General features: G+C 58.2%; 101 protein-coding genes, 1 tRNA gene and 1 riboswitch (2 of these 103 cut by a window edge). Of the genes, 44 read left to right on the top strand and 58 right to left on the bottom strand.

All coding sequences use genetic code 11. The features are described 5' to 3' along the window. A protein-coding gene (locus tag B145_RS0118280; RefSeq protein WP_018609292.1) for a DegT/DnrJ/EryC1/StrS family aminotransferase crosses the window boundary here: on the top strand, positions 1–1,051 show its 3' portion. 161 nt of this gene lie to the left of the window's left edge; the window shows 1,051 of its 1,212 coding nt (coding positions 162–1,212); its start codon lies off the left edge, out of view; the stop codon is at positions 1,049–1,051. Between the two features lie 2 nt (positions 1,052–1,053). Here B145_RS0118280 and B145_RS0118275 read toward each other — a convergent pair whose 3' ends face one another. From B145_RS0118275 to B145_RS26230, 6 genes are all read right to left on the bottom strand, one after another. Beyond that, entirely contained in the window at positions 1,054–1,929 is an 876-nt protein-coding gene (locus B145_RS0118275; protein ID WP_018609291.1) for an arginase family protein, read from the bottom strand. Then, positions 1,907–2,995, bottom strand: coding sequence for a GNAT family N-acetyltransferase (locus tag B145_RS0118270; RefSeq protein WP_018609290.1), 1,089 nt, complete (start codon positions 2,993–2,995; stop codon positions 1,907–1,909). Before B145_RS0118270 ends, B145_RS0118275 begins: the two co-directional genes overlap by 23 nt. 160 nt (positions 2,996–3,155) lie before the next feature. After that, a complete protein-coding gene (locus tag B145_RS27715) occupies positions 3,156–3,779 on the bottom strand; it encodes a cytochrome b (protein ID WP_018609288.1) in 624 nt (207 codons plus the stop codon). Between the two features lie 53 nt (positions 3,780–3,832). After that, a complete protein-coding gene (locus B145_RS26235) occupies positions 3,833–5,257 on the bottom strand; it encodes a sensor histidine kinase (protein ID WP_018609286.1) in 1,425 nt (474 codons plus the stop codon). Further along, positions 5,254–5,919 carry a response regulator gene (locus B145_RS0118255; protein ID WP_018609284.1) on the bottom strand — a complete coding sequence of 222 codons (666 nt, stop codon included), beginning with the start codon at positions 5,917–5,919 and terminating at the stop codon, positions 5,254–5,256. The genes B145_RS26235 and B145_RS0118255 overlap by 4 nt, the downstream gene beginning before the upstream one ends. A gap of 175 nt (positions 5,920–6,094) precedes the next feature. Continuing rightward, complete coding sequence (locus B145_RS26230) at positions 6,095–6,733, bottom strand: acyl carrier protein phosphodiesterase (RefSeq protein ID WP_018609282.1); 639 nt, start codon at positions 6,731–6,733, stop codon at positions 6,095–6,097. 135 nt (positions 6,734–6,868) lie between these two features. Between B145_RS26230 and B145_RS0118245 the strand changes: the two genes are divergently transcribed. Then, on the top strand, positions 6,869–8,935 hold the full coding sequence (locus tag B145_RS0118245) for an alkaline phosphatase family protein (RefSeq protein ID WP_018609281.1): 2,067 nt from the start codon (positions 6,869–6,871) through the stop codon (positions 8,933–8,935). Positions 8,936–9,023: 88 nt separating this feature from the next. After that, positions 9,024–9,692, top strand: coding sequence for a hypothetical protein (locus tag B145_RS0118240; protein ID WP_018609279.1), 669 nt, complete (start codon positions 9,024–9,026; stop codon positions 9,690–9,692). 68 nt (positions 9,693–9,760) lie between these two features. On the opposite strand, the gene hycI is transcribed toward B145_RS0118240, so the two are convergent. Genes hycI through B145_RS29540 form a run of 12 tightly spaced genes read right to left on the bottom strand, consistent with a single transcriptional unit; the run spans position 9,761 to position 21,360 of the window. Beyond that, positions 9,761–10,243, bottom strand: a complete 483-nt coding sequence (gene hycI, locus B145_RS0118235; protein ID WP_018609278.1) for a hydrogenase maturation peptidase HycI — start codon at positions 10,241–10,243, stop codon at positions 9,761–9,763. Next, entirely contained in the window at positions 10,236–10,643 is a 408-nt protein-coding gene (locus B145_RS0118230; protein WP_018609277.1) for a formate hydrogenlyase maturation HycH family protein, read from the bottom strand. The genes hycI and B145_RS0118230 overlap by 8 nt, the downstream gene beginning before the upstream one ends. After that, positions 10,643–11,434 carry an NADH-quinone oxidoreductase subunit B family protein gene (locus tag B145_RS0118225; RefSeq protein WP_018609276.1) on the bottom strand — a complete coding sequence of 264 codons (792 nt, stop codon included), beginning with the start codon at positions 11,432–11,434 and terminating at the stop codon, positions 10,643–10,645. Before B145_RS0118225 ends, B145_RS0118230 begins: the two co-directional genes overlap by 1 nt. Next, on the bottom strand, positions 11,434–11,985 hold the full coding sequence (gene hyfH / locus B145_RS0118220; protein ID WP_018609275.1) for a hydrogenase 4 subunit H: 552 nt from the start codon (positions 11,983–11,985) through the stop codon (positions 11,434–11,436). The genes B145_RS0118225 and hyfH overlap by 1 nt, the downstream gene beginning before the upstream one ends. A 9-nt stretch (positions 11,986–11,994) precedes the next feature. Beyond that, positions 11,995–13,710, bottom strand: coding sequence for a hydrogenase large subunit (locus tag B145_RS0118215; protein WP_018609272.1), 1,716 nt, complete (start codon positions 13,708–13,710; stop codon positions 11,995–11,997). Positions 13,711–13,739: 29 nt separating this feature from the next. After that, positions 13,740–15,344, bottom strand: a complete 1,605-nt coding sequence (locus B145_RS0118210) for a hydrogenase 4 subunit F (protein ID WP_018609269.1) — start codon at positions 15,342–15,344, stop codon at positions 13,740–13,742. Between the two features lie 6 nt (positions 15,345–15,350). Then, the gene (hyfE, locus tag B145_RS0118205; RefSeq protein WP_026259272.1) at positions 15,351–16,001 is read right to left on the bottom strand and encodes a hydrogenase 4 membrane subunit; all 651 of its coding nucleotides are present in this window, start codon (positions 15,999–16,001) and stop codon (positions 15,351–15,353) included. A gap of 13 nt (positions 16,002–16,014) precedes the next feature. Continuing rightward, a complete protein-coding gene (locus B145_RS0118200) occupies positions 16,015–17,454 on the bottom strand; it encodes a hydrogenase 4 subunit D (RefSeq protein ID WP_018609266.1) in 1,440 nt (479 codons plus the stop codon). A 19-nt stretch (positions 17,455–17,473) separates the two neighbouring features. Beyond that, complete coding sequence (locus tag B145_RS0118195) at positions 17,474–18,412, bottom strand: respiratory chain complex I subunit 1 family protein (protein ID WP_018609264.1); 939 nt, start codon at positions 18,410–18,412, stop codon at positions 17,474–17,476. Between the two features lie 10 nt (positions 18,413–18,422). After that, positions 18,423–20,438, bottom strand: a complete 2,016-nt coding sequence (gene hyfB / locus B145_RS0118190) for a hydrogenase 4 subunit B (protein WP_018609263.1) — start codon at positions 20,436–20,438, stop codon at positions 18,423–18,425. A 1-nt stretch (position 20,439) separates the two neighbouring features. Beyond that, complete coding sequence (locus B145_RS29565) at positions 20,440–21,204, bottom strand: 4Fe-4S dicluster domain-containing protein (protein WP_018609260.1); 765 nt, start codon at positions 21,202–21,204, stop codon at positions 20,440–20,442. Between the two features lie 27 nt (positions 21,205–21,231). Beyond that, on the bottom strand, positions 21,232–21,360 hold the full coding sequence (locus B145_RS29540; RefSeq protein ID WP_281167675.1) for a hypothetical protein: 129 nt from the start codon (positions 21,358–21,360) through the stop codon (positions 21,232–21,234). A 68-nt stretch (positions 21,361–21,428) separates the two neighbouring features. On the opposite strand from B145_RS29540, the gene dnaE reads away from it, so the two are divergent. Continuing rightward, positions 21,429–24,953 carry a DNA polymerase III subunit alpha gene (gene dnaE / locus B145_RS0118175; protein ID WP_018609257.1) on the top strand — a complete coding sequence of 1,175 codons (3,525 nt, stop codon included), beginning with the start codon at positions 21,429–21,431 and terminating at the stop codon, positions 24,951–24,953. Positions 24,954–25,047: 94 nt separating this feature from the next. On the opposite strand, the gene B145_RS0118170 is transcribed toward dnaE, so the two are convergent. Then, positions 25,048–26,223, bottom strand: a complete 1,176-nt coding sequence (locus B145_RS0118170; RefSeq protein ID WP_018609256.1) for an acetyl-CoA C-acetyltransferase — start codon at positions 26,221–26,223, stop codon at positions 25,048–25,050. 263 nt (positions 26,224–26,486) lie between these two features. On the opposite strand from B145_RS0118170, the gene B145_RS0118165 reads away from it, so the two are divergent. The 4 genes from B145_RS0118165 to B145_RS0118150 are packed head-to-tail and all read left to right on the top strand — an operon-like array spanning position 26,487 to position 29,989. Further along, on the top strand, positions 26,487–27,269 hold the full coding sequence (locus tag B145_RS0118165; RefSeq protein WP_018609254.1) for a UDP-2,3-diacylglucosamine diphosphatase: 783 nt from the start codon (positions 26,487–26,489) through the stop codon (positions 27,267–27,269). Positions 27,270–27,273: 4 nt separating this feature from the next. Next, the gene (locus B145_RS0118160) at positions 27,274–28,476 is read left to right on the top strand and encodes a glycosyltransferase (protein WP_245541889.1); all 1,203 of its coding nucleotides are present in this window, start codon (positions 27,274–27,276) and stop codon (positions 28,474–28,476) included. Next, entirely contained in the window at positions 28,443–28,829 is a 387-nt protein-coding gene (locus B145_RS0118155) for a diacylglycerol kinase (protein ID WP_018609252.1), read from the top strand. The genes B145_RS0118160 and B145_RS0118155 overlap by 34 nt, the downstream gene beginning before the upstream one ends. Continuing rightward, a complete protein-coding gene (locus B145_RS0118150) occupies positions 28,829–29,989 on the top strand; it encodes a glycosyltransferase family 4 protein (RefSeq protein ID WP_018609250.1) in 1,161 nt (386 codons plus the stop codon). The genes B145_RS0118155 and B145_RS0118150 overlap by 1 nt, the downstream gene beginning before the upstream one ends. Here the strand turns inward: B145_RS0118150 and B145_RS0118145 are convergent. Both B145_RS0118145 and gcvA read right to left on the bottom strand, forming a co-directional pair. Further along, positions 29,986–30,831: a phosphotransferase family protein gene (locus B145_RS0118145; protein WP_018609249.1), complete on the bottom strand. Its 846-nt coding sequence runs from the start codon at positions 30,829–30,831 to the stop codon at positions 29,986–29,988. The genes B145_RS0118150 and B145_RS0118145 overlap by 4 nt on opposite strands. A gap of 2 nt (positions 30,832–30,833) precedes the next feature. Continuing rightward, entirely contained in the window at positions 30,834–31,799 is a 966-nt protein-coding gene (gcvA, locus tag B145_RS26220; protein WP_018609247.1) for a transcriptional regulator GcvA, read from the bottom strand. A 109-nt stretch (positions 31,800–31,908) separates the two neighbouring features. On the opposite strand from gcvA, the gene B145_RS0118135 reads away from it, so the two are divergent. Then, positions 31,909–32,247 (top strand): DUF2917 domain-containing protein, encoded by a 339-nt coding sequence (locus B145_RS0118135; protein ID WP_157288497.1) that lies wholly within the window; start codon positions 31,909–31,911, stop codon positions 32,245–32,247. Positions 32,248–32,447: 200 nt separating this feature from the next. After that, positions 32,448–32,921, top strand: coding sequence for a P-loop nucleotide/nucleoside kinase family protein (locus tag B145_RS27710; RefSeq protein ID WP_018609244.1), 474 nt, complete (start codon positions 32,448–32,450; stop codon positions 32,919–32,921). Positions 32,922–33,031: 110 nt separating this feature from the next. Here B145_RS27710 and B145_RS0118125 read toward each other — a convergent pair whose 3' ends face one another. Beyond that, positions 33,032–33,262: a hypothetical protein gene (locus B145_RS0118125; protein ID WP_018609243.1), complete on the bottom strand. Its 231-nt coding sequence runs from the start codon at positions 33,260–33,262 to the stop codon at positions 33,032–33,034. A 265-nt stretch (positions 33,263–33,527) separates the two neighbouring features. Here B145_RS0118125 and B145_RS29130 point away from each other — a divergent pair, with 265 nt between their 5' ends. Then, the gene (locus tag B145_RS29130; protein ID WP_018609241.1) at positions 33,528–33,764 is read left to right on the top strand and encodes a hypothetical protein; all 237 of its coding nucleotides are present in this window, start codon (positions 33,528–33,530) and stop codon (positions 33,762–33,764) included. A 135-nt stretch (positions 33,765–33,899) separates the two neighbouring features. Here B145_RS29130 and B145_RS0118115 read toward each other — a convergent pair whose 3' ends face one another. The 9 genes from B145_RS0118115 to B145_RS0118075 form a co-directional block, all read right to left on the bottom strand. Continuing rightward, positions 33,900–34,187 carry a muconolactone Delta-isomerase family protein gene (locus B145_RS0118115; RefSeq protein WP_026259271.1) on the bottom strand — a complete coding sequence of 96 codons (288 nt, stop codon included), beginning with the start codon at positions 34,185–34,187 and terminating at the stop codon, positions 33,900–33,902. 82 nt (positions 34,188–34,269) lie between these two features. Then, positions 34,270–35,691: a tetratricopeptide repeat protein gene (locus B145_RS0118110; RefSeq protein WP_018609237.1), complete on the bottom strand. Its 1,422-nt coding sequence runs from the start codon at positions 35,689–35,691 to the stop codon at positions 34,270–34,272. A gap of 71 nt (positions 35,692–35,762) precedes the next feature. Next, entirely contained in the window at positions 35,763–36,668 is a 906-nt protein-coding gene (locus B145_RS0118105) for a TraB/GumN family protein (protein WP_018609235.1), read from the bottom strand. A 57-nt stretch (positions 36,669–36,725) separates the two neighbouring features. Next, positions 36,726–37,658 (bottom strand): dihydroorotate oxidase, encoded by a 933-nt coding sequence (locus B145_RS0118100; RefSeq protein ID WP_018609233.1) that lies wholly within the window; start codon positions 37,656–37,658, stop codon positions 36,726–36,728. 57 nt (positions 37,659–37,715) lie between these two features. Then, positions 37,716–38,312, bottom strand: a complete 597-nt coding sequence (locus tag B145_RS0118095) for a response regulator (RefSeq protein WP_018609232.1) — start codon at positions 38,310–38,312, stop codon at positions 37,716–37,718. A gap of 187 nt (positions 38,313–38,499) precedes the next feature. Next, positions 38,500–39,984 (bottom strand): rhamnogalacturonan acetylesterase, encoded by a 1,485-nt coding sequence (locus tag B145_RS0118090; RefSeq protein WP_018609230.1) that lies wholly within the window; start codon positions 39,982–39,984, stop codon positions 38,500–38,502. A 112-nt stretch (positions 39,985–40,096) separates the two neighbouring features. After that, on the bottom strand, positions 40,097–40,918 hold the full coding sequence (locus B145_RS27705; protein ID WP_018609227.1) for a helix-turn-helix domain-containing protein: 822 nt from the start codon (positions 40,916–40,918) through the stop codon (positions 40,097–40,099). Between the two features lie 136 nt (positions 40,919–41,054). After that, entirely contained in the window at positions 41,055–41,759 is a 705-nt protein-coding gene (locus B145_RS0118080) for a hypothetical protein (protein ID WP_157288496.1), read from the bottom strand. A 53-nt stretch (positions 41,760–41,812) separates the two neighbouring features. Further along, positions 41,813–42,358, bottom strand: coding sequence for a DUF2062 domain-containing protein (locus tag B145_RS0118075; protein ID WP_018609224.1), 546 nt, complete (start codon positions 42,356–42,358; stop codon positions 41,813–41,815). Between the two features lie 92 nt (positions 42,359–42,450). Between B145_RS0118075 and B145_RS0118070 the strand changes: the two genes are divergently transcribed. The 3 genes from B145_RS0118070 to B145_RS0118060 all read left to right on the top strand — a co-directional run bounded on the left by B145_RS0118070 (position 42,451) and on the right by B145_RS0118060 (position 46,237). Then, a complete protein-coding gene (locus tag B145_RS0118070) occupies positions 42,451–44,772 on the top strand; it encodes a DNA internalization-related competence protein ComEC/Rec2 (protein ID WP_018609222.1) in 2,322 nt (773 codons plus the stop codon). Between the two features lie 77 nt (positions 44,773–44,849). Next, positions 44,850–45,590 carry a DUF599 domain-containing protein gene (locus tag B145_RS0118065; RefSeq protein ID WP_018609220.1) on the top strand — a complete coding sequence of 247 codons (741 nt, stop codon included), beginning with the start codon at positions 44,850–44,852 and terminating at the stop codon, positions 45,588–45,590. A gap of 35 nt (positions 45,591–45,625) precedes the next feature. Beyond that, entirely contained in the window at positions 45,626–46,237 is a 612-nt protein-coding gene (locus B145_RS0118060) for a LysE family translocator (protein WP_026259270.1), read from the top strand. A gap of 2 nt (positions 46,238–46,239) precedes the next feature. On the opposite strand, the gene guaD is transcribed toward B145_RS0118060, so the two are convergent. Continuing rightward, the gene (guaD, locus tag B145_RS0118055; RefSeq protein WP_018609217.1) at positions 46,240–47,565 is read right to left on the bottom strand and encodes a guanine deaminase; all 1,326 of its coding nucleotides are present in this window, start codon (positions 47,563–47,565) and stop codon (positions 46,240–46,242) included. Between the two features lie 24 nt (positions 47,566–47,589). After that, entirely contained in the window at positions 47,590–49,479 is a 1,890-nt protein-coding gene (locus tag B145_RS0118050) for an ATP-binding cassette domain-containing protein (protein ID WP_018609215.1), read from the bottom strand. Between the two features lie 133 nt (positions 49,480–49,612). Here B145_RS0118050 and B145_RS0118045 point away from each other — a divergent pair, with 133 nt between their 5' ends. From B145_RS0118045 to B145_RS0118030, 3 genes are all read left to right on the top strand, one after another. Beyond that, on the top strand, positions 49,613–49,873 hold the full coding sequence (locus B145_RS0118045; RefSeq protein WP_157288495.1) for a hypothetical protein: 261 nt from the start codon (positions 49,613–49,615) through the stop codon (positions 49,871–49,873). Between the two features lie 404 nt (positions 49,874–50,277). After that, positions 50,278–51,207 (top strand): amino acid ABC transporter substrate-binding protein, encoded by a 930-nt coding sequence (locus B145_RS0118035; RefSeq protein WP_018609210.1) that lies wholly within the window; start codon positions 50,278–50,280, stop codon positions 51,205–51,207. A gap of 135 nt (positions 51,208–51,342) precedes the next feature. Beyond that, positions 51,343–51,741, top strand: coding sequence for a pilin (locus tag B145_RS0118030; protein ID WP_018609209.1), 399 nt, complete (start codon positions 51,343–51,345; stop codon positions 51,739–51,741). Here the strand turns inward: B145_RS0118030 and B145_RS0118025 are convergent. Further along, positions 51,738–52,571: an SIR2 family NAD-dependent protein deacylase gene (locus tag B145_RS0118025; RefSeq protein ID WP_018609208.1), complete on the bottom strand. Its 834-nt coding sequence runs from the start codon at positions 52,569–52,571 to the stop codon at positions 51,738–51,740. The two genes, B145_RS0118030 and B145_RS0118025, sit on opposite strands and share 4 nt — an antisense overlap. A 437-nt stretch (positions 52,572–53,008) precedes the next feature. Here B145_RS0118025 and B145_RS0118015 point away from each other — a divergent pair, with 437 nt between their 5' ends. Then, on the top strand, positions 53,009–53,515 hold the full coding sequence (locus B145_RS0118015; RefSeq protein ID WP_018609206.1) for a hypothetical protein: 507 nt from the start codon (positions 53,009–53,011) through the stop codon (positions 53,513–53,515). Here B145_RS0118015 and B145_RS0118010 read toward each other — a convergent pair. Further along, positions 53,503–54,174: a protein-methionine-sulfoxide reductase heme-binding subunit MsrQ gene (locus B145_RS0118010; RefSeq protein WP_018609205.1), complete on the bottom strand. Its 672-nt coding sequence runs from the start codon at positions 54,172–54,174 to the stop codon at positions 53,503–53,505. The genes B145_RS0118015 and B145_RS0118010 overlap by 13 nt on opposite strands. After that, complete coding sequence (msrP, locus tag B145_RS0118005) at positions 54,174–55,112, bottom strand: protein-methionine-sulfoxide reductase catalytic subunit MsrP (protein ID WP_018609204.1); 939 nt, start codon at positions 55,110–55,112, stop codon at positions 54,174–54,176. Before msrP ends, B145_RS0118010 begins: the two co-directional genes overlap by 1 nt. Before the next feature lie 255 nt (positions 55,113–55,367). On the opposite strand from msrP, the gene acs reads away from it, so the two are divergent. From acs to B145_RS0117985, 4 genes are all read left to right on the top strand, one after another. Next, a complete protein-coding gene (gene acs, locus B145_RS0118000) occupies positions 55,368–57,350 on the top strand; it encodes an acetate--CoA ligase (protein ID WP_018609202.1) in 1,983 nt (660 codons plus the stop codon). A 193-nt stretch (positions 57,351–57,543) separates the two neighbouring features. Continuing rightward, positions 57,544–57,927 carry a response regulator transcription factor gene (locus B145_RS0117995; RefSeq protein WP_018609200.1) on the top strand — a complete coding sequence of 128 codons (384 nt, stop codon included), beginning with the start codon at positions 57,544–57,546 and terminating at the stop codon, positions 57,925–57,927. A gap of 213 nt (positions 57,928–58,140) precedes the next feature. Beyond that, complete coding sequence (locus B145_RS27700; RefSeq protein WP_169558563.1) at positions 58,141–61,590, top strand: bifunctional diguanylate cyclase/phosphodiesterase; 3,450 nt, start codon at positions 58,141–58,143, stop codon at positions 61,588–61,590. A 77-nt stretch (positions 61,591–61,667) separates the two neighbouring features. Continuing rightward, positions 61,668–61,758, top strand: a tRNA-Ser gene (locus B145_RS0117985). A 376-nt stretch (positions 61,759–62,134) separates the two neighbouring features. Here the strand turns inward: B145_RS0117985 and B145_RS26200 are convergent. The 3 genes from B145_RS26200 to B145_RS0117970 are packed head-to-tail and all read right to left on the bottom strand — an operon-like array spanning position 62,135 to position 67,721. Then, positions 62,135–65,209, bottom strand: a complete 3,075-nt coding sequence (locus B145_RS26200) for an efflux RND transporter permease subunit (RefSeq protein WP_018609196.1) — start codon at positions 65,207–65,209, stop codon at positions 62,135–62,137. Continuing rightward, a complete protein-coding gene (locus B145_RS0117975; RefSeq protein WP_018609195.1) occupies positions 65,206–66,318 on the bottom strand; it encodes an efflux RND transporter periplasmic adaptor subunit in 1,113 nt (370 codons plus the stop codon). Before B145_RS0117975 ends, B145_RS26200 begins: the two co-directional genes overlap by 4 nt. Beyond that, positions 66,315–67,721 carry an efflux transporter outer membrane subunit gene (locus B145_RS0117970; protein ID WP_018609194.1) on the bottom strand — a complete coding sequence of 469 codons (1,407 nt, stop codon included), beginning with the start codon at positions 67,719–67,721 and terminating at the stop codon, positions 66,315–66,317. The genes B145_RS0117975 and B145_RS0117970 overlap by 4 nt, the downstream gene beginning before the upstream one ends. A gap of 100 nt (positions 67,722–67,821) precedes the next feature. Between B145_RS0117970 and B145_RS26195 the strand changes: the two genes are divergently transcribed. After that, complete coding sequence (locus B145_RS26195; RefSeq protein WP_083917804.1) at positions 67,822–68,742, top strand: LysR family transcriptional regulator; 921 nt, start codon at positions 67,822–67,824, stop codon at positions 68,740–68,742. A 197-nt stretch (positions 68,743–68,939) separates the two neighbouring features. Beyond that, positions 68,940–70,439: a glycerol kinase GlpK gene (gene glpK / locus B145_RS0117960; protein ID WP_018609192.1), complete on the top strand. Its 1,500-nt coding sequence runs from the start codon at positions 68,940–68,942 to the stop codon at positions 70,437–70,439. Positions 70,440–70,492: 53 nt separating this feature from the next. Here the strand turns inward: glpK and B145_RS26190 are convergent, their stop codons facing one another. After that, positions 70,493–72,280, bottom strand: coding sequence for a hypothetical protein (locus B145_RS26190; protein WP_018609191.1), 1,788 nt, complete (start codon positions 72,278–72,280; stop codon positions 70,493–70,495). 388 nt (positions 72,281–72,668) lie between these two features. Beyond that, a complete protein-coding gene (locus B145_RS0117950; protein ID WP_018609190.1) occupies positions 72,669–73,949 on the bottom strand; it encodes a right-handed parallel beta-helix repeat-containing protein in 1,281 nt (426 codons plus the stop codon). A 546-nt stretch (positions 73,950–74,495) separates the two neighbouring features. Between B145_RS0117950 and B145_RS0117945 the strand changes: the two genes are divergently transcribed. Both B145_RS0117945 and B145_RS0117940 read left to right on the top strand, forming a co-directional pair. After that, positions 74,496–74,957, top strand: coding sequence for an antitoxin Xre/MbcA/ParS toxin-binding domain-containing protein (locus B145_RS0117945; protein WP_211209873.1), 462 nt, complete (start codon positions 74,496–74,498; stop codon positions 74,955–74,957). Continuing rightward, on the top strand, positions 74,954–75,430 hold the full coding sequence (locus B145_RS0117940) for an RES family NAD+ phosphorylase (RefSeq protein WP_018609188.1): 477 nt from the start codon (positions 74,954–74,956) through the stop codon (positions 75,428–75,430). Before B145_RS0117945 ends, B145_RS0117940 begins: the two co-directional genes overlap by 4 nt. A gap of 72 nt (positions 75,431–75,502) precedes the next feature. Here B145_RS0117940 and B145_RS26185 read toward each other — a convergent pair whose 3' ends face one another. From B145_RS26185 to mnmH, 3 genes are all read right to left on the bottom strand, one after another. Next, positions 75,503–76,729, bottom strand: a complete 1,227-nt coding sequence (locus B145_RS26185; RefSeq protein ID WP_018609187.1) for a class I SAM-dependent methyltransferase — start codon at positions 76,727–76,729, stop codon at positions 75,503–75,505. Positions 76,730–76,751: 22 nt separating this feature from the next. After that, positions 76,752–76,919: a hypothetical protein gene (locus B145_RS28785; protein WP_018609185.1), complete on the bottom strand. Its 168-nt coding sequence runs from the start codon at positions 76,917–76,919 to the stop codon at positions 76,752–76,754. Between the two features lie 201 nt (positions 76,920–77,120). Beyond that, positions 77,121–78,170, bottom strand: coding sequence for a tRNA 2-selenouridine(34) synthase MnmH (mnmH, locus tag B145_RS0117925; protein ID WP_018609184.1), 1,050 nt, complete (start codon positions 78,168–78,170; stop codon positions 77,121–77,123). A 50-nt stretch (positions 78,171–78,220) separates the two neighbouring features. Here mnmH and selD point away from each other — a divergent pair, with 50 nt between their 5' ends. Further along, on the top strand, positions 78,221–79,264 hold the full coding sequence (gene selD / locus B145_RS0117920; protein ID WP_018609182.1) for a selenide, water dikinase SelD: 1,044 nt from the start codon (positions 78,221–78,223) through the stop codon (positions 79,262–79,264). Between the two features lies 1 nt (position 79,265). Further along, the gene (locus B145_RS0117915) at positions 79,266–79,616 is read left to right on the top strand and encodes a DsrE family protein (protein WP_018609181.1); all 351 of its coding nucleotides are present in this window, start codon (positions 79,266–79,268) and stop codon (positions 79,614–79,616) included. A 30-nt stretch (positions 79,617–79,646) separates the two neighbouring features. Here B145_RS0117915 and B145_RS27695 read toward each other — a convergent pair whose 3' ends face one another. After that, positions 79,647–80,126 (bottom strand): hypothetical protein, encoded by a 480-nt coding sequence (locus B145_RS27695; RefSeq protein WP_157288494.1) that lies wholly within the window; start codon positions 80,124–80,126, stop codon positions 79,647–79,649. 105 nt (positions 80,127–80,231) lie between these two features. Between B145_RS27695 and B145_RS0117905 the strand changes: the two genes are divergently transcribed. Beyond that, on the top strand, positions 80,232–80,699 hold the full coding sequence (locus B145_RS0117905) for a protein tyrosine phosphatase family protein (RefSeq protein WP_018609178.1): 468 nt from the start codon (positions 80,232–80,234) through the stop codon (positions 80,697–80,699). Here the strand turns inward: B145_RS0117905 and B145_RS0117900 are convergent. The 4 genes from B145_RS0117900 to B145_RS26170 all read right to left on the bottom strand — a co-directional run bounded on the left by B145_RS0117900 (position 80,681) and on the right by B145_RS26170 (position 88,697). Further along, a complete protein-coding gene (locus tag B145_RS0117900) occupies positions 80,681–81,313 on the bottom strand; it encodes an HD domain-containing protein (protein ID WP_018609176.1) in 633 nt (210 codons plus the stop codon). The two genes, B145_RS0117905 and B145_RS0117900, sit on opposite strands and share 19 nt — an antisense overlap. A gap of 84 nt (positions 81,314–81,397) precedes the next feature. After that, a complete protein-coding gene (locus B145_RS0117890) occupies positions 81,398–82,885 on the bottom strand; it encodes a DUF3999 domain-containing protein (RefSeq protein WP_018609174.1) in 1,488 nt (495 codons plus the stop codon). Then, on the bottom strand, positions 82,885–87,549 hold the full coding sequence (locus B145_RS28780) for a DUF2339 domain-containing protein (RefSeq protein WP_018609172.1): 4,665 nt from the start codon (positions 87,547–87,549) through the stop codon (positions 82,885–82,887). Before B145_RS28780 ends, B145_RS0117890 begins: the two co-directional genes overlap by 1 nt. A gap of 107 nt (positions 87,550–87,656) precedes the next feature. Beyond that, positions 87,657–88,697 (bottom strand): Ldh family oxidoreductase, encoded by a 1,041-nt coding sequence (locus B145_RS26170; RefSeq protein WP_018609169.1) that lies wholly within the window; start codon positions 88,695–88,697, stop codon positions 87,657–87,659. Positions 88,698–89,030: 333 nt separating this feature from the next. Here B145_RS26170 and B145_RS0117875 point away from each other — a divergent pair, with 333 nt between their 5' ends. The 11 genes from B145_RS0117875 (at position 89,031) to ftsB (ending at position 101,447) form a co-directional block, all read left to right on the top strand. Next, positions 89,031–89,231, top strand: a complete 201-nt coding sequence (locus B145_RS0117875) for a hypothetical protein (protein ID WP_157288493.1) — start codon at positions 89,031–89,033, stop codon at positions 89,229–89,231. Between the two features lie 174 nt (positions 89,232–89,405). Further along, positions 89,406–90,554, top strand: a complete 1,149-nt coding sequence (gene flhB, locus B145_RS0117870; protein WP_018609165.1) for a flagellar biosynthesis protein FlhB — start codon at positions 89,406–89,408, stop codon at positions 90,552–90,554. A gap of 5 nt (positions 90,555–90,559) precedes the next feature. Further along, complete coding sequence (gene flhA, locus B145_RS0117865) at positions 90,560–92,659, top strand: flagellar biosynthesis protein FlhA (protein WP_018609164.1); 2,100 nt, start codon at positions 90,560–90,562, stop codon at positions 92,657–92,659. 188 nt (positions 92,660–92,847) lie between these two features. Continuing rightward, positions 92,848–94,368, top strand: coding sequence for a flagellar biosynthesis GTPase FlhF (gene flhF / locus B145_RS0117860; protein WP_018609162.1), 1,521 nt, complete (start codon positions 92,848–92,850; stop codon positions 94,366–94,368). Positions 94,369–94,370: 2 nt separating this feature from the next. Then, a complete protein-coding gene (locus tag B145_RS0117855; protein ID WP_026259267.1) occupies positions 94,371–95,156 on the top strand; it encodes a MinD/ParA family ATP-binding protein in 786 nt (261 codons plus the stop codon). A gap of 142 nt (positions 95,157–95,298) precedes the next feature. Beyond that, a complete protein-coding gene (locus B145_RS0117850; RefSeq protein WP_018609160.1) occupies positions 95,299–96,063 on the top strand; it encodes an RNA polymerase sigma factor FliA in 765 nt (254 codons plus the stop codon). Between the two features lie 40 nt (positions 96,064–96,103). Then, positions 96,104–96,853: a flagellar motor protein gene (locus B145_RS0117845; RefSeq protein ID WP_018609158.1), complete on the top strand. Its 750-nt coding sequence runs from the start codon at positions 96,104–96,106 to the stop codon at positions 96,851–96,853. 109 nt (positions 96,854–96,962) lie between these two features. Then, the gene (locus tag B145_RS0117840) at positions 96,963–98,603 is read left to right on the top strand and encodes a CTP synthase (protein WP_018609157.1); all 1,641 of its coding nucleotides are present in this window, start codon (positions 96,963–96,965) and stop codon (positions 98,601–98,603) included. Next, positions 98,603–99,442, top strand: coding sequence for a 3-deoxy-8-phosphooctulonate synthase (gene kdsA / locus B145_RS0117835; RefSeq protein ID WP_018609156.1), 840 nt, complete (start codon positions 98,603–98,605; stop codon positions 99,440–99,442). The genes B145_RS0117840 and kdsA overlap by 1 nt, the downstream gene beginning before the upstream one ends. Positions 99,443–99,712: 270 nt before the next feature. Further along, positions 99,713–100,999, top strand: a complete 1,287-nt coding sequence (eno, locus tag B145_RS0117830) for a phosphopyruvate hydratase (protein ID WP_018609154.1) — start codon at positions 99,713–99,715, stop codon at positions 100,997–100,999. A 154-nt stretch (positions 101,000–101,153) separates the two neighbouring features. Next, positions 101,154–101,447, top strand: a complete 294-nt coding sequence (gene ftsB / locus B145_RS0117825; protein WP_018609152.1) for a cell division protein FtsB — start codon at positions 101,154–101,156, stop codon at positions 101,445–101,447. 66 nt (positions 101,448–101,513) lie between these two features. Here the strand turns inward: ftsB and B145_RS0117820 are convergent, their stop codons facing one another. After that, a complete protein-coding gene (locus tag B145_RS0117820; protein WP_018609150.1) occupies positions 101,514–102,041 on the bottom strand; it encodes a nuclear transport factor 2 family protein in 528 nt (175 codons plus the stop codon). A 117-nt stretch (positions 102,042–102,158) separates the two neighbouring features. Here B145_RS0117820 and B145_RS0117815 point away from each other — a divergent pair, with 117 nt between their 5' ends. The 3 genes from B145_RS0117815 to B145_RS0117805 all read left to right on the top strand — a co-directional run bounded on the left by B145_RS0117815 (position 102,159) and on the right by B145_RS0117805 (position 104,763). Beyond that, a complete protein-coding gene (locus tag B145_RS0117815) occupies positions 102,159–102,554 on the top strand; it encodes a winged helix-turn-helix transcriptional regulator (protein WP_018609148.1) in 396 nt (131 codons plus the stop codon). Between the two features lie 147 nt (positions 102,555–102,701). Then, entirely contained in the window at positions 102,702–103,964 is a 1,263-nt protein-coding gene (gene tagH, locus B145_RS27685) for a type VI secretion system-associated FHA domain protein TagH (RefSeq protein ID WP_018609147.1), read from the top strand. A gap of 19 nt (positions 103,965–103,983) precedes the next feature. Continuing rightward, the gene (locus B145_RS0117805; RefSeq protein WP_018609145.1) at positions 103,984–104,763 is read left to right on the top strand and encodes a PhzF family phenazine biosynthesis protein; all 780 of its coding nucleotides are present in this window, start codon (positions 103,984–103,986) and stop codon (positions 104,761–104,763) included. A gap of 88 nt (positions 104,764–104,851) precedes the next feature. Here B145_RS0117805 and B145_RS27680 read toward each other — a convergent pair whose 3' ends face one another. The 4 genes from B145_RS27680 to B145_RS0117790 form a co-directional block, all read right to left on the bottom strand. Beyond that, positions 104,852–105,724 carry a methyl-accepting chemotaxis protein gene (locus B145_RS27680; RefSeq protein ID WP_018609143.1) on the bottom strand — a complete coding sequence of 291 codons (873 nt, stop codon included), beginning with the start codon at positions 105,722–105,724 and terminating at the stop codon, positions 104,852–104,854. Positions 105,725–105,749: 25 nt separating this feature from the next. Next, the gene (locus B145_RS27675; RefSeq protein ID WP_018609141.1) at positions 105,750–106,487 is read right to left on the bottom strand and encodes a PAS domain-containing protein; all 738 of its coding nucleotides are present in this window, start codon (positions 106,485–106,487) and stop codon (positions 105,750–105,752) included. 518 nt (positions 106,488–107,005) lie between these two features. Continuing rightward, positions 107,006–108,625, bottom strand: coding sequence for a methyl-accepting chemotaxis protein (locus B145_RS0117795; protein WP_018609139.1), 1,620 nt, complete (start codon positions 108,623–108,625; stop codon positions 107,006–107,008). A gap of 370 nt (positions 108,626–108,995) precedes the next feature. Then, the gene (locus tag B145_RS0117790; protein WP_018609137.1) at positions 108,996–109,886 is read right to left on the bottom strand and encodes an NAD-dependent epimerase/dehydratase family protein; all 891 of its coding nucleotides are present in this window, start codon (positions 109,884–109,886) and stop codon (positions 108,996–108,998) included. A gap of 218 nt (positions 109,887–110,104) precedes the next feature. Between B145_RS0117790 and B145_RS0117785 the strand changes: the two genes are divergently transcribed. Beyond that, positions 110,105–111,286, top strand: a complete 1,182-nt coding sequence (locus B145_RS0117785) for a branched-chain amino acid ABC transporter substrate-binding protein (RefSeq protein ID WP_026259265.1) — start codon at positions 110,105–110,107, stop codon at positions 111,284–111,286. Between the two features lie 69 nt (positions 111,287–111,355). On the opposite strand, the gene B145_RS0117780 is transcribed toward B145_RS0117785, so the two are convergent. From B145_RS0117780 to B145_RS0117760, 4 genes are all read right to left on the bottom strand, one after another. Continuing rightward, positions 111,356–112,597: a serine hydroxymethyltransferase gene (locus tag B145_RS0117780; protein WP_018609133.1), complete on the bottom strand. Its 1,242-nt coding sequence runs from the start codon at positions 112,595–112,597 to the stop codon at positions 111,356–111,358. A 71-nt stretch (positions 112,598–112,668) separates the two neighbouring features. After that, positions 112,669–112,767: riboswitch (ZMP/ZTP riboswitch) on the bottom strand. A gap of 59 nt (positions 112,768–112,826) precedes the next feature. Next, positions 112,827–113,456, bottom strand: a complete 630-nt coding sequence (locus B145_RS0117770) for a LysE family translocator (RefSeq protein ID WP_018609129.1) — start codon at positions 113,454–113,456, stop codon at positions 112,827–112,829. 43 nt (positions 113,457–113,499) lie between these two features. Next, on the bottom strand, positions 113,500–114,345 hold the full coding sequence (locus tag B145_RS0117765; RefSeq protein WP_018609126.1) for a helix-turn-helix domain-containing protein: 846 nt from the start codon (positions 114,343–114,345) through the stop codon (positions 113,500–113,502). Further along, on the bottom strand, positions 114,345–115,343 hold the 3' portion of the coding sequence (locus tag B145_RS0117760) for an alpha/beta fold hydrolase (protein WP_018609124.1). The gene runs 459 nt beyond the window's last position; only the last 999 of its 1,458 coding nucleotides appear in the window; the start codon falls outside the window, past its right edge — the gene reads right to left on this strand; it ends in the stop codon at positions 114,345–114,347. Before B145_RS0117760 ends, B145_RS0117765 begins: the two co-directional genes overlap by 1 nt.

The following is a 115,343-nucleotide window of genomic DNA, read 5'->3' as shown; positions in this document are numbered from 1 at the left end:
GATCCTGAGCGCATTGCGGCGTCTTTCACCGCGCAGCAAGGTCATCGTTCCCGCCTATACCTGCCCCTTGGTGGCGTTGGCAATTGCCCACTGTGGCCTCAAAACGGTGTTGTGCGATCTGGCACCCAACAGTTTTGATCTGGACAAAACCGCACTTGCTGCGCTATGCGATCAGGATACGCTGGCGGTCATCCCCACTCATTTGGCAGGCCGGGTGGCCGATGTGGCGGGCGCGGCACAGATCGCGCATGCTTGCGGGGCGCTCGTGGTAGAGGATGCCGCGCAGGCTTTCGGTGCCCGTATTCATGGCGAAAGTATTGGCTTGATGGGGGATGCTGGATTTTTCAGCTTCGCTGCAGGCAAGGGGCTGAGCCTGTATGAAGGGGGGCTGTGGGTAGCGCGGGACCCTGCACTGGCGCACGCGATTGCGCGTGTGAGTGACGAGATCGTGCCAGTAGACTGGCGCATGGAGTGGATGCGTAGCCTGGAACTGTGTGGTTATGCTGCATTTTATCGGCCCAGTTCTTTGAACTATGTCTACGGCATCCCGCTGCGTCGTGGCTTGCGTACGGGGAATCTGGAAGAGGCTGTGGGCGATGTGTTTGACCCGGAATTGCCTTTGCATAAAGTAGGGCGCTGGCGGCAGGCGGTGGGGCTGCGCGCATTGAAAAGGCTGCCGGGATTTCAGGCTGAAACTGCGTCTCAGGCGCAAAGGCGCATCACGCAATTGGCAGCGTTGCCGGGGGTACAGGTGGTGGCGGATGCTGTGCCCAATGCGCAGGGCGTATGGCCCTCACTGATGGTGCTGCTGCCCGATGTGCAGACACGGGATGCCGCCATGGCCGAGTTGTGGGGGGCTGGGCTGGGCGTGACGCGGATGTTCATCCACGCCTTGCATGACTATGCCTATCTGCGACCCTGGGTGGAGCAAGGGGATTATCCGCACGCGCGGGATTTTGCCGACCGTTCGCTGACGATCAGCAATAGTCCCTGGCTGGATGATGCGGATTTTGAGCGGATTCTGACTGTGCTGCGGCGCTGCTGCGGCTAAACTCAAGCCGGTCGACGAGCCCTGGCAATAGCTTCCATCAGCATGCCATTGGCTTCGGCCTGTCGGGTCTGCCACTGCTGTAATTCGCTGGAGGAAATCTCGGGTTGCTCGTCCATTGCGCTCAACAGGCGTTTCCAGCGGGCCAGATAGTGGTAGATCGAGACTTCGCCAGTGATGTCACTACCGATGATGCGGCCCTGCAAAGTGCTGATCAGGCTCTGCAGATCAGCAAGTGTCAGGCAGCCCTGATCCCAGTTTGTGCGCACTTCGTCCGGGCTGAGCACATCCTTGTCGATGGAGAGGTACACCGGCGTTGCATGGCGGGCAAGTTCCTCGTTCAATGCTGCAAGCATTGTCTGCCTGTCCGCAAACCGATTGACAGCTCGCCCCAGTCCGATTGCCTTGGCCCAACCGTTGCCAACGCCGATGGTCCAGTAGCGCACCTTGCCGTTATACAGCGGCCACAGATGGTTCTCCCAGGCGTGTTGCCAGCCCACATCACCGGAGGTGATGCCCATGACATGGATGGAACGAACCTGCGGCAGCTTTGCAATGTGCTTGACCCATGAGCCGCAGTGGATGCCGAATGGGAATCGCATATTGTCCGGGTGGTTGTCACACACCACCACGTCAAAAGGTTCATGCTCGGCGAGCCGTTTGATGAGCAGGTGGCTGATGTGGTGATAGTCACCACTGCCCATGCAGACCGTGCCGTAATGGGAGGGTAAGGCTGTGGCGAGGTGTGTTTCCAGCTCCCGCCACGTTTGCATGGTGCAGCCAAAACGAATGCGCTCTTGCCATGCGCCCAGGTCAATGCGGAACGCATTTTCGAGGCTCGGCAGAGAGGCGTCAAAATCAAGAATGAGGGGCGAGTGCATTCTTGTCCGTTTCAAACCATTTGCGGTCACTTTCAAACAACCCGGAGAGGCGGCGCAGAATACTCCGCAGGATGGCGTTGCGCACGTAGACGGCATGCCGTGTGAATGTGAAGCTCGCCCCCAGGTAGGCCTTGATCTGCGGGTCGGTCCAGCCTGCAATATAGTGGCTCAGGCCGTTGGCGAGGGCGTAATTCAGATTCTCCATCCAACTCACGAAATACAGGTTGCAATCGCGGGCTACCGGGTAGCGGAAGCCGACGTATTTGTCGACCAGCATGCCGTTATAGACAAAACACAGGTTATGCCCAATGATTTTTTCTTCGTGCCAGTAGAGGAAAAGGCGTCCGTCTATTGTGGCGTCTTGCAGCACGGCCCGGAAAAATTCCGGGCTGAGCAGATCAAAATGAATCTCGCTTTGCGCATAAACCTCCAGGTATTGCGCATAGAGTTCATCGAGTAGGGCCGCGTCCTTGAGACGCTCGCAGCCGGTGTCCAGCACTTCCAGCCGAAGGGCCGCACGCGCTTTGAGCTTGCGGCGGATATCGCGCCGCCGCCCGGAAGAGAGCCGCGCCAGATATTCGTCCTGCGAGGCAAAATCGATGGGCACATAGGCCAGCGCCTGCCCATCCACCATGAAGAACCCTTTGGCAAGGCTGGCAGCGATGAAGTCTTCCGCGTACCGGTTGGCTTGTGCCGAGAGCAAAGGGGAGGCTTCTGGCACATCCTTCACAATCAACAGCATCGAGCGTCGTTGCCACGTGGCAAGAATGCGTTCAACCAACAGGCTTGGCTTGATCTGCTCCGGCAGCGGCGCATATTCGCTGGCGGTGGTGCCAATAAAGCAGGTCCGCAGATACAGAAGCCTGCGTAGCCACTTGCCGCCTGGGAGCTTTGCCAGCTTGCGTTGCACGGCGTCGTCTGCCGTGGTCAGAATGTCGAAATCGGCGTAGAACCCATGTACACCTTCGGGCAATACAAATGCCTCAAACCCTTTGGGCGGGTGATGGGTGAAGTGTTGCAACAGTGCGTCAGGCTCAAGCCCGTTCAGTGATACAGAACTATTCATGTGCGGGGGGACGGGTTCAGGCGTGCGGGGCCAGCCAGGATGCTTGTTCGGGGCGTGACAAGCCCTTGCCTCTCTGGCAGTAGAAAAACAGATTTCCCCACATGGTGATACCGATCAATCTTCCATTTCAGGATCTGTCCATGACCCTGGAACAGATCTGCTACTTGCTTATTGTGGCGTGATCGGGGTCTCGATCCGCCTTTGAGGCGCACAGCATACCCTTTGGCAGCATGGATACCAATACCTGGTCTCGCCAGATCAGGTGACGCATGACGATACCTGCCATGTGCAGGGTGGCCATGCCGATGAAGATCCAGGCTGCCGAGACGTGCAGCGCGACCAAGGTGTCTTCCAGGTCGGGGTTGCGTCCGGCGGTGATGTTGGGCAGCGTCAGCCCGAATGCCACAACCTCGTGCCCGCGAGCATTGACCAACGCCCACCCCAGCATGGGGAGCATGAACATCAGGGAATAGAGTACGGCATGTACGCCCTGGGCGATCCAGTCCAGCCAGTCCGCCCAATCCATGGCGTTGCGGCGGATTGAGCGCACCCGGAACTGGATGATGGCCCGCAGGACGAGTAGCGCCAGGATCAGAACCCCCATGCTGTGGTGCAGGGTTCTCATAGGAGCGTATCCGGGGGCGTGGTGGTTGGGAGAAGCAAATGCAACCACCAGACCCACCACCATGATGAGCGCCATGCTCCAGTGGAGCACGATGCAGATGGCGGGCCAGCGCGGGTAGCCAGATGGCGGGGGAGGTGTTTCGGCTAAGCTGGGCTTCATGCCAATTTGACCAGTAAGCGGAGGAGATTGAGGCTAGCAAGGGATTCCCTTCGTTACCCTGACAGATGGGAGGCTCGTTGCAAACCAGACAGCGTGGAAAAGTGGATGGCCACGATCAGACCGCAGTTCCCAGCCCCGGTGCGCAGCTCTACTTTGGCGTGGTGAAGTTTGGCAACTTCCTTGACGATGGAAAGCCCGAGTCCTGAACCTTCGGTGGATTGTTCTTCCAGGCGGGTGAAACGCTTGAACACTTTCTCGCGGGCCGCTTCGGGGATGCCCGGTCCGTTGTCTTCCACCTCAAGGTAAGGCTGTCCCTTGGTGTCCGTTCCACAGCGGACGGTGACATGCCCCCCCTCCGGGGTGTAGCGCAAGGCGTTGTCGATCAGGTTGGCCAGCAGTTCCCTGAGCATCCAGCCTGAGCCTTGCACATGTGCGGGCTCCGCTTCAAAGCCCAGATCAATGTTTTTTTGCAGGGCCGTGTCCAGAAAATCCGAGGCGGCCGATTCCAGTAGATCGGTGAGTGCCACCCCTTGCATTTCCACCACCGGATTGGCATCTACCGATGAACGCGCCAAGGCCAGCATCTGCTTGGTCAGATGCGCCAGGCGGGCTGCAGATTTCTTGACGATTTCCACGCGCGCCTGCGTTTCGCCGCTGAGGTTTTCCGCAATCAACTCCAGTTGGGTCTGCAGACCAGCCAACGGGGTACGCAGCTGGTGGGCGGCGCTGGAGATGAATGCCTGCTGCGCAGCACCCGCATCGCGCAGGTTACTCATCAGGCGGTTGATGGCGCTGAGCAGGGGGCGGATTTCGCTGGGCGCACTGGATTCATTGACCGGGCTGAGGTCTTCAGGCTCCCGCTGCCGGATGCCTTCGCACAAGGCATCCAGGGGAATCATGGCATAGCGGATGCCAAAGAACACCACGACCAGGGAGGTCGCAATCAGCAGCAGATCGGTCCAGAGCGTGGTGATCATGATGCGGTTGGCAGCCGTCTCACGCTTGTGAGTGGTCTCGGCCACAATGATTGTGGCGTCACTCGACCAGCCAGCCAGTGGGCGGTAGCGGTAGGTGGCCACCCGCACCGGCAGTCCGCCCAGAATGTCGAAGTGGTAGCTTGGGTTGCCCTCATAGGCGGGGGTGGCTTTGGTGGCCAGTTGCTTGTCGCCAGCAATCAGGCCCCCGTTGCTGCGGGTGACTGCAAAGTACACCTTGTCGGCCACATCGGTACGCAATACCGCTTCAGCCTGGGCGGTCAGATCAATATCGTTTTCGTCTTCATTGCTGTCCAGACGGGCAGCGACGGCGAGCGCGGTGCTGAAGAGCGCATGGTCGTAAGCCCGATTGGCAACGTGCATCCCCTCGGTGTAGTCGGTAATGATGCTGATGCCCAGCAGGGCCAGTAGCGGCATGAGCAGAAAGCCGAGCAGGCGTCGTCGTAGCGAATAGCCCGATCGGGTGGGCAGATGTAGGCTCAAGACAGCTCCAGCCGGTAACCAATCCCACGCACAGTACGGATCTGCACCACAGAATCGGCCAGCTTGGCACGCAGACGCGAAATGTAGATCTCAATGGCGTTGGGTGAGAGTTCGCCTTCCCAGCAGCCCAGGCTTTCGGTGAGCTTCTGTTTGGAGAGCACCTTGGGTGCGGCCAGCATCAGATGCTGGAGCACATCCAGTTCGCGCCCGGTCAACTCCAGGAGTGTGCCATTCAGTGTGGCCATGCGCAGGCCCAAGTCCAGCCCCAGGGGACCGAACTCCAGCCCGGAACTGACCGAGGCTTGGCTGCGACGTACGAGTGCGCGGATGCGGGCCTGGAGTTCCGGGAGCAAAAAGGGTTTGACCAGATAATCGTCCGCCCCGATATCCAGCCCCTTGACCCGGTCTTCAAGACCATCGCGGGCAGTGAGGATCAGCACGGGAACCATGATGCCTTTGCGGCGGACGCGGCGGATCAGTTCCAGCCCATCCATGCCTGGTAGCCCGATATCGATGATCGCCAGATCATAGGAGGTGAGCGCCAGGGCCGATTCGGCGGGCTCTGCGGCGCGCAGGTGATCTACCGCAATGCCTGATCGGGCCAAGCCTTCTGATATGCCGGAGGCGACGGTGGCGTCGTCCTCTACCAGTAATAGACGCATAGCGTGGTGGGATGCAATAGGGTGTATCTTTACAGTCTAAAGCATCTTGGATAAAGCTTGGCTTAAACGGTGCCTTTGTGTCGACGAAAGGCCCCCGATTGCCCAAGCCGCAAATGCCCTTGCCGGATATTCTGGAGCAGCTCGAACAAGGCGTACAAGCGCTTGGTCGGCTGGATCACGCGTGGCCTGATGCCTGGGATGCGCAGGCCGGAGGGAGAGTCCCCCGTGTGAGGGGAAGGGCGTATTCGCTGCTCACGCGGGAGATTAGTTGAGGGAAGAACTCCGCAAAATCTGCTGCAAACTCGGCGTATTCACGTTCCAGCAAGATGACTCCAGCGCCTAGTGCCTGAGGTTTGCGTAAGCGTGCGCCAATCCTGTGCAATGTTTGCTCGATCCCCTCCAGGCTGGCGTATTCGCCCAGCCAGCGGTGCTGGCGCATGCGCATCAAGCGGCTTGCTGCGTCGGCGGGGATCATGGGTTCCGCATGGTCGATGGCGTGATAGATCTCGTTTTCAAACGCAGGAAAAGGCTGGTTTGCGTAGTCTGACCATCGGGAGAGGAACAGATGGTCGTAAAACACATCCACCAGGATGCCGCCATAACGGCGCAGGGGCGGTTCAATGCGGGCGATGCTGCGGCGTACGACAGCATGCGCATCGGTGTAGGCATCAATCATCTGATGGCAGCGGGCACCGCGTTGCACGGCCTCAGGCAGGTCTTGCCAGCGTGGTTGTGCAAGCAGATCGGGCATCAGGTTGCCCAGGCGGAAGGCCACGGTGGGCTCGGAGAGGTAGAGATGCGCCAGCCAGTTCATGCCTGAGAGTGTGCCACAGAGCGTGGCAATGGCGGTTGATCGCTGATCATGGGGAGAGAGGGGGCTCTGTCATCGAGGTATCACACACGATCCGTAAGATGGTGTTGATTCTCGTAAATAACAAGGAAACCGCCAATGAAGCGTTTTGTGATGAGAGGTTTGGCAACATCGATGTTCGCTGTTGCCCTGGTTGCGTGTTCCGGGTCCGGAAGTGGCCCGAGCGATTCGACGACGCCCGCGGCGTCTACTTCGAGCGCAACGCGCACGATCATTTTCGTATGGGACGGCTTGCGGCCCGACTCGGTGAATGCCACGGATACTCCCAATCTGTACAGCATGAGCCAGAAAGGGGTGAATTTCTCGGATAACCACTCGACCTATCCGACCTTCACGATGATGAACGGCTCCTCGTTCGCGACTGGCAGCTTTCCGGCTACTTCGGGCTTCTACGGCAATACCTTCTGGACTCCACCGCAAGGCGCCTCTGGTACGATCCCTTCTGGCAAGGGGGCGGGCGGCACTGCTGCGGATTACACCGATCCGGTGTTCACGGAAGACTGGTCAATTCTGAGCACGCTGGATGCCTACTATGGTAACCAGTTGCTGATGGTGCAAACGCTCTTTCAGGCAGCCCAGGCCAAGGGTCTGGTTACCGCTGCCGTGGGGAAATCGGGCCCCGCTTTCATTCAGGACATGAAGAAAGGCGGCTACATCCTCGATGAAAACACGGTCTTCCCGCAAAGCCTTGTGACCGAGTTGCAAACCGCCAATCTGGCCTTGCCCGCTAACGTGGTCAATGCATATTCCGCTGGATCGGTGACCTTGGCTGCTGGCAACGGCAACCCGACGGCGCAATCCGGCACGGTGCAGTTCTCGCTATCCAATGGAGTCAAGGCCAACAACCCGACCGATTCCAGCGGGGCGAAAGCCACAGCGGATAACAAGTACATGATGGATGTATATCTGAATTACATCCTGCCGAAGAAGAAGCCCGATTTGTCGCTGATCTGGTTCCGCGATCCGGATTCGACCGAGCACTCCTACGGCCCAGGTTCGGCCAACTACAAGCTGGCGCTGCAGGCGCAGGATGCGCGTTTGGGGGATTTGATCTCCACACTGCAGAGTTTGGGGCTGGACAAGACCACCAACATCGTTGTGGTGTCTGACCATGCACATAGCAATGTCTCCGGCGATACGGCGCTGTTCCCCTTGCGTGCCATTTCTGCCGGGGCCTTGGGTAGCGTAGATCAGACCAATGGCTTCTCGACTTCGGGTGATATCCGTTCGGCCGAGTTGCTCTCACACGCCGGTTTCACCCATGTCTATGATGGCAGCGGTTGTCTGAAGTCTGGTATGGCCGGGATCAAGGCTGATGGCACGAACATTCTGCCGGTCTTGACCGATACGGATGGTTCTGTGTGTGGTACGGCCAATACAACCTACCAGACCAAGTCCTACAAGGTTCCTGCAACACTGCCAACGGGAACGAGTGGCGATCAGCCGATCGTGATTGCAGCCAATGGTGGCTCCGATTATTTCTATGTTCCCAGCCATGATCAGGCCACTGTGCAGAAGCTGGTGAGCTTCCTGCAAAAACGCGAAGAGTACGGCGCAGTCTTTATCGATAGCCGTTACGGTTCGCTGGCAGGTACTTTGCCGTTGTCGACGATCAATCTGGAAAACGTATCGCGCAAGGGAAATGGTCAGCCGGATGTGGTGGTGAGCTTCAGCTTCAACGAAACCCAACTCGTCAATGGCCTGCCGGGTATCGAGTATGAAAGCTTCCAAGGCAATCGCGGCATGCACGGCAGTTTCAGCCCGATTGATGTGCACAATACCTTGATTGCATACGGGCCCTCGTTCCAGAGCGGGCTGAAGAATACCTTGCCCTCCGGCAACGTTGATGTCGCGCCTACCGTGGCTTACCTGCTGGGTACCACCCTGCCGCAGGCCGATGGTCGCGTGTTGTACGAGTCTTTGATTCCCACACTGAATCCTTCAAATGTGACGCCGAAATCTGGCACCGGGAGTGCAGCGTCTTCTACCAGTGGTCTGAGCTTCCAGAGCCCGCTTGACCCGAGTGGTGCCACGCTGGATTCCGCCCTGACGGGTTCGTACTCCGTTAATCTGGTCACCAAGAACCTGACTCAGGCAGGCAAGAAATATACCTATTTTGACTATGCCAAGGTGACTCGCCAGTAAGAGTCCGTAAGCTAGGAAAAGCGATTCTGGTCAAACGACCAGAATCGCTCATCTATTTGTGGTGTGCTACTTTTAGAATGCTGTATTCATGAATTCAAAATTTGTTCGTGGCTCCTTGGGGGCTGCATTTCTCCTCATGGCGTGGCAAGGTGGCGCTCAGGCTGTTGTGTCAAATCCCAGCTTGAAGTTTGAGCAGGTTTTTTCCGCACGCCAGGAGCCTGCCAGCCTGTACTACAAGGCCAGCTATCAGGATTCACGCGGCAAGCATGAGCTTGAAGTGTGGCGCGATGGGCAGGCGCGTTTGCGTCGCCGCACGGATGCCAAGCTGGACCTCTATGCCACAGCTCAGCGCGATGGCGACCTGAGCATCTCTGTGCTCGATCACACCCGTCAGGTGCGCACCGATGTGTCCCGAAGCAGCCTGTACCAGCTTGGCCGGTTCTCCGACTGGTTCGGTCTGGCGCATGGTGTGAATAAACCCTTGCGCCCTTATGTGTTGCAGCGTTTGAGCGAAGCGCCCGTCAAACAGGAGGCTTCCTTTAAATGCCAATGGTATCGGATGGAAGTGGATGGGCAGGCCAGCTCCATCTGCTGGAGTCAGGAATATCGTCTGCCGGTATTGATTGCCAACGCGCAGGGCGAAGTCCGTTGGCAGATCACGGAAATCGACCGCCATGTCTCACTGAAAACGGTGTTTCAGATTGAGGACAAGGGCTATGCCCACGTCAATGCCGATGAGGATATCAAGGCGGATTGAGAACATACCACTCTTGTGATTTCTGGCTGAACCAAGAGTGGCACTGATTGATTTGGGCTGGCGCAGCCTCAGGCTGCGACCAGACACTCCAGCCCGTCTAGCCCCTGGCCGGAGCGCAGACGTTCGTGCAGGTGTTCAACGGCTTGCTTGACCACGTCCATCATCGGGAATGAGTATGCGACCACAGCAGGTTGAATCCCGACAAAGACGACTTCTGCAACGGACTCCCGCAGGCGTTCAATCAGGAAGCTGATCGGCAGACTATGGGTGGTCATGATGAACATGTCGGCAATGCAGCGCTCATCCACGACGCGGATCTCACCCGGCTCCAGCCCCATGTCGGTGGCATCCACAATCACCACACGTTGCGGGCGCAGGTCATGCACGCGGTGGGCGTGGTTTTCCGGGGCCGAGCCGCCATCGACCACGACCCAGTCACTGGCGGGGTTCTGTTCGAGCAATTCAGCCAGATAGGGGCCAGCTCCGTCGTCGCCCATCATGGAATTCCCCACGGTGAGCAGCAGGTTGGCGGGGCAGGTAGCTTCAGTCATCGCGGCGGCGCACCATCAGATACATGGCAGGTTCAGCTTCAATCGCAGCCAATGCTCGCATGAGGCTGGCTGACCACTCGGCTTCTTCCGCTTTGAGCAGAGGCTTGATGCCATCGAGTGCGGCCCCCAGCATGTGGATATGGGTCGCGTCGATATTGATTTCGCCAAAGCGCAGCAGGCCTTCGAGCTTGCGCCGCGCTTCACCTTCCGGCAGGCGGGCAATCCAGTTCTGGTAGCCATCCAGCGGGCAGGCCAGCACTTGCTTGAGGCAATCGATCACACCAATGTGGTGGCCCACCGCCAAGGTGTAGTACATCACCTGCTTGGCAGCGGCGGGCATGTCTTCCTCGCGTTCGAGGAACTTCTGGCTCAGCGCGTAGAAGACGACCTTGCTTGCCATCAGCCCAGTACCGCAGCGCTGATGTCGTTTAGACGGGTGAAGATCTCGGTCAGGCGCGGGTCGTCTTCCTGCTTGAGGTATTCACGGATACGGGCATTGAATTCTTGCGGAGACTTCAGATCCAGCAGGCTCATGTACTTATCGGCAATTTGACGACCATACAGGTATCCTGCCATACGACGGGCTTCGCGTTCAAGCTGTACGCGCAGATCCAGCGGCATATCCGGCCAACGTGGCTGTGCGAGTTCGGATTCGCCTTCCTGATGGTGGTTGGCCTTGAGCTTCTGGCCGAGCAGCCCCAGCGCCAACGCAAAACCGTAGATGGTGGCGGGCGGTGTCGGGGGGCAGCCGGGGATGTAGACGTCCACGGGCAGAATCTTGTCGGTGCCGCCCCACACGCAATACAGGTCGTGGAAAATGCCGCCGCCACAGCCACAGGCGCCGTAGGAGATGCAGATCTTGGGGTCGGGCGCGGCCTGATAGGCACGTAGCGCTGGCATGCGCATCGCCCGGGTCACTGCACCTGTGAACAACAGGATGTCAGCGTGGCGGGGCGAGGCGACGACCTTGATGCCAAAACGTTCGGCATCAAAAATCGGGGTGATGGCAGCGAAGATCTCGATTTCACAGCCGTTGCAGCCGCCACAGTCCACACGATAGACGTAAGCCGAGCGCTGGATGTCCTTGAGCAGCGTTTTCTTGAGCTGGGCAATCTGTTCGCTTTCGCTCAGCGGCACAGGGACATGGTTGCCGGGCGCGATGATGAGTGCATTCGGGTTGGCGGCGTTCATTACAGCATCCCCTTGTTGATATACGGGCCGAGGGCGACCTTGCTGGGGTCAGCCAGATTCTGTTTGCGCTTGCAGGCCGGGCAGGTGGCCAGATGCGTGCGTTGCGCTTCGGCCTCTTCGGCGGGCAGGCCGGATTGCACCAGCAGGGCCAGAGCGTAGTCGACTTCCTTGTGGGAGGCGAAGGGCTGCCCGCACTCGGCACAGGGTTCGAGTTTGAAGGTGGCGCGCTGGAAGAGGTCTTCACGGCGGCCTACGGCCAGTTCGAATTCCGGTGTCAGCGCCAGCGCATGGGTGGGGCAGACTTCTTCACAGCGGCCGCAAAAGATGCAGCGGCCCAGGAAGAGTTCCCAGGTGCGGGTGCCCGCCTGTGCGTCCGTCCCCATCGAGAGGGCGTTGGCCGGACAGGCGATGGTGCAGGCACCGCAACTGATGCACTGGGTCGGGTCCAGTTCAGGCTTGCCCCGGAAGCCGGGGCTGACGGGGAAGGGCGCAAACGGGTACTTGGTGGTGGCTTCGCCCGCCTTCAGGATGGTCTTGAACAGCTTGAACATTTCAGCCCCTTATTTCAGCGGCGAGCTCTTGCGCTCGCGCCCGTAACGCTCAAATTCCTTGTAAGCCACGGTGGTGGACTTCTGCTTGCGCACATCCACCAGGGTCACGCGGTCGGTACAGGAGTAGCACGGGTCGATACTGGCCACAATCAGCGGCGCATCGGACACGGTGTTGCCACGCAGCATGTAACGCAGTGGTGGCCAGTTGGCATACGTTGGCGCACGGCAGCGCCAGCGGTAAAGCTTCTGGTTGTCGCCTGTCATGCTCCAGTGGATGTCTTCACCACGCGGCGCTTCGGCAAAACCCAGCGCGAAGCGATGCGGCTGGTAGTCAAAGCCTTCAATCAGGATCGGGCCTTCCGGCATGTTGGCCAGCGCATATTCGATCATGTTGATGGAATCGAAGAATTCCTTGGCGCGGATCAGCACGCGGGAGAGCACGTCGCAACCATCGGCAGTGTGCACTTCCATCGGCAGACCCGGATACGCAGCGTAGGCGTGGTCGGCACGGATGTCGCGCTTGAAGCCGCTGGCACGGACCAGCGGGCCAACGGGGCTGTAGTCGCGTGCCACTTTCGGGTCCAGGCGGCCAATCCCGGCGGTACGCTGGGCGAGGTTCGGCGTTTCCAGCAGCATATCGACCAGGGCGGCAACTTCGGTGCGCAATTCGCCGCACAGCTTGATAGTGGCGGTACGCTGATCCTTGAGGATGTCACGCCGCACGCCGCCAATCAGGTTGACCCCGTAAGTCTTGCGGGCACCGGTGAGCAACTCGGCCATGGTCATCGATTTTTCGCGCACACGGAAGAATTGCATGAAGCCAGTATCAAAGCCCACGAAGTGGCTGGCCAACCCGAGGTTCAAGAGGTGGCTGTGCAGACGTTCCACTTCCAGGAAAACGCTACGGATGGCTTGCGCACGCGGAGGAGCTTTAATGCCCAGGGCATTTTCCACCGAGGTGGTATAGGCCACGCTGTGGGTGAAGCCGCAGATGCCGCAGACACGGTCCGAGAGGAAGGTGACCTCGTCATAACCCATGCGGGTTTCAGCGAGCTTTTCCATGCCCCGGTGCACGTAGAACATGCGGTAGTCGGCATCAATGATGTCTTCACCATCCACGAACAGGCGGAAGTGGCCCGGTTCGTCAGAGGTGATGTGCAATGGCCCCAGCGGAACGTCGGTGGTGGAACCCTTGCTGTCGTTGATGAACTTGTAGGTTTCCGTATCGGTCGTAGGCGCCGGACGGTCGCGGTAGCCCATCGAATCCTTGCGCAGCGGATGCAGGCCTTCGGGCCAATCGTCCGGCAATACCAGACGGCGTTCATCCGGGATGCCGATTGGGCGCAGACCGTACATGTCGAATACTTCGCGCTCACCCCACACGGCGGCGGGGACACGCGGCGTGACGGAGGGGAACTCCTGGGCAATCGGGTCGACCAGGGCGCGAACCACCACCCAGCTCTTGACCAGCCCTTCCATCGACAGCACGTAGTACACGGCAAAATTGCCGTTGAGCGGGCGCTCGTCGTTGCCGAACAGCACTGACAGCCAGCCGCCTTGATCGTAATACAGCCACTCCACCACTTCGGGCAGTGAGCCGAGCTGGACCGTGACGGTCACCTGATCGGCAGTCTGCCACGCTTCGTCAATGACGGCGGCGGGGAATTTTTGCCGCAGCCCTTCGACGTAGTTGCGGCCTATCCTGGTTTCACCTGATACGGACATATGCTTCATTCTCCTCGCGTGCTGCCAGCTCAAATGCCTGCCGCCACAGGGGCGGAGGCGGCTGAGACTTCAGCCTTTTCATCTTTTTTGCCTTGTTCAGGGCTCTGCCAGGGCAGTGCCATCTGGGTATCAGGCTGTTCATCGCTATTGAGCACCACGCTGGTTGCGTGGGCTACAAGTTGCCTCACTGATTGCGGTACGCAGGTCCCCATCACCAGCATCAGTACCAGCAGCACAGCCATCGGCAGCAAGGTGAGTGCACCCAGCTCCCCTTTTTGCACGGCTTCCGGGCTGGGGCCGAACACCGTACTGGCGACCATGCGGACCAACCCGGCCAGCACCACTGTCAGCAACAGCAGGCAAATTATCATCAAAACGGGGTGCCCGGCTTTGATCCCGGCGGTGATGACGAAGAATTCGCTCACAAATACGTTGAAGGGGGGCAGCCCACCCAGGGCAAGTGCGCCAGCAGTGATCAGGATGCCGGTGATCGGAGCGACCTTGAGGACGCCTTTGACGGCGTCTAGATCGCGTGTGCCGTACTTGATCAGGATGTTGCCCGAGCCACAGAACAGCAGGGCCTTGGCCAGACTGTGATTGATGGTGTGGAACAATGCTGCCAGTACGCCCAGCGGACCGCCGATGCCGAGTGACAGGGCGATCAGGCCCATGTTTTCCACCGAGGAATAGGCCAGCAGGCGCTTCATGTCACGCTGCACAATGATGAAGAACGCAGCCACAGCAATCGAAAGGATGCCAAGCACCATCAGCAGGGTCTGCGGGAAGGCCGGGCCAATCGCTTTGGACACCAGGATGTAGTAGCGGATGATGATGAGCAGCGCGCAGTTGAGCAGCACGGCAGACAGCAGCGCACTGGTGGGGCTCGGTGCTTCACTGTGGGCATCTGGCAGCCAGGCATGCATCGGGAAGAGCCCGGCCTTGGTGCCAAAGCCGATCAGCGCAAACACGAAGGACAGGTGCACCAGCGTCGGGTCAAGCGACTTGGCGTTTTCCAACACCACCGTCCAGAAGATTGCTCCTTCAGGCTGGCTCATCACGCTGGCAGCGTTGGAATAGATCAATACCGTGCCATACAGGCCGAATGCCACGCCCACCGTGCAGATGATGATGTATTTCCACGCGGCTTCCAGCGAGGAACGCTGCCCGTACAGGCCGACCAGGAAGGTCGAACCCAGGGTGGTGGCTTCCACGGCGACCCACATCATGATCAGGTTGTTGGCGGTGACGGCCAGCAACATGGTGAAGAGGAACAGGTTGAAGAAACCATAGTAGTTGCACAGCGTGGCCGTGTCGATTTCGCCATGTTCCAGTTCGTGGCTCATGTAGCCGATGGAATACACGCCAGTGAGGCAACCGACCACTCCGACCAGCCCGAGGAAGATCGCCCCCAGGCTATCGATGTAGAGCCAATGATTGCCTGCGATGAGCGGGGTGCCCAGCAGTACCTTGCTGGCGGCCAACAGGGCGAGCCCCCCCACGACCACGATGCTGAACAGATGGGCTGCCGTGGCCAGTTGGCGCGCTGCGTCGCCCGCCCAGCGCGTGGCGAAGGCGAACAGCGAGCAAGCCAGCGGTACGGATAACAGAGTGACAAGCAATTCCGATGAAGTCATTTTGGGTCAGCCCTTCAACGCCGTGAGTTGGTTTACGTTGAGCGTGTTCAGTGTGCGATGGATCTTGCGGGCGATGAGAGTCATGATCACCACGGCGAAGATCGAATCGGTCGCGATCCCGATTTCAACGAGTTCCGGTGCCTTGTAGGCCATCAGCGCCAATGTGAGGTGCGCGCCGTTTTCCATGAGGCAGTAGCCGAAGATCTGCTTGAGGATGTTGCGTTGGGTGACGATGCACAGCAACCCCAGGAAGAAGTGCGCCAGCGACACGCCCAAGGCGGGCTTGAGATCGGTGATGGCTGGCAGGCGCACGGAATCAAGCACCAGGAAGGAGGCCAGTACGGTAATGGCTGCAGCCAGCATCATCCAGGGCATGCTCAGGATGCTGCCATCGGCCTCCGGGTCACGCAGTGAGCCCAGGGCGCGATACATCACGTATGGCACGAGCACGACCTTGGTGACAAGCGAGGTGATCGACCAGAGGTAGAGTTCCTCAGCCTGCTTGGTCACCGCCAGTGCCAGGAAGATGGCCACCAGCACAAGGGACTGCAGGGCATACAGCAATGCCGAAGAGGTCGGGCGCTTGGCGCCGATCACCATCAGCGATGTGACGATGAGCAGGCCAGCGAGATTGTTGACGATCAAGGTTCCGGTCACGGTGTTTTCTCCGTTATCCAAGCCAGGAGGCTGCAATGAAGCTTGAGCACAGGGTCATGATGATCAGGACCACGAGGACAAGCTTGATGGGCAGGGGGACGGGTTGGGCTGCAGCCACTTCAGCGGAGGGCTTACCTGGCACAACCTTGCCAAACCAGTTCAGGAACCAGGCAAAGCTGGCTACCGATTCGGTCAGCGCCAGAATCATCAGCGGCAACAGCAGGATGAACTGATGCGACAGGTTGAAACCGGCAGCGAAGATGGCGTACTTGCTGAAGAAGCCGTTGAAAGGCGGCACCCCGGCAATCGCCATGGCGGCTACGCAGAAGCTCACCCCCAACAGTGGCAGACGACTGATGACGCCTCGCAAGGAAGGGAGCAGGCGCGTGCCACAGGTATAGCTGAAAGCCCCGGCCACGAGGAAGAACAGACTCTTGGCAAAAGCATGGTTGAAGATGTGGGCAATGCCCCCCTTCAGCGCCAGCTCAGAACCGAAGATCGACAGCGACAAAGCCAGGAAGATGTAGGACAACTGGGTGATGGTCGAATACGCCAGCAGACGCTTGAGATCCTTCTGCGGCAGATACATTGCAAAGCCATACAGCAGGGTGATGATCGCCATGATGACGCCGACTGTGCCAACAATATGCGGCACATTGCCCATCGAGATGATGCCACGGGCGAAGATATAAACCCCAACCTTCACCATGGAGGCGGCGTGCAGGTAGGCGGAGATCGGTGTCGGTGCTTCCATCGCTTCCGGCAGCCAGGCATGCAAGGGCAATTGTGCCGACTTGCCCCAGGCGGCGAAGAGGATGCCGAACATAACAACCAGCTTGCCCGTCTCATCCAGCCCAGCCATCGAAGAGAGCGAGAAGGTGCCGGTGGCCGAGAACAGCCACGCAGCTGCGACATACAGGCCAATGGAGCCGATGTGGGTGATCAGCAAAGCCTTGATTGCAGCACGCAGACCCTTGGGTTTCTCGTAATAACCGATCAGGCCCCAGGAGCAGGCGCCGGTGATTTCGAAGAAGAACAATTGCCCGACAAGCGTGGAGGAGAACACCAGCCCAGCCATGGCGCCGATGAAGACCAGCAGGTAGGCATAGTAGCGTGGGCGACCTTCATGTGGGTGTTCCCGGTTGCCTTCGGAGAGATAGGCCGAGGAATACACACAGACCAGCAGGCCGAGGAAAACGACCGCGAAGCCGATCAGGGTGCTGATCGAATCGAAGGTGAGGCCGAACAGGGTGGTGTCACCTATTTTGATCAGGTCCACGGTTGAAGGCATCTGCCCAGCAAGGTGGAACTGATAGCCCAAGGTGGCCACGCTGATGGTGGCCGCCAAGGCAAAGAGCTGACCAAGCCATTTTGCAGCCGTCTTGGGGGCCAGCAGGGTGAGCGCCGCGCCGACGAAGGGAAGCAGAATGGTGGCGAGAGCAAGTGTTTGCATCATCTTTTTCCTTGAATCCTCAGAGGCCCGCCAGATAGAACACGAAAGCCAGGGCGGCAACGCCGAATCCCACCCAGGTTACTCGCGGGGTCAGCATGTAGCGTCCGCGTGCCATGCTGTTCTCAATCAGAGATGCCAGCAGGAAGACCACCGCCAGCCGCAGAGGCACGACGATGACGGCAAGCACGGCAGAGAAGGTGTCAGGCGTGGTGGCTGCTCCGATCGGCAGGAATACGCCGATGAAGAATTGCGCCATCACAACCTTCTTGAGTCCCAGACCCGTTTTGAGCAGGGCCAGGGAACTGCCGGAGTACTCGGTCAGTGGGCCTTCCTGCAGTTCCTGTTCGGCTTCGGCCATGTCGAAAGGCAGCTTGCCCATTTCGATGAATACCGCGAAGCCGAATGCCAGCATCGCCAGGACGATGGCCGTGGGTGACTTGGCATAGCCCCCGGCAATCGAAGCGCTGATGCTGCCCAGGTTGGTGGAGCCTTCGATCAGCGCCACAACCAGGAGCGAGAGGATCATGATCGGCTCGACCAACACCCCCAGCGTGCTTTCCCGCGAAGCGCCCAGACCAGCGAAGGAGCTGCCGGAGTCAATCCCTGAGAGCGAGAAGAAGAAACGGCTCAGGCCGAACAGGTAGGTGAAGGTGATCAGGTCTGCCATCACCCCCAGCGGTGAGAAGTGGGTAAAGACTGGCAAGGCCATGGCCACAGCGAACATGGTGCCGAAGATCACATAGGGTGCCGCGCGGAAGACGAGGCCGGAGTCCGCCGGGGCCACATCCTGACGCTTGAGCAGCTTGAAAAAGTCACGGTAGTCCTGCAGCACGCCAGGGCCACGCCGCGAGTGCATCTTGGCACGCATCTGGCGCGAGATGCCGGTCATCAACGGGGTCAAGGCCAACAGCACCAGCGCTTGCAGAAGTGCCAACGGAATCGATTGTAGGTTCAGCATGCTGGGCTCCTTATGCAACCGCAATCATCAAGAAGACAACCAGGGCCGCCACCACATAGAGGCAGTAGATACGGAAGTCACCATGTTGTAGCCACTGCACCTTGGTGCCGATCCACTGGACCACACGCACAATGGGGGAAATCACTTTGTCTTCCCACATCGGTTCAACGCGTGTAGCACCGGCAATCACCCGTTGCAGTGAGGCATGCAGGCAGGGTGCCGGGTCCAGGGCGCTGCGCAGACGGAACAAAGCGTCGAACATATGGCTCACCGGTTTCGAAAAACCGTCGGCAGATACCCGCATCCGATCTTCCTGTTCGTAGCCGCAGGCCCAGGCAGGGCCACCGTGGCGGCGACCCAGGCGTTCGCCCTTGAACACCCCGATAATCAGGATGGCTAGGATCGGCGCAGCCAGTAGCAGAATGGCAATCAACGGCGTGGAGAGCGTGGCCTGTGCCGGGTCTCCCGGGAACACGACGGTGCCTTGGGCAACCGCGAGTGCGCCGTGACCGACCAGCGAACTGGCAATCCGGGTAATGATCGGGGCAACCAGCGGTGCGCACAGACCCAGTGCAATGGCAATCAGGGCCAACAAGCCCATGGCCCAGGTCATGGCAGCCGGGGCTTCGTGTGCGTGGGCCGCATGCTCGCTACGTGCCTTGCCGGAGAAGATCAATCCGTAGAACTTGACGAAGCACATCGCAGCCAGCGCACCAGTGATCGCCAGCATGACGACGGCGACCGGACCCGCCAGACGGAAGGCAAAGCCACCGTCGAGGCTCATCGAGAACAGGGATTGATAGGTGAACCATTCGCTCACGAACCCGTTCAGCGGGGGCAGGGCGGAAATCGCCATGGCTCCAACCAGACAGGCCGCAGCGGTATAGGGCATCAGACGCCCCAGGCCACCGAGCTTTTCCATGTCCTTGGTATGGGTGCGGAAGAGGATCGACCCTGCGCCAAGAAACAGCAGGCCCTTGAATACGGCGTGGTTGATGAGGTGGTAGAGCGCCCCCAGCAGGCCGAGGATGCCCAGTGCCGGGCGGCCGGTGGCAATCCCGATCATGCCTACGCCCACACCCATCAGGATGATGCCGACGTTTTCCACGCTGGAGTAGGCCAGCAGGCGCTTGGCATCTTTCTCAGCCAGCGCATAGAGCACACCCAGCACGGCGGAGATGGCGCCAAAACCCAGCACCACCAGCCCCCACCATGCGGAGGTGGCGCCGAGCAGATCAATCCCTACCTTGATGATCCCGAACACACCGACCTTGACCATCACGCCGGACATCAGTGCCGAGCCGTGAGAGGGTGCGGCTGGGTGGGCGCGGGGCAGCCAGCTGTGCAGCGGGATGATCCCGGCCTTGGCGCCAAAGCCGAAGAAGGCCAGCAGGAACACAATGGAAGCCAATGGTGCCGACAGATGCAGTTGGCGGAAAGATTCAAACGCCATGCTGCCACTGCAGGTGTAGAGAATGAAGAAGGCACCCATGATCAGCACCGATCCGGCATGGGCGATCAGGAAGTAGAGAAAGCCTGCGCTGACTGCTTCGTCATGTTGGTCGAACACCACCAGGAAGTAGGAGGCCAGCGACATCATCTCGAAGAAGACGAGGAAGTAGAAGGCGTTGTCGACCACCATCAGCGCCACCATCGCGGCAATGAAGGTGTTCATGAAAAAGCCCATCGCCCAGGCACCGCGCCCTTCGTATTCCCGCACATAGGAGAGCGAGTACAGCGAGGTGATCGTGGCCAGTAGCGAGATCACAAAGACCATGAAGGCGGCCAGCGGGTCCAGGCGCACGGTGAATTCGGCAAAGGCAAACGGCCCACCGAGGTTGGCGCTCATGCCGTGGCCTGAGAGCAGCACTGGCAGACTGGCAGCCAGACCGGCAACACCTGCGGCCATGCCGCCGATGCCGCAGAGGTTGATGGCGGTGCGTTCGACGCGCGAGCACAACAGGGACAGTAAGGCGCTGCCCATGTAGAGCAGCACGGATAGCAGGAGGAGCTCAAGAGAATTCATGTCAGTCGTGCTCCGTCGGGTTGATGAAGCTCAGGTTCTCACCCAGGTTCAGTGCCGAGGCGGCGCGCTTGGAAGCGTTCGATTCAGCAAGTGCTTGGGGATCAACCATGAAGATGGCCTTGGTCGGGCAGCTCTTGATGCAGGCGGGGCCGTCTTCCCGGAAGTCACACAGGTCACACTTGACGGCCACATTGCGTACCCCCATCTCCCAGCGCAGCAAGGGGCTGAGGGTAGAGGGTTGCGTGGGGGCATTCGGATGCGTGCCCGCCACCCCGGCAGTGCTGGTGCCATGCGGGGTGATCGCGCCGAAGGGGCAGGCGATTGCGCAGAGCTTGCAGCCGACGCAGATGGTTTCATTGAGCACGACCGCACCATCCTCGTGGGTGATTGCCTTGACCGGGCAGACCCGGGCGCAGGGCGCATCCTCACAGTGGCGGCACATGATGGGCGCGGTTCCCTCGGCGGTACGGGTCACCGTCAGCCGGGGTGCGGACTGCAGGCCCACTGCCTTGTGCTCCATGCTACAAGCGGCCATGCAGGTATTACAGCCGATGCAGAGCTTGGGCTCTGCGATGACGAAGCGGTTCATTGCCCGGCCCCCGACTCGGTTTTCTTCATACAAGCGATCAAATGGATCGCTCTGAGCTGGTTCATCACACTTATGTTCCTCATGAGGGATGGAACGGCATTGCCATGCGCCTACAACGGGCGCGTCATGGCTGTAGTGCAGGTTCCATGCCAGTGCCCCTAAGCGTGTCAGGGACATGGCGGCTGGGCCAAAAAGCGTGAAAATTCAATGGTGTGAATTTTTGGCAGGCTGGGTGTCGATGAACCAGATGTCGATCTGTCGGTGCCGCGTCGGCAAAAGTGTCGAGATCGGCGTGGCGTGGCGACACTTCGACACCGTGGTTCGGCCGCTCATCTTGCTTTGTCTCATCGCCTATGGAATCGGCCAAGCAGTTGGGGCGACAACCCTGTAAAATTCAGAGCATGGAATCAAGCACGCTTACCCCCCAGACCCCCGCCTTCGTCCATTTGCGCCTGCATACCGAGTTTTCTATTGAAGACGGTATTACGCGCATTGATGATGTGGTGGCTGCTGCCGCAGCCGACGGACAACCCGCACTCGGCATCTCTGACCTGGCCAACCTCTTCGGGATGGTCAAGCATTACAAAGGATGCCGGGGCAAAGGCATCAAGCCGATCACTGCGGTGGATGCATGGCTGAGTAACGAGACAGACCCCGCCAAGCCCTTCCGCATCATGCTGATCTGTCGGCATCGTGAGGGCTATCGCCAGCTCTGTGAGTTGCTCTCGCGGGCGTTTCTGGAGAACAAGCATCATGGCCGCGCCGAGCTGCGCCGCGAGTGGCTGACCCCGGAGACTGCTTCGGGCCTCATCTGCCTGTCCGGGGCCATGCCGGGGGATATTGGCGCTGCCTTGGCGGCAGGCAATGGCAAAGCGGCGACAGCATTGGCGCAAGACTGGATGCAGCGCTTCCCCGATGCCTTCTATATAGAAGTGCAACGGGCGGGGCATCCGGGTACCGAAACCTATATCCATGCGGCAGTGGCGCTGGCGGATGAGCTGGGCTTGCCGGTAGTGGCCACACACCCGATCCAGTTCCTCAAGCGTGAAGACTTCAAGGCCCACGAGGCGCGGGTGTGCATTGCCCAAGGCTATACCCTGGCCGATACACGCCGCCCGAAGTTGTTCACGGATGAACAATATTTTAAGACTCAGGCCGAAATGCAGGCCCTGTTTGCCGATTTGCCCGAGGCATTGGAGAACAGTGTCGAAATCGCCAAGCGCTGCTCGCTTTCAATCATCCTGGGCAAAAACTATCTGCCACAGTTCCCCACGCCAGAGGGCATGAGCCTGGATGACTTCTTGATCCAGGAAGCACATCGCGGCCTGGAAGAACGTTTGAGCACGCTCTACCCGAACACGGAAGAGTTGAAGGCACAGCGCCCGCGTTACCTGGAGCGCCTCAAGTTTGAGCTGGATACCATCGTCCAGATGGGTTTCCCGGGCTACTTCCTGATCGTGGCAGACTTTATCCAATGGGGTAAGCGCAATGGCGTGCCTATCGGGCCAGGCCGGGGGTCGGGTGCCGGGTCGCTCGTCGCCTACTCGCTCAAGATCACGGACTTGGACCCCACCGCGTATGCGCTGCTGTTCGAGCGCTTCCTGAACCCCGAGCGGGTGTCGATGCCTGACTTTGACATCGACTTCTGCCAGGAAAACCGCTATCGCGTGATCGACTATGTGCGTGACCGCTATGGCCATGACGCCGTGAGCCAGATCGCCACCTTTGGCACCATGGCTTCCAAGGCCGTGGTGCGCGACGTCGGGCGTGTGCTTGATTTGCCTTACGGCCTGTGTGACAAGCTCTCCAAGCTTATCCCCGTGGAACAGAACAAGCCCTTGGGTTTGGCTGAAGCGCGTGAGAAAGAACCGGCCATCGAAGAAATGATGGCGGACGAGGGGGATGGCGAATCGGTCAGCGAGCTGTGGGAGTTGGCGCTGCCCCTTGAAGGCATGACCCGGGGCGTGGGCATGCACGCCGGGGGCGTGCTGATTGCGCCGGGCAAGATCACCGATTTCTGCCCGATCTATCTGGCGGATGGTGCGGATGCTTCTACCGTTTCCCAGTTCGACAAGGACGACGTGGAGCAGGTTGGCTTGGTGAAGTTCGACTTCCTGGGCCTGCGCAACTTGACGATTATCGAATTGGCGCTGCAATACATTGAGCGCATGACCGGAGAGCGGCTTGACCTGATGGCGCTGGGCTTTGAAGACCCGGCCGCCTACCAGATTCTGAAGGATGCCAACACCACGGCAATCTTCCAGGTTGAATCGGACGGGATGAAAAAGCTCCTCAAAAAGCTGGGGCCGGACCGCTTCGAAGACATCATCGCCGTGCTGGCGCTCTATCGTCCAGGCCCGCTGGGCTCCGGGATGGTGGATGACTTCATCCTGCGCAAACAGGGCAAGCAGGAGATCGACTATTTCCACCCGGATCTGAAAGCCTGCCTGGAGCCCACCTATGGCGTGATCGTGTATCAGGAACAGGTGATGCAGATTTCCCAGATCATCGGGGGCTACACCTTGGGTGGCGCGGACATGCTGCGCCGGGCCATGGGGAAGAAAAAGGCCGAGGAAATGGCCAAGCACCGCGCCACGATTGCCGAAGGCGCGGCCAAGAAGGGTTACGACCCAGCGCTGGCCGAACACCTGTTCGACCTGATGACCAAGTTTGCCGAGTACGGCTTCAACAAGTCGCACACGGCCGCCTATGCGGTGGTGACCTACCATACGGCGTGGCTCAAGGCGCATCACTGCGCGGCCTTCATGGCGGCAACCATGTCTTCGGATATGGACAACACCGACACGGTGAAGATCTTCTTTGAAGATACGCTTGAGAACAAGATCACCATCCTGCCGCCCGACGTAAACATGTCGGCCTACCGCTTCGAACCCACCGACCCGAAGACGATTCGGTATGGTCTGGGCGCAGTCAAAGGGGTGGGCGAGCCTGCAGTCAACAGCATCCTGGCGGCACGCAAGGAAGGAGGGGCGTTCAGCGATCTCTTCGATTTTTGCGCCCGCGTGGACCGTCGGGCCGTTAACCGCCGTGTGTTGGAAGCACTGATCCGCGCAGGTGCGCTGGATGCTATTGCGCCACTCACGCCGGATGGCCGTCCGCACCGTGCCAAGCTCATTGCCAGCTCAGGGATCGCCATGGAAGCCGCCGATCAGGCCGCTGCCAGCGCCGGGCAGTGTGGGCTTTTCGATATGCCGGGTGAGGGCAGCTCGATTGCGCCGGAATACAACGAAGCCACGCCTTGGACCGAGCGGCAACAGCTGGCGGAAGAGAAAATCGCCATCGGCTTCTTTCTCTCCGGCCATCCTTTCAACAGCTATAAGGATGAGGTGCGGCGTTTTGTGCGCACGCCACTCTCTCGCATCGAAGCGCGATGGGAACCCCAGACGCTGGCAGGGGTGGTGTCGGCCTTCAGCACCAAGATGGGCAACCGGGGCAAGATGGCATTCGTGACCCTGGATGACGGCACCGCACAGATCGAAGTCACCATTTATTCAGAGGTGCTGGATGCGGCCAAGAACAAGATCAATGCCGATGAAGTATTGATTGTGGAAGGCAAGGCCAGTGCAGATGAATTCCGTGGTGGCTTGCGCGTAGTTGCCGACAAAGTGATGACCTTGGGCGAGGCGCGAGGGCGCTTTGCAAGGCTGCTCAATCTGCGCATCAATGGTGAAGTCGGCAAGAGTGGTGGCGCCCAAAAGGCCGTCGACCGCTTGCAGGGTTTGCTCGAAGGCTACCGAGGGAGCCGCGATGAAGGGGGGTGCCCGATCCGTGTCCACTATGCTAACAGTATGGCAGAGGGGGATTTGCCGCTGGGTGAAGGGTGGCGTGTACGCTTGGAGGATTCTTTGATCGAAGGCTTGCGTGAGTGGTTGTCCACGCCATCGGTGGAGATTATTTACAACTGATTATTCGGCTGATGTACTGCCGCGTCGATATTTTGAATGAAGCAAGAACAGGGCGGCGCATAGGCGGCCCTGTTTTTATTGATGCCTTAGCGTGCTAGCGTTCAACAGTCAGGGCTACGCCCATNCCCCCGCCGATGCACAGGGTGGCAAGTCCCTTCTTGGCATTCTGCCGTTGCATTTCATGCAGCAATGTCACCAGGATACGGCAGCCCGAAGCCCCGATCGGGTGACCAATGGCGATTGCACCTCCGTTGGGGTTGATCTTGCTGGCATCCCAACCGAGTTCCCGATTCACGGCAATGGCTTGCGCTGCGAAGGCTTCGTTGCCCTCTACGACATCCAGTTCATCCGCGCTCCAGCCCGCTTTCTGTAGCGCCAATCGTGTAGCGGGGGCCGGGCCGATCCCCATGATTGCCGGGTCAACCCCCGCCGAGGCATAGGATTTGATGTGTGCCAGAATCGGGAGCCCCAGCACCTTGGCACGGCGCTCACTCATGACCATGACTGCCGCAGCACCATCATTGATGCCTGAGGCATTACCCGCAGTGACCGTGCCGGCCTTGTCAAAAGCAGGCTTCAGAGACGCGAGGGACTCAAGCGTGACCCCTGCCTTGATGAATTCATCCGTGTCGAACACGATATCCCCCTTCTTGCTGGGGATGACCACGGGGATGATTTCATCCTTGAACTTGCCTGCCTTTTGCGCGGCTTCAGCCTTGTTCTGGGAAGCGACAGAAAAAATATCCTGGTCTTCACGGGTGATGGCATACTTCCTGGCAAGGTTTTCCGCCGTGATGCCCATGTGGTAATTATTGTATATATCCCATAGGCCATCGTTGATCATGGTGTCGATGAGTTTGGCATCCCCCATGCGGAAGCCGTCGCGTGACCCATTCAGGATATGCGCGCTGGCTGACATGTTCTCCTGGCCGCCCGCAATAATAATATCGGCATCGCCACAACGGATGGCCTGGGCAGCGAGGATGACAGACTTGAGCCCGGAGCCGCAGACCTTGTTGAGGCCCATCCCCGGCACGGCCTCAGGCAGCCCGGAGCGGATCACGGCTTGGCGGGCAGGGTTTTGCCCTTGGCCCGCAGTGAGTACCTGCCCGAGGATCACTTCGTTGATCTGGTCACCCGCCACCCCGGTCTTGGCCAGCAGGCCCCGGATTACGGTCGCCCCCAGTTCCGCCGGGGCCACTTTGGCGAGGCTACCACCAAATTTTCCAACTGCAGTGCGTGCGGCTGCCACGATTACCACATTTTCCATGTTGCGCTCCTTGCATCAGGCATAGCTGTCTTATTAGGGAAGGCACTCCAGACCCTGTTGAGCGCCCCCTCCTCGCAATCACGGGAAGCTCGACAACATCCGGGGTTGCCAGCGAACGAACGGTCTCAATCTTAGCGCCTTTCGGCCGCAAGACGGCCTCCCCATTCGGGCAGGCATGCCGTTTGGCGCCGACCAAAGGGTAGGCAATCACAGTGTCAATGACATGTCACGGTAGTGCAACATGGTCACGACAGAATGTGCCTATGCCACACGTACGATCTGTCTTTCTTTCTGATATCCATCTGGGCACCAAGGCCTGTCAGGCCGAGCGCCTACTGGATTTTTTGCGCGAATATCCGGCCGATCACCTGTATCTGCTTGGGGATATCGTGGATTTCTGGGCCATGAAGCGCTCCCTTGCCTGGCGCCCAACGCATAACACGGTGATACAGAAAGTGTTGCGTCGAGCCCGCCACGGTGAGCAGGTGGTGTTTGTTCCGGGGAACCATGATGAAGCGGTGCGTGCCTATTGTGGAACCCGCTTTGGTGACATCCGGGTAGAAAAAGAGTGGGTCCATGAGACGGCAGATGGCAAACGTCTGCTGCTTATCCATGGCGACGAATTCGATCAGGTCACGCGCTATCACAAATGGGTGGCCGTGCTGGGCGATGCGGCTTACAACATGTTGGTCAGCATCAATATCTGGTTGTCTTTTGTGCGTCGTTGTATGGGCATTACCGGTTACTGGTCTTTGGCGGGTTATGCCAAGCGAAAAGTCAAAACCGCGCTGGAGTTCATTTTCGATTTTGAACGCAACGTGATCCGTGCCGCCGCTGCACGCGAGATGCACGGGGTGGTCTGCGGCCATATTCACTGGGCGGCTATCCGCGACATAGAAGGCGTGACCTACGTCAATTGTGGTGACTGGGTCGATAGCTGTACCGGCATTGTCGAACACTTCGATGGCCGTTTGGAACTTGTCACCTGGGTGGAGGCTCCTTTGGGGCAGGACGCCACCGCCGATCTCTTTACTGAGGAGAACTGATCTCGTGCGCATATTGATGCTCTCTGACGTTTATTTCCCACGCGTCAACGGTGTCTCCACGGCCATCCAGACTTATCGCCAGCAACTGCCTGCGCAAGGCGTTGCCAGTACGCTGATTGCTCCGCGCTACACCAAGGGCGGAGAGGATGAAGAGGAAAATGTCATACGCTTGCCGGGTTGGACGGTGCCGATGGATCGTGAAGATCGCTTCGTCCGCCCCGGTTTCTTCCGCCAGCAGGCGATTCGTGCCGCAGCCCAATGTGATGTCGTGCATATCCAGACGCCTTTCTCGGCGCATGGTGCAGGGGTGGCTGCTGCACGCAAACTTCGCCTGCCGGTGGTGTCCAGTTACCACACTTTGTTTGAGGAATACCTCCAGCATTACGCTCCGTTTGTTCCGGCATCGTGGACGAAGTCGCTGGCACGCAATATCTCCCGGCGCCAATGTAATGAGCTGGATGCGGTCATTGTTCCTTCTAGCCAGATGCGCGAGCGTCTGCTTGAATACGGCGTTACATCCCCGATGCATATTGTTCCCACAGGCATCCCATTGGGACGTTTCTCGCACGGTGACCGTGAGCGTTTCCGCCAGCACTACCAAATTGCGCATGATCGACCCGTTGCACTGTATGTTGGCCGCGCTGCCTATGAGAAGAATATCGATTTCCTGATTGATGCCACGCGCATTGCACTGCGGAGTCAGCCGCGCCTGATGCTGCTTGTGGCGGGCGAAGGCCCAGCGCTGCATGGCTTGCAGGAACATGCACGCAGCCAGGGCGTGGGCGATGCCGTGCGGTTTGTGGGTTATCTGGACCGCACTCATGAATTACCCGACTGCTATGCCGCTGCCGATATGTTTGTATTTGCTTCGCATACCGAAACACAGGGCTTGGTCCTGCTCGAAGCCATGGCAGCCGGACTCCCGGTTGTTGCACTTGCCAAGATGGGTACCTGTGACATTCTGGTTGAAGAGTCGGGTGCCATTGCCCCTCCTGATGAACTGGAAGCCTTTGCTGCGGCCATGGTCAAGGTTGCTTCTGACCCTGGTTTGCGCATGCAGATGCGCACGCATGGACGTGCCTGGGCAACCAGTTGGTCGGACGAAACGCTGACTGCCCGCCTTGCCGATCTTTACCGCCAACTTGTTAACCGCACCAATTCGACTGAAAGCACATGGAAAGCCCATTCAAAGGAAAGACCGGCCTGACCCGCCTGTGGAACGCCCTGCATTATTCCATCGACGGCATTGCCGATGCTTATCGGCTTGAAGATGCTTTCCGGCAGGAGGTGTTTCTCGCCTTGGTATTGATCCCGGTGTCCGTGGCACTGCGCCTGTGGTTGCATTTGTCGCCGACTGCGCATGCGCTGATGGTGGCCAGTGTCTTGCTGGTGCTGATTGTGGAATTGATCAATTCGGCCATTGAAGCCACGGTTGACCGCGTCAGCCTGGAGCATCACAAGCTATCCAAGCGGGCCAAGGATATTGGCAGTGCTTCTGTACTGATCGCACTCATCAATGTGCTGGCTGTGTGGGCCTGCATCCTGATTGGAGAATTCTGATGACACAATCCCTGCGCATCAGCCTTGTCAGCGAGACGTGGCCGCCTGAGGTCAATGGTGTTGCGCTGACCATGGCACGTCTGACCAAGGGTCTGCGCGCGCGTGGCCATGCTGTTCACGTGGTGCGGCCACGCCAGCGCAATGAGCAGAATCAGGATGCCGGCAACGAGACCCTGGTGCGTGGCCTGCCTTTGCCGGGCTATAAGGATCTGCAATTTGGCATGCCTGCAGATCGGGTGTTGCGCGAGTTGTGGCAGGCACAGCGCCCTGACGTGGTTCATGCCGTGACCGAAGGCCCTCTGGGCTGGTCAGCCTTGCGCACGGCACGCCATATGGGTATTCCCGTGACATCAAGCTACCATACTCATTTCGATGGTTACAGCAAGCATTACGGTGCGCGACTGATCGGCCCTTTGATCAGTGCATGGTTGCGCCGATTCCATCGGCGTACGCTCACCACTATGGCGCCTACCACCGCATTGGTGGACAGCCTGACCCGTGCGCAGGTACCCGGTGCGCGTCTGTTGGGGCGTGGCATTGATGCACAGCTTTTCAATCCCTCGCGTAGGAGTACCGAGCTACGCAAAAGCTGGGGCGTTGGTGATAATGATCTGGTTGTCATTAACGTGGGGCGCTTGGCGCCCGAGAAAAATCTGAAGCTGGCAGCGCGGGCATACGCGGCCCTGGCCAATGTTGCACCCACCAGTCGCATGGTGTGGGTGGGCGATGGTCCTTCGCGGGCCGGGTTGGAGCGTGCCAATCCTGGCCACATCTTTACGGGGGCACAGAGTGGGGAGGTGCTGGCTACGAGTTATGCCAGTGCGGATATCTTTCTGTTCCCGAGTCTGACCGAAACCTATGGCAATGTCGTACCCGAAGCCATGGCCAGCGGCCTTGCCGTGGTGGCCTACCATGATGCTGCCGCCGCCGAGCTGATTTCCGACGGCCAGAACGGCCTGACTGTTGAGGCGGGCAACGAGAAGGCTTTTATCGCCGCAGCGGTACGTATGGCGCAAGATGCGTCCTTGCGTCAAATCTGCCGCGAGGCTGCAGCCTCGCGTGTGGCGCAAATCAGTTGGGATGCGGTGATTGGTGAGTTTGAGTCGAATCTGCTGGCCGCTTCTGAGGGGCGTCTTGGGGAAGTGCAAACGGCTGCTTAATAGAAAAGGAAGGCGGAAAAATCCTTGCTCCGTAATAAATGGCGGATATGCCCAAGCAGGGCGTCCTGTTCTTCCTTGATCCCTTCACTGAGCCGTGCGGCCATCACGGGCAGCAGCCATGCTCTGAAGTCATCACGCCCGCACCCCATTGCAGTGTTGCCCAGGTAACGTGCGAGGTATTGGCGGGAAACGAAGAGCTGGGCGATGGAGAGCATGCGCCTTGCCAGAGGCCCCGTGCCCGGAGGCGCGGACATGGCCAGCATGATCCAGGTGCGGGCGAGATCGGCAACCGGACTTCCGCGCACGGCATTTGGCCAATCGATCACCATCGGGCCACGGGCAGTCATGATGATCTGGTCGGGATGGAAATCAAAATGACATAAGGTGTTCCCTGCTGGAAGCTGGTCCAGGTGCAGGAGGATATGCTTGCGTTCTGTCTCGCTGAGCAGTGGGGCGCGCCGGATGTTCTTGCGCAGATATTCATTGAGCGAGGGCAGTTCAGGTGGTGCAGTGCGCTGGTTGATCTCCTGCTGAAGCTTGACCATGTCATGGATGATGGTGGCGACCTGCCAGGGCGCTTTGGTCAGACGGTGCAGACAGGTCGGCCCCTCCACACGATCAAATATCAATCCGTGGCGTCCGTCGACAACCACTTCTTCGTGCAGGTGTGGCATCGGGAGCCGGCTTGAGGCCAGCAGCCGGTTGATGTGGGCCTCGTGGCTGACGACCTGCGGCGGAAAGTGCTGGAAGTAGAGCTTGAGAATCCGCGATTCATCCCAAGCGAATATCTCGGCCGTGCGTCCCTGTGCAATGCGTTGCAAATTGAGAGTGGAGGTAGCCATGATCAGGGGCGTATCGAATCATCCAGCGGACGCCAGGTCTTGCGGTCGTCCCAGGGGTCTAGGGCCGGGCCGAGGGATGCTGCGCAGTGCGAGGCTTCTGCGAACATCCAGTCACGAAAGCTTTGCAGCAGTGGTGTCTGTGTGTTGCCACTGGGGCTGACAAACCAATAGGAACGCAGCGTCGGCAATGTGACCTCGAATGGCGCGATCAGGGAGTGCTTGCGCAGGGATTCATCGGCCAGACTGCGCCGGGTCAGCGCCACGCCACGTCCTTCTTCTGCCCAGCGCAAGGGCAGGGTGGCATCGTTGAAAAACAGCCCCTTTTCCGGTTCCGGCCAATCCAGCCCCGCACGCTCGAACCAGGGTTGCCAGGATTCCCCGTCCGAGCGTAGCAGGGCGCAACGGGCCAGATCGGCAGGCGTGCGCACGCCACGCTCTTGCAGATATTCCGGGCGGGCCACCGGCAAGAGTTCGTCGTGCAGCAGCAGGCTGGCTTCCACCCCCTCATAGCCGCCAAAGCCCCAGCGGATCGCCACATCAATGCCGTCGCGGGTCATATCCAGCACATGGCTGGAAGAGATTAGGTTGATCTCCACATCGGGTTCTAGTTCCATGAAGCTGGCAATACGTGGAGTCAACCAACAGGCTGCGAACGAGGGCAGGCAGGTCACCGTCATGCGTTTGGGGTTGGTGCGGCGACGTACCATGGTGGTGGTGCGGGCCAGACTGTTGAGGGCTTCGTTGGCGCCCAACGCCAGTTCCTGCCCAGCGGTTGTGAGCACGACAGCACGGCCGGAGCGGCCAAAGAGCTTAAGGCCAAAGTATTCCTCCAGACTCTTGATCTGTTGGCTCACGGCGCTATGGGTGACATGTAGCTCATCTGCGGCGGCTGAGATGCTACCCAGGCGGGCGGCTGCCTCAAAGCAGCGCAGCGCAGGCAGGGGCGGGAGTTTTCCAGGTCGTTGCATTGTAAGCTCTGCTAACAAATAGGTTAGAAAACATCGCTTGTTTATAGCGCGTTCTCCGACAAAAATACAGCGTATGGAGATTCAGACTGAGGCAGGCAGGAGACACAACATGACAAACAAACTAACAAATACCTCGATGATGGTGGAACAAGGTGCCGTGTTGAGTATGCGTCCGGATCAAGCAATCCGCGTCAATTGCGTGGATGGGTGCCTGTGGCTGACCCAGTCTGGCGTGGCAGGGGACACCTTCCTGCGTAGTGGGCAGGAAATCCGTCTGCAAGCGGGGGGTTTGGTTGTGATCGAATCCCTCGGCGATGCGCCCGCCCATTTGCATCTGGAAACAGAGCCAGGTCTGGCGATGCGTCTACGTAGCGATCTGGCCCAGGCATTGCGCAGCGTGGCTCGCTACGTTGAGCAGAGTGGCAGCACGCAGGCCATCACTCACTGAATTACTGCGTTGGGTTGAATCATGCAAGGCCGTGTCTGAGCATATCAGCACGGCCTTTGGCTTGTTGGTTTCTGCTCCCCTGCCAGCCTTTTTTTGCTAACGTTATTTATGCTGACGCATTGCCAATCTTTTTGAGTATTTATACGTCATTGTAAGCGGTGGTGTGTTCAAAACGCGTGCAGTGGCGCACAATACTCTTCATGAGCATATTGCATATCCTCCATGGCCTGCCGGGCAGCGGCAAATCTACGCTGGCCCGATCTCTGCAACCCCAATATCGGGCCATTATTCTTGCGCATGATGAATGGATGCTGCGCCTCTACGGGTGCAATCCCCCTGCCGAACACTTTGCCGACTACAGCACCCGGATTGATGCCGCACATTGGGCTTTGGCCTGCCAGCTTCTCGGGCAAGGAATCGATGTGATCTGGGACTACGGGGTGTGGACGCGCTCGGCACGCGCCCGCATGCTTGCGCGTGCCCAGGTGCTGGGGGTGGAGGCCTTGTTCTACGATTGCCAATGTGATCCTGCCGAAGCCGATGCCCGTGTTTTGCGCCGGAATGTCGACGCACGTGGGCAGGTGCTGGATGTTGATCAGCCCGCACTGGATCTGTTTCGCAGCCTGTATGAACCGATTGCGGAAGATGAAGGGCTGCAGGTGATGGTGGCCTAGCTGGTGTAGGGTGGGTTAGATACAACAAAGCCCCATTCAGGGGCTTTGTTTTTGCAATTCGAGAACGCAAAGACATCGCAGCGGTGGCGATGCGCTTTTGCGCCAAACGGTCAGGCGAAAATATTGATGATGCTGCCGACCTTGCTGGCTCCGTCTTCAATAACGGATACGCCTGCATTGACGGTGTTGGCGACACCACTGACTACGCCGTTGACCGCGCCTTCAATCCCCTGTTCAGCAGTATTGACGACTGCGTGAACACCCTTGCCAACCAAGCCGATGACGCTGGGCGCCAGGGTGATTGCTGCACCGACTGTTCCTAGATTGTTGATACCAAGCATGATCGTTCTCTCTCAAAAATTTACGATCTGTGTTTAGGCACTTCGCATGAAATGGCGGCAATATTTGCCGGTGCAAATTAGCTGCCCTGCATCATCTCACGCTTTTTAACACCTATTAACGCGTTTTTGGCGGCTTTGTAACGGGCCATAACTGTTTTACGGCAGTTGATCCGCAAACTTTAGAAAATAATTTGTTTCCTTTTACATGGGCTTTACATAACGGCAAACCCTGCCGGTTTGTGTAGGCGAGGTAGTATTAGGCTGCATGGCAAACTGTCTGGAGATGCCCGTCAGTAAAGAATTTATGGAGGGTGGTTGTTTTTATGATGAAAAAGGGGGACTTCCCTTTTGTGGCGACGCTTATGTCAATTGGATTGTGTGGCAATGCCCGATTGTGACGAGGCAATACAAAAAGGAGGAGGGGCAGGACGGTCAGCAGTGTTTCCCCTGTGCGCAGAACGATTTTTTGGGGGACGCGGCTGGATTTTTTGGTTGCGCGTGAATGGGCTTGGGAGGATGGTCAGCGAGAACGGTGTAGGTTCCTTGGCTGACGATGGTGTGTGTGGCGACAGTGAGGCCCTTGCCGGGCCGTTCACTTGGTCTGTGCTGGCGTACTCTGAAACGGAGCCTTTGGTGTTTAGCGTGGGCCAAAGCCACCATAGGGCTTGAGCGGTACGACTGAGACGATTTCCAGCATGCCAGCGGCTACCAGTGGCAGGGTGGAGAGAATCTTACGTACTTCCTGTTCGTCGGCGGCTTCGATCATCAGGCAGGCGCCGGGCATGTCGCCACGATGCCATATCTGGCGGATGATGCCTTGGCTGTAGAGGGTGCGGGCACGCTGCGTTTCGGCCTCAAGCAGCGGGGCAAATTGCTCTTCGGAAAACTGTTCGGTACGGCGGCGGGAGAGGGTGATGAATTGCATGGCGCTTTTCTCTTGAAGGTGGCGATATGCCATAGAAGAGAAAGTCTAGCAAATATGCTGGGCCATTGCTGGCTGGATGTCGTCAGGGTTTGATGCGGTGGCGGGCCAGCTCGCCCAGCGCAGCCTTGATCTCGTTGATCAGATTGGGCCAACTGTCGGCACTGCGCTGGCGAAAGATCCGCATACCCTGGGGATACCAGGGCGAGTCGCTGCGGCGGTTCAACCAGCGCCAGTCCGCGCGGTAATAGGGGAGCATCAGCCAGCAGGGAACCCCCAGCGCTCCAGCAAGGTGGGCCACGGCGGTGTCGACACTGATGATCAGGTCCAGCCCACAGATTAAGGCTGCTGTGTCGGCAAAATCCTTTAATTCCGGCCCCAGCGCCTGGATGGGGTGATCGGATGGGAGTTCATGGACTTCGGTTTCCCCCGCCCCCTTTTGCAGACTCACGAAACTGACGTTGGCTACTCGCCAGAGTGGCGTCAACATCTTGAGATGAGGGATTGAGCGGGCCGCGTCATTTTCAAACTTGGTACTGCCTTTCCAGACCAAGCCGATGCGCAAGCCCTGCCTTGGCAGGCGAGCCTGCCAGGCGGTAGCCTCGTTCGGGTGCACGTGCACATAGGGAATGCGGCAGGGAATGGTGTTGATACGGGTATTGCACAGGAAGGGCAGGCTCAGTGGCGGTGTCCAGTAATCCCAGCCTTCGGCGGAAACGTAGTCGCCCAGCGCGAAGACTTCGTCGAGCCCGTCCAGCGTCGCAAAAAGCCGCTTGAGCGCGGGGTGGCAGAGTACCGCTACCCAGGCGGCGCCCTGGTTCTTGAGGTCTTGCGCGTAGCGACAGAACTGGATCATGTCGCCATGACCGGCTTCACAGGTGATCAGGATGCGCTTGTTCTGTAGGCTTTGCCCCCGCCAGCGCGGGAATGCGAGGCGGGCCGCCAGGGCTTCGTACCAGTCGCGGGCTTCCAGGTAGGCCCAGCCTTGCGCGAAGTCTCCACGTTGGAGCAGCAATGTTCCCAGATTGAAGCTGGCCGATACGTGACCAGGGTAGAGTTCCAGTGCTCTGCGGTAGCATTTTTCGGCTTGCTCCGGGTGGCGTTGGCAGGCATGCAAGGCTCCCAGATTGGACCATAGCGTGGCGTGATGGGGGGCGACGCGCAGTCCTTCTTCATAGACGGCCAACGATTCGGCAAATCGCTTGGCCCGGCACAGCAGGGCGCCCAAATTGAGAAATACTTCGGGCTCACGCGCCCCCAGGCCCGCAGCCTGCAGATAACAAAGCTCGGCTGCGGCCAGTTCGTGGCGTTGTTCAAGCAGATAGCCCAGGTTGGCATGGGCTTGTGCAAAATCAGGCGAGAGCTGGGTGGCGGTGCGGAAGCGCTCCTCGGCCAGCTCATTGTTGCCTGCCGTCATCAAGGCAACGCCCTCGCTGAAGGCCGCTTCGGCTTGTTTGCGTGCCTGAAACCGGTCTTCACTGAACATGGCGGAGGATTGGGTTTTCATGTGGGAAATGCGCCAGCACTCATGAATTCTGCAGAGGGGATTGCCCTCTGCGTCATCTGTTATTTTTCGGATCAGTGCGCCAGATCATCGGCGCTGATCTGGCGCACGCTGTAGCCATGCTTGGATAATATTTCCGGCACGCTGTTGGCACCGACAAGATGGCCCACGCCGACAACCACGAAGCGGGCGCGCGGATCTTGTTTCATGTGCGCCTCAATCCGTTCGGCCATTCTGGCGTTACGTTGCGTGAATAAAGCCTTTTCCATGCTGGAACCTGCGGGCATGCCCACACGCATCAGGCGGTCGAGTTTGAGGCTGTCACCGGTTTTCCAGGCTTCCACGATGTCTTTGAGCAGGCCCGCGAGCTTCTTTTGCCTCACCATGGTGGCAAGTTCCCGCAGCATGGTACGTTGCTCGCGGTCGGTGCCTGCGTTCATCGCGGTGATCTGCTCGTCCAGCGTCTCCAGCTCTTCCAGCTGTATCTTGTTTTTGTCCGCATAGGCAATCAGGGTGACATCAATACCGGATTCCGGTGTGAGTCCGTTTTGTTGGGCGATCAACAGAGACAGTACCGTGCCTGCCATCCAGGGACGCATCTGGGTCAGCGATTCCGGGGGGACGCCCAGGCCGCGCACGGCCGACTCAAGCTCACGCCAATCATTGGTGGTCATCAACTGCGGCAGAGTCTGCCCCGGCGGGAGCATGGCAGCTGCAACCAGTTTTTCTTGTAGCGCAGGCGCACGTGGGTCCAGTTCCACGACCAGCGTATCGCTGGCGCGCAGGCGGCTGATGACGGCTTCTGGCAAGGGGAAGCAACTGGCGTTGCAGACGTGGACAGAACCGTACAGATAGATGGTGCCGAGTTCGTTGCGAGCCTCCCATAGCGGCAGGCGGCCCTTGTCTGCGGCCTGAACAAAGGGGCTGATCAGCAGGAACAGCAGAACGAGGCTATTGCGCAGGCAGGCAAAGAGGTTCATGACAGGCTCATTGATAAAGGGGAAAATGAAAGAGGGGGCACAAGCCCCCTTTTTTACTTATAGCGTTTTCAAGCGACCGCGTACCTCATCGATATTCTTGTAGCCCTTTCGGTCAAGCAGGGCAATCAGTTCGGCATTCAGCCGGGCGAAGATGCCGGGGCCTTCTTCTTGCAGCGCCGTGCCCACCTGCACCAGTGATGCACCGGCCAGCAGATGCTGGAAGACGTGTTCGCCCGTTTTTACGCCACCACAGCCGATCACCCGTTTTTCCGGGCAGCGACGGTAGAAAGCATTCACGTTGGCCAGAGCCGTCGGCAATACATAGTCGCCACCAATGCCACCAAAACCATCCTTGGGCTTGATGACCACGGATTCGCTCTCGGTGTCGATCACCAGTGCGTTGCCGATGGAGTTGATGCAGGTGATGAAGGCGACGGTCGGGTAACGGTTGAGGATGGCGGCTGCTTCGTCAAAATGGGCAATGTCAAAGTAGGGGGGCATCTTCACGCCGATGGGGCGGGTGTATTCCTTGGTGACGGCAGCGAGCATGGCGTCCATGGCTGCGAAATCGTAGGCGATCTGCGGCTTGCCCGGCACATTGGGGCAGGACAGGTTCAGCTCTACGATTGCGGGCAGGTTGGCGTCACGGATGGTGCGCATCATCACCAGATTGTCAGCCAGCGACAGCCCGGCAACTGACATAAACAGCGGTTTGTGGCTGTAGTCGTGTGCGCGGGCGAGATCCAGGTAGTAGCCATAGCCCTTGTTGGGCAGGCCCATTGAGTTGATGCTGCCCAGCGGCGTGGCGCGGTAACGCGGTTCCGGGTTGCCTGCACGGGCTTCCAGTGTGCAACTCTTGGTGATGTAGCTGCCAGAATCGCTGGTGTGCAGGGCGCCCAGGTCGGTCGCATCCATGCAATAGACGCCGGAGGCGTTCATCAGAGGGTTGGCGAAGGTATGGCCGAGGAAGGTGGTGGAGAGCTTGCTCATGGGAATAAGACGTGTTGATCTATAAACCTTCCAATCATAACCTCCCCAGCGGCCGGATCAACTGACTGCATTCGGGGTAGGGCTGAGATTGTCGCTTTCCGGGTTCGCATTCTCATCGCTTGAAGCAGGCAGAATCCGGCGGCGCGGGATCAGTTGCTCGTCGAGCAGTGGTTCGATGCGCGCAAACACCTCAAAGCGCGAGAAGGGCTTCTTCATGAAGTCGTCGGCGCCGATACGGGTGCCGAAGAACTGCTCGGTGGCCTGTTCGTTGCCACTCATCATGATGATAGGAATGTTACGCGTCTGCGGATCGCGGCGCAGGGCACGCAAGGCCGCAAAGCCATTCATGCCGGGCAACACGATGTCCAGAAAAACCAGTTCAGGCGATTCGGTACGGGCGATTTCCAGGCCGGTTTCGGCATCCAGCGCTTCGAGCGTGACGTAACCCGCCGAGCGCAGGAACTTCTTCAATGCGGCAATGATGGTGGGGGAATCGTCAATCAGCAGCACACGGGTGCCTTCGCGCGCATTGATGCGCTCTCGGCTGCGGCGTTCCGCCATCTGGGGCAGGCTGGGTTCTACCTGTACGGGCTGCTGTGGCGCAACCGGCGCAGGGGATTTGAATAGCGAACGGAATTGGTCAAACAGTCCCACAATCGGCCTTTCTGTCTTTCATGCTCTGTTAGGCGATGCGGTGATCTCGCTACAGTATGCTTTGGGTGGAGCATAGGGCGTGGCGGGGCGTGGTGCAACGGAGAAACGACTGAAGGCGGAGAAAAAGTTAAAAAATGTGACGTAATTCTCCGTTTGAAGGCCCCCGGCGGCGCCGGGGGCAAGAGGCTTACTTCAGATAGTCGGCCAAGGGCAAAGCGGCTTCCTTGATACCTTCGGCAACGAGGCCAGAGACGGCTTCTGCACCCTTTTCCTGGAAGTGGGTGTTGTCTGGCTTGTTGCGATTGCCGGTGGTGTTGGCGTAATACGGATATTGGGCAGGGTCGACCGCCAAGTAGTAGTCAAGCGAACCTTGTTCCCCTATTTTTGAGAAGAAGGCCATGCTGCGTGCATCCAGGTCCACCAAGGCCACCTTGTTGGCTTGGGCGGTATCACGGATTGTTTGTGAATAATCGCCAGGGAACTTGCCCTTGCCGTAGGTGTGGGTGGTTGTGCTGATTTCACCGCCCTTGAAGCTGCGACGCGTTACCGGGGTGATCAGCACCGGCGTGGCCCCTGCCTGACGGGCCATGGCGATGTACTTCTCCAGGGTTTTCTGGAAGGACATTTCCGCCGGGACGGCCGGATTGTTGCCAGGGTAGGTACAGAGCTTGGCCGTGTCGATCTGGTCCCGTGCGGGTGGCGGGGCGGGCGGTTCATTGCCGCATTTTTCGTCGTTATGCCCGAACTGTATGAGCAGATAGTCGCCTTTGCGGATGTCGGCGGCGATCATGCCAAACCAGCCTTCGTTGATGAAGCTGCGTGAGCTGCGCCCTGATTGCGCCACGTTGATGACCTGTATCGGGCTGCCTATCTTGATCTGGCGATCAAACGCCTGCCCCCAGCCCATGCGGGGAGCTACTTCGGGGTCGTAGTTGCTGGCGGTGGAATCCCCAGCGATGAATACGCGGGAGATGCTATTGGCCAAGAGAGCCTGGGTATCCATCCGGGCCATGCTCAGGCTGAGTGGGTGGAAGCGGGTGATTTCGCGGTAGCGCGGGTCGTACAGCGAGGTCTCCCCCTGTTCGCCGCTGGCTGAGCTATAGCCACGGTTGTGTTTGATCAGCGAGAGTAGGTCATAGACGCCTTTCTCCTTGCCCATGCTCACGGTGACGGGGTCGAAGTGCTCCACGTCACTGACGCGGGCTTCCTTGAGGGCGGTGGCAATGCTGGCGCGCAGCGCGGCAGTCTTGGCGGCGACGGTTTCAGCCGTGACAGCCGGGGCTTTGGCGGACTGTGCCAGCCCGGCCGGGCCTTTGAATTTGGCCTCAAGGGCCAGATCAGAAGCGATGCGGTCGGTGAGGGCGTTGACGTTGATTTCCCCGGCTGCAGGGTTGGTGCTGATGGCGACATATTGCTTGTCTGCGGTTTGGGCGACCAGCATCAGCGGGGCAGAAAGACCATCCATGCGCAGGCTGAATTGGCCTTGGGCGTTGGTCTGGATGAGCGTTTGCTTGCCCCGCGCATCGAATACGGTGACCTGGGCGGCTTTATTGCCATTGCCGACGACGCCACTGAGTGTGTAAGTGGCCGGGGCGCTGCCCTGTTGGCTGGCGCAGCCCATGAGGGAGGCAACGAGCACAGCGGTGAGGCTGAGGCGGCGGGTGGGTTTCATCGGGATGAGTCTCCTTTTGTGCGTAGAGCAGGTGAGGCCTGCCTGTGTGTCGTATGGAAGTCTTGATCAGAGATGCAAGGTTAATTCATGCGGATACGCCAAGTTGCATCGTTCATCTGGCCACCGGGATGTAAAGATCGCATTGACGTTCAAAATCCGCCGGCAGATAGCCTGTGTTATGAAAGCGACGCAGCATGGGCCCATCAGTGAGAGACCATCCTGTATCCTGGTTGATCAACCGGCCCAGCTCGGCCTGCGGGGGCGTGGCATAAGTCCCCCTTAGGCGGAGTACCGCGTAATAGCCCCCAGGCAGGGTTTGCCGATACAGGCCAGGGATGCGTTGCCCCAGGCGTTCGTCCAGCAGGCCCGCATCAAGAACATCAGGCCCCTGAGCGCGGTTTTCCACATCCGCCATCCGCCCCTGCCACTGGATGCTCCAACCTTTGCGCCGTGAGCGGGGGATGTCGGCAAGTATGGCATGGGCGCGCAGCTCATCGAACGCAGTCAGATCGGTGGCATGCAAGCCCTCGTAATGCACATATTGGATGGCTTGCGCGGGCAGGTATTCAAAGCGGATGGAGCGGGGGGGCGGGGCTATACGTACAACCGCAGAAGGCTGGAAGCCATAGTAACGGCTAAATGCGCGGGAGAAGGCGGCTGCCGACATGTAGCCCGACGCCAAGGCCAGCGCGGTGAGAGCGTGCGCGCGGCCCTGTGCCAGAGTCTGGAGGGCCTTGCTCAAGCGCAGGCGACGCACGCGTGCAAGAGGTGTCTCACCTGCGTATGCGCCAAACACCCGTTCAAAATGGTAGCGTGAAAGGTGGGCAATCTCGGCCAATTCATCCAGACACAGGGATTGATCCAGATGGGTATCAATATGGGTGGCAACCCGGCGCAGGCGTTGCAATCTGCTGGCGTATTGCAGGGCGTTCATCAGGGTGCGTGGGCGAGGGAACGGTCACATGCGCACAGTGTGCCAGCTTTGGGGGTTTATACCAAGGGATGCTGTGGCATGCATGCGACGCTGGGCAGGGCGGGCATTGCCTGCCCCACCCCAGTGTCAGGCGTCGTCAGCCGCCAAAATCCCCGTACCATCCCAGCCCAAACCCTACTCCGCTGGAATCCTTAACCCCTGCCTTGCGTGAGCCGGTCAAATCCAACCCGAGCTTGTCCTGAATCGCCCAGAACCGCAAACCAACTGCTTGGGTGGTGGGGGCGTAGCGTTGATGCAGCGCTTCGGCAAAGACCTGGACGCTGGGAATGGGATTCCAGGCAATCGCGGCGTTGGTCACCCGTTCATAACGCCGATTCAGATTGTTGTAGACCATGCCCAGGTTGAAGTGCGTGGCCAATTCCGGCGTGATTGTCCAGGTCAGGATACTCAGGCCGCCCGTATTGCGGATTGCGCCAGACTCTGGCGCGAGGCTATCCCGGCTGCGCTGATGCCATACTTTAAGCCCGATGCGGAAGGCTTGCTCCTCATGTGCTTCCTGAGCCCATTTCAGGTAGATGCTGCGATCCCGGATCGCTTGCCCGGCTGGTGCGTTGGTCTGGGTAAAACCCGCCCCTAATTCAAGTGTTGCCCAGCCTACGGCGCCTGCCAGGTTGCTTGCATGGCTGCCCTGGGCATGGTCTTGCCAAGCTTCGAATTGGTAGTGCTTGTCACCTGTGGTGGAAGCATCCTCTGTAGACATGGGCCGGGCTGCCAGTGCCATTTGGGGTAACAGACAGGTGAGCAGCAAGCCTGCTGTTCTGAAGTGGGTCAATGATTTCATGGTGAAAAGATCATAATGCATGCCTGCTCGGCATGCGCGGATGGATATGATTGTTATTGGCTATTCAAGCGTTTCGTTTTGCGCCGCCGCCATTCAATGACCAGATACCAGCGCCATGCAGTGGCCAGCAAAACATAACTCAGCACGGCAAGGCCCGCCGCCAGGATGGGAAGGCCGATCAGCAAGGGCGTACCCAGGCCCACGGCCCAGTTGATCCAGTCCAAGGTGCTTTGCCAAGGGGTGGCAAGGAGGAATTCCGGCGGGGGAACAAATACGCTCCCGCCACTGTGAACCCAGCTACCAATCTGAAAAGCTAGCACATATAAAGGCACTATCGTAACAGGGTTGGTGTAAAGGGTGGTAAGCACGGCCAGTGGCAGATTTTTGCGCACAACCAGGCATACCAGCACGGCCCCCAGCATCTGGAAGGGGCCGGGGATCAGCCCGCAAATCATGCCGATTGCGACGGCGCCGGGGGCCGAATGGCGATTCAGATGCCATAGATCCGGCTCAAAGATCGAGTCGCCCAGCCAGTGTAGCCAGCGGTGCTGGCGCAAGCTGTCTGGGTGAGGAAGACGGTGGCGCAGGAAACGTCTCATTGGGCAAAGCTCCTCTGGTATCGGCTTGGGCCGCGTATTCCGTTGACCACAGAATGAATCCAAGATTGTGCATTCGCAAGCATAATCATGACATGGAACTTGCCATCGTCGGTTTCGCCCTGGGGGTGTGGCTTTGCCAGACTCAGACTACGCTGCTCGGCGTCTGGGCGGGCATGTTTGTCCTGGGCGTGATGGTGTTGGCAGTGGCGGCTTGGCGCTTGCATGGAGGATGGCGTGCAGCAGCTTTGTTTGCGCTGGGGGTGCTGCTTGGTTTTGCTCAAGCCAACTGGCGGGCGCAGATACGTCTGGCAGAGCGCCTGGATAGCGTCAGGGAAATGCAGGAGTTTGAGCTTGCCGGGCGGATCGACGATTTACCCCAGCATTTTGACCAGGGCGAGCGCTTTTTCTTCATCCCGATTAAGGCTCCGGCTGGCATCCCGGAGAAGATCCAAGTGAGCTGGTATCGCCAGGGCAAAACCCGGCTGGCCGCATTGCCTGCCCCACGTGCGGGGGAAGTGTGGCGCTTTGCCCTGCGCTTGCGCCAGCCACACGGCAACCTCAATCCACATGGTTTTGATTATGAGGCATGGGCCTTCGAGCGTGACATTGGCGCGATTGGCGTGGTATGCCCATCGGCGGCCAATACGCGCCTGAGCGAAGGGCCGGAGGGCTTCTGGGGCTGGGTGGATCATCTGCGTGAGCGGGTGCGGGATCGCTTTGTGGCGGTGCTGCCGGATTCGCCCTGGCGTGGCGTACTGCTGGCATTGAGTGTGGGCGATCAGGCTTCGATCCCTACTGCACAGTGGCAGCTATTTGCCAGAGTCGGCATTACGCATCTCGTATCAATTTCCGGCCTGCATGTCACCATGATGGGGGCTGTGGCGGGGTGGCTGTTGGCGGCTATCTGGCGGCGCGTGCCTTGGTTGGTGCTGCGTTTGCCGGTGCAGAAGGTGCGCCTGCTGGCAGCCAGCGCCGGGGCGGGTTTCTATGTGCTGCTTGCAGGCTGTGGCGTACCTGCCCAGCGCACCTTCTACATGCTTGCGGTGGCCGCGTTGGCACTGTGGCTGGGGCGGGGCATGCGGGCGCGGCGGATACTTCTGCTGGCCTTGTGGGTCGTGTTGTTGATTGACCCCTGGGCAAGTTTCTCTGCCGGGTTCTGGCTTTCCTTCATGGCTGTGGCGGCCCTGTTGTTGATGGATGCGGCAGGTGAGGGTGGTGCTTGGTGGCGTGAATGGGGGCGGGCGCAGTGGGCAGTCAGTTTGTTCACCTTGCCTGTCCTGTTGGGGCTGTTCCAGCAATTCTCGTTGATCTCCCCGCTGGCCAATGCGGTGGCAATTCCCGCAATCAGCATGGTGATCGCCCCTTTGGCACTGCTGTTTGCGGCGCTGCCACTGCCTTCGCTGGCGGAGTTGGCAAATTGGCTTCTGGGCTGGTTGATGAGCTTTTTGCAGTGGCTCTCCGCCGCGCCTTTTGCGGTGTGGCAACAGGCGGCCCCGCCCTGGTGGCTGGTGTTGGCGGCATCCGTGGGGGCGGCCTGGGCTTTGATGCCCCGTGGTGTGCCTGCACGCTATGTGGGTTTGCTGTGCTTCATTCCCCTGGTCGCCTGGCAGGCGCCACACCCACCCGAAGGGCAGGCGCAGATCACCATTTTGGATGTGGGGCAGGGGCTGGCTGTGCATGTGCAGACGGCCCATCACGATCTGCTCTATGACACAGGTCCGAAATATGCCGCTGACCTGGATGCGGGTATGCGCGTGGTATTGCCGTATCTGCGTGCAGAAGGTGTCGGCAGCCTCGATATGCTGGTCGTCTCGCATGACGATAGCGACCATTCCGGCGGGGCAAGCTCCATTTTGACCGGCATGCCTGTGCAGACATTGCGCAGCAGCCTTTCACCAGATCACCCCTTGCTGACAAAAGCCAAACAGCATGCCTTGTGCACACGCGGGCAGACCTGGGCATGGGATGGCGTGCGTTTTGAGTTTCTGCATCCCACGCAGGACTGGGCGAGCCGGGGAGACAACGATAGTTCCTGCGTGTTACGCGTCAGTACGACAGGTGCATCATTGCTGCTGACCGGGGATATCGAGATGGATGCTGAACAGCGTCTGCTTGCCGATGTGGCTGCAAGCCTGCCAAGTAGCATTCTGGTCGCGCCCCACCACGGCAGCAAGAGTTCCTCGCATGCGGATTTCATTGCCGCCACCAGGCCCCGCGAGGTGGTGTTCTCCAATGGCTACCTCAACCGTTTTCATCATCCCGCGCCAGAGGTGGTCAGCCGCTATCAGGCCGCTGGCGTCCACATGGTTCGCAGCGACGAGGCAGGAGCGATCCGCTATCGCCTGCTGTCGCAAGGCTATATCGGCCCGTTTCTGGAACGCGCAGAGGCAGCCAGGTACTGGCAGGATCACTGATTCAGCGTGCAGCCATCATGCTGGCGGTAAAGCAGATAGAATGACTGAAGGCGTTTTTTGCTGATAAAGAGTGATTCATGCAATTCTTGAGCTTCTTTGCCCAGCTCGCCTGGGCTGACTGGTTGGGCCTGGGCTGGTTTCTGGTGTGCTGGTTTGGCTATGAGCGATTGGTCGAGCATGGCTGGAAGGGCCATTCCACCCTGCTCGTAGAAGGCCACCGCCTGCGCCTGCAATGGGCCAGACAGATGGCGGTGCGGGAAAACCGCATCGTTGATTGCGCCTTGGCGAGCAATCTGGCCAACAGCGTATCGTTCTACGCCAACACTTCGATCTATATCATCGCAGGGCTGTTTGCCATTCTCGGCGCTCTGGATCGTTTCATGGACACCGCTGCAGAGTTAAGCTTTGCCCGCAGCTTTTCGCGTGAGGCCATGGAACTCAAACTTATTTTGCTGATTACCATGTTTGTGATCGGCTATTTCAAATTCACCTGGTCGCTACGCCAGTTTAATGTGCTCTCCATCGTGACCGGTGCAGCACCTCCCCGCGATGGCGACCCTACGCTGCTTGAGCGCTATGCCCAACGCCATGCCGCCGCCAATACCTGTGCGGGCGATGACTTCAACCGGGGCATCCGCGCTTATTATTTCGGGCTGGCGGTGTTGGCCTGGATGCTTTCGCCCTGGCTGTTTATCATCTCTACCACTGTGATAGTCTTTGTGCAGGCGAGGCGGGAATTTGATTCGCCTGTTTTGCGCGCCTTGCAGGCATTGGAAGATGACCTGCCACGTAATGATGTGCCGCAGGAGCGGCCCTGATTTCCGGTTATTTACTGTTTCATGAGGATGGCATTGTGCCCTGGCAAACTCTTCTTCTCGTATTGAGCATTCACGCGGTTGCGCTGGTGTCCCCCGGGCCAGATTTCGCCATCGTCACCCGCCTGTCCATCGTATCCGGGCGTCGCACGGGGTTATGGGCTGCAGCCGGAGTGGCGAGCGCCATTGGTGTGTATGTATTGGTTTGTGCCTTGGGGCTGTCCCTGGTGCTCAATTCCCTGCCCATGCTCTCGCGCATCCTCTCGATTGTCGGGGCGCTCTATCTGGGTTGGCTGGGTGTGCAATGCCTGCGTTCCACCGGCCAGATGCCCACGGCCCAGCGTGAGGCACAAGGTGGCAAAGCCTTTGTGACAGGTTTCTTCACCAATCTGCTCAACCCCAAGGCCATGCTGTATTTTGGCTCCATCCTCTCCCAAGCGCTTTCGCCAAACCTGGGATGGCAGGATATCGCCTTGCTCTTCTGCCTGATGGTCGCCGAATCCTTCCTCTGGTTCGCGTTGGTTGCCAGCCTGTTTTCAGCACAACGCGTACTCGATTGGCTCAAAGGCCGCTTGAAATGGTTTGATCGGGTTGTCGGCGTCGTGCTGTTGGGCTTGGCGGCGAAGGTGGCGAGTGTTGCTGCGCGCTAAACTTATTTCAAGCGTGTAGTCGCTTTTCCCAGTGCATGCGTCGCCACCACGCAGCGCTCATCACCCAGCGTCATGAGCGCAAATAGCCGTTCCTCTAGCGTTTTGCAGTGGTGGATGCGCCAAGCCAAGTCTGGCGTGGCTTCGAAATCCAGCACGGTGAAATCAGCTTCGTGCCCAGCCTCGAAATTGCCGATGAACTGATCCAACCCGAGTGCTGCAGCGCCCCCCAGGCTGGCGAGATACCACAGGCGCCAGGGGTTGAGCGGGGTGGCGGTGGTCATGCTGACTTCATAGGCTGCATTCATGGTGCGCAGCATGGAAAGGCTGGTGCCACCGCCGACATCTGTTGCCAGCCCAACTTTGACGCCTGCCGCAAGTGTTTTGCTGGCATCGAAATGCCCACTGCCAAGGAAACGGTTTGAGGTGGGGCAGAACGCAATGGCCGATCCATGTGCAGCGAGCATATCCAGCTCCGCATCAGACAGATGAATGCCATGGCCATAAATGGCACGCGGGCCAAGCAGGCCGTGATGACGGTAGACGTCTGTGTAATGCGCACAGTTCGGGAAAAGTTCGCGCACCCATTGAATTTCGCCGTGGTTCTCTGAGAGGTGGCTTTGCAGGTGCACGTCCGGGTGGCTTGTGTAGAGGCGGGCAGCGGCATCCAGTTGCGCTTCGGTGGAGGTGGGCGCAAAGCGTGGGGTGATGCTGTAGCGCAAGCGGCCCTTGTTGTGCCAGCGCTCGATCAGTGCAGCGCTATCGCGCTCGGAGGATTCGGCGGTGTCACGCAGATTTTCCGGGCAGTGGCGATCCATCATGATCTTGCCGCAGAGCATGCGAAGATCATAATGGCTGGCGGCTTCAAAGAAGGCGTCGACCGAGTGGGCATGCACGGTGGCATAGACCGAGGCGGTAGTGGTGCCGTGCGCCAGCAGGCGTTGGATGAAATGCTCTGCCGAAGCGTGGGCGGTGGCCGGGTCAGCAAATGCGGCTTCTGCCGGGAAGGTGTAGTGCGTCAGCCAATCCAGCAATTGCTTGCCATAAGCCCCCATCACAGCCGTTTGTGGGTAGTGGACATGGCAGTCAACGAAACCGGGGATGAGCAGTTTGCCGCTGTAATCTACATGGCATGCAGTATGCTGCGCGACATGTGGGTAGGTGGCACAGATGGCCTGCCAGGGGCCGCAGGCCCGCACGCATCCATCTACAATATACAGGGCGCCGTCTTCAAAATATTCCCAGGCGCTGGGCGAGGCGTCTGTGCCGGGGTCGCGCAAAAAGTGCAAAATCGAGGCGCGAACGAGGACTTCCGAATGTTGTTCGGTCATGGTGCAATCCTGAAATGTCGGGGGTCAGGCTGTTTTGGCTTCGAGTGCTTCCCAGCGCTCCAGCAAGGCCAGCAATTCTTCATCAATGGTAGCGAGCCGGGCATTCATCGTGGGCACTTCGGTCGGTCGGTCACGATAGATAGCCGGGTCGGCCAGTTGCTGTTGCAGTGTGGCCTGCTCTTCTTCCAACGCAGAAATCTTGCCCGGCAGGGCTTCCAGCTCGCGCTTTTCGTTAAAGCTGAGTTTGGCCGCTCGGTTATTGTTGCGCTTGTCCTCCGCCTTGGGGGCTTCAACTTTGGGAGCCGGCTTGTTGGCTTCCTCCGTGGGGCGCTGACGCATCCAGTCGGAATAGCCGCCGGGGTATTCGTGCCACTTGCCGTCGCCTTCAAAAGCAATACTCTGCGTGACGACGTTATCCAGGAAGGTCCGGTCGTGGCTGACCAGGAACACGGTGCCGTCGAATTCGCCCAGGAGTTGTTCCAGCAGCTCCAGCGTTTCCACGTCCAGATCGTTGGTGGGTTCGTCCAGCACCAGGATGTTGGCCGGGCGGGCGAATAGCCGTGCCAGCAGCAGGCGGTTGCGCTCGCCCCCAGAGAGGGATTTCACCGGCGAGCGTGCGCGTTGCGGTGAGAACAGGAAGTCCCCCAGATAGCCCACCACGTGCTTTTTGCTGTTGCCGATCTCAACGAAGTCCGAGCCGGGAGAAATCACGTCAGTCAGCGGGGCTTCCGGGTCGAGTGCGGTGCGGAACTGGTCGAAGTACGCAATCTGCTGGCGTGTGCCCCGGCGTACCACGCCGCTATCCGGTTCCAGGTCGCCAAGGATGAGTTTGAGCAAGGTGGTCTTGCCTGCGCCGTTGGGGCCGATCAACCCGATGCGGTCGCCCCGGATCAGGCGCAGCGAGAGGTTGCGGATCACCGTTTTGGCGCCGAAGGATTTGCTCACGTCCTGCAATTCGGCAATCAACTGGCCACTTTGTTCGCCACGTTCAAGCTGGAAGTTGACATCACCCAGGCGTTCGCGCCGGGCGGAACGCTGGCGACGCAGGTCTTCCAGGCGACGCACGCGACCTTCGTTACGGGTACGGCGAGCTTCTACACCCTTGCGAATCCAGACTTCTTCCTGCGCTAGGAATTTGTCAAACTCTGCGGCACTCTTGGCCTCCATTTCCAACATTTCGACCTTGCGGCGCTGGTAGGCGGAGAAACTGCCGGGGAAGCTCGCCAGATGGCCGCGATCCAGTTCGATGATGCGTGTGGACACGGCGTCCATGAAGGAGCGGTCGTGGGTGATCACGATCACCGCGCCCCGGAAGCCCTTGATGAGTTCTTCCAGCCAACTGATCGCTTCGATATCAAGGTGGTTGGTCGGCTCATCCAGCAGGAGCAAGTCCGGCGCGCCTGCCAGCGCGCGGGCCAGTGCCACGCGCTTGATGCCGCCGCCGGACAGGCTTGCCACCTTGGCGCTGCCATCCAGGCGCAGGCGGTCGATCACCTGTTCCACCTTGTGGTGCAGCGTCCAGCCGTTGCTGGCTTCCAGCTCATGCTGCAAGTGCTCCAGGCGGGCCAGGGCTTCATTGTCACCGTGGGCAACCGCCTGGGCGCAGGTGTGGTATTCACCAATCAGGCGGGCCGCGTCACCCACGCCTTCCGCCACGGTGGCGAATACATCGCGCTCCAGCGGAAAGTCCGGTTCCTGTGCCACATAGGCCACGCGCAGCCCCTGCTGGCGCCAGACTGTGCCGTCATCAAGCTTGGCCTGTTCGGCCAGAATGCGCAACAGGCTGGATTTGCCTGCGCCATTGCGCCCGATCAGGGCCAGTTTTTCATCGGTATCCAGCACCAGTTCGGCGCGGTCAAGCAGAGCCACATCGCCAAAGGCGAGACAGGCGTTTTCGAGCGTCAGCAGCGGCATCGTGAAGCGTAATCGGTTGGTTAAGCGGGGATTTTACAACCCTTGCAGAGATTTCGCTTCTAAAAAAGAGGTCGGGCGCAGGGAATGACCACAGGGCGGGTTGCCGCGAGGGGCGCTTGATTCGGTGGAATAATTGCGGGCAGATATTTTTAATGAAAGTGGCCTTGGCATGGATTTTCTGGGGGAAGTGTTAGGCGGGCTGGTCAGGTGCGTGGTAGAGATTGTTGTGGAGATTTTTCAGGAGATTCTTTTTGAGTATGGTGTGCGTGTGCCAGGCTGCCAATTTGGCCGATTTGTATTTAGAATGAATATTGCACCAGAGGATGGTTGGTCAGCCTTTTTTGGAATTTTGTTATGGGGAATCGCGGTGGTTTGCTTTGTGTTGGCGTGGTGACAATAAGGTAGGTACGCGCAATTTGATGCCGGTTGCTTGCAGGGCCCAGTCAGCCAGCGACAGGATGCTCCGATCTTTCCAAAGCTCCAGAATTTTTGGGGCTTTTGTCTTTTTGGGGCGCATAACTAAAGTAGCATGCACTGATTTGAGCCTCCCCGCACCAGCATGGCGTTTGTTTGGCTGGAGGCGAGAAAATGAATCTATGTGTCGGTTCAAAGAATCTATTGCAATTAGCTGTGCAAGTTCATATTTACACAGCAAAATATGTGATAAATAAAGGGTATGCCGTGCCTTAGTATTGGGAAGGATGGTTTGATCCTACACCGGTACGGTTATTGCTATGGGCGTGTGTTGGTGTTGATTATGCTTTTTGTGTTTCAGGCTTTTTTGGAAATGAGGTTGTGATGAGTGGGGTGTTCAGTTCTTCGCGTTTTACCGGTCGTGCTTATTTGGCGGTTGTGTTGATTGGCGCTGGTTTGGCGGTGTCTGTGGCGCAGGCAGAGCAGATCGATACCCTGGCGCGCATCCGTCAGACTCAAACGGTGATTATTGGGAACCGGGAGGCTTCTCGCCCCTTTTCCTTTCTGGATGAGCAGAAGCAGGCGTCGGGTTACTCTGTGGAGCTGTGTCAGCGCGTGGTTGATCGTCTGCGCAAGGACCTCAAGCTGCCCAACCTGAAGGCGCAGTATGTGACGGTGTCCGGTGCCGAGCGCATCCCGAAGCTGGCTTCAGGGGCGATTGACATGGAGTGTGGTTCAACCACCAACACCAAGGCGCGTCAGGAAAAAGTGGATTTCAGCTATACGATGTTTGTGGCAGGGATGAAGATTCTGTCCCGCGCTGATGCCAGCATCATGGACCCGCAGTCTGTGGGTAGCAAGCCGGTTGCCTTGAGCAAGGGAACAACTTCCGAGAAGCTGTTCGGCCAGCTTCGGGACAGCGAACTGCGCGGCATGCAGTTGCAGGTGTTCAACAGCAATGCCGATGCCTTCAAGGCTTTGGAAGCGGGCAAGGTGGTTGCTTTTCCTCAGGATGATGTCTTGCTGTCTGGCTTGATCAGTAGTTTGCCGGATAAGAACAAGTATGTGCTGTCCAAGGAATATCTGTCTATTGAGCCGTATGCAATTGTGGTACGCAAGGGAGATTCTGGTCTTCTTGCTGAAATTGACCATACGCTGGCTGACTTGTACAGCAGTGGCGAAATCAACAAGATTTACGACCGCTGGTTCAATACCGCAACGATCAAAGTGCCCATGTCTGGCCTGCTCAAGGAAGCCATCACCCGTCCGGCCAAGGACACGGGGTTTGCCAAGCTGCTGGGCTACTCGCTTTGACCGGACTACGCCACCTGCTGCGGCAGGTGGCGTACAATCCATCTATCGTGGTGGATATCAGGACGATAAATGGGGAGTCAAGAGCCTAGGTACTGGAGAATCAACAAGAAGTGGCCTGTCCGGGCAATATGGGTCATGGCTCTTGGCGCTTTGCTGTATCTGATACTCCGCCCCATGTATTGCGATTACACGGATCGCGCCCGGCTTGCTGAAATCATCGTTTTGAGTTCCTCTGCGAAAGATGAGGTCGCCCAGGCCTTGCTTGCTGCACCGGGGAAACCTGTCTCGCTGAATGCCGAGCAATTTTTGCCTGCAGTAATGAAAATCCATTCCAGTTCGGGGGATCTGATCGAATTGGCTTATCGCAACATCACCTCCAAAGGCGAGATCCAGATTTTCAGCCCCCAATTGGGGGTGATGTTGGTTCTTACGCCACATTTGGCAGGCAAAGAAGTGAGCTGGACGTGCTGGGGGAGTCCAACCTCCAATGTGCCCGCAATGTGCCGTGGAGAGCAGCTTTCTGCGGCCCCTTAAGCCTTTATTTCCTTCAGGCAGGCGTGAATCTCACGTAGTGCATCCAGCGCGCCTTCAGGAATTGATACATTGCCGCTGCCGCGTACCTGTGCTTCATTTGGGTTGATGCGGATGAGTGGGCAGCCCAGTTGTTCGCCGAATTGCCGGATTGAGGCAATGCGTGTGCCTGCGCCTATCTCCATGACAACAGGGTTGTTGAGTTTTTCCAGCCAGACGTGAAGCCTTCCTTCCTGCTCTTCTGAACGGCTGCTCAGCCACGCCGTGTCGTTAAACATCATGACATTGGGACGTGCAATGCCATTGCAATAGGCGCAGCGCGGAAAATCGCTGATGATGCGGCAGGCATGGATATCGATTTCGGGTTGCAAGGTTTCGGCTGACCAGATGTTGCCTTGACATGGGCGCAGGCATTGCAGGTGGTGGATGCTGCCATGTATCTCCGTGATGCGGTTGGGATCGAATCCCGCCTGCTGGAAATGGCCGTCGACGTTGCTGGTGACAACATGTGCTCCTTGTGGCAGCCCTTCACTGATCTGGCGCAGCAGCGCAAACCCGGCATGGGGGGCTGTCTGGCGATACAGTTGTAATCGGTGTCCGTAGAATCCCCAGGCCAGGCGAGGGTTTTCGTGGAAGTAATGAGGCGAGGCGATCTCCTCGAAGTGGATCATGGCGTGGCCGAGCGCCGGGTAGGCGTTCCAGAAGCCATTGGTGCCACGGAAATCCGGCAAGCCAGAGTCGATGCCCATGCCTGCGCCGGAGGTAATGATCAGGCCGTCTGCGTGGGCGAGCAGTTCGGCTGCGCGCCAGATGGCATCAAGAATACTGTCCATGAGAAAAACCAGAAGTGTTCCGCATGTCTGCCGCATGGGAACAAAGTATACGATGCCTTGATTTTACATGGGCGGCGGCAGGGCGGACAAAACCTGTGTCACACGATGGGGGGTGGCGGATGCTCTCCATGATATCTTCAGCAAAATTCTCCATCCAGAGGAATGTTGGCTGCTTGTGCGCAGGAGCGATCACTTCCGCCTGGATGGCCGATTCACTGCAGGTTGGGCTGTGGCGATTTGCAGTGTAGGGGATGATGAGCCGGAGAGCGCGCAGAGAACAGGGTGAGCGGATATTTCAATATAGACGTTGAAAAGCCATGCAAGCCATATTCCTTTTTGCGTGATTAACGGCATAATTGTCACCAAGCATTGCCTGGCGTGAAACCGCAGGGCGAGCCTCCCCATGCGTGTCACTGATCACCTGCAAGAAGAGAGAAATGATGGACGCTGCGATCTTTGCCAAGACCCAGGCTGGACAGGAGGAAATCCACCAACGTACCCGTCGGCTGCATCCTCGGCTGCGATCTCTGCTGGTAGTGGTGGATGGCAAACAGGCCTCGCCGGAATTGTTGAAGGTGCTTGCCCCGGCAGGCGTGGGGCCTGAGCATTTTGAGCAGTTGCTTGAGATGGGGCTGATTGAAAAGATTGCTTCACCAGCGCCTGAGGCCGTGCAGGAGGAGGCTGGGGCTGCTGAGCCGGTTGTGCCGCAGGAGATTCCCGATGACCCAAGTGAGCGGATGATTGCGCTGTACTCGCTGTTTGGCGATACCATCAACACTTACTTCGGTTTGCGTGGTTTCAGCTACCAGATGGCTTTGGAGAAAGCCAACTCGCTGGAAGATTACGTCAACCTGGGCAATGAAATCCTCCGCGCCCTGGAAAAGATAAGAGGGGGAGAAGCCGCCTCCGAATTCAAGAGCCGGGTGAAACCTTACTTTACCTGAAGGTTGATGGGGATGACCCGACGCAGTGGTGTGGCGCGTAACTGGCGCCGCCGCTCCTTCTCGCGTTGCCAGGCACGGGCCCCGAGCAGCACGATCAGCACAAATGCATAGATGGCGGGCTGGGTGATGTCGCGCTTGACCAGCCACCAGTAGTGGACAACACTTAAAATACCTATTGCATAGACGCTGCGATGCAGCGCCTGCCATTTCCGTCCGCCCAATGCTCGAATGGCGGCATTGAAAGATGTGGCTGCCAGGGGTACCAGTAGCACGAATGCAGCAAACCCTACCGTGATGAAGGGGCGCTTGAGAATATCGTGCGCAATGCCTGCCCAGTCAAAGAACTGGTCCAGCCACAGATAGGTGGTGAAATGGAGCAGGGCGTAGAAAAAGGCATACAGCCCCAGCATGCGCCGCAGCCTCATCAGCCAGGGTAGCCCCGCTACTTGTCGCAGCGGGGTGATTGTCAGCGAGGCCAGCAATAGGCGCAATGCCCAGTCTCCGGTGCCGTGTGTGATGGCCTCAATGGGGTTGGCCCCCAGCGAATCCGTATAAAAGCGCCATGCCATGGATGTCAGGGGGATCAGGCACAGCAGGAACAAGGCGATTTTGAAGAGGGAAATCGCTGTTCGGGATGGAGTTTTCAACCAGGCGCGCATCAGAAGTTCTTTTTCAGATCCATGCCTGTGTATAAAGATGCGACTTGATCGGCATAACCGTTGAACATCAACGTTTTGCGCTTGGAGAATTCACCAATGCGTCGCTCAGTGGCCTGCGACCAGCGCGGGTGATCCACCTCGGGATTGACGTTGGAATAGAATCCATATTCCTTTGGGTTGGCCACCGCCCAGGCGGTGGCGGGCATGGCTTCTTGCAGGCGGATGCGGACGATGGACTTGGCACTCTTGAAACCATATTTCCAGGGCACGACCAAGCGGATTGGCGCGCCGTTTTGCGGCAACAACTCTTCGCCATAAAGACCCACCGCCAGAATGGCCAAAGGATGCATGGCTTCATCCATGCGCAAGCCTTCTGTGTAAGGCCATTGCAGGATGGGGTACTTGATGCCGGGCATCATCTTGCTGTCGGCCAGGGTGCTGAAGGCTACGTATTTTGCACTGCCCTGGGGTTGCACGGCACGGAGCAGGGCACTCAAAGGAAAACCCTCCCAGGGGATGACCATGGACCAGCCTTCCACACAGCGCATGCGGTAGAGGCGCTCTTCCAACGGTGCAAGTTTGAGGAGTTCTTCGATGGAGAAGCTGCGTGGCTTGTTGCACAAGCCTTCCACCACCACTGTCCAGGGGCGTGTTTTCAGCGTACCGGCGTAGTGGGCAGGGTCTTCCTTCTCTACGCCAAATTCATAGTAATTGTTGTAGCTGATGACATCCTTGCGGGGCGTGGGCTTGTCCTCAATCGGAATTTTGTTTGGAGCGATGCCGTTCAGCGCTGCTGCCAGTGCAGAGCCGCTGGTCAGTGTTGCACTGCCCAGGAGTGCGAGACTCCCGGCATGACGAATGAAATTGCGGCGTTGGTGGTAAATCTCCTGCGGCGTAATCTCCGACGGAGCAAGATCGGCGGGGCGGCGGATCAGCATGATGAATCCTTTCAGGCGCCTCCGGGGCGTCTGTTTCTCTCTGTGGGTGGGCAACTCCCGCCTGCATGGGGGGCTGTGCGAGGTGGCCTCTTGCTTAATCATGCATGGCCTTGCCCGTAAGCGCAAGCCTTTACCGTGCAGGCGTAAGTCGGGCGTAAGCATCGCCACATTCAATAGCCAGTACAAAGTTGGCAGCCGGCGAGACTGGAACCGCTAGAGGCTGTACAGCAACCAATAGAGAGAAGGAGACACACGATGGGCGCGATCAATTCAGTGCTGCAGGAACACCGCGTCTTTGAGCCGAGCGCCGAGACGGTGAGCCGGGCAACGATTTCGGGCATGGCCGCCTACAAGGCGCTGTGTGCTGAGGCCGAGGCCGACTATTCCGGCTACTGGGAGCGTTTGGCACGCGAGCATTTGAGCTGGAAAACCCCTTTCACAAAAGGCCTGAACGATAGCAATGCGCCCTTCTTCAAGTGGTTTGAAGATGGCACGCTCAATGCCAGCTATAACTGCCTGGACCGTAATCTGGAGAATGGTAACGCCGAGAAGGATGCCATCATCTTTGAGGCGGACGATGGCAAGGTACGGCGTGTCACCTATCGTGAGCTGCATGCACTGGTCTGCCGGTTTGCCAACGGGTTGAAATCGCGTGGCATCAAGAAGGGTGACCGCGTGGTGATTTATCTGCCCATGTCGGTGGAGGGGGTGGCTGCGATGTTGGCCTGCGCGCGCATCGGTGCGACCCATTCGGTGGTGTTTGGTGGTTTCTCGGCCAAGAGTTTGCAAGAGCGCATTGAGGATGCGGGTGCTGTGGCGGTGATTACGGCGGATGAGCAGTGTCGCGGTGGCAAGAATATCCCGCTCAAATCGGTTGTGGATGAGGCGCTGGGCATGGAGGGCACAGGCAGCATCCATACCGTGATCGTTTATCAGCGCACCGGTACGCCGCAAAAGACGGTGGAAGGGCGCGATGTATGGTTGCATGAGCTGCTCGCGCAGCAAGCTGAGCAATGCGAACCAGAGTGGGTAGGGGCCGAGCATCCGCTGTTTCTGCTCTACACCTCGGGTTCTACCGGCAAGCCCAAGGGGGTGCAGCATTCAACAGGGGGTTACCTGCTGCATGCTGTATTGACCATGAAATGGACCTTCGACCTCAAGCCAGAGGATGTGTTCTGGTGTACTGCCGACATCGGCTGGGTGACCGGGCATACCTATATTACATATGGCCCGCTGGCCTGTGGCGGAACTGAGATCGTGTTTGAAGGCGTGCCGACCTTCCCGGATGCCGGGCGATTCTGGAAGATGATTCAGGACCACAAGGTGAGCATCTTCTACACGGCGCCCACGGCAATCCGCTCGCTGATCAAAGCGGCAGATGTCACGGCCAGTGTGCATCCACGTAACTACAATCTGAGCAGTCTGCGCCTGTTGGGTTCGGTAGGCGAGCCGATCAACCCTGAAGCCTGGATGTGGTATTACGAGAATATTGGTGGCGCGCGGTGCCCGATTGTGGATACCTTCTGGCAGACCGAAACGGGCGGCCACATGATTACCCCGCTGCCTGGTGTAACGCCCCTCGTACCGGGCTCCTGCACTTTGCCTTTCCCTGGTATCCAGGCCGCCATCGTGGATGAAACGGGGAATGATGTGGAGTGGGGCAAGGGCGGCTTCCTGGTCGTCAAAAAGCCCTGGCCCTCTATGATTCGCAATATATGGGGCGACCCTGAGCGCTTCAAGAAGAGCTACTACCCGGTCGACTTCAGCGGCAAGCTCTACTTGGCAGGGGATGGTGCTGTACGGGATGCGACGACGGGCTACTTCACGATCATGGGGCGCATCGACGATGTGCTCAATGTGTCCGGCCATCGTTTGGGTACGATGGAAGTCGAGTCAGCCCTGGTTGCTAATCCCCTGGTGGCGGAGGCTGCGGTGGTGGGGCGCCCGGATGATCTGACGGGAGAGGCCATCGTGGCCTTTGTGGTGCTCAAGCAGGCTCGGCCAACCGGGGAGACTGCCAAAGCCTTTGCCAAGCAGCTCCAGGATTGGGTGGCCAAGGAAATCGGCCCAATTGCCAAACCCAAGGATATCCGCTTTGGCGACAATCTGCCCAAGACCCGTTCCGGCAAGATCATGCGCCGCTTGCTGCGGGCCGTGGCCAAGGGCGAAGAGATCGTGCAGGACGTATCCACCCTGGAGAACCCTGGCATCCTGGATCAACTCAAGCAAAGCATCTGAGCAGTAAAACCTTCCTGAGCCCCGTGTGGTTGGAAGCCCCACGGGGCTTGTGTTCGTCCAGATTTTGTCGCACTGGAGGGCAAATACTCCCACAAACGTGATCGGCGTGATAAAAAGTAGTCTGTATCACTAGAATGTCGTCGTGGTGCGCTGAAATCGTTCAAAGGCGCACCGCGTCTCGATGGAGAATTTGATGGGCAAACGCATCCTGATTGCTGAAAACCACGCCGATATCTCGTCGGGTATAGAATTTTTGCTGCGCCATGAAGGTCACGATGTCGAGGTGGTTTGCAGCGCAAGTGACGCAATCGAGCGTGTGGAAGACTTCTGGCCGGATCTTGCCTTCATTGAAGTCGCCTTGCCGGACCGCAGTGGCTTGGCGCTCTGCAGGGAACTGCGGGCATTGCCTAATGACAGCCAACCCTACATCGTGTTGTTCTCCAACTCGCGCCGGGAAGAGGTGCAGGCCTCATCTGGGGCCGCCGGGGCGGATGATCTGGTGATTCTCCCGTTTGTGACCCTTGATCTCCTGGCTCGTCTGCGCCCGCACCTTGAAGAACATGTAACCGAGCGTTGACGCGCCTTCTGGCGGTGTTTGGTGGACAATTTGTTGTGCAGGCAGCTTGATTCTGCTGCGGAATTACCCATTCCTGCCGTAAATGTATGAGAGCTGGCCCAAATGGGCGAGCTGTAGCGTATCCATACACGGTACAGGGGCTTCATGCATACATTGGGGCAGCACCTTACATGCAAGATAGCGGGGAGATTCGCTGGAATCCCCTCGCGGCTATTGCTTTTGTGCCTGGCCCTGTTACTGCTCGTCCCGGTTGGGGCAGTTGTCGTCTATCACCAGGAATTGGCCGAGTCGGAAGCCCACTATCGCACGGTGCTCTCGGCGATGGTCCGCTTCAAGGCCGGGCAAGTTGAATTGCGCCGACGACGCCTGAGCAACGATTCCAGCGCGATGATGCTGTACGAGGGGCTGATTGAGGCCTGTCGGCGCTTCCAGGAGGCGCCAAGCGATTCTGCGCGCGAGGCCATTTTGAATCGGTTTGCCGGGTTGCGCAAAGTCTACGGCTATCGCTCAATCAGCCTTCTTTCTACAAACGGACGCTTTCTGCTGCGCCAGGGCGAGCAGATGGACATGAATCTGCCAGATCACGAGCAGCTGTTTCGTGCGGCCATTCAAAACCGGGAAGTCGTTAATACAGACCTGTATTACGATGGCACCGGCAAACTGCGGTGGGACTATATCGTGCCTCTTTTTGGCCCCATGCCTGCGGAGTCCGCTGTCGGCTTTCTTGTTCTCAGCCTGGATACCAATGCCGAGCTGATTCAATTGATGGCAGACTGGCCCCTGTCTGTGCAACAGGGCGAATTCATTCTGGCCCGCCGTGATGTTGGCAACCTGCTTATGTTGGTGCCACCGCGTTCAGCGAATGAACCCCCGATGATGCTGCATTTGGCGCCGCAAGATCCGGGAGCCGGTCTTTTTTCAAATGCAGGAGAGACTGTACACGGCACGGACCATCGCGGTGTCAGCGTGTTCGGGGTGACCAGCCCGGTGGCCAATTCCAACTGGATGTTGTTGGCCAAGGTTGATCAAGCGGACGTTTCCCAGGCGCCGCTGCGCCAGACCTATGTATTTATTCTTCTATCCTTGGGATTTGTTGGCCTGTTGTGCACCTTGCTATTGCGTATGTGGCGTCAATCCAGCCGGGTGCAGGTCTACGAGGCCGAGGCACGCCATGTGGCCGATCAGCGCCTGCTACAGCAGTTTTTCGAATTGCCCTTTATCGGCATGGCGATCTATGGTGTGGAAGATGCCAAATGGTTGAGAGTCAATGCCTGTCTGGCACGCATGCTGGGGCAGGCGGCAGATGGGCAGACTTTGTGCAACCTGGGCGATGCCATCAGTACCGGGCAGCAACCTCGCTTCCAGGCATTGCTGCTGGAAGTGATCGATGGTCAGCTGGCAGAGGGATTTCAGGGCTTGTTCAGTTTGATGAGCGCGACGAATGAAGAACGCCATGTGCATATCAATGTACGGCCCGTGTTCAATGCTGCTGGCAAGATCGGCTCCCTGTTAGCGACAGTGGAAGACGTAACCGCACGACACCGCGATGAAAGCCTGTTGCGCCAGAACGAATCGCGGCTGCGCGCTATTTTTGAACATGCTGGTGTGGGGATTGGGGTGCTGGATAGCACTGGCCGTTGGCAGCGGGTCAATCAGCGCCTGTGCGACATTGTTGACCACTCTGAAGCTGAGATGTTGCAGATGACGTATGTCGATATCAGCCACCCGGATGATATGCGCATCAATCAGATGGCGCTCAGTCAGACATGGTTTGAAGGCAAGACTGTTCATGGATATGAGAAACGCTATATCCGCCAAGATGGGACCTTCGTGTGGGTAGAGGTGAATCTATCTGCCTTTGAAGAAGGTGGTGTATCTTATGTTCTGGCTGTTGTCATTGATATTTCTGCGCGCAAGAATGCGGAAGAAGAATTGACGGCCCAAAAACAACGGCTGCAAAGGGCTGAGTGTATAGCCAATTTCGGCAACTGGGAGATTGACCTAAAAACCAGGCGTATTCGTGCTTCGGCGGGCGCTGCAGCCATTTATGGCCTGAATGGTGGTGATTGGCCGTTGGAGCAGGTGCGGGGCCTAGCGTTTGAAGAAGACCGCCCAAGGCTGGAAGCTGCCATCGATGAACTCGTCCATCATGGAAAGGGCTTCAATCTGGAGTTCAAGATCAGGCGCCAGAGTGACGGGCGTATTCTTGTTCTGCATTCGGTTGCTGAATATGACATTGAGCATCAAACGGTTTTTGGTGTGATTCACGACATCACGGAGCGCAAACAATTTGAGCAAAGGCTCGAATACCTCGCACTTTACGACCAGCTTACCGCCTTGCCCAATCGGCAGATGTTCATCCAACGGTTGGATCAATCTCTTTCCCGGCTACGCCGTCAGCATGGTCGCCTCGCGGTGCTGATGCTCGATCTGGACCGCTTCAAGGATATCAACGACAGCTATGGGCATACAGCGGGTGACGAATTGCTCCGCCAGGTCGCCAACCTGCTGCGTAGCCGCCTGAGGAGTGAGGATGTGTTGGCCCGTCTGGGGGGCGACGAATTCGCCATATTGATCGAAGACGTATCCAGTACGCGTGGTATCGACCGGGTCGCCAGCGCATTGCAGGAAGTTCTGCGCGGCAATCGGGACCTGGGAATTGGGGCAGGGGCCGAAATCGGCGTCAGCATCGGTATCAGCCTTTACCCTGACCACGCCGAGGGCACTGTTGAACTCATGCAGCATGCGGACGCCGCACTGAATCTTGCCAAGGCAGAAGGGCGCAACACCTTCCGCTATTACACTGAAGCACTTACGGCAGCCTCGCGCAAACGCCTCTCCTATGAATCCAGATTGCATAGGGCGCTGGCCAATGGAGATGAATTCCAGGTGTATTACCAGCCCCAGTGGGATATGCACACTGGCGCTCTGCATGGCGCGGAAGCTCTGATACGCTGGAATGATCCAGATGAAGGGATGATTCCCCCGAGTGAGTTCATCCCCGTTGCAGAAGAGGCAGGATTGATCAACCCCATTACCGACTGGGTGCTCGATACTGCGTGCACTTTCTGCTGCCAGAACGGGATTGCGACTCAGGCAGGCATCCGCCTGGCAGTCAATCTGTCGCCACGCTCTTTCTCTGACCCCAAGCTCGCCCAACGCATCTTTGACACCATCAACAGGACGGGTTATCCCGCCAGCATGCTTGAGTTGGAACTTACCGAAAGTGCGCTGATGCGCGAAGGCGCCAGTGCACTGGAAACGCTCAATGCACTGCGCAATACCGGGGTCAAGCTGGCGCTGGACGATTTTGGCACCGGATACTCCTCGCTCGCCTACCTGCGCCGCTTCCCGCTTGATGTGCTGAAAATCGACAAGTGCTTTGTCGATGCGCTCAACGAACAAAGGAGTGGGGTTGATATCGTGACCGCAATTATCGACCTGGCTCACATGCTTGGGTTCAAGGCGCTTGCCGAAGGCGTGGAGAACCAAGCCCAAGCCCAAGTCCTCATCCAGAGTGGTTGCGACTACTACCAAGGCTACCTAGGGAGCAGGCCACTCCCCGGCCCCAGCTATCTGGAACTTGTCCACAAACACCGCCCCGACATGCAGCGGTCCGCTCACCCCACACTCGCCGCTGCCAACACTGGGCCAGATAGGTAGGGGTTGCTGCCGAAGCCGCTTTGCAATACAAACCACTTTTCTTTTTTTAAAATTGTGCTATAGTTACGGGCTTCCACGGAGAGGTGGATGAGTGGTTTAAGTCGCACGCCTGGAAAGCGTGTTTAGGGTAATACCCTAACGCGGGTTCGAATCCCGCCCTCTCCGCCAGAATTCTGGCAAAAGCCCTGATGCGTCAGGGCTTTTTCTTTGCTGCTTGGTTTGTATGGCACAATGTCGGGATCTAGCCTTGTCTCGGAGTCATACGAATGACTTCCCTAATTAGGCCCGGTGATCAGGATCGCAGATTTCTCTGTCGTATGGCACTGAAGGAATCTTGTAAGTTACTCCGGATGATTGGTATCGCTTCCCATCGTGAGGTTGAGCATACCTAGATCATCATTTTCTCGGACCAAATTCCCTGTAAAGCACAATAGTTGATTGATTACGTGTTTGTCACGATTTGGCGCATGTCCTTTTGAATTGGATAAAAACGCAAAACTGCAAAACGTGTTGGGCACGATTTGCAGTTTTGTGAGGTGGTTTTCTATCTGGGTTGCTGTGCTTGCTGATGGTGATGCGGTAATACGTGTTGTTTGAGGAAGGCGAGGATGTCATCCACATAGGTGAAGACGACTGGAATTACCAGGAGGCTGAGTGCCGTGGATGTGAGCAGGCCGCCGATGACTACAATGGCCATGGGTTGGCGGAAGCTGGGGTCGGCACCCATGCCCATGGCAATCGGGAGCATGCCGGCGCCCATGGCGATGGTTGTCATCAGGATGGGGCGGGCGCGCTTGTGGCAGGCGTCAAGCAGGGCGTCAAACCGTGATAAGCCATGCTCCCGCCTTGCCATGATGGCGTATTCCACGAGCAATATCGAGTTCTTGGTGACAATCCCCATCAGCATCAGCAAGCCGATTACCGTTGGCATGGATAGCGAACTGTGGGTGATCAGCAGTGCGAGCAGGGCTCCTCCTACCGATAAGGGGAGTGCTGCCAGGATGGTGGCGGGTTGCAGGAAGTCGTGGAAGAGCAATACCAACACTGTGTAGATGCATAGTATGCCAACGGCCATGGCTAGGCCGAAGCTGCCAAACAGTTCGCTCATGCGTTGCAGTTCGCCTTGCTGGACTTCATGCACGCCTTGCGGGAGTTTGCGCATGGAGGGCAATTGGCGGACTTCATTCATCACTTCACCCAGTGAGCGTCCGTTCAATTCCACCGAGAGGGTGACGTTGCGTGAGCGATCCAGACGGTCGATCTGTGATGCACCGCTGCCCATGCTGATATCCGCAACAGATGACAGGGCTATCTGTCCATTTGTGCCCGCCACACGGAGTTGGGCGATCTTGTCCAGGTCACTACGGGTTTGGGGATCGATACGCAGGCGCACATTGATTTGGCGCTGTGGCAGATTGAGTTTGCCCAGGCTCGACGAATAGTCACCATAGGTTGCCATGCGCACGGCCTCGGCGAGCGCTTCTACAGTGACACCCAGTTCGGCTGCGCGAGCGTAATTGGGGCGAATCTGGATTTCAGGGCGTTGTAGTGCCGCGCCTGAGGTGACGTTGCCAACACCCTTGAGGGTGCGCATATCGCGTTCTACAGCGGCGGCTGCGGTTTCCAGTAGTTGAGAATCGTCGCTGGCTAGGGTGACGTCCAGCTTTTCGCCATTACCCCCGCGTCCAACGGAGAACTTGGCCCCGGGAATCTGGCTGAGGACTTGGCGGATCTGGTCTTCGGCTACCGACTGTTTGGCGCGATGCCCGCGTGCTTGCAGATCGACAATCAGCGTTGCGCTGCGCTCATCACTGGTACTGGTAGCATCCAGCCCGCCGCCGGTGCTGGCGGTGCCCACTGAGGCAAATACGTGCACCACGTCTGGCATCTTGCGTAAGAGCGCATCGGCTTTTAAAACCTCTGCTGCCGTGTCTTCCAGAGGGCTGCCGGGGGTCAATTCGATGGAAACCCGGGTTTGCCCGTCATCCATTGCCGGCATGAAACCTGTTTTGAGCAGCGGAATCAGTGCAAGTGAGCCCGCAAAGAAAACCAGTGCCGCAGCGACAATTGTTTTGCGATGGTTGAGTCCATAGCGCACCCAGCCCAGGTAGCGCGTCATGACAGAGGAATCCTGACTTGAATGGTCGCGCTTTTTCATGAAGTAGGCGGCCATCATCGGCGTGAGCAGACGTGCTACCAGTAGTGAGGCTAGCACTGCCACGGCAGCCGTGACGCCGAACTGCCGGAAAATCTTGCCCGGAATGCCACCCATGAATGCGGTGGGCAAAAAGACTGCGACCAAGGTGAAGGTGGTGGCGATCACCGCCAGGCCGATTTCATCAGCGGCCTCCATGGCAGCCTGATATGGGGTTTTGCCCATGTTCAGGTGGCGTGCGATGTTCTCAACCTCTACAATCGCGTCGTCAACCAGGATGCCTACGACCAGTGCCAGAGCCAGTAGCGAGATGGTATTCAGGCTGAAGCTTGCCAGATACATCACAATGAAGGTTGGCACAATGGAAAGCGGTAGAGCTGTGGCCGAGATCAGCGTGGCCCGCCAGTCGCGCAGGAAGAGCCATACCACCACCACGGCCAGGATCGCGCCTTCAAGCAACAAGTGCATGGAGCCCTGGTAGTTATCCTTGATAGGTTCGATGGTGGTGCTGGCTTCCTTGATCTTGACTTCGGGGTGGGATGCCGAGAACTGTTGCACGGCTTCACGTACCGATTCTGCCACCCCCACGTCAGAGAACCCCAAGGCTCGCTTGATCTGGAAGCCGATCACGTTTTTGCCATCGGCATACGCCAGGGTGCTGCGGTCGGCGATCGTGTCATTGATCTTGGCGATCTGATCCAGGTGTACGCTGCGCCCGTCTGCGAGCGGAATGCTCAAGGCTGCCACTTCCGCAGCGGTATGTACTGCGCCAAGGGTACGCAGGGACTGTACCGCCTTGCCGACTTCACCACGGCCACCAGAGGCATCTTTTTGCACTGCCTTGAGTTGGGTGGATACGTCGCTGAGCGTAACACCCATCCCCGCCATCAGCGCAGGGTCCAAATCGATATGCACTTCACGATCCACCCCTCCGACTCGGGAGACGCTGGAGACGCCTTTCACGGTGAGCATGGCTTTGGCCACGTCATTGTCGACGAACCAGGACAGTTCATCTTCACTCAGATTGGGTGCTTCAATCGTATAGGTCAGTAGCGCTGAACTGGCCGTGGTGACCTTGGATACCGTTGGCGTATTCATGCTTGAAGGCAGGTCCGCCTTGGCTGAATCAACGGCGTTGCGCACTTCATTGAGTGCGGCCTCGCTGTTTTTGTCAATTTCGAATGAGACGCTGATCGATACCGAGCCATCGGTGACGGTGGTGGTGATGTGATCAAGTTTGGTCAGCGATGCAAGCTTGTTTTCGATCTTGCGGGCCACCTCGGTTTCCAACTGCGCGGGGGCAGCACCTTCGAGCGAAGCGGAAATCGTGATGGTGGGTAGATCCATGTCCGGGAAGTCCTGGATGCCCAGCTTATGCAGGCTATATACGCCGAATACGGTGAGCAGAACGAACAGCAGCAGCGAGGGGACAGGGTTGCGGATGGACCAGGCGGAGAAGTTCATGACTTCTCCTTGCCGGTGCTGACGTTGACCAGATCACCATCTGCCAGGAAAGCACCGCCGGATTTCACCACATGGGCCGTTGTGTTCAGGCCCGTAGTAATTTCCACCAGGCCATCGTGGTGGCGCCCAGTGCCGACTGTACGGCGAACAACCTTGTTACCCGCACCCACTTCAAATACGTAGCTATGCCCGTCTCGCATTACCAAGGCGGATTCAGGGATGGTGAGTGCGAATTGCATGCCAACAGCAATTCTGCCGCTGGAGAACATCCCTGCGTTTGCCTTGTCATCTTGTGGCAGGCTGACGTATACGTAGGCGCGACTGGTGGAAGTTGAGAGGGTTGGGGCGGCAACGCGCACCATGCCGTTCAGGCGTTTTCCACCTGGAAGATCAATCTCTGCAAGCTGGCCTGTCTGCACCATGCCTAATTGCTTAGCATCCACCTCGGCACGCCATTCCAGGCGGTTCTGGCGAACCATGCGATAGAGTTCGGTGCCGCTGCTGACTACTTGGCCCAGCACAGCACTACGGGAGCTGATGACGCCATCATCTGGTGCGACAATCCGGGTCTGCTTGAGAATGACTTTTTCCGACGCCAGTTGGGCATCGGCCAGATCGACTGCTGCCTGTGCAGTCTGTTCTGTGATCAGGTACTCGTTAATTGTCTGTTCAGACAATGCACCGCTCCCGCGTACGGTACGGGCGCGATCGGCGTTGGCCTTGGCTTGCGCAAGACTGGCACGGGCCGAAGCGAGGGAAGCTTCATACCTGCGCACATCCGCGAGTACGGATTCCTGTGCGAGTTCCGCCAGGAGTTGCCCGCGTTTGACGCGTTCCCCCACGTCTGCATGTAGAGTTGTGATGCGTAGCCCCCCGGTTTCAGCGCCCACGATGGCTTCCTGCCAGGCAATCAATGTGCCATTGGCATTGATCTGCAAAGGCCATTGCATTGTGCCGGGGAGAACCGTGGACACGCTGAGCACAGCTTTTGCCGGAGCCGCGACGGGCTCGCCAGCCTGTACAGGCTGCTGATGCGTTATCAGCACTGCGGCACCGGTCAGCATGGCCAGAGCGCTGGCGATCAGGATTTTACGTTTGAGGATATTCACTGCGCATCTCCTTGCGTGTTGCTTGTGCCTGAGGCTTGCCAGCCTCCACCCAGGGCTTTGTAGAGGGCGATCCAGTATTCAAGGCGGTTTTGCTGCAATTGCAGCAGACTCAGGTCGGCAGAGATCGCCGAGCGTCTGGCGGTTTCCAGATCCAGTTGGCTGGTGCCACCTGCCTGCCAGTTGATTTGCGTAGCCTGGAAGTATGCGCGATAGCCATCGGCGCTTTGGCGCAGCTCCTCTTCGCGGCTGGCTGCTTTGTCCAGCCGTACCAGGGCTTGTTCGACTTCCTTGACGGCATCCCGTACCGTTTGCTGATAGCTGGCAAGGGCGCTGTCATAATCGGCCTTGGCACTCTTGATGTTGGCTGAGATCGTGCCACCATCAAAAATCGGCAGGCTCAGGCTGGGGCCGAAAGACCAGGGTTGCGTGGGGCTGCTGCCTTGGCTGGCATTGATTCCGATGCTCCCAGTCAGGCTCAGGCTGGGCCAACGGGCCGCTTCAGCCACACCGATCAAGGCACTGGCAGAGGCCACCGCACGTTCGGCGGAGACCACATCGGGGCGCAGGGAGAGCAGCGCCGCAGGCACGCTGGAGACTTGTAGCGCGGCGGGTTCGGGTAAGCGGACCTGGCCTTGTGCCAGGGTATTGCGTAAATCGGGTTCCTGCATGCCGGTGAGGTTCACCAAGGTTTTGACCAGTACATCGCATTCGGCTTGTTGTGATAAGGCGCTGGCGCGGGTGCTGGCGGCGGATGCTTCGGCCAGACGGGCATCCGCTGTCGAGGAGAAGCCTGCCTGGGCGGAGACGTGGGTGATCTGTGCTGTCTTGGCCTGCGAGTCGGCTTCATCCTCGTAGTATTTCTGGATGATTTGGCATGCTCGGTAATCCACATAATCTACGGCGACTTCTGCCGCCAGTGATACGCGTGCGTCATGCCAGTCTGCAATGCGTGCGTCAAGCAAGGCATCGGCAGACTCTACGGAACGACGTACCTTGCCGAAGAGATCCAGTTCCCAACTCGCATCCAATGCTGTGCTGGCCGTCCGGCTGATGCCAGAGTTGCCACGAAGCGAGCCGGATTCGCTGCCTGATGCGTTTGCAGTGAGGCTGGGCCAGCCATTTGCTGCAGATGAGCTGCGGCTGGCGCGGGCCTTCTCAATGCTTGCGGCTGCCTTGGCCAAGCTTGGGCTGCTGGCCTGGGCGGCCTTGAGCAATTGAGTGAGTTCGGGGTCGTTGAACTGTGCCCACCAATCATTCAACGTGCTGGTTTGCTCAGAGCTGGGGCGGGGGGCTTGCCAGTTCTCCGGAACAGGGGTGGTGGGCTGGCGATAATCCGGCCCTACGGCGCAGGCGGCGAGTAGCGCGCAGATCAGCAGCGGCCAGATGATACGGGGGAGTTTCATAATTGTTTTGCGATGCTTACAAACGTGGCGAAGCATAGCAACCCCCACAGTAATGAATAAGCTGGTACAAATCGAATGCAATCATGTATAAAATCGAACAATGATTGATAAACTTCGAAGTATGGCCGTATTCACCAAGGTGGCTGAATTGGGTTCATTTCGCCGGGCGGCGGAGCGCTTGAACCTGTCGGCTTCGGTGGTGAGCCACCACGTTACCCAGCTGGAAGCCCAGCTGGGCGTGCAATTGCTCTTCCGCTCGACTCGTCATGTTGTGTTGACGCATGAGGGGCAAGGCTTCTACGGCTCTTGTTGTGCCATGCTCCAGGCGGCCGAGGAGGCGCTTGAAGGCTTGCGAGGTCAGGATCAGGAACTCAGTGGCAAGCTTGTCATCGTGGCACCTGCGCTTTTTTCTTCGGGGCCGTTTTTACAGGATATAACGTCTTTTTGCCAGCTTTATCCCAAGGTGCAAATCCAGTTGGAGTTTGATGATTCCCCACGCAATCTGGTACAGGATGGGATTGATATCTCAATCAGCCTGGAACCTGAAAGCAGTGCGCTGATGGTGTGTACGGAAATGTTCAGGCACCGCCCAGGGTTGTACGCCGCACCTGCATATCTGCAAGGGTTTGGAGCAATCCACAGAGTAGAGGATCTGAATCATGTTGATTGGGTATGCCATAATCGTGACGTGCATATGGTATTGCGAAAGGAGGGCGGGCAGTCTGTTCAAATTGATCCGACTCCACGCTTGTCGGTCAATAGTATTGCAGCGCTGCATGAGTTGGTGCTCAGTGGGCTTGGCGTGGCCCAGCTGCCTGGACTGCTGGCCAGGGTAGATGTTGACAAGGGGGTACTGGTGCCGGTTTTGCCAGATTGGCGTTGTGATTCGGGGGGCTGTTACCTTGTGTATTCAGCAAAAGCCAAGGCACATTCACTGACGTTGCGGTTTGTGGAATTCCTGTCGGAACGGGTGCGACGAGGATTCGTGAAGGATAAACAGTCTCAGTTCGATACCGAATAATGGAGCGAGTCCTATTTAACCGTTAACTTCAAAAGAGAGACCGGGATGGTGTTCATCGCCGGTTACTGTGCGGGTGCGCAGAGGTGGCATTGTGATCCGTGAGCTTGCATCGGGGTTGGCTCTGGTCGGGTGGTGTGTGTTCACACTGGTCGCGTTAGGCGCATTATCATGCGCTCTGCGATAGAGGGGACAAACACATGAGCAAACACTACGTCCTGGCGCTTGACCAGGGCACAACAAGCTCTCGCGCCATTCTGTTCGACCATTCCGGCAATGCTGTGGGTATGGCACAGAAGGAGTTTGAGCAGATTTACCCCAAGGCAGGATGGGTAGAGCACGACGCCATGGAGATCTGGGGCACCCAGAGCGGTGTGGCACGCGAGGTGCTGGAGAAAACGGGAACGCGCCCGGAAGAAGTGGCGGCCATTGGTATCGCCAATCAGCGAGAAACGACCGTGGTGTGGGACAAGGCCACGGGCAAGCCGATCTACCACGCAATTGTCTGGCAGTGTCGGCGCACAGCAGCGATCTGCGATGAACTCAAGGCCAAAGGCATGGCCGACTATATTCGTGAGGCGACCGGCCTGGTGATTGACGCCTATTTTTCCGCCACCAAGATCAAGTGGATTCTGGACCATGTGGCAGGTGCACGTGAGCGGGCTCGGCGGGGTGAATTGCTGTTTGGCAACATCGATACCTGGTTGATCTGGAACCTCACACGCGGCAAGGCGCACGTTACCGATTATTCCAACGCCTCGCGCACCATGCTGTTCAACATAGCCACCCTGCAATGGGATGAACGCATTCTCGCTGAACTGGATATTCCGATTGCCATGCTACCGGCGGTTAAACCCTCCAGCTGTGTGTATGGATACACGGATGCCCATACCTTTGGTGGTGCGGAAATACCCATTGCCGGTGATGCGGGGGACCAGCAGGCAGCACTGTTTGGCCAAGCCTGTTTTGCCGATGGCATGGCGAAGAATACCTATGGCACAGGGTGTTTCATGTTGATGAATACCGGCCATAACCGGGTGCCATCACGCAATGGCCTACTGACCACGATTGCCTGGGGGGTGGATGGAGAAGTGGAATATGCCCTGGAAGGCAGCATTTTTGTGGCCGGGGCCTTGGTGCAATGGTTACGCGATGAACTGCGAATCATTGAGCATGCTGCACAGTCTGAAGAATTGGCAACCAGTGTGACAGATAGCAACGGTGTCTATGTTGTACCTGCTTTTGTTGGCTTGGGCGCGCCGTATTGGGACATGTATGCACGGGGCGCTATTGTTGGCCTGACCCGTGGCACCAATCGCAATCATATTGTCCGGGCCGCGCTGGAAGCGATTGCACTGCAGACCAAAGATGTGTTGCAGGCCATGGAGGAAGACTCGGGCATCAAACTCAAGGCGCTCAAGGTGGATGGTGGGGCGGTTGCGAATAACTTCTTGATGCAGTTCCAGTCAGACATCCTGGGTGTTCCCGTTGATCGCCCGCAGGTGACTGAAACCACTGCGATGGGGGCTGCTTTCCTGGCCGGGCTGGCCGTGGGGTTCTGGCAGAACAAGGCAGAGATTGCCGCCAAGTGGAACGTAGACCATTGCTTCATGCCAAGCATGGATGAGAGCACGCGTAGCCGTCTGTATGCTGGATGGATGAAGGCGGTGGAGCGCTCACGGGCCTGGGAAGACGCATAAAAAAGGCCGTTTGCCTCAAAAAGAAGCAAACGGCCAGACGCTACAAGGGGAAACTATTCGTAATACTTGTTGTAGATCGGGGCCGTGCCGGAAACCCCTTCAAGCAGATGCACGCGGTAGTCGCTCTTGAGCTTGCGGGTGGCATCCCCGTTGTAGAGGTAATCTACGTTGGAGGCTACGCCCACCACGACGCCATTCTTCGGTGCCTTGGTCAGATCCAGGCAGGATTCGCCACTGGCTACCGGCTGGCTGTACACCACGGAGCCATCTTGTGCGCGATATGCCAATTGGAAGCGCATGTTGTTGCCCAGAGGTTGGAAATTCACCCGGACTTTTTTGCCTGTCACTTGCAGCGGAATCTGGTTGGCACCTGTCCAGCCCGGCAGCGTGGTGCTGTTGGGGATCAGCGTGGTGCCGCTGAGCGTTGTGGCTGCGTAGAAAGTCAGGCGGTGGGTAGTGGCTTTCTGGATGCCTCCGTCAACTCTTTCAGAGCTGATGGTGCGCCCCCAGTTGTCGTTGATCGGCGTCTTGAATGCAGTCGACCATGGCCCGAAGTCCACCATGGCTTGGCGGGCGCGATACTCGGCAATCAGGCGCTGGGTTTGCTCTGCCCCCAATGCGCTATACAGCGATTGCATGACAGAGTTGTAGGGACCCTTCTTCCAGATCCAGGCATTTGCGCCCTTGGAGACGTGAACCGCCAGGAAATGTGAGAAGACTGAGTTGTATTGATAGCCACCCAGATACTCCCGCCACGTGGAAACCTGTTGGCCATTGACTTGCAGGTCTACACCTTCTGCATTGGGCCCACCGAAGCTGCCATCCTGTAGCCACCCGCTATAGTTTTCGATAGGGATATGGGGCGCCAGGAAAGGGGCTCCATCCAGGAAACCAACGCCATAGGAGCCTGTGCGTGAAGCCTCCATGTTCATTTGTAGCCACGTGTTGCTGCCTTCGTTGAACCAGGCTGCCTTGTTGCCCATGCTGGCCAGGATGGCGTGGATGTATTCGTGGGTAATGCCGCCACGTTCGCTTGCCGTAACCACCGGGTAGTATGACAAAAGCACCATCGGATAGCCATTGATGTCGCTCTGCCAGCCACCCATTTCGGTGTTGGAAGCGCTGTCTGTGCACAAGCCTGAGCCATACAGGTAGATGTTGCTGAAATAGCCTTCCTGTTCCAGGCGGTCAACCGGCCAACCCATTGTATTGAAGATGTAATTGGCATCTTCATTCATGTTTTTGAGCACGCGGTCGATATCTGCATCGGTAATGGACGGGTTGCGCTTTTTGCCCCAGATGAAGGCAAAGCGACCGGATGTCTTGACCCCGCCGATCAGGCTGGCATCGCAGCCTTGGTAGACCTTGAATTTGGTCGGATCGACCTTCGTGGTTTCCGTGCGGAAATCGTAGTTCAGGTTAGGCGTATAAGCGGGCGACGTATACGGCGTACATTGCGCAGTGCTGGTTGTGCTGGAAGAGCTGCTGGAGCCGGAAGTGGTTCCACCCGAAGTGGATGTGCTGCCAGAGCCGCTTGTACTACCCGATGAGCTGGATGTACCGCCCGAAGTTTTCGGCACGATGCTGCTGGAAGATACGGAACATTCATTGTTGCCGCCTGCAATGCGCCCACCAAAGGTAGTTGAGGTGCAGTTGAAAGCGCCATTCAGTTCTTTGTAGAGGAATTGGTCTGCACGCCCGAATGCTACCTTGGTAGTGGCGGATACAGAACAACTGGCCCCTTCCTTACAGATGGTGGTGAACCCGGAAGGGCGATTGGCTGCATAGACCGTGCTACTCAGCAATGCCGCGACGAGTCCCAGATATAAGGGGGTTCGCATTGTCAAATCTCCTTAAGTCAGAATCTGTGTGAATTCTGTATTGATATGAGCTATTTCTTATGCATAAAAGTAAAACAATGTCAGATTAGATTTGATTGTGTGAATTGTCAAAATCATCTATCGGAAACTGAGGTTTATCCGCTGAACGGTTTTAGAATGAATTCTTGTATGTCATTAAATTGAAAAGAAGTGCTTTGTGGCGATTGGAGGCGCTTCGGTGGCTCGTGTAAGTTGATCGTTTTTGAGTATTGCGTGCCGCTTGCGCATTCCAGGCAAGGGAGAGGGTATGCAGAAGAAGTAAATGGTGTGCGGCAGGGCGCCGCACACCCGTTGATTGGTGCCAGGGACGTGCCTGTTGGCAAAACAGCACGTCGCCTGCCTGCAAAGCTTATTCGCGCTCGAAGGCGCCCAGATCTGGGGCTGAACCCTTGTAGCTGATCCCGCTGACATTAACCCCTGCGTTGATCAACTTGCTGCCCGCAGTCAGGCGGAACAGGTTGGTGGTGGGCAGGGAGCCATCGGCATCGCGTGCCTTGGTGGCAAGGTTGGTGTCAAGGCTGACAAAATCTGCGCTGCTGGCATCCAAGCCAGTATTCCAAGTGTTGTAGCTGGAGTCTGCATTGCAGATGCTGTCGGCGCTGCTGCCTGCGAGCGAGACGTTGTTGCGGAAAGTATGCTTCTCGCCTGAGCTGACTGCGCTGCAAAAACCGTAGTTGATGCCGTTTTTGTAGGAGGTGTTGTTGATAAGGGTCACGCCGCCGGCGTTGTTGTTCTGGTCAAAACCCTTGACACGATTGCCAAATGCGACAGAACGGCTGATGCGGTTGTGGTCAATGGTCCCGTTGCCTCCCAGTTTGAATCCATTGCCGTTACCAGCAAAGCTGCCGTATTGCCAGATGTCAATGCCATTGAGGAAGGCCCAACTGTTTTCGATGGTGACCGGCTGAGTGCTGTCGAAGGTATCCCATCCGTCATCCGAGTTGTACCACGAACGGCAACCGTAGAAATAGTTGCCAGGGCCTTGGGTCTGTTTGGAGGCAAAGCCATCTGCCATGCTGCCGTTCTTTTTCGGATCGTAGTTGTGGTGGGAATCCGAGTTGATGACAGTGGTGTAGGAGCCGCCCTTGTTGATTTCCAGGCCGCTGTTACGGTTGTAGTAGAACGCGCAGTTTTCAAAGGTGTTGTGGGCGCCGGTCACATAGGCGCCCTGATAACCTGCACGGGTGATTTCGATCCCCTTGAAATACCAGTAGTTCCCTGTTACAGAGAAGCCGAAGGAATCCTGTACATAGGTTTTTTCAGGGAAGGAGAAATCGATGACGGCCTTGCCGCAATTGGCGGCCACCATGTAGATCGGGGCGCTGGCTGTGCCGGACTTGGACAGGGTGATGGTGTTCTTGGCGCCGGCTGTGTAGGTAATGGCGTAGGTCCCCGGTTGCAGCAGAATCATTTGCCCTGCGCTGACAGCGGACAGGGCAGCGGAGAAGCTCATGGGGGCGGAAAAGCTGGTTCCCTTGCCGCTGGCTGATGCGGTCGGGGTAACGTAATAGACCTTCGATGCGGTCAGGTTGCTGGTTTCTGTGCCGCAGCCCGTTATGGTGGGGGCTGCGTGGGCGGTTACGGCCAGCAGCATCGCTGCGAGGCCACTCAGGAATAGTTTGATACGCATGTCGTCTCCTCGTGTGTAGGATGCCCAAGCGAGTTGGCGCGGGCATTGTGTTGCGATGTGTACGGCCAAGGATGTGCCGGAAAATCCGGAGGCACTGTGCCCTGTTGCAGCCCTCGCAAAAGGCTTTGAGTAATCTTGGTGTGCGGAATCTATTGATTCGTGTTACCGGTGTCAAGCCGCATCTGGAGCGGAGTTTTCTCTTTTTAACAAAATCTGGATGCTCATGAATCCCCGTGGATGCGGCATGCTGCCTAGGGATTCCCCTGATCATGCACGATAGATTTGAGTGGATGAAAAACCACAATAAGTAGGTTTTGTCCGATGAACGGAGGTTGGGGCGTTTTGCTGAGACGGGGGATCACATGCATGTGACGGGACTTTTGTTTGTCTAAATTGATGCTATAGTGAGTATCAAAATAGGCAGAGGTCTCTATCATGGTAACTTCGGTGCAATCTGGAAAACCAGTCCGGAAAAGAATTCGCCCAAATGCTGCTCAGCAGGCGCCACTCTACCCCGTGCCGTCCGGGGAGGAAGGAGCCCCCTTGGTGGCGTACAAAAGTGCCAAAGGCATAGACGACTTTGTTGCCCGTGTGCGTAACGCAAGCCCTTGGGATCTGGTAGAGGCTGAACGCGAAGGGGTCAATGGCGTGATTCTGAAGGATCTGGCCGAGCGTATGAATGTGCCTGCCAGCCGTGTTTTCAATATGATTGGCGTTCCCAAGGCAACAGCGGAAAAGAAGGCGGCAGCGGGTGAGATGCTCAAGGGGAGCAGCGGTCAGGCGGTGATCGGCATGGCCAAGCTGATCGGCATCGCGCAGGCGATTCTGGCCAATTCGACGGCTGTAGAAGCCAAGGGTTTTGATGTCGTCCAATGGCTGGGGCAATGGCTGGAGCGGGCACAGCCTGCGTTGGGTGGGCGCAGGCCGGGGGATGTGATTGATACGCCTACCGGGCTGGAGATCGTATCCCGCCTGCTTCGCGCTATAGAAAGCGGCTCCTATCAATGATTTTGTGGCGAATCGCAACCGAGACGCGGCAATACCCTGCGGATGACATGAGTGGGGGCGGGGCTGCGGCCAGCCCGGGGCGTTGGAATGACGATAAGCAATATGTCATCTACGCCGCGCCAAGCCTTGCAATTGCCGTGCTGGAAACCGCTGCCCATCTCGATGATGCTGGCTTGCCGTTGAATAAATATGTTGTGAGGATAGAGGTGCCCGATGCGGTTTGGGCGGCCCGCGAGATCGTTGAGGCGGCCGCGTTGCCTCAGGCCTGGAATGCCATTCCCGCCGGGCGTGCCAGCATTGATTTCGGCTCTGATTGGCTCACCTCAAGGCGTAGCCCGATTCTGGTCCTGCCCTCCGTGATCGTGCCAGAGGAGTGCGTCGCACTCATCAACCCCCAGCATCCCTTGGCTGCAACGATCTCGGCACAGACGGTTCGCTTGTTTGAATATAATCGCCTGTTTCGTGCGCGGTAGTCATACAGCATTTTAGGCGGTGTAGCCCGCCATGCAGATCAACGACTTCAAAACGGGGAGCCGCGCGTAGGATCAGCGCAGACGATCAAGTGGCACGCTCCGCCCCCGACGTGCGAAATGCCCTTTTACAAAGGTGATATGGTAGCAGTTGATGATCTCCTGGACTGCCTCGAAAGTTTCGGCGGCGCCCCCCAGGTAGAAGAGCCAGGTTCGGCGGAATTTTTCGTTGAAACGCTCGGGGTCAAGTGCCTGGATTTGCGTCCATCGTGTTTCCAGATTCTTCAGCCATTGCTCTACGGTGCGGTGGTAGTGATAGGAGCGATTCTCGATGGCGCGTACATCCAGCCCGTATTCTTCCATGAGGATCAGCGTCTCCGCGAGGCTGGGTATGTAGCCGCCGGGGAAGATGTGCTTGATCGTGCAGTAGTTGGTGGGCCGCTTGCGCATATTGAATGTGGCAGAGATCAGGCCGATGCCGCCGGGGCGTAGGCTGGTGGCGATGCTCTTGATCCATTGTTCATTGCAATTGCACCCGGCATGCTCATGCACGCCAATCGATACATATCGATCATAGGCTTCAGGCTCGTTTTCAAGTTCCCGGTGATCTTTTTCCACGAGTGTGATGTCACCCTGGAAGCCACGTGCATTCATCAACGTGCGCATGCCATCGTTCTGATTTTTGACGAGTCCGTAGCAAGTCACTTTGGCGCCATACTTCTGTGCGGCGAGCATTGCCATATATCCCCAGCCAGGGCCGATTTCAACGAGCTTGTCGCCGGGGTTCAGGCGCAGCTTCTGGCAGATCAGGTCGAAGTTGTTGTGCTGCGCCTGCTCAAGGGTGAGGGTGTCTTCTTGCCAGCATCCCTCGGTGTAGCCATAAGTGTCGCCCAGTACGAGATGGAAGAACTCCGTCGGCAGACCATAGTGGTAGGTGGCATTGAGTTTGGCTTGTGCGAGATCGGCGTTGTTCTGCCGCCATTCCAGGAGTCGCCGCTTAATAAAGGTGAGCGGGTGTTCGATGCGCCCGAACGGTTTCTGATAGCCCAGGTTGACCAGTTTGCGCAGGCCATGTTCGCCCACGATGTCGATATCCCCGTTGAAGTAGGCTTCCATGAATTCAAACATTCCACCGAAGACCATGCGCAATTCCGCAGTACGGCGAAGAAATATGATTTTGACATCAGGGTTGCCCAGGCGGGTGCTGTGATAGCTGGAGCCATCTGAAAACACCACTTCTATGTGGTATTTTTGCCCTTCGGCAACGCTATCGACAATTTTTCGGATCAGCGCTCGAACCATGATGATTGGGGCACCGAAAACCTTAGTGCTGCTCGGAGCCTGAGTACATGGAGCGGCGAGACCCGTTGAGCGGGTTGGCATGACGACCAAAATCGAATTCGCGCCCATCCCAGCCTGCCAGCCGTGCCGATATGCCAATCTGTGGTCGCAATTGCTCAATCCAACTTGTCAGTCTATTTTCCCATGCCATGTCATCCTCCTGGCCTGTGAATCCGCTGCCGCAATTGAGTCTGTTGAATTACATTGAGCTAAAGAAGCAGGCCACTGGATTGAGGGAGCAAGTGGCATACCGAGCATCGCAAGCATCTGTTGCAGCCCACACAAATTTCACTCCAATCCGGGGGAAGCGCTACTCTTTTTGCCCGTCCGTCCATGCCCAGCCGGGTTACGGTCAGGCCTGGACTTGATCAAGCAGCCGCATGGCTTCGGTGGTCAGATCGGATGCATTGGGGCGAAAGGCAAAGGGGAAGGCCTGGGGTAGGCGTGGGTAGAGGCCGTGGCTGCTGCGCTGGTAGGCAGGGTCGTAGTGGAGTTCGATCAACTCACGGAACAGCGCAGCCTTGGCGTTCGCATCAATCAACGTGTGCCAATGGGCAATGATCTGTTTGCCGTGTAACGCGGTGAGGCGGGTGAGCAGGCCTTTGAATTGCTCCGGGGCGTCGAAAAGGGTGGCATAGTCTTCACAGAGGAAGTCGACTCGGTCTGCCAGTGTGGCTTCGACCCGAATGCATGTTGCATCAGAAAGCGCGCGCATCAGGGCTTCGGGCAACTGGATCTGGCCGATCTTCTTGCTCTCTGCTTCCACAAACACCGGGCGGGCGGGGTCGAGCTGCGCTAAGGTTTGCACCAGTAGGCTATCGAAACTCTTATGACTGGGTTGGGTGGAGCCGGGAAGGGCCCCCAATAATGAACCCCGGTGGCAGGCCAACGCCTCCAGATCCAGCACCTGGGCTCCACATGCGGCCAGGGCACGCAGCAGGCGGGTTTTGCCGCTACCTGTGAGCCCGGCGAGCACCTTGTAGTGAAAGCGGCGGGGGAGTTCCTCCAGTTGAGCCAGTACGTGGTGGCGATACACCTTGTAGCCCCCTTCGAGTTGGCGGGCTTTCCAGCCGATGAGCTTGAACCATGCCGTCATGGAGCCAGAACGCTTGCCGCCGCGCCAGCAATAGATCAGTGGCTTCCAGTTGATCGGCTTGTCTGCAAAGATGGTTTCCAGGTGGTGGGCAATGTTTTTGGCGACCAGGGCTGCCCCCTGTTTGGTGGCCTCGAATGGTGAAACTTGCTTATACAAGGTGCCGATCAGTACCCGCTCTTCGTTGGACAGAACTGGGGCGTTGATAGCGCCGGGGATATGGTCGTCGGCAAATTCCAGCGGTGTGCGGACATCAATGATGGTGTCAAACTGTGCAACGTCGGCAAGAGAGGCAAGCTGATTATTCATATGGCGCCAAACGACGGATAATGCCGCTATTGTAGATGAGGGACACATCCATGGATAAGATTCGCCTGACCCAGCTCTCGCACGGAGGCGGTTGCGGTTGCAAGATCGCTCCGGCGATGCTGGCTGACATGCTCAAGACCCTGCCACAGATGCAGTGTTTTCCCGATTTGCTGGTGGGGACCGAAACGGCCGACGATGCGGCCGTCTACCGCCTTAATGACGAGCAGGCGCTGGTGGCAACGACGGACTTCTTCATGCCCATCGTGGATGATCCCTTCGATTTCGGGCGGATTGCCGCCACCAACGCGATTTCGGATATCTACGCGATGGGGGGCAAACCCATTCTGGCGCTGGCGATCGTCGGCATGCCGATCAACACCCTTCCGCTGGAAGCCATCCAGCAGATTCTTCAGGGCGGCGCCAGCGTCTGCGCTGCAGCCGGGATTCCGTTGGCAGGCGGGCACTCGATTGATGCGCCAGAGCCGATCTATGGCCTGGTGGCGCTGGGTTTGGTGCATCCTGACAAGGTCAAACGCAACAGCCGCGCCCAGGCGGGGGATGTGTTGATTCTGGGCAAGCCCCTGGGGATAGGCATTCTGGGGAGTGCAATGAAAAAGGGCGTGCTTGATGCCGATGGCTACCGCCAGATGATCGACACCACCACCCAGCTCAACACAGCAGGGGTTGAGCTGGCTGCACTTGAAGCGGTGCATGCGCTGACGGATGTGACCGGTTTTGGACTCCTGGGCCATCTGCTGGAGCTGTGTCGTGGCGCAGGCTTAAGCGCACATGTTGATGCGGCACGCCTGCCCTTGCTGCCAGCAGCCATCGGTTTTGCCCAGCAGGGGATTGGCCCTGGTGCGATTGACCGTAACCTTGCCAGCTTTGGTGCAGATGTACACTTTGCTGCAGAGGTGCCCGTATGGCAGCAGCGTATCATGGCGGATGCACAGACCAGCGGCGGCCTGCTGGCTGCTGTGGCGCCGGAGCAGGCAGAGGCTGTGCTGGCACTTTTCCATCGTCAGGGGTTTGCCGCAGCCAGTATCATCGGCTGTATGCAAGCAGGCAAACCTGTTGTTCTAGTGAGCCCGTAATATGACCAACGAATTCAAAACCACTGCTGTCGTCTTTAACCACGATGGCCTCGGCCAAGCCGAAGAAGCCCTGAGCCACAAACTTGCCACCAACTATCTGCGCACGCTGGTGGAGCTGGAACAATATCCGCAGGCCATCCTGTTTTATGCAGGGGGTGCTAAGCTGGTGGCGAGCGGGTCGCCTTGCCTCAAGGAGTTGGGCGAACTCGCGGCAGCAGGTGTACCACTGATCGCATGCCGCACCTGTCTGGACTACTACGGCTTGATGGAACAGGTGCAGGTAGGTGAAATCGGTAACATGATGCGCATCGTAGAAGCCCAGGGCGCAGCCAGCAAGGTGGTCACGGTGTAGCGCCTGGGTAACGATGCATGGCCCTGAGTACTATGCCTTCGGTATGTATTTCTCAAGGGCCTTGTAAAGGGTCTGCACGTCATCACTGCCCAGCAAAAAGCGCTTGTCATCCTTGAGGGTGAAGGCAATGGCGTCGAACCCGGAAACGTTGTAGAGCCAACCCCGGCGCGTGTAGTGGATGCCCCAGCCATCAATGATGGTGGTCCGGACAATCTCGTAATGCTGGATCTGTGCGAGGACGACGCGTTTGCGGATCAGGCCAAAGCCAAATTGCCAGTGCAGAAAGCGGTCGCTGACCCGCACAGTGAGCGATGAGAACAGCCCGGCGATGACTGCAGCGACAGAGCCGACAACGAGCAGCGTGTTGTGCTGGCTGGGGATGGTGAATGCGCCCCAAAAGGAGACGAACATCGGCAAAAGCATGGCGATTACGATGACTTTGCCGCGTTGGGTGTGGGTATAGCTGAAGTTTTCGTGATACTGGACGACGGATTTAGGTGCCTGGCTCATGGTAGGGATACAAAAAATGGCTATCGTGCCCGCCATGATAGCCTCTTCCACCTGTATCGTTGAGCAGGATGTAAGGCTGTGTGTGGCGACGGGAAGGATTTTTCAATGGATGCTGAAAATACGGTGCAGATTTTTGATTGGTTATGGACCTCGGGCCAATTGTCCGTTGAGGATATCGCCCGCCTGCCGAAACTGGGCTTTCGGGCGGTGATCAATCTGGCCTTGCCGACTTCCTCCAACGCCTTGCCGGGCGAAGCTGAAATGGTGACCAGGCAAGGGCTGAGTTATGTGCATATCCCGGTGCTCTGGGAGCAACCCGCGCAGGCCCAGCTTCAGCAATTCTTTGCCATTGTCCAGGCGCTGGCTCCGGGCAAGGTCTGGGTGCATTGTGCGATGAACATGCGTGTATCGGCGTTTGTGTATCTCTATCGCAGGCTGTGTATGGGGGAGGAAGATAATGTCGCCTTGCCGACTCTGCGTCAGGTGTGGGAACCCAATGCAACATGGCAATGCTTTATTGATTCCGCATTGCAGGCGGGGCCGCGTCCTGTCGATCAGTCGGTGCCAAGCTGATCAATAGCGGCTTGCAGGTTGCGACGTGCCGTGTGCTCGTACAGAGCTTGGAAGGGCACTGTGCTGTAGATGTAGCGGCGGGCTAGAAAGCCTTGCAATACCTCGCTGCGCTTGAGCCGGTAGATGTCTTCACTCACCCAGGCATATTCTGCGCGAATCTGCTTTTCATATTCAGTAAAGCGATCAGGGCGTGCACCGAGGATGGCCAGATCAATATCGACGATCAGCCGTGCCTCATCATCGGCAGGCGCAGCGCTATGCTGTGTTGCCAGAACCAGCCTGGATACACGTTCTGCCTGTTCAGATGATGCGCCCTTTTCAACAAGGGCAGTGTGTGCCCAGGCCGCGCTGCGCAGTTCGTTGTCATGGGCGTGCACATTGTAGATGGCATCATGAAACCATAATGCCATGGCAATTTCGGTGCTGTATGTGGTGTCTTGCCCGTATGCGTCCAGGGCCGTCAAGCACTCGCCCAGATGTTGCAGGGTGTGGTAGTGGCGATGAGGCTCACTCCAGGCTGCGATGAGTTTGGCATAGAGCCTGCCACCTTCATCGTGGAGGCCACAGTGGGCGCTGCACGCTACCCAATTTGCCTGGAGCGCTGAGTGGAGCATTAGCCGCCCACGGCGCCCGCAGCCTTCCAGAGCGCTTGTGAGCCTTCCGTATAACGTGGGGTGAAGATCAGGGTGGGCATGTGCTCAGTCCTGTTGATTTGGGCCTTTGCCTTGGGCGGGCATCTGCCGGATGAGTTGCCAAGCCATGATGGCCATGCCCAGCACACCGGCGATCAGGACGCCCCAGAGAGCCATCTTTTTCCAGTTCTCTGGCTTGTCTGCCAAGGGCTGCGCCGGGGCACTGACGCTTTGCTGCGGTGCAGAGGCGATCACAATGGTGCCCTGAATGCTGGCCGCGCCAATATCCGGCGTCTTGCCACTGCCAAAACCGGGGATCAGGGTGGTGGCCGGAAGCGCAACATCACCGGCCTGCCTGTTGCCCACCGCCAGTGTGAAAGGGGCCTGACCGCTGGCAAGGAAGATGAGTTGCGCGGGCTCCAGCCCATAGGCCAGTTTCGGCCCTTGGGTCAGGGTGTTGCTGCGCGGGTCGATGCGGATGACAAATTCATCAATCATGCCGCCGGAAAGTGTGATCTCGTTTTGCGACCAATCCCGCCCGCTATTGTTGATGCGGTAGACCACTCCGCGTTGCAGGCTTTGCCAGCGGCGGCGATCCTGGCTGGGCTGGAGGACTTCCATCGGCAGCAGCACGTTACCTGCGGGCAGTTCGATGCGCAGACGGTTGATGGGCATGGCAACGGGTAGCTTGTAGGCATATTCACCCGGCTTGAGTTCCCGAGCGGTGTGGCTCGGCACCACGGGGGCAGACCAGGCGATGGGCGCTGCCTGCCAGCGGGTGGCACTTTGTTCAAGGGTTGCGTTGCTCAGGCTTGGTGCTGTGGCAGGTTCGCGCCAGATCAGGCGAAGGTAGCGCTCGCGCAGGCCATCCAATTCAATTGCGCGCCGCTCAATGCGCTGGCCGCCAAATTCGAGACGGGCAAGCTGGATGTCGCTGCGCAGGGTATGCCAGTGTTGTAGGTCGTTGCTAGATTCCAGGTCCACGAGCTGAAAGTTTGCCGCAGTTCCGCTCCAGTCCAGCTCCAGGCTGCGCACGGATTCAGGTGAATCAATGCGGCTGGCATCCAGCAGGTAGCCGCGCAAGGCTTCTTCCTTGTGCGCGGGGGCGCTGCCTGTGTTGGCGTGAGGGCGGATGTTGCCATGGATTTCGACGAGCGAGCCATCCTTGTCCTGACGGACCACGACGTTGAATGCCTGTTCCGGCTGAGGGGTGTCATTGCCCGTTGTTGTCGTGGTGCCCGCATAGAGGGGAAACCAGTGCAGGGTGGTTTTCTGCGTCTGGGTTGCCATCTCACCGTCAATTGCCAGACGCGTATGCGGGACGGCTATGCCCTGGGCGTTGAATACCCGCAGGTCGCGCAGATCGCCAAAGGCAGAGCCTTGATAGGCTTCGATGGGCAGTGTGACGCGATAGTAGGGCGCGTTGCCTGGGGTCTGGATGGCAAGTCGCGCGCTGAAGTTCTCAGGCTTGTCCTGCGCCGTCGCCATACCGGGCAGGATCAGCAACAAGCCGCAGAGCAGGATACGCGGGGTGCGGAGGAAGGAGTAAGGCATCAAGACTGATTTTCCTTTCGCGCGGGCAAGGGGGCGAAGTAGCCAACGATGAGCAGCAATACACCTACGCCGATGAAGGAGATGATGCGCTCCAGGCCGCCACGATTCGAGAGTTCTATGAGGAAGAGCTTGGCGACCACAATGGCGACCAGCACTGCGCCAGTGATCCAGACCTCACGCCGTTGCAGGCGGTTGCCCAGGATCATGGCGCCGATGGCGCACAGGCTCCAGGCAATCGACAGGCTGGCCTGCACGACCATGGAGTGCATCATGGGTTCCAGATCATAGGGCAGGTCGGCATAGTGATGCACGGCGCGCAGTACCACGCAGGTATAGGTGATGAAGGAGATCCCCAAGGTCAGCAGACGCAGGGGGGTATGCAGCGCCTGCCAACCCAGTATGCCTGCTTCAGTGTCGGCTACGCGATCCAGCCAGCGCCAGGTGGCAAATAGCACCAGCATCAGTGCCAGATCCAGCGGATTGAGTATCGGCAGATAGGGCAGTGGCGCAGAATTGCCACCGCTGCCAAAGTTGGCCAGACACATCCATACCATCAGCACCAGCACCAGTGGCAAGGTGGTGGAGAATTTGTACGCCACCAGCATTGTTGCCGCAGGCCACAGGCGAGGTGTTGCGCGGCGGGCGCTCCACAGCAGCCAGACTACCAGCGGTAGCACCCAGCCCAGCCAACGCCAGGAACTGCCCGGCTCACCCATATCCAGGAAGATGTAGCGCAGCTCCAGCGATGCCAGCAGCAAGATGATCCAGTTGGCGATGATGTTCAGGCGCGTATTGGCTGGGGCAGACAGTTGCTGACCCGCAACGTGCAGAATGCCGAATTGCGCGGCCAGGGCCAGGACGAACCCGGCCAGCCCCCAATGCCCCAGTGGGTGAATGCCAAATTGATAATCACTGAGGGCATTGATGATGGTAAGCGGTAGCAGTGCGATGCACACACCCGTCAGTTGCGTCCAGCGCCAGCGGCGGGCGATGGCCAGCAGCACCAGTACCGTGGCCCCTGTGACCGCCAGGAAGCGGTGGCCGATGGTTTGCCCGCCCAGTTCTGGGGTCAGGCGCATCAACTCGACATTCCAAGCAAATACCCACCAGAGGGTTGCCCACAGCAAGGCGGGTAGAACCAGGAAGCGGTTATCCAGTGCAATATCCTGCTTGCCCGCCTGATCGGCGTGGTTAGCCACGGCATGCAGGCGCCAAGCCAGTGCAAAGGCCGAGAGGGCGATGACAATCGGCGTCCAGAACCCGGCATGAGCAAAGGCAGTGAGTTCAGACTGCATGGAGACCACACGGGGGCCGGAAGAGAACGCAAAGGACACGCCCGCCACCACTTCAAGCGCCACGGCGAACCAGAACGCCGGGCGCAGGCCAACACGTTGTGTCGCCCAGAGCAGGAAGAAGCCACATACAGCCCACACCGCTGTGGCCGTCTGCCAGGGCAGCACGAAGAGTACGGCTAGTGACAGGAAGCCCAGCCCGAACACCATCATCCAGGCCAGTGCCTTGACCAAGGTTTCGTCATGGCGCTCCCGTGCATCGCGTACCGCCACCCCGATGCTGGTGAGTGACGCCAAGCCGATGAGGCTGGCTACAATCAGGCCATGCCAGCCCGAGCCTCCCAGCGCAAATACGCCACCCGCGTCGCTACCATGCTGCATATTGCTGATGAATAGCGCGCCTGCTGCCAACTGCACCAGGAAGGCATTCCCCAGCCAGCCACGCGCCTGTAGGCGCAGCCCGATGAAGGATGTCGCCAGTCCGGCCAGTGCCAGCGCCGCAGCGGCCTTTTCGGCATCCAGGCAGAGCGGGGCGATGAGGTAGAGGAACCACAAGCCAGCCGTGCTGAGTGTTGGGGTGAGCAGCGGCAATTGCTGCATAGAGGCTTTGTCTGCATGCAGCTGGTGGATGGCTAGGGCGGTCCCCAGGAAACTGACCGCCACCAGCAGAGCCACAACCGAGTTACCGTTCAGTACCGTGGCAAGACCGACGTGGACAGAACCGAGCGCCAGGATCGCCCCCAGGACCTGCACCACGAGTGCATTGCCCAGCCACCCCTTTGCATTGATGCGCAGGCCGATCACGGCGGTGGCGAGCCCAGCCAGCGCCCAGGCGGCGGCTGTTTTTTCGGTATTCAGACACAGTGGCGCGATAAGGTAGAGGAACCATAGTCCGCCAGTACTCAGCATCGGCATGGTGACGCTCAGTACCTCCTCGGGGTGATCCTCACGGCGCAGGAACCAGCGCATTACCCCCACACTGCCAAGCAGGCTGGCTGCGATCAGCAATGCAACCATGGGTTTGCCGGCGAGCAGCGTCTCACCGCCCAGGCGCAGGGTGCCAAGCGTTGTCAGTGCTGCGATCAGCAGGGCGATCAGGGCGTTGGCCTGCCAGCCCTCACGCCGCCACAGCAGCCCCAGCGAGATGATGACCATTCCACCCAAAGCCAAGGCCACCGCGCTGCCTTCTGCCGGGTTGAGCAGCGGGGCGATCAGGAACAGGAACCACAGGCCAAGGGTGTGGAAAATCAGGGTCATGCCACCATCCCAATGCTCTGCGCGTTCATCGCGCGGGATGTGGTGGGTATGCACAAAGGCATTGCACAGCAGCGAGAGGCCCAGCATGGCAGCGCCTAAGGCTGAACCGTGCAGCAGGGTGTCATCCCCCGGCTCAATGCGCGAGAGGTAAGACATTACGGCCCCAAACTGTAGCAGCAGGGCAAATACGCGGGTCAGCGAACGATGCTGACGGTGGCCGATCCAGTAGAGGCCCGCAGCTTCCACGGCCCAGGCCGCAGAGGTCCATTCTGCATCCAGACCCAGTGGGATCGCCAGGGTGGCAAAGATCACGCCCAGCGCCAGGAAGGTCTCGGTGAGCAGACGGCAGCGGATCGGCTGGCTGGCGTGGATGAGGCGGGCCAGCAGCATATAAAACAACCCGAGCGCCAGGGCGCTGAAAGCCGCGCCATATTCAAACTGTTTGACCAGGGTATGCTGGATGCCAAAGCCCACCAGTGGTGTGCCAAAGAGGATGGTGCCATCCACATAGCGCTGTGCGCGATGGCCCTGGCGCGTGAGCCAGTCCGCCCACATGTCGATTTCGCCACGGGGTGCGTCCGGGTCCTCAAGCAGCATGCGGCGGGCAAACAGCAGACCGATGCCGACGAACATCAGGAAGAACAAAATCAGGAAGCCCTGGCAACTGGCGTAATGCTCCGGTTGATAGGAACGCATCCCCCAGGAGAGGCCAATCGAGAAGGTGCCAAAGAAGCCGATCAGGTTCAAAGGACGCCATGCCTTGAACCAGGCAATTGCCAGAATGGCTGCATTGAGCAGGGCGAAATAGGAGAACAGTGCCACGTGGCTGCCTCCACCCGTGGAAACCAGCACGGGCGCAGCAAAGCCGCCAAGTGAGCCTGCCACGGCAAGCGACATGGCATTTTGCGTGATAGCCAGTATCGCCGAGAGGGCGGCGACGGCAACCAGCAGAAACAGGCCGAGATTGAGCGGAATTAGCGGTGAGTTGTGCAGTTTGAGGGCTGCGAATACAGTCAGATACATCACCGCCACACTGCCGCCTTGCATCAGCAAGGCATAGGCGGGGCGCTTGATGCGCAGGCGCCAGCCCAGTACCAGGGCTGCAAAGGCCGCGCAGGCCACGCCCAGATAACGCACTTCCAGCGGGATCACGACGCGGTCCGAGGCGTAACGCAGCAGGAAAGCCAGCCCGAGGAAGACCAGCAACATCCCCATCCGCACCAGGGTATTGCCGCCAAAGAGCCATTCCTTGGCCGCGAGGAAGCCATGCTCGATAAAGCTTGGCCCTTGCGGTTCTTGTGGCACCGGATGTGGTGGGCGAGGCGGGGGCGGGCGCCGAACGAGTTCGGGCGTGGATGCCGCAGGTGCGGGGGTAGGCTGAGTCGGTGCTGGTACTGGTGTTGGCGTGGCGGGTATCGTCGGGGATTTCTCTGCCAAGGCCGCTTCTTCGGCCAGGGCTGGCATTGCTACCGGGGGCGTGACTGGCACGGTGGGCCCGATACGCCCGGTTGATGAGATCTTCGGCAAGGCTTGTTGCTCAGGGACCGGGGCGACTTCTTCTTCCAGCGCCAGGGCTGTGTCGATGACCGGAATATCTGTGCGCTCAGCGAACTCAATGGGTGCCGTCACAAGTTCTGGCTGCTCGGGCGGAATCTCCGTCGGTACACTGGTCGGGACTTCTGGTACAAGCAGGAATGAAGGTTCTACCGGCGCTTCAACAGGGGGCGCGATAAGTTCATCGACAGGTTCTGCAAGCGGCACATCCAGCCGGGCAGGCGTGTCCTGCTGTACAGTCGCCGGGACGGATCGTTCCTGGGGCAGGCTGGGGGCACTTGCCTGTGGTGGTGTCGTCACGGATGCAGGCGTCGGAACAGTTGCAGCTTGGGAGATAATAAGCCGGGAAGGTTGTTGTGCCTGGTTTTGCAACTGCCTGATGGCGGCGTCCATCTTCTTGAGCTGCTCACCCATTTCCCAGAGGGTTTGCCGCTGATTGACCAACATACCGCACAGCAGGCCGATCACGGCCCCACTGAATGCGCCAAAGCCGCCTATTTCAGAGGCGACCCCCGCGAAATACCCCAATATCACCCCGAAAAACAAGCCAAGAAAAGGCATTGATTTCGCTCCCCGTGCAAAAATATAGCGTCACTTTTTGTGATAAATCTGTAACAAGGCCGAAAGATAGCATTGTTTCCGGGGCGTGATGTGGCCGTTGAGCACTGTCAATCGGTCTGACAGTCCGGTTTCATGCCTGCGGCGACAAGCTGATTGAAGATTTCCTGATGCAGGGGCACGCCTGCCTCCAGGTTGCGCGTGTAGGCTTCCCAACCCCGCTCGCCGGGCCAGTTGCCTTGGCCGGAGCCTGCATTGGCCTTGATATAGTCCAGATACTGGCTCACACGGAGCGTAAAGGCGTCCAGCCCGCCGAATACCTGTGGGTCAATCGCAAGGAAGAGCTTGGTGGATTCGGGGTCCAGCCCGCTACGGTCCCCCGCCACGATCTCGTGGCCGAAGGCGCCATTGGCCAGCGCTGCGGTCATCAGTTCCATCATCAACGCCAGCCCAGTGCCCTTGTGCCCGGCAAAAGGCAGCACTGCTCCGCCAAGGATTGCTTTGGCGTCGGTGCTGGGTTGGCCTTGCGCATCAATCCCCCAGCCCTGGGGAACTTCATTCCCTTCCCGCAGCCAGGTATTGACCTTGCCCACCGCCGCCTGGCTCATGGCCATATCCAGCACCATGGGGTGGTTTGCATCGTGCCGGGGGATGCCGATGGCCAGCGGGTTGTTGCCGATGACCCGCGTCTTGGCGCCCCAGGCTGCCATGGTGGGCATGGCATTGGTGGTGCACACGCCGATCAACCCTTGCTGTGCGGCATGGCAGGCGTAGGCGTGGGCACGCCCCCAATGGGTGGTGCGGGTAGCCAGGCAGAGGCCGATACCGAATGTGTGGGCACGTGCGATGGCTTCATTCATGCCAGTCAGTGAAGCATGACGCCCGGGGCCATTGTCACAATCAATGAAGGAGCAAGCGCCAAAATCCTTGCGATGGGTGTAGTGGGGGCGGGCGCATACCCTGTCTTCGCGCAGGGCAGTCATCAGGGGTGGGAGCATGCGTACCCCGTGTGAGGGGACTTCATGCAGATCGGCTGCCACCATGGTTTGCGCTTCGACCAGAGCTACGTCGGGGGCTACATTGCAGCCTTCGAGCAAGCTGGCAAGGCGGTGGGTCAGCGAGGCGGCAGGGATGCGTAGGGTATCTGTCATGGTGGAAATCCTGATGAATGGGTGTGTGAATGGCAATTTGAGGGTCTATTGGCGCGCCACTTTGGTAGCCGCCTGCTGCTACCGATCATTCCAGAGGGCTAAAGAATGGTAAGCGGGAGCCGATATCCCTTCAGTGCCTGTTTGTGGCCGCATGCGGAAAATGCTTGGTTTTCGATTTCACCAGGGGCTTTTCTTCATACATCGCAAAATATGTTTGCAGTATAAGGTGTCTGCCCTTTGGTCTGGTTGTGTAGTGCCCCTATGCAGGCTACACAGACTAAAGCCCGATCTGATGCAGCAAGACTCATATTAAAGCCTGGAGGAATGATGCGAGTGCATGATGCTGAAGAGATTGAACAACGTATCCGTCTTCTTGCGCTGAATGCGCTACTTGATGCGGTACGGTGTGTGCCCAGCGGCGATATGGAGCAGGTTCTGCCCTCTTTGGTTTCAACCGAGGCTTTGGCGAATGAGGCGGAAGTCAGATGCCTGAAGGTTTTGCAATCTGTGCACCCCAAGCGCAGGGCTGCTTGACGGCCTAATATCCCCGACAGCCTCTTTCGCGGCAGATTTTCGATAGACCCTGATTTGCGTTTGCCCTTGAAGGCCCTGCCAAGTTCGTAATTGGCGGGGCTTTTCGTTTCTTTTTCGGGCGGCAAAATTTGCCAGGGCGGCAATAATGGCCATAAGACGTCAAGGTAGGTGGTCATGGCCGATAGTGATCTTGAGAAGACAGAACCAGCGTCGTCACGACGCATCCAGCAGGCCAGGGAAGAAGGCAACGTTCCCCAGTCGCGGGAGCTGTCGACTTTTCTGGAGATGTTCGTCGGCGCCATCGTCCTGTGGATGGGGTCGCAATGGTTCTTTCAACGCATTGGCGCTCTGATGCAGGATGGCTTGGTGTTTGGTCGCGCCCAGGTGATTGAAACGGGGGCCATGACACATGTTCTGGGCCAGATGGCTACCAGCGGCTTGATTACCGTGCTGCCCTTTTTCGCGGTGTTGATCGTTGCCGGGCTGGCCGGGCACTTCATGGTCAGCGGCTGGAATTTCACCTCCAAATCCTTTTCCCCCGATCTGACCCGGCTCAACCCGCTTTCGGGGCTGACTCGCGTGTTCTCCTATCATGGCTTGGGGGAACTGGTAAAAAGTGTCGTCAAGTCAGTGGTGATCGGTTCGGTGGGCGCCTGGGTGCTGTGGTCTCAGCGCTATGAAATCCTGGGTCTGATCAGCATGTCGCTGGAGCCGGGCACGTATATGCTGGGCCACCTGATTTTGAAATCCTTCNTCTACATTGCTGCAAGCTTGGCGATTCTGGCGGGCATTGACGTGCCCTTCCAGCTCTGGCGCTACTACGACCAGCTCAAAATGACCAAGGACGAACTCAAGCAGGAATATAAAGAGCAGGAAGGGGACCCGCAGATCAAGGCCCGTATCCGCGCCAAGCAGCGTGAGATTTCCCGTCGTCGCATGATGGAGGCTGTACCCAAGGCTGATGTGGTGGTGACCAACCCGACTCACTTTGCCGTGGCCCTGAAATATGATGCCGACAAGATGGGTGCCCCCTTGGTGGTTGCCAAAGGGGCTGACCTGATGGCCCAGGCCATTCGTGAGCTGGCCAAGGAACATCATGTGCCGCTGCTGGAAGCACCACCGCTTGCGCGGGCGTTGTATCGCCATGCCGAGGTGGGGGACCAGATTCCCGCAGCGCTCTACACCGCTGTGGCCGAAGTGATGGCCTATATCTATCAGCTCAATCATTTCCTGGCGCAAGGCGGCTTGCCCCCCACTGCGCCGAACAGCCTCCCAGTGCCCGAGGGCATGGACCCCGGCTCTTCTGCTCTGACTGAAGGGTGATTCCTATGGCGACCAACCAGAACACCTTTGACATGCGGCAGATGTTCTCGATATCGAACATCCGCCAACTCGCAGCGCCCATCCTGCTGATGATGGTGCTGTCGATGATGGTGCTGCCGCTGCCGGCCTTCATGCTGGATGTGCTGTTTACCTTCAACATTGCATTATCGATGATCGTGCTTCTGGTGGGGATGTACACTCGCAGACCACTGGATTTCTCGGTATTCCCGACTGTATTGCTGGTCACCACTCTGTTGCGTTTGTCATTGAACGTTGCCTCTACTCGGGTTGTGTTATTGGAAGGGCATACCGGGCCGGATGCTGCGGGTAAGGTGATCGAATCCTTTGGCCACTTCTTGGTCGGTGGCAACACCACAGTGGGCGTGGTGGTGTTCGTGATCCTGACCGTGATCAATTTCGTGGTGGTCACCAAGGGTGCCGGGCGGATCGCTGAAGTGGGCGCACGCTTCACCCTGGATGCCATGCCCGGCAAACAGATGGCGATTGATGCCGATTTGAATGCGGGCCTGATCGATGACAAGGAAGCCAAGCGGCGCCGCTCCGAGATTGCGCAGGAGGCTGAATTCTATGGTGCCATGGATGGTGCCTCGAAATTCGTGCGCGGCGATGCGGTGGCAGGCATCCTCATCATGATCATCAACATCATCGGCGGATTGATTGTTGGTGTTGTGCAGCACAATATGGATTTTCCGCGCGCGCTTGACAACTACACCTTGCTTACTCTGGGCGATGGGCTGGTGGCACAGTTGCCTTCACTCATCATCTCGGTGGCTGCCGGTATGGTGGTTTCCCGGGTGGGGGATGACAAAGACATTGGCGAGCAGTTCGTCGGTCAAATGTTTGCCAACCCCAGTGTATTGATGCTGGTGGCCATTCTGCTGGGTGTACTGGGGATGATTCCGGGCATGCCAAACCTCATCTTCCTGCTGCTGGCAGCAGGGCTGTTTGCACTCGCCCGTTTCCTTGGCAAACGCATCGTCGAGGAGGCAGAGGCCGCCGCCGAGGCACAACCTGTGCAGACCGCACCGCAGCCGCATGAGTCGCAGGAAGCAAGCTGGGCTGACGTGATGCCGGTGGATGTGCTGGGGCTGGAAGTGGGGTATCGCCTGATCCCGATGGTCGACAAGAATCAGGATGGTGAGCTGCTCAAACGCATCCGGGGTTTGCGCAAGAAATTTGCACAGGAAATCGGTTTTCTTGCTTCCCCTGTGCATATCCGTGACAACCTCGAACTCAAGCCCAATGCCTATCGCATTACCCTCAAAGGCGTGGAGGTGGGGACGGGCGAAGCGTATCCGGGCCAATTCATGGCGATCAATCCCGGGCGTGTGGCGGGGCCTTTGCCGGGCAACCAGACCAAAGACCCGGCCTTTGGCCTGCCTGCGGTATGGGTTGATCTGGCCCGGCGCGATCAGGCTAATGCCCTGGGCTACACGGTGGTGGATGCTAGCACTGTGGTGGCGACCCACCTGAACCACGTGATTCTGAGCCATGCGGCCGATCTGCTCGGGCGGCAGGAAACCCAGGCGCTGCTCGACCACATTGCCAAAGAGTCGCCCAAGCTGGTTGAAGATCTGGTGCCCAAGGTGCTGCCGCTGCACACCCTGCAACGCGTGTTGCAATATCTGCTCGAAGAAGGCATCAACATCCGCGACATGCGCTCGATTGTTGAAACCCTGGCCGAGTGGGCGCCGCGCAATCAGGATGCGGTCGAACTGGCTTCCCGTGTGCGCATGGCGCTGGGCCGCGCCATCATCCAGCAATTGTTCCCTGGCTCGACGGATGTGGGCGTTATCGCGCTCGACCCGTCGCTGGAACGTGTGCTCAACCAGACCATGCAAGGCGGACACGCCGATGCTGGGGTGCTCGAACCTGGGTTGGCTGACACCCTCTTGCGCGAGACGGCGAGTGCCGCGCAGCGTCAGGAAGACCTTGGCCTGCCGCCTGTTCTGCTGGTGCCCAACAATCTGCGTTGGTTGTTGGCGCGCTTCCTGCGCCGGGCTGTGCCCAACCTCAAAGTGATCGCGCATTCCGAGGTACCTGAGTCGCGCACTATCCGTGTGGTGGCCGTGGTGGGGACCTAAAGCGGCAAACCGTGCTGCGTCCATGTTCCCACTTGCCGCGTCTGCGGCAGATTCTGCCGGAATAGACGCGGATTTCCCTGTTTGTTCCCGCGCTCGAAATGGATGATTCCAGCCAATAATTGAACCATGCAAGCTGTAAAACCCCCGGTCGGCTGGTGCGCGGGTAGCGCAACAGGAGGTTTCTCGTCATGGTCAATGTAAAACGGTATATCGGAAAAACGGCACGTGAGGCGCTGGCTGCGCTCAAGGCAGATCTAGGGCCGGATGCAGTCGTGCTGTCCAATCGCCAGGTGGAGCAGGGGGTTGAGATCGTCGCCATGCCTGCCGACCAGATGCATGAATTGTCTGCTTCTGTGCGCCAGACCCGTGCGCCTGTCGAACCTGCACGCCCTGCGCCTGTGGCCGCACCTGCTCCAGCCCCTGCTGTGGCAGATGATGATGGGGATTTCACCGTGACCCTGGGTCAGCATATTGCCCGGCTCGCCAAGGAAAATCAGGTCCGGCAAGGCTTCGCACCGGCCAGCACAGTCAGCCGCGAGCATGATGCGCAGATGATGCGCGAACGTGGCAACCTGCAAGACCGGGCGCCACAAACCCCGGTGATCCGGCCTTTCAATCCGCCACGCGTCAATGCCCAAGGGGAATACATCGACGAGGCGCCAGTGCGCCCAGCACCCGTGGTCCCCCAAGCGCCTGCTGTGGCAGCGCGCCGGGACGAAGGTGACAGCGCCCGTGTGCAGGCGTTGGAAGCGACCAATGCGCAGTTGATGAATGAACTCTCCTCGATCCGTGGCATGCTCGAACGCCAACTAGCCGGGTTTGCCTGGAGCGAGATGTCGCGCAATGCCCCAGCCCGCGTGCAGATGATGAGCGAACTGCTCGAAGTGGGTTTTTCTGCTCAACTGGCGCGTAGCCTGACTGAAGGCGTGGAAGGTGCCGCCTCGTTTCAGGATGCCCGCAACCACGTCAAAAATGGTTTGAACCGGATGTTGCCTCTGGCCCAGAGCGATGCAGACATCATTGATCGGGGCGGGGTGTATGCCCTGGTCGGCCCGACCGGGGTCGGCAAGACCACCACCACGGCAAAGCTCGCAGCCCGTTGCGTGGTGCGGCATGGGGCTGACAAGCTGGCCCTGATCACGACCGATGGTTATCGGATCGGCGCGCACGAACAGTTGCGCATCTATGGCCGCATCCTGGGGGTGACCGTGCACGTGGTGCGTGACGCGGCAGACCTGCGCCAGACCTTGCAGGACCTGCGCAAGAAGCATCTGATCCTCATTGATACCATTGGCATGAGCCAGCGCGACAAGATGGTGGTGGATCAGGTCGCCATGCTGACCAGTGCAGGTAATGTGCGCCGCCTGCTGGTGCTCAACGCCACGGTGCGTGGCGACACACTTGATGACGTTGTGGCCGCCTACGACGGCCCGGATCTTGCGGGTTGTATTCTCAGCAAGGTGGATGAAACCAGCTCGCTTGCCCCAGCACTGGATGTGGCGATCCGGCATGAACTGCGGATGTACTACATCGCCAACGGACAGCGTGTGCCGGAAGACCTGCATGCGCCGAACAAGAGCTATCTGGTGCATCGGGCGATGCGGGAACTGGCGGGTGAATCCCCCTTCAAGCTGGATTCGGCGGATGCTGCCTTGCTGATGTCCATTGCCCCACAAGATAACCGTAACAGCGTTGCGAGGAGGATGTAAGCATGCTGGGCGAACAATACGATCAAGCCGCCGGGCTGCGTCGCCTGTTCCACACCACCCCGCCCAGGGTGGTTGGGCTGGTGCCGTGCTGCGCAGCAGTGATGCCCTGGGTCGCCCGGCAGATCGTGGAGCGGGCCAGCATGGGCGAGGCCATTCTCGCGCTTGATGAATGGGGTGCCTACGGAAATCTGGCGGATGCGCTCCACGCATCCCCCCGCTTTGATCTGCTCCAGGCCGCACAGGGCCAACTCATGCCGAGTGATTGCCTCGTGGATGTTGGCCCTAATCTGCAATTGGCTGCAATTTCCCGGCTGACGACCATGCTCGGCAGCGATCGCATGCTCAACCAACGGATTCTGGGTTTGTTCAAGGATCTGCAACGCCATTACCGGGAATGGTTTGTCGTGACCCGTCCGGCAGATGCCTTGGGCGTGTCACCATTGCTGCTGGCTTCCCCGGCGTTGATTCTGGTCACGGACACCCGGCCTGAGTCAGTCACGGCGGCGTATGCTACGCTCAAGCAACTGGCTCACTATGGTCAGCCTGAAGTGGCCACGGTGGTTTTTGCCCAGGGCGATAGCCGTGAGGCCCAGCACATGGCTGCCAACCTGCATCGTGTGGTGCGCGACCAATTGCGGGTGAGTTTGCGCTTTGCGGGCGATCTGGCTCAAGCTCTGAGTCAGAGTGGTGGTGCAGAATCCAGCGAATTCATGAACCGCCTCAGTCTTGCTGCGGCCAATCCTGCCCAGCGCCCGGCCAACTGGAGGCCCAAACACGTACACTTGTAAATATGTAATGACAGAAGTGCCGTTCATGATGCTCTGCATCGACCAACAGGGCAAAGAGGCCGCATAATGGTGGCAAAGACCTTTATGGTGAACCTATGCTGTAATCGGCGCTTTATTGCTGGCCGTGATGGAGAGGGAAACAATGTATAACGCGGCTGGAACACTGGATAAGGACCAGCTCATTGCGCGCTATGCGCCGCTGGTCAAACGCATCGCCTATCATCTGATGGCCAAGCTCCCCGCCAGCGTGCAGGTGGAGGACATCATCCAGAATGGCATGCTTGGCTTGTTGGATGCCATGTCACGCTACGAAGAGGGGCTGGGCGCGCAGTTTGAAACCTATGCGGTGCAGCGCATCCGTGGTGCCATGCTGGATGGTCTGCGTGAGAACGACTGGCTGCCGCGCAGCCTGCGCCGGGAAATGCGTCGCATTGAAACTGCGGTGCACTCGCTTGAGCAGTTGCATGGTCGCCAACCCAGTGAGGGAGAACTGGCCCAGGCGCTGGACATGAGTCTGGCGGAGTACCAGAAGATGTTGCAGGAGGCACGCGGCTATCAGCTCGTGTATTTCGAAGACTTCAGCGAAGAGGACGACGACGATTTCCTGGAACGCCATATAGTGGGCGAGGCCATGGACCCGTTGACGCTGCTGGAGAACAGCAACATGCGCGCGGTGTTGGTTCAGGCCATTGAAGACCTGCCCGAGCGTGAAAAGATGGTGATGGGCCTGTATTATGAAGAAGACCTCAACCTGCGGGAGATCGGCGAGGTGATGGGGGTGTCCGAGTCGCGTGTCTGCCAGCTGCACAGCCAGGCGATTGCGCGTCTGCGTTCGCGCATCTCGGGGGCATCCAAAGAAGGCACCCGCAATGGCCGACGGGGCAGGCAACCTGCCAACGCGGCGTAGTGATACTGCGCAGTGATACTTTGGCGCGAACGGGGATGACGTGGATCTGATCAGTATTGTCGGCCTGCTTACCGGGCTGGCTGCCATTATCGTCGGGCAAATTGTGGAAGGCGGGCATATTGGCTCGCTGTTGCAGCCCACCGCCTTCATGATCGTGATGGGGGGAACCTTTGGCGCGGTCTTGCTCCAGAGCCCTTGGCGTGTCTTTAGTCGTGGCTGCCGCATGGTGGTGTGGATATTCCACCCGCCCAGAACCAATGCGCATGAGGTGATCGCCCAAGTGGTGGCCTGGAGCGGTGTCGCCCGCCGCGAGGGCTTGCTGGCGCTGGAATCCCGTATTGCCACCCAGCCGGACACCTATGTGCAGAAGGCGCTGCAACTGCTCGTCGATGGTATCGACCCGGAACGCATCCAGCAGGTGCTGGAGGTGGAAATCGACGCCTGGGAGGCGGAAATGAAACATGCCGCCAAGATCTGGGAAGCCGCAGGGGGCTATTCGCCCACCATTGGTATTCTGGGGGCCGTGATGGGGCTGATCCACGTGATGGAAAACCTCACCGACCCCGCCAAGCTGGGGGCCGGGATCGCAGTGGCCTTTGTGGCAACGATCTACGGGGTGGGGGCGGCGAACCTGATCTTTTTGCCCATGTCCAAGAAGCTGATGAGCATCATTGCGCATCTGGTGGCTGTGCGCGAGATGATCCTTGACGGCGTGTTGGGCATTGCCCATGGCGACAACCCACGGCTGATCGAGTCGCGCCTGTCGGGTTACATTGCTCATCACCGTTGAGGCAATCCTGAGAAGGTTCTGAGGGGATTTTTGTCGCTGCCCCCTCAGTAGGATTTGAGCCAAATGGGGCACTGCTGTATCATCGCGTTTTCCTGCAGCTCAAAGACCCATGACCAAGTACGTCTTCGTCACTGGCGGTGTCGTGTCCTCGCTGGGCAAAGGCATCGCTGCGGCCTCTCTCGGGGCCATTCTCGAGTCACGTGGTATCCGTGTCACTCATCTCAAACTAGACCCCTACATCAACGTCGATCCAGGCACGATGAGCCCCTTCCAGCATGGCGAAGTATTCGTCACGGAAGACGGTGCCGAGACTGACCTTGACCTCGGCCATTACGAGCGCTTTACCAGCGCCAAGATGACCAAGCGCAACAACTTCACCACAGGCCAGATCTACGACAGCGTGATCCGCAAGGAACGTCGCGGCGAATATCTGGGCAAAACGGTGCAAGTGATTCCGCACATCACCGATGAGATCAAGCTCTCTATCAAGCGTGGTGCAGAAGGCGCGGATGTGGCCATCATCGAAGTGGGTGGCACCGTAGGGGATATCGAATCCCTGCCGTTCCTGGAAGCCATTCGCCAGATGGGTATCGAAGAAGGGCGCCAGAACACCTGCTTCCTGCATCTGACACTGCTGCCCTACATCGCTACCGCTGGCGAACTCAAGACCAAGCCGACGCAGCATTCGGTGAAGGACTTGCGCGAGATCGGTATTCAGCCGGATGTGTTGCTGTGCCGTTGCGACCGTGAAATTCCCGTGGAAGAGCGCCGCAAGATTGCGCTGTTCTGTAACGTGATGCCCGAAGCCGTCATCGAAGTGATGGACGCTGACTCCATCTACAAGATTCCGGGCATGCTGCACGAGCAGATGCTCGACGAGATCGTCTGCCACAAGCTCAATATCCTTGCCAAGGCAGCAGACCTCTCGATCTGGGAAAAGCTTGTCTACGCGCTGGAAAATCCTCAGCACGAAGTCGACATCGCCTTCGTGGGCAAGTATGTGGATCTGACCGAATCCTACAAGTCCTTGATCGAAGCGCTCAAGCACGCCGGGCTGCACACGCAGAGCAAGGTCAATCTGCACTACCTGGATTCTGAAGACATTGAGAAGAACGGTTGCGATGCCCTGCACGGCATGGATGCTATTCTGGTGCCTGGTGGTTTTGGCAAGCGCGGGACCGAAGGCAAGATTCTGGCGATCCGTTACGCCCGCGAGAACAAGATTCCCTACCTGGGTATCTGCCTGGGCATGCAATTGGCAACCATCGAGTTCGCCCGCCATGTGGCTGGCTTGGAAGGGGCCAACAGCACCGAGTTTGAGCCGGATGGCCCGCACCCTGTAGTGGCGTTGATTACCGAGTGGAAAGACCGTGAAGGCCGCATTGAGCGCCGCAGCGAAAAATCCAACCTCGGTGGCACCATGCGTCTGGGCGCGCAACGTTGCCCGATCAAACCCACCACCTTGGCCGCCAGCATTTATGGTTCAAGCGTTAATGAGCGTCATCGCCACCGCTACGAAGTCAATAACGTCTATGTGCCGCGTCTGGAGGCTTCCGGGCTGATCATCAGTGCCCGCACGCCGACCGAAGATCTGCCGGAGATGATGGAGCTGCCACAAACGGGTGAAAACTCCCACCCGTGGTTTGTCGGGGTGCAGTTCCACCCTGAATTTACCTCCAATCCTCGCATTGGCCATCCCTTGTTCATCGCCTACGTGAAGGCCGCTATTGCACAACGGGAGAAGAAATAATGAAGTTGTGTGGTTTTGAAGCCGGGTTGGATCACCCGTTTTTCCTGATCGCTGGCCCCTGTGTGATCGAGTCACGCGAGATGGCCCTGTCGACCGCTGCCCAGTTGAAGGAAATCACCACCGAACTGGGGATTCCCTTCATCTACAAATCCAGCTTCGACAAGGCCAACCGTAGCTCCGGCAAGAGCTTCCGTGGCCTTGGCATGCAAGCCGGGCTGGATATTCTGGCCGAAGTGCGTGAAAAGGTGGGTGTGCCGGTGCTGACCGACATCCACAGTGAAGACGAAGTGGAAGCCGTGGCCGCCGTGGTGGACGTGCTGCAAACACCCGCCTTTCTGTGTCGCCAGACCGATTTCATCCATGCCGTGGCGGCATGTGGCAAACCGGTGAATATCAAGAAGGGGCAGTTCCTGGCTCCTGGTGACATGAAGAACGTGGTCGACAAGGCCAAGGAAGCCAACGGCGGGGCTGACACCATTATGGTCTGCGAACGTGGTGCTTCTTTTGGCTACAACAACCTGGTCTCGGACATGCGCAGTTTGGCGATCATGCGCGAGACGGGCTGCCCGGTCGTCTTCGACGCTACCCACTCGGTGCAGTTGCCGGGCGGGCAGGGGGACAAGAGCGGTGGTCAGCGCGAACATGTGCCGGTGCTGGCACGCGCAGCGGTGGCCGTCGGTGTGGCCGGAGTGTTCATGGAAACCCACCCGAATCCGCCCTGTGCCTTGTCCGATGGGCCGAATGCCTGGCCGCTTGGCAAGATGCGTGAGTTGCTCGCTACGCTGAAAGCCATTGATACCTTGGTCAAACGGGATGGCTTTGCCGAATTGAGTTTGTGATGCGTGTATAAGGGTTTAACGATAGTGTCGTTGTAGGCTGCGATCATTATCGTTACGGGTTTACCGTGCAGAACCGCTGCCGATGCGTGCCGCTACGCTTTATGTGTTCAGTCAAACCTAATTGGTTCAGATTGTGTACAATTGCGAGGTTTGCGCATCGGTCAGAGTGACGGACCCGCATGCAGGATGTGTTCTGGCTCTTGGAGCAGGGCCACATCAGGCAGCATGGCCGAACCGCTGGAAGAATTTATCTAACAAAGGAAAATAGACATGAGTGCAATTGTTGACGTCATTGCCCGCGAGATCCTGGATTCTCGCGGCAATCCTACCGTTGAAGCCGATGTGCTGCTCGAATCCGGCGTGATGGGCCGTGCCGCTGTGCCGTCTGGCGCTTCCACCGGCTCGCGTGAAGCCATCGAACTGCGTGACGGTGACAAGAGCCGTTACCTGGGCAAGGGCGTGCTGAAGGCTGTTGAAAACATCAACACCGAAATCGCTGAAGCCATCATCGGTCTGGATGCTGAAGAACAAGCCTACATCGACAAGGTCATGATCGACCTGGACGGCACCGACAACAAGAGCCGCCTGGGCGCCAACGCCCTGTTGGCCGTGTCCATGGCCGTGGCCAAGGCTGCTGCTGAAGAAGCTGGCCTGCCCCTGTACCGTTACTTCGGTGGTTCGGGCCAAATGTGCCTGCCCGTGCCGATGATGAACGTGATCAACGGCGGTGCCCACGCTAACAACAGCCTGGACTTCCAAGAATGCATGATTCTGCCGGTTGGCGCCAAGACCTTCCGCGAAGCCGTGCGTTGTGGCGCTGAAATCTTCCACAACCTGAAGAAGATCGTCGACAAGAAGGGCTACCCCACCACCGTGGGTGACGAAGGCGGTTTCGCTCCGAACGTCTCTGGTGCTATCGAAGCGCTGGAACTGATCATGGAAGCTATCGCTGCTGCTGGCTACAAGGCTGGTGAAGAAGTTGTGCTGGGTCTGGACTGTGCCGCTTCTGAGTACTTCAAGAACGGCAAGTACGAAATGGAAGGCGAAAAGCTATCCCTGACCCCGGCTGAAAAGGTCGACTTCCTGGCCAAGCTGGTTGAAAAGTTCCCCATCATCTCCATCGAAGACGGCATGGCCGAACAAGATTGGGACGGCTGGAAGATCCTGACCGACCGCCTGGGCAAGAAGGTGCAATTGGTGGGTGACGACCTGTTCGTGACCAACACCAAGATCCTGAAGGAAGGCATCGACAAGGGCATCTGCAACTCGATCCTCATCAAGGTCAATCAAATCGGCACCCTGACCGAAACCTTCGCCGCCGTGGAAATGGCCAAGCGCGCGGGTTACACTGCCGTGATCTCCCACCGCTCCGGTGAAACCGAAGACAGCACCATCGCCGATATCGCCGTGGGCCTGTCCGCTGGTCAGATCAAGACCGGTTCGCTCTCCCGTTCCGACCGTATTGCCAAGTACAATCAACTGATCCGTATCGAAGAAGATCTCGGCGAAGTGGCTGTGTACCCGGGCCGCGACACCTTCTACAACCTGCGCAAGTAATTGCCGGTTGTAAGGGATTCGCAAAAAGCGCTCCTTCGGGGGCGCTTTTTTTGTGCGGCTGAAGTTGTGATCACCGTGTTGCAGGTGGGCTGCCCTTTGCCCAGATGCAGGTGGTGCTGGTCATCATTTTGATTTTTATGGCAATATCTGATCCATGCGTTGGCCTGCTTTGATTTTTTTCCTCTTGTTGTGTGCATTGCAATATCCGCTCTGGTTCGGCCATGGCGGTTGGCAGCATGTACGCAAGGCGGAGCATGAGCTTACTGTGCTCCAGGAAGCGAACGACAAGATTGCCTTGCGCAATGCTGAGATGGCGGCTGAGGTCAAAGACCTCAAATCAGGCTACGACGCGATTGAAGACAAGGCCCGTTTCGAGTTGGGGCTCGTTAAACCCGGCGAAGTATTTGTGCAGATACCGGAGCCGATCAGCGCGGATAAGACCCACTGAGAATTCACTGAGCCTTTTACCGGGCGTGTGACCCATACCCGGTCAGAGCTTGTGTGTTGCCTTGGCTCATTCCTTCAAGGCAGGGTCCCAGTGTTCGTCTGCCTTGCCATCCTTGATCCGCCACATATCAAACCACGTTGTGCTGTAGCTCTTGCTCGGGTCGGCCTCGTTCTTGACCACTTGCGGATAGACCACAACCACCAGATCGCCTTCAGCCAGTACCGCGACAATCGGCGTCGTGATCTTTGCCGGAATGGGGCTGGGCTTGACCTTGAGTACATCCACAAAGTAATGCACCACTCCGGCTCTCCCCGAAGCTGCATTTGGATTGTGCTGGATGTAACGCTCGCTCAGATACTTGTCGGCCAGATCCCAATGCCCCGCCTCCAGCAGATCACGCACAATGTGATAAACCACTTGTTTGTTGGCGGCGAGCTTCGGGTCCGGGCTGGTGAAGAGGGCCTCTGCGTCTTGTACGCCCACCACTGCCTCCTGTGCATGGGCGGGGGCAAGCAAGGGCATTGAGATTGCAAGTGCTAGTGCCATGAGCAGGCGGGCAAATTTACGAGACAGGTGGATTTTTGGGGAATGCATGTTTTCTCCTGATTTAATGGTCTCTGTATGAGGGTAGGTCTATGATAGAGACCACTTTTGCACTTGATAAGGAGGCAGTTTTTCGTGCCCAGGTTATCTGAAGGAAACCACCTTGCCGTGGCAAACCCGCTCCCCAAAGATGCTGCATCAGAGCTTGATCCCTCGCGCTGCCCGGTACGGGATGTGCTCGACCATATCGGCAACAAGTGGACGGCACTTATTTTGCTGACCCTGCAAGCCCAGGCACAGCGTTTCAGCGAATTGCATCGCGCCATTCCAGATATTTCCAAGCGCATGTTGACGCAATCCTTGCGTGAGCTGGAACGTGACGGACTCATCGAACGTCGGGTTTATCCGACCAAACCGCCCAGCGTGGAATATCGTCTCTCGTCGTTAGGGGAATCAATCATGGTGCCATTGCTGGGTTTGGTTGAGTGGGCAGAGCGTCATCATGCCGATATCCGCCAGGCCAGAGTGTATTTTGACGGAGCGCGTGATTCGGAACCTGCTTGATATGAAGGTACTGCACCGATAGTTTATGTATTTGACATCATTGGTGCAATGTTTTTACCGTGCTTCCACCAACAGCAATTGAGTTTCAGCCCCTTTTTGTGCTGGAATGGATAGCTTGAACGCAACATGACCGTGTCGGGAGGATAAATGCTGCGGGTTTCGGTGCTGACTTACAAAGGGATCTCCATCATCGAGTCTTTGGTGATGGAACTGGATGGGCAGGCGGGGGCGATTGGGCGGGACGCTGCCAATCAGTTGGTGCTGCCGGACCCGGACCGACACCTCTCACGCGTACAAGGCGTCATCCGCTATATGGGGGGCGAGTACCTGCTGTTTGACCAAGGCGGCAACCCGAGCACGGTGAATGGCCGCCCCCTCGGCAAAGGGCATAGTGCCCTGCTTGCAGATGGTGACATGATCGGCATGGCCGAATATCAGCTGCAGGTGAGCTTGCCACATCGTTCGCAGGTCGCAGCCATGAGCAAGCCGCATACAGCCACGCCACCTGTGTCTGACGTGGCACCCACACACGCGTTGCCAGCAAGCACGCTACCGACGCCGGTGGCCGTGGTATTGCCCCAGATTGCCGTACCCCCGACGCCTGAAGTCAGGCTGCCACAGCCGACCCCAGCTGCGTTGGATGAGTTGGAACTGGAATTCGAATTCACGCCATTGGAAAATGCGGAGTTAATGCCATTGGCAAGTGAGCGCGCAGCATCCTTGTCGGCGCTGGTCGCTGGGCAGCCTGCGGAGAGAGCCCCTGTAAATCAGGCTCCAGCCTCCGATATCAATACCCAAGTCTTGCTGGAAGCCTTCCTGAAAGGTTTGAATGTGCCGGGCTTGAACGTGGCGGGAGGGATGACTCCAGCATTGATGGAGCAGATTGGCGTAAGCTTTGGTGAGGCAGTGCGTGGTACGGTGCAGTTGTTGATGACGCGTGCGGCCATGAAACGTAATGTGCACGCGGTGGCTACCGTAGTTGTCAGCCGCAACAACAATCCGCTCAAACTGTGCCCGGATGCCAATTTTGCGCTCAGCCAGATGTTTGCACCCCAGGCCCCAGAACGTTTCATGGGGCCGGTTGAATCGATGCAGGATGCGTATGATGATATCAAGGCCCATCAATTGGGTGTGGTTGCCGGCATGCATGCAGCACTCGATGGCTTGCTCGCCCGTTTCCAGCCACAGGCGCTGGAAAACAATTTGAGCGCAAAGAGTCTCTTTGACAGTGTGATGCCCGCCAACCGGAAGGCCAAGCTGTGGGACGCCTATGAGCAGCATTTTGAACAGATTTCCAGCGAAGCAGAAGAAGACTTTCACGCCCTGTTTGGTGAGGAATTTCTGCGCGCCTATGAAGAGCAGGTAGAGCGGCTGGCCGAAGAGGCACAGGCGCGGAGAAAACCGTCGTAATCCCTCTTGGAGAAGCCCCATGCAGCAGTACGTTGTTGATGCCTTTACCTCAAAACTCTTTGCAGGAAACCCCGCTGCTGTATGCCCATTGGATGCATGGCTGGATGATGCCTTGCTGCAAGCCATCGCCATGGAAAACAATCTGTCGGAAACTGCTTTCTTTGTTCCCGAGGGGGAATGCTTCCACCTACGCTGGTTCACCCCGGCGGCAGAGGTCAAGCTCTGCGGCCATGCCACACTTGCCAGCGCGCATGTTCTTTTTACGCATATGGGATACGAAGGAAAACAGATCACGTTCCATACCCTCAGCGGTGCTCTATGCGTTGAGCGTACTGCAAAAGCCACCTACCGACTGACGCTGCCTGCGCACCATGCCCGGCCCAGCGCAGCCATCCCGGCAGAACTGGTGGCGGCATTGGGGGTGCAGCCATTGGCCTTGCTTGAGACGGATGTCTATCTTGCGGTGCTGGCTGACGAAGCCACTGTGCGCCACCTGAGCCCGGATATTTCGCGTATCGCCCAACTGCCGTGTCGAGCCGTGATTGTTACGGCAGCGGGCGACAAGGTTGATTTCGTCAGCCGTTTCTTTGCACCGAAAATGGGTGTGCCAGAAGACCCTGTGACGGGTTCTGCCCATTGCGTGCTCACACCCTATTGGGGTCAGCGTCTCGGCAAGCAAAGCCTGTTGGCCCGGCAACTTTCAGCGCGGGGAGGTGAGCTGCGCTGCGAATGGAATGACACATCGGTGTGTCTGGAAGGGCAGGCTGTCACCTTTATGGCCGGTCAGCTCATGCTCTAGCGGCTTTACCCGCTGGCGATGCCGGAGCTGGAAGGCGATGCTGGCTTGCAGAGCCGGTGGGCATGCAAGCCAGCGTGGGTAGAAAGCCTTAAACCTTGTACTGACCGATGGCCTTTTTCATCTTGCTAACGTTTTGCTCCAGCGTGTGTGCCGTCTCGCCCGTTTGATGCGCCACAACCAGGTTTTCGTCGGTCTGGCTGGAAATATTCTCCAGGTTGCGAGACATATCCTGCATCGCCAGCGTTTGTTCACTCGCGGAGTGGGAAACGTCCGAGACGTGGCTGAGCGTTTCATCCATCTGCGAATTGATGGCCAGTAGCGCCGCTTGTGCGTCATGCACCAGGGCGACACTCTGGCTGACCTGTGAGGCGCTCTGGCGCATGCTTTCCACTGCATTGCCCGTTTCGGCCTGGATACGGCCAATCATCGCGTCGATTTCACGTGTGGCCTGCGTGGTGCGCTCTGCGAGTTTGCGCACTTCATCGGCCACGACGGCAAAGCCTCGCCCCTGTTCGCCCGCACGGGCGGCTTCAATGGCAGCATTGAGTGCGAGCAGGTTGGTTTGATCGGCAATTTCTTTGATGACGGCCGCCACCTTGCCGACCTCTTCAGTTCGCTGGCCAAGCTGTTCCACTGTTTCGGCAGAGTGCGCCACCGTGTTGGACAGGGCACTGATGGTGTCGCAGGCTTTCTCCGACAATTCAGCTCCGTTGTTGGCCCTGTTGCCTACTTCCTGTGCGGCAGCATGGGTTTCATCAATGCGGTGGGCGACTTCCTCTATGGAGGCGCTCATTTCCTCTATGCCAGCGGCTGCTGAGGAGGTGTTGCGACTTTGCTGGACGGACGAATCCACCAGCGATCCCATATGTTGATTCAATATTGTGGTTGATTCGGCCACTTCGCGTGAGGCGTCGCTGATGATCTGTAGCGTGGCGCGCGTGGAGGCAATCAGGATATCCACTTTGCCTGCTACGCTGCCGATCAGGTCATGCCGATGGGGGGGTGAGTGTGGTGAGCAGATCCCCTTTGGTGAGCACACTTTCCATTCCGTCGCCAATGCTGCGCAGATCCTTGAATACGCTGGGCAGATAGGCAAGCATGAGGTACAGGGCGCCGAGCAGGCTGGCAATGCAGAATATTGCTGCACATGTACCCAATCCGGCATCGGGCCACAAAGCATGACTGGCCCCCAGTGCGCTTGCCAGGATGGAGAGCAGGGCAAGTGCCTGGACGCGGAACTGGAAGGAGAGCAGATATTCCACCAATGCGCCGTGGCGCTTGATGACACGGCCATTTTCGATGCGGATTGATGTATCCCCGGATAGGATACGGGAATAGGCGGCTGAGGCGGCGGCAATCTGTTCGGCACTGGGGCGTAAGCGCACAGACTGGTAGCCGGTGATCTGGCCGTTTTCACGCATAGGGGAGACATTGGCTTCCACCCAGTAGAAGCCACCGTCCTTACGCCGGTTCTTGACCACGCCCTTCCAGGGACGACCTGCCTTGAGGTTGTCCCACATATCCGCAAAAGCCTCGGGCGGCATATCGGGGTGACGGATCAGGTTGTGAGGCTGCCCCACCATTTCATCAGGTGCAAAACCGCTGATCTCAGCAAATGCAGCATTGGCTTCAGTAATCTGCCCTTTCAAATTAGTACGCGAGTAGATGAACACATTCGTGGGCAAAACCGTTTCCACTGCCGTGACGGGGAGGTTCTTGCGCATAAATATTCTTTCTGCCTTTATTTAAAATAGATTGGCGAATATTTGCCATTGCTTCCATCTTCCGCCCTAACGGGCAGTAAGTGCGCATGCTCCACCAAAAGTTGCAAAATAGTCTAAATAGGGAAATATTTGCTTTAATCTGGTGCAAAAAATTTGCACTACTTTGTGGCACATTTATGCCATTTAACTTGGCATGAATGCCTGGATCAGGAGGAACGAGTCTCCTGGGGTTCGGCTTTGCTTGGTGAGTGGGGCAGGAAAAACAGCTGTGAATTATGCTGTTTTCATCTGGTGAGATTTCGGTGATACCGCCATCGCAGAACTTGAGCCTGACGTGTATAACCAGACGGCAAACAGGCTTTTGTTAGGCTCACATGGATTCGCCACAAGCCTTTCAGGCGGCTTGTGGCCAATCAAGAAGGTGCTGTAGAGGCTGTACACTCTGTAGCGAGAGGCAGCGTGAAGCGCTGCGCATGAGCCCTGATCACAGCCTCCCAGTAAGATCATAAACAGGGTGCTTAAAGCTTGTAGGCACTGACAACCTGTTGCATGGACGCTGCAAGTTTGTCCAGTTCATGCGCGGCCGAGGCGCTCTCGCTGGCCGCCGCATTGCTTTCCTCTGCCATCTGGGCGATGCGCTCAACCTGCTGGGCAATGCTGGTGCTGGCCGCGCTTTGCTCGCGGATGGCACTGGTGATTTCGCTGACCATCTCGACCGCCTGTTCGCTGGTCTTGCCAATCTGGTCGATGGCGCGGTTGGCGTCTCCCGCCCGCATGACACCAGCGTTCACGCGTACAACGACTTGCTCCATGCTGGCCACTGCATCTTTGGCGCCACCGCGCACACCTTCGATCATTGAGGCGATTTCGTGGGTGGAGGTAGCGGTGCGTTCGGCCAGCTTACGGACTTCGTCTGCCACGACGGCAAAGCCACGCCCTTGTTCGCCTGCGCGGGCGGCCTCAATGGCTGCGTTCAGTGCCAGCAGGTTGGTTTGGTCGGCCACATCGCGGATAACCGCTACAACGGAGGAAATCTTGTCAGTTTCTACCTCCACCACGCGGATGCGCTCGCTGGTGTTATTGACCTGGGTGGCGATTTCATTGATGTCCTGTACGGTCTGGCCGATCACCCGTCCGCCATCCTTGGCCAGTTTGCCCGAGTCTTGCGAGAGCAGATTGGCTTCGCTGGCACGGTCTCCTACATGGCTGATGCTGACCGTCATCTGTTCGATGGCGGCGGCCATATCGGAAGCAGAAGCACTTTGCTGGCCCGAGGTTTCAGCGACTTGTTGAGCGGTCTCTGCCATGTGCTCTGAGGACTGTGCCACTTTGCCAGCGCTGTCGTAGATCTGCTTGAGGCTCGTCTGCATCGACTCGATCAGGCGGTTGAGCGTGCGGGCCATGTTGCCCAACTCATCGTGACCATGCACGGGGGCACGGACACGAAAATCACGTTCATGCTCGATCTGTGTGATGGCCACATGCATGGCATGCAATGACTTACGAATACTGCGCAACAGGAGCAGACCAGTGGCGACGATGAGCAGCAGGCCCACAACAATGACGGTCCAGGATGTAAAGCTTGCCCGCTTTTCCTTCTCAGCAGCGGAGAGGCTTCTTTCCTCTGCCATTTTGTCGAGGAACTTGATGTGCTCATCAATGGCGGAACTGAGTTTGGCAGAAGCAGGGATGACCACCGAAGTGATGATCTTGCGCGCTTCCTCGTTTTCATTGTTACGGGATTTCTCCAGGGCGGGCTCGAGGGTTGCCAGAAAAGCGTCGGTAGCTGCCTTGTCCGCCGCAAAGAGTTCCTGATCCTTGCCAGGGTCCGCTAGCTTTTCATAATTGGCAAGCTCGGTTTTGAGCACATCGGCACTTTTGTTCAGGGACTGCTCAATTTTCTTGAGGGCATCCTGATCGGTGTTCAGCGCATGGTTGAGGATGTGGACCCGCAGGCGCAGGGTTTGGGCTTGAACCCGGTAGAGTGTTTCAACGCTCGGCAGGGTGTCAGTTTGAACCTTGCTCAAGGCTTCAGACAGTGATGCAGAGGAAGCGAGGCCCGCCAGGCCAACAACCAAGGCGACCACAGCAGACATGCCGATCATGAGGATGATGCGTAGGGCAATGGTGAGCTTCATGACTTGCTGTTTCCTCTCAGTAAAACGATACAACGATGTGTGCCGTGGTGGCGCCTTTGCACGCAGGAAGCCATGAAGGATTTGTGAAACCTTTCAAGGCGCTTGCCATAGTATGCGGATTTCTTTTTGGGCTACGGGGGATGTGCTCAAACCCCCGTCAAAAAACTACCGGGACCAGCACTTTACAAGCTACTTCTCTATCGAGTGTCCCCGGCGTTTCTTGACTGTCTGATCGGGCATGCCCGTGAGTGATCAGTCTGCGCCGAATCTAATCAGGTTTCGGGCATACGCGGTAATAACAAATGTTAATCAGGTATCACCACGCTTGGTCTCTTGCGCAAATCTTCGGATTGCCCGGCTGGCAGAGGGCTCAGTCCAGGCTCAACGCCCAGCGCACGTGGTCGCGCAGCCGCTCTTCATTGTCGAACGACAGACCGAAATCTTCCTCGATTTTGCGCACATCAAATAGATAGGGCAGGGGGCTGTATTGGCGATTATCCAATTGAATCGGCACGCTTTCGCCAGCTTCTTCCATGGCCATTTCGACGATGCTGGCCCAGGATACCCACTCGCTGGATAGGGCGTAGTGGATGGAGAATTGTTCCGGGAACCCTAATAGCGACAGGTACACCTCTGCCACATCATGGGCGTGGATGAACTGGGTGCCATCGTGCTGGGTCAGGCGGATGGGGATTCCCCGTTTGACTGCCCGGCAGATATGGATAAAGCGTTGGTCAAATTCTGCGTCACATCCTTTGACGATGGGTTCGCCGAACACGTAGCCGGGGCGCACGATCTGCATGCGTGGGCCGCCGGAGAAGGCGTAGGCGCGGGCGTACATCTCGGTGGCTGCTTTGGTGGCCCCAAACAGATCCACCGGGCGATTCTGTCGCAATTCATCGTTGAGCACATCCACCTCGCCATTGGCCGTGGTGGAACTGGTGTAGATCACCTGGGCTACACCCGCGCTGCGGGCGGCTTCAAACAGGGCGACTGAAGTGGCTGTGTCTGCGGCCAGCATCTGTGGGCCGGTGGCGCCCCAGCCGTGGGAGACATGGATCAGTGCATCGCAACCGGCTAACTGTTTGGGCCAGCTCTCCGGGCGGGTCATATCCATGCTGATGCAGCTCACGCCAGCACGCTTGGCCAGAGCCGGTACTTTACGGGAACACGCGGCGAGCACTTCATGGCCTTCTTGCGCCAAGCGAACGGTAATGTAACTGCCGATCAGATCGGTTGCGCCAGTGACCAATATTTTCATGTAGAGCCAATTCAGTCCAGGGAAATGGGCGCCATTGTGTGCAGGGGCCGCGATTGCGTTATAGATTTATCTGACTATTCGGCATCCTTATTCTGACGGGCGGAAAACCATTTCATATAAATAGTTATTGTGAAGTAAGGTGGTTCGATCCATTTTTTGGGGTATCAGGTTAATATGTAGGATTGTGTTACCGGCCATCTCTTTACCAGGTTCTGTTCATGAAACCATCTCGATTCCGACTCGCCTCGCTCACGGTGCTGCTCTCTGTGCTCCTGGTGGGCTGCAACAACGCTGACAAATCCTCCACCGCTGCATCCTCTTCCGGGACAGATGCCGAGGTCGTTCGATTGGGTTTCTCTGCCCCGCTGACCGGGCCACAGGCACACTATGGCAAGGGCTACCAGAATGGGGTGCAGATGGCGATTGATGACGCCAACGCTGCCAAACCGGTAATTGGTGGCAAAGCGGTGCGTTTTGAATTGCTGGCCGAAGACGATATGGCTGACCCGCGCTCGGCCACCCAGGTCGCGCAGAAGATTGTGGACGCCAAGGTGGCCGGGATGATCGGGCACTTCAATTCCGGCACCTCGATTCCCGCCTCCAAGATCTACGCCTCGGCAGGCATCCCGCAGATTGCCATGGCCACGGCTCCGGGCTATACCCAGCAGGGGATCAAGAGTGCCTTCCGTTCCATGACCTCTGATACCCAACAAGGTTCGGTGATGGGCAGCTTTGTGGTCAAGACGCTCAAGGCGTCGAAGATCGCGATCATTGATGACCGCAGCGCCTATGGTCAGGGGCTGGCAGATGAGTTCGAAAAAGCTGCCAAGGCTGCCGGCGGGCAGATCATCAAGCGGGAGTACACCACAGACAAGGCCACGGATTTCACTTCGATTCTGACTTCCATCAAGTCAGTCAAACCGGATGTCATTTTCTACGGTGGCGCCGATGCGCAGTCGGGTTTGCTGGTGCAACAGAAGAACCGCTTGGGAATTTCCGTGCCCTTGGTCTCCGGCGAAATGACCCGCTCGGATACCTTCCTCAAGCTGGCCGGGCCGGATGCAGAGGGGACGATTGCCTCGTTGGCAGGTCTGCCGCTGGACAAAATGCCTGGCGGGGTGGATTTCGAGAACCGTTTCAAAGCCAAGTATGGCGAAATGGAAATCTATTCTCCCTATGGCTATGATGCTACGCGGGCCATGATTGCCGCCATGCTCAAGGCTGATTCGGTTGATGCGCAAAAATACCTGCCGGTGTTGCATGCCATTGATTATGCCGGTGTCACTACCCCGCATCTGGGGTATGACGAACAAGGCAATATCAAGGACGGCGGTATTACGGTCTACAAGGTCGTCAAAGGCAAATGGAGTGTGATGGAGACCATCGGCGGCAAGCAGTAATTCGGCCTGAAATCAGGAGTAAAAACGCCACCGTAAAGGTGGCGTTTTTGTTTGAGAAAGCTCTGATGCTCAGGGCATTGGGAAGCTGCGGCACAGCTCACGCACTTCACCACCAACCTGGAAGATGGTTACATCATCCAGGCCCGAGGCGACGATGCGGTCGATCCATTCTGCGATCTGGAGGAATTCCTTTTCGCCAAAGCCTCGTGTCGTCATTGCCGGGGAACCCAGACGGATGCCGGAGGGGTCTTGCGGGGGGCGGTCATCCCAAGGCACGCTGTTGTAGTTAGCCACCAGTCCCGCCCGGTCCAGTGCTTCGGCGACGGCTTTGCCGGGTAGCCCTTTCTTGCGCAGGTCGATCAGCAACAGGTGGTTGTCTGTGCCGCCGGTCACCAGGGTAAAGCCACGTTCAAGCAGGCCACGGCCCAGCGCCTGGGCGTTGAGCACGCATTGCTTAGCGTATTCGGCAAAATCCGGTTGGGCGGCTTCGTGCAGGGCGACCGCGATGGCAGCGGTGGTATTGTTGTGCGGGCCACCTTGCAGGCCGGGGAACACGGCCTTGTCGATCTTGCTGGCGTGTTCGGCGCGGCACATGATCATGGCGCCACGTGGGCCGCGCAGCGTCTTGTGCGTGGTGGTGGTTACCACGTCAGCGTAAGGTATCGGTGAGGGGTGCGCACCACCTGCTACCAGCCCGGCGATGTGGGCCATATCGACCAGCAAAGGGGCGCCGATTTCATCGGCAATCTTGCGGAAAGCCGCGAAATCAAGCTGACGGGGGTAGGCCGAGTGCCCGGCAATGAGCAGCTTGGGCCGATGTTGCAGGGCCTTGGTGCGAATCAGGTCGTAGTCGAGCAGCCCCGTGTGCGGGTCCAGCTCATAGGAGGCAATGTTCCAGTATTTGCCGGTGATGGAGGCCCGGGAACCGTGGGTTAGATGCCCGCCGTGGGCAAGCCGCATGCCCATCACCGTGTCACCAGGGCGTACAAAGGCCAAGTAGGCAGCCAAGTTGGCAGGCGAGCCGGAGTAGGGCTGCACGTTGACGTGTTCGGCATTGAAGATCAGGCGGGCACGAGCCATTGCGAGCCGCTCGACCTGATCGACAATCTGTTGCCCCTCGTAATAACGGGCACCGGGGTAACCTTCGGAATACTTGTTGGTAAGGACTGAGCCACAGGCTTCGCGCACGGCGGCTGAGGCGAAGTTCTCGGAGGCGATCAGGCGGATGCTGTCGCGCTGTTTTTCTTCTTCAGCCTGAAGTAGGGCGGCGAGTGCAGGATCGAACATCGGAAGGGATGAGAGGAATTGCATGGCGATCTCCAACTGCTAAATGAGTTGGCCGATCAGGTGTGCACGCCGGGGCGCCTTTGCCTGATCGGCAAGGAACTCGCCCAGACGCGCGGCTTCTCCAGCGGTTACCCGATGGTTCCGCACTCCCCTGGGGTGTCGCTCCCCGATTAGCGTCAGTCATGCGGACAGGGAAAAGTGTAGCCGCCTCGCTCTGGCAGCGCAATGGGTTTGCTTAAGGGGGTGGCTGCGTTTATCGGGTTGCCAGAGCGATGCTGGCGGCAACGGTGAAAAGCGCTACCCCGGTGAGTTTTTCCAAACCGCGCAGATGGCGTTCCAGGCGCGCCATGACGCGCGGATGGCCGACCGCCCAGGCCACGCACAGGTCCCACAACAGCACGATGGCAAACATCCACAGCCCGTATCCAGACTGGATGATCAGCGGGGTATCGTGCTGGATGACAAGTGTAAACAGGCTGACGTAGAACAGCGAATTCTTCGGGTTGAGGATGCCGGAGAGGAAGCCCGCGCCAAACTCTTGCCACCAAAGGGTAGCGCGGCCTACCTGATTGGATATTTTGGCCTGCCAACTGGTTGCGAAGGGCGCGCGTAGAAAGACCCACCCCAGCCAGGCCAGATAGAGACAGCCCGCCCACTTCAGGATGACAAAGATCAGTGGGTATGCGCTCAACAGGCTCACGCCCATGACGGCAAACGCGATGAAAATGCCATTGGCAAATGCGATGCCAGCACACACGCCACTGGCCATGCGGAAACCGTGGCGCAAAGCACTGCGCAGGATAAGGAAGAAATCCGGCCCAGGGCTGAGCAGGGCAAGGAAATGGGCGCTGGCCACAAGGAGGAATTGGGTATGCAGGGACATTGGGCAGACTTTCGTGAAGCAGAAAGCCGCCAGCTTGGCCTCATCAGCTTGCCGGGTATTGAAGGATATTGCGCCGGTACTGGTTGGGGGTGACGGCCACGCGTTGCTTGAAGGCGCGCTGGAAATGGGCCTGATCCGCAAAACCCAGCGTGAGGGCAATCTGCGCTAACGGCATGCCTTGCTCAAGCAGAGCACGCGCACGGTTGATGCGCGCATCCAGTTGCCAGGCATGCGGCGTCATCCCCACGCTGCGCTGGAAGGCACGAATGAAGTGATAGCGGCTCATGCCAGCCGTTTCGGCCAATGTTTCCAAGGGAAGATGCTCGCTGCATCGGTCCAGGATCAGGGTTTTGACGGCCTCCAGCCGGGGCGGCTTGATGCTGGAATCCGCAGCCGCGTAGAGTGCTTGCGCAGGGCTGAAGGTCTCGGCGGCGAAGCAGACCAGGGCAGCTTCCTTGTCGGCAAGCGTGGTGGCACCAAACAGGCAGGCATTCAGGGCCGTGAGCCCGGCATGAATCTGCTGGGGCGGTTTGTCTCCACCTGCCTGGGTCAGGGCAATGGCATCAAGCTGGGCGAGTTCGCCCACTACCTGCTCCAGCCAGTTTTCGTCCAGATAAAGCATCTGGTAACACCAGGCGGCTGCGTTTTCCGGGTTGCAGGCGTGCACCTCTCCAGCCGGGATGAACACCACATCGCCACGTTCCAGGCGCTGCTTGTGCAAGCCGTGGCTAAACACCGAACTGCCCCCATCTACAGCCCCAATCGAGAATGCTGTATGTGTATGAGGTGCATAGCATGCGGTGCTGTCACGTGCGCAACGGCTCTGCGCAAAAGCAAGGGCCTTGTGGCGCCAGAAGCGATGGGTTGGGGGTGATGATGCTTGGGGCATTATGGTTGCAATGTGCTCTCGGCCACGGTGCGGCTGCCTTGCCAGTAGCCGCTGTAAGTGCTGCTGCGTACTGAGCAGGCCGAGGCAACGAAGTACGAGCTACGCTCCACCTCAATGGCTTCTCCCCGCGCATTCAGTTGGACCCCTGCCAGATCCATGCGGACTTTGTCGGCATGGATGGCCGTTTGCCCGCTGATTTCGCTGGCGGTGGCAATCAGCTCGGAATTGCTGATGTCGATGGCGACCTTGTCGGAAGTAACTTGCACGTTGAGCATTTGCACAATGGAATCCCGTATGACGATACGCTCCGCCTGCAAATCGCGCAATTGTACTGCCGTGCAGCCATTCAGGCGAATTTCACGAAACTGCCCGCTATAGTGGGTGCCGGTTTCGCCATTGCATTGGAGATCCGGTTTGCCCGTGCCCAGTGGCGGAGGGGGTGGCGCAGGGAAGGGCGGGAGTTCCAGCGCCAGATTGAGTTGGCGCATGAAGGCATCCCGGTTGCCTGCTTCCATGGGAACGTGGCCGACTCCGGGAAGCGTTTGTAACTGTGCCAACGATAAGCGCCTTGCTAGCATCTGCCCGGTGCGTAGAGGGGCGATGGGGTCCTCCTCACCCCAGATGATCTGGGTGGGGAGCCTGAGCGTGTAGATGGCCTGGGTGAAATCTTCCTCCGCCAGCGCCATGGCTGCGTTCGCGTTGCTGCGCGAGCCCAGTACGGTACTCCATACATCGTCCGAGGCATTCAGCAGCGCGGTCGGGTCGGGCATGCCAAACACCTTTTCCAGCGCGGTATCGCTGGCGTCCCGGGCATGTGCGAGCAATCCACGCAGAAAATCCGGCATGCCTTCGCCATTGAGACGTCCGGTAACGGTGTGCTTGACGAAGGATGTACGCTGCAAAATGCCTGCAGCATCCACCAGCACCAGCTTGCTGATCTGTGCCGGGTAGGTCGCGGCAAACCGTAGGGCAACGGCGCCTCCCATTGAGTGACCCAC

Origin of the sequence: Uliginosibacterium gangwonense DSM 18521 (assembly GCF_000373965.1) — a bacterium.
Lineage (GTDB): Bacteria > Pseudomonadota > Gammaproteobacteria > Burkholderiales > Rhodocyclaceae > Uliginosibacterium > Uliginosibacterium gangwonense.
Note: the sequence above shows the minus strand (reverse complement) of the source record. Positions and strands in the feature narration are given on the sequence as shown.

Bases quoted from the DNA above. Each gene is read 5' to 3' on its own strand.
- selD (WP_018609182.1), top strand. From the start codon at position 78,221: ATGGATAAGATTCGCCTGACCCAGCTCTCGCACGGAGGCGGTTGCGGT.
- mnmH (WP_018609184.1), bottom strand. From the start codon at position 78,170: ATGAATAATCAGCTTGCCTCTCTTGCCGACGTTGCACAGTTTGACACC.
- B145_RS27705 (WP_018609227.1), bottom strand. From the start codon at position 40,918: ATGAACGCCCTGCAATACGCCAGCAGATTGCAACGCCTGCGCCGGGTT.
- B145_RS27695 (WP_157288494.1), bottom strand. From the start codon at position 80,126: ATGAGCCAGGCACCTAAATCCGTCGTCCAGTATCACGAAAACTTCAGC.
- B145_RS0117940 (WP_018609188.1), top strand. From the start codon at position 74,954: ATGATTTTGTGGCGAATCGCAACCGAGACGCGGCAATACCCTGCGGAT.
- B145_RS0118240 (WP_018609279.1), top strand. From the start codon at position 9,024: ATGAATTCAAAATTTGTTCGTGGCTCCTTGGGGGCTGCATTTCTCCTC.
- B145_RS0118275 (WP_018609291.1), bottom strand. From the start codon at position 1,929: ATGCACTCGCCCCTCATTCTTGATTTTGACGCCTCTCTGCCGAGCCTC.
- B145_RS0117785 (WP_026259265.1), top strand. From the start codon at position 110,105: ATGAAACCATCTCGATTCCGACTCGCCTCGCTCACGGTGCTGCTCTCT.
- glpK (WP_018609192.1), top strand. From the start codon at position 68,940: ATGAGCAAACACTACGTCCTGGCGCTTGACCAGGGCACAACAAGCTCT.
- B145_RS0118100 (WP_018609233.1), bottom strand. From the start codon at position 37,658: ATGAGCAAGCTCTCCACCACCTTCCTCGGCCATACCTTCGCCAACCCT.
- B145_RS0118225 (WP_018609276.1), bottom strand. From the start codon at position 11,434: ATGAACGCCGCCAACCCGAATGCACTCATCATCGCGCCCGGCAACCAT.
- B145_RS0118125 (WP_018609243.1), bottom strand. From the start codon at position 33,262: ATGCTTGGTATCAACAATCTAGGAACAGTCGGTGCAGCAATCACCCTG.
- B145_RS0118090 (WP_018609230.1), bottom strand. From the start codon at position 39,984: ATGAAACCCACCCGCCGCCTCAGCCTCACCGCTGTGCTCGTTGCCTCC.
- B145_RS0117970 (WP_018609194.1), bottom strand. From the start codon at position 67,721: ATGAAACTCCCCCGTATCATCTGGCCGCTGCTGATCTGCGCGCTACTC.
- B145_RS0118135 (WP_157288497.1), top strand. From the start codon at position 31,909: ATGACAAACAAACTAACAAATACCTCGATGATGGTGGAACAAGGTGCC.
- flhA (WP_018609164.1), top strand. From the start codon at position 90,560: ATGGCGACCAACCAGAACACCTTTGACATGCGGCAGATGTTCTCGATA.
- B145_RS0117780 (WP_018609133.1), bottom strand. From the start codon at position 112,597: ATGCAATTCCTCTCATCCCTTCCGATGTTCGATCCTGCACTCGCCGCC.
- B145_RS29540 (WP_281167675.1), bottom strand. From the start codon at position 21,360: ATGAGCGGCCGAACCACGGTGTCGAAGTGTCGCCACGCCACGCCGATC.
- B145_RS0118075 (WP_018609224.1), bottom strand. From the start codon at position 42,358: ATGAGACGTTTCCTGCGCCACCGTCTTCCTCACCCAGACAGCTTGCGC.
- B145_RS0118150 (WP_018609250.1), top strand. From the start codon at position 28,829: ATGACACAATCCCTGCGCATCAGCCTTGTCAGCGAGACGTGGCCGCCT.
- B145_RS0118195 (WP_018609264.1), bottom strand. From the start codon at position 18,412: ATGCTGAACCTACAATCGATTCCGTTGGCACTTCTGCAAGCGCTGGTG.
- B145_RS0118050 (WP_018609215.1), bottom strand. From the start codon at position 49,479: ATGCCGCTGCTGACGCTCGAAAACGCCTGTCTCGCCTTTGGCGATGTG.
- B145_RS0117900 (WP_018609176.1), bottom strand. From the start codon at position 81,313: ATGCTCCACTCAGCGCTCCAGGCAAATTGGGTAGCGTGCAGCGCCCAC.
- B145_RS0117995 (WP_018609200.1), top strand. From the start codon at position 57,544: ATGGGCAAACGCATCCTGATTGCTGAAAACCACGCCGATATCTCGTCG.
- B145_RS0117840 (WP_018609157.1), top strand. From the start codon at position 96,963: ATGACCAAGTACGTCTTCGTCACTGGCGGTGTCGTGTCCTCGCTGGGC.
- B145_RS0117890 (WP_018609174.1), bottom strand. From the start codon at position 82,885: ATGCCTTACTCCTTCCTCCGCACCCCGCGTATCCTGCTCTGCGGCTTG.
- B145_RS26195 (WP_083917804.1), top strand. From the start codon at position 67,822: ATGATTGATAAACTTCGAAGTATGGCCGTATTCACCAAGGTGGCTGAA.
- ftsB (WP_018609152.1), top strand. From the start codon at position 101,154: ATGCGTTGGCCTGCTTTGATTTTTTTCCTCTTGTTGTGTGCATTGCAA.
- B145_RS27675 (WP_018609141.1), bottom strand. From the start codon at position 106,487: ATGCGCAAGAACCTCCCCGTCACGGCAGTGGAAACGGTTTTGCCCACG.
- flhF (WP_018609162.1), top strand. From the start codon at position 92,848: ATGGTCAATGTAAAACGGTATATCGGAAAAACGGCACGTGAGGCGCTG.
- B145_RS0118105 (WP_018609235.1), bottom strand. From the start codon at position 36,668: ATGAACCTCTTTGCCTGCCTGCGCAATAGCCTCGTTCTGCTGTTCCTG.
- B145_RS0118215 (WP_018609272.1), bottom strand. From the start codon at position 13,710: ATGTCCGTATCAGGTGAAACCAGGATAGGCCGCAACTACGTCGAAGGG.
- B145_RS0118080 (WP_157288496.1), bottom strand. From the start codon at position 41,759: ATGAAATCATTGACCCACTTCAGAACAGCAGGCTTGCTGCTCACCTGT.
- B145_RS26170 (WP_018609169.1), bottom strand. From the start codon at position 88,697: ATGACAGATACCCTACGCATCCCTGCCGCCTCGCTGACCCACCGCCTT.
- gcvA (WP_018609247.1), bottom strand. From the start codon at position 31,799: ATGCAACGACCTGGAAAACTCCCGCCCCTGCCTGCGCTGCGCTGCTTT.
- guaD (WP_018609217.1), bottom strand. From the start codon at position 47,565: ATGACCGAACAACATTCGGAAGTCCTCGTTCGCGCCTCGATTTTGCAC.
- B145_RS0118015 (WP_018609206.1), top strand. From the start codon at position 53,009: ATGATGGACGCTGCGATCTTTGCCAAGACCCAGGCTGGACAGGAGGAA.
- B145_RS0118245 (WP_018609281.1), top strand. From the start codon at position 6,869: ATGAAGCGTTTTGTGATGAGAGGTTTGGCAACATCGATGTTCGCTGTT.
- B145_RS0118065 (WP_018609220.1), top strand. From the start codon at position 44,850: ATGCAATTCTTGAGCTTCTTTGCCCAGCTCGCCTGGGCTGACTGGTTG.
- hyfB (WP_018609263.1), bottom strand. From the start codon at position 20,438: ATGAATTCTCTTGAGCTCCTCCTGCTATCCGTGCTGCTCTACATGGGC.
- B145_RS0118145 (WP_018609249.1), bottom strand. From the start codon at position 30,831: ATGGCTACCTCCACTCTCAATTTGCAACGCATTGCACAGGGACGCACG.
- tagH (WP_018609147.1), top strand. From the start codon at position 102,702: ATGCTGCGGGTTTCGGTGCTGACTTACAAAGGGATCTCCATCATCGAG.
- hyfH (WP_018609275.1), bottom strand. From the start codon at position 11,985: ATGTTCAAGCTGTTCAAGACCATCCTGAAGGCGGGCGAAGCCACCACC.
- B145_RS0117855 (WP_026259267.1), top strand. From the start codon at position 94,371: ATGCTGGGCGAACAATACGATCAAGCCGCCGGGCTGCGTCGCCTGTTC.
- B145_RS0118035 (WP_018609210.1), top strand. From the start codon at position 50,278: ATGAGTGGGGTGTTCAGTTCTTCGCGTTTTACCGGTCGTGCTTATTTG.
- msrP (WP_018609204.1), bottom strand. From the start codon at position 55,112: ATGCTGATCCGCCGCCCCGCCGATCTTGCTCCGTCGGAGATTACGCCG.
- B145_RS26230 (WP_018609282.1), bottom strand. From the start codon at position 6,733: ATGAACTGGCTGGCGCATCTCTACCTCTCCGAGCCCACCGTGGCCTTC.
- B145_RS29565 (WP_018609260.1), bottom strand. From the start codon at position 21,204: ATGTCCCTGACACGCTTAGGGGCACTGGCATGGAACCTGCACTACAGC.
- B145_RS0118255 (WP_018609284.1), bottom strand. From the start codon at position 5,919: ATGCGTCTATTACTGGTAGAGGACGACGCCACCGTCGCCTCCGGCATA.
- B145_RS0117805 (WP_018609145.1), top strand. From the start codon at position 103,984: ATGCAGCAGTACGTTGTTGATGCCTTTACCTCAAAACTCTTTGCAGGA.
- B145_RS26200 (WP_018609196.1), bottom strand. From the start codon at position 65,209: ATGAACTTCTCCGCCTGGTCCATCCGCAACCCTGTCCCCTCGCTGCTG.
- B145_RS0118110 (WP_018609237.1), bottom strand. From the start codon at position 35,691: ATGAAAACCCAATCCTCCGCCATGTTCAGTGAAGACCGGTTTCAGGCA.
- B145_RS0117850 (WP_018609160.1), top strand. From the start codon at position 95,299: ATGTATAACGCGGCTGGAACACTGGATAAGGACCAGCTCATTGCGCGC.
- kdsA (WP_018609156.1), top strand. From the start codon at position 98,603: ATGAAGTTGTGTGGTTTTGAAGCCGGGTTGGATCACCCGTTTTTCCTG.
- B145_RS0118070 (WP_018609222.1), top strand. From the start codon at position 42,451: ATGGAACTTGCCATCGTCGGTTTCGCCCTGGGGGTGTGGCTTTGCCAG.
- B145_RS27715 (WP_018609288.1), bottom strand. From the start codon at position 3,779: ATGAAGCCCAGCTTAGCCGAAACACCTCCCCCGCCATCTGGCTACCCG.
- B145_RS0117795 (WP_018609139.1), bottom strand. From the start codon at position 108,625: ATGAAGCTCACCATTGCCCTACGCATCATCCTCATGATCGGCATGTCT.
- B145_RS0118155 (WP_018609252.1), top strand. From the start codon at position 28,443: ATGGAAAGCCCATTCAAAGGAAAGACCGGCCTGACCCGCCTGTGGAAC.
- B145_RS0117770 (WP_018609129.1), bottom strand. From the start codon at position 113,456: ATGTCCCTGCATACCCAATTCCTCCTTGTGGCCAGCGCCCATTTCCTT.
- B145_RS0118230 (WP_018609277.1), bottom strand. From the start codon at position 10,643: ATGGCAAGCAAGGTCGTCTTCTACGCGCTGAGCCAGAAGTTCCTCGAA.
- B145_RS28780 (WP_018609172.1), bottom strand. From the start codon at position 87,549: ATGCCTTTTCTTGGCTTGTTTTTCGGGGTGATATTGGGGTATTTCGCG.
- B145_RS26185 (WP_018609187.1), bottom strand. From the start codon at position 76,729: ATGGTTCGAGCGCTGATCCGAAAAATTGTCGATAGCGTTGCCGAAGGG.
- B145_RS0117765 (WP_018609126.1), bottom strand. From the start codon at position 114,345: ATGCCCCAAGCATCATCACCCCCAACCCATCGCTTCTGGCGCCACAAG.
- B145_RS0117950 (WP_018609190.1), bottom strand. From the start codon at position 73,949: ATGCGTATCAAACTATTCCTGAGTGGCCTCGCAGCGATGCTGCTGGCC.
- B145_RS0118165 (WP_018609254.1), top strand. From the start codon at position 26,487: ATGCCACACGTACGATCTGTCTTTCTTTCTGATATCCATCTGGGCACC.
- B145_RS0117915 (WP_018609181.1), top strand. From the start codon at position 79,266: ATGACCAACGAATTCAAAACCACTGCTGTCGTCTTTAACCACGATGGC.
- B145_RS0118270 (WP_018609290.1), bottom strand. From the start codon at position 2,995: ATGAATAGTTCTGTATCACTGAACGGGCTTGAGCCTGACGCACTGTTG.
- B145_RS26190 (WP_018609191.1), bottom strand. From the start codon at position 72,280: ATGCGAACCCCCTTATATCTGGGACTCGTCGCGGCATTGCTGAGTAGC.
- eno (WP_018609154.1), top strand. From the start codon at position 99,713: ATGAGTGCAATTGTTGACGTCATTGCCCGCGAGATCCTGGATTCTCGC.
- B145_RS0118010 (WP_018609205.1), bottom strand. From the start codon at position 54,174: ATGCGCGCCTGGTTGAAAACTCCATCCCGAACAGCGATTTCCCTCTTC.
- B145_RS0117820 (WP_018609150.1), bottom strand. From the start codon at position 102,041: ATGCATTCCCCAAAAATCCACCTGTCTCGTAAATTTGCCCGCCTGCTC.
- B145_RS0117905 (WP_018609178.1), top strand. From the start codon at position 80,232: ATGGATGCTGAAAATACGGTGCAGATTTTTGATTGGTTATGGACCTCG.
- B145_RS0117790 (WP_018609137.1), bottom strand. From the start codon at position 109,886: ATGAAAATATTGGTCACTGGCGCAACCGATCTGATCGGCAGTTACATT.
- B145_RS0118200 (WP_018609266.1), bottom strand. From the start codon at position 17,454: ATGCAAACACTTGCTCTCGCCACCATTCTGCTTCCCTTCGTCGGCGCG.
- B145_RS29130 (WP_018609241.1), top strand. From the start codon at position 33,528: ATGGCAAACTGTCTGGAGATGCCCGTCAGTAAAGAATTTATGGAGGGT.
- B145_RS0118030 (WP_018609209.1), top strand. From the start codon at position 51,343: ATGGCTCTTGGCGCTTTGCTGTATCTGATACTCCGCCCCATGTATTGC.
- hycI (WP_018609278.1), bottom strand. From the start codon at position 10,243: ATGACTGAAGCTACCTGCCCCGCCAACCTGCTGCTCACCGTGGGGAAT.
- B145_RS0118210 (WP_018609269.1), bottom strand. From the start codon at position 15,344: ATGACTTCATCGGAATTGCTTGTCACTCTGTTATCCGTACCGCTGGCT.
- B145_RS0118115 (WP_026259271.1), bottom strand. From the start codon at position 34,187: ATGCAATTCATCACCCTCTCCCGCCGCCGTACCGAACAGTTTTCCGAA.
- B145_RS27710 (WP_018609244.1), top strand. From the start codon at position 32,448: ATGAGCATATTGCATATCCTCCATGGCCTGCCGGGCAGCGGCAAATCT.
- acs (WP_018609202.1), top strand. From the start codon at position 55,368: ATGGGCGCGATCAATTCAGTGCTGCAGGAACACCGCGTCTTTGAGCCG.
- B145_RS28785 (WP_018609185.1), bottom strand. From the start codon at position 76,919: ATGGCATGGGAAAATAGACTGACAAGTTGGATTGAGCAATTGCGACCA.
- B145_RS0118025 (WP_018609208.1), bottom strand. From the start codon at position 52,571: ATGGACAGTATTCTTGATGCCATCTGGCGCGCAGCCGAACTGCTCGCC.
- dnaE (WP_018609257.1), top strand. From the start codon at position 21,429: ATGGAATCAAGCACGCTTACCCCCCAGACCCCCGCCTTCGTCCATTTG.